Origin of the sequence: Mesorhizobium neociceri (assembly GCF_013520985.1) — a bacterium.
GTDB classification, from domain to species: Bacteria; Pseudomonadota; Alphaproteobacteria; order Rhizobiales; family Rhizobiaceae; genus Mesorhizobium; species Mesorhizobium neociceri.
Genome location: NZ_JACDTY010000008.1, coordinates 54,458 through 163,559 on the forward strand (window position 1 = coordinate 54,458; position 109,102 = coordinate 163,559).

Below are 109,102 nucleotides of genomic sequence, written 5' to 3' on the forward strand. Positions count from 1 at the left end.
GGCGGAGGAGGCGGGCGTGGCGCTCGAAACCTCCATGGACGGGGATTTCTCCGTCAATGGCAACCGCGAGCTGATCGGCCAGGCGCTGTCGAACATCGTCGACAACGCCATCAAATATTCAACCGACGCGACGGAAAAGCCGGCTGTGCGCGTTGCCCTGCAGCGCGTCGGTTATGACATCCGGCTTTCTGTCGCCGACAATGGCCATGGCATCCCCGATGATGCCGACCGCGCCAGGGCCACCGAGCGCTTCGTGCGGCTGGAAAAGAGCCGCTCGCAGCCGGGATCGGGCCTGGGCTTGAGCCTCGCCAAGGCGATCATGACTTTCCACAATGGCCGGCTTGAACTTCTGCCTGCCAAACCCGGATTGTCCGTTATCATGAGTTTCCCCGTGCGGGAGGACCATTGATGGCGGTGAGGATGGCTCAGAAGCGGATCGAGACAGAATGGCACCTGCAACTGGCGGCGCAACTCGCGCCGCTGGACGGGAGCCGCGCCCGGCGTAGACTGTCGGAGATTGCCGGCGCCGCCGAGGACGAGAACCTGCCGCGGCTGGCGAAATTTTTGGGCGGCAAGGGCGCCGCCCAGGATTTTCTCGCTGCCGTCTTCAACCTCTCGCCCTTCCTGCGCGATGTCGCGCGCCGCCGTCCGCAGATCCTCGATGCGCTGTTCGATGATGGTGTCGAGGCCAGGCTGCTCAGCATTGCCGAAGCGATTGGCAAAGTCGCCTTTGCTGAGGCCGTTTCGGAATCGAGCCTGATGATGGAACTCAGGCAGTGGAAGGGAGAAGCTCACTTCCTGATTGCGCTCGCCGATCTCGCCGGCGAGGCGGAGACCGCGCTCACGGTCAGGCGTCTCAGCGATCTCGCCGACGCCTGCACCCGCGCCGCCGTCGATTTCCTGCTGCGCGAGGCACACAGCCAGGGCAAGCTCAAATTGCCGGATCCCGAAAAGCCGTCTCTGCAGTCCGGCTGGATTCTGCTCGGCATGGGCAAGCTTGGCGCCCATGAACTGAATTTTTCCTCCGACATCGACCTTGTCGTCTTCTTCGATCCGGATGCACCGGCGATCATCGATCCGCTCGACGCGACCGAACTGTTTGCGCGCCTGACCCGCAGGCTGGTCCGCATCCTGCAGGACCGCACCGAGCACGGCTATGTCTTCCGCACCGACCTCAGGCTGCGCCCCGATCCCGGCTCGACGCCGCTGGCGATCCCGGTCGAAGCCGCACTTCGCTACTATGAGGCGCGCGGCCAGAACTGGGAGCGCGCCGCCATGATCAAGGCGCGTCCGGTGGCCGGCGATCTCGCCGCCGGCGAGGCATTCCTGCGGGAGCTGCAGCCCTATGTCTGGCGCAAATACATGGACTATGCGGCAATCGCCGACGTCCATTCGATCAAGCGCCAGATCCATGCCCACAAGGGCCATGGCGAGATCGCGGTGAAGGGCCACAACGTCAAGCTCGGCCGCGGCGGCATTCGCGAAATCGAGTTCTTCGTCCAGACACAGCAGCTGATTGCCGGCGGCCGTTTTCCCGAACTGCGCGGCCGCGAGACCGTGCCGATGCTGGGCGCGCTGGCGGCGCGCAACTGGATCACCGCCGATGCGCGCGACGCGCTCACTCAGCAATACTGGTTCCTGCGCCGCGTCGAGCACGCTATCCAGATGGTCGCCGACGAGCAGACGCATATCCTGCCGGACGACGACGAGGGGCTGGAACGCATCGCCCACATGCTGGGCTTTGCCGATGCCGCCAAATTTTCCGAAACTTTTCGCGCGGCTTTGCATGAGGTCGAGCGCCATTATGCGGCGCTGTTCGAAACCGCGCCGGAACTGTCGGCCGGCGTCGGCAATCTGGTCTTTACCGGCGATGTCGACGATCCCGACACGTTGCAGACCTTGCACGGCCTCGGCTTCAAGCGGCCGAGCGACATCTGCCGCGTCATTCGCGGCTGGCATTTCGGCCGCTACCGCGTCACCCAGTCGGCCGAGGCGCGCGAGCGGCTGACCGAACTGACACCGGCGCTGCTCAAAGCCTTCGGGCAGACGCGCCGGGCCGACGAGGCTTTGGTGCGCTTCGACGACTTCCTCGCCGGTCTTCCGGCCGGCATCCAGCTGTTTTCGCTGCTGCGGTCGAACCCCGCTCTGCTGAAACTGATGGCGACCATCATGGGCGCCGCGCCCCGGCTGGCGGCGATCATCACCAAGCGTCCGCATGTCTTCGACGGCCTGCTCGATCCGGCGCTGCTGAACGAACTGCCCAATCGCGCCTATCTGTCCGCGCGGCTGGCGGCTTTCATCGAAGGTGACAGGGCCTATGAGGACGTGCTCGACCGTCTGCGCATCTTTGCCTCCGAGCAGAAGTTCCTGATCGGTGTGCGCCTGCTCGCCGGCTCGATCAGCATGAGCCGTGCCGGCCGTGCCTTTTCCGACCTCGCCGACCTCACCATCGACGCCGCGCTGCAAGCGGTGACGGCCGAATTCGCACTGCGCCATGGCCGCATCGCCGGCGGCACGGTTTCGCTGCTCGGCATGGGCAAGCTCGGCAGCCGTGAGCTTACCGCCGGCTCGGATGTCGACCTCATCCTGCTTTACGATCACGACGCGGATGCCGAGGAATCCGACGGCGATAAGCCGCTGGCGCCGTCGCACTACTACACCAGGATGACGCAGCGGTTGATCGCGGCTGTCTCGGCGCCGACCGCCGAGGGCGTTCTCTACGAGCTCGACCTGCGCTTGCGGCCATCCGGCAACAAGGGGCCGGTCGCCACCCATGTCGACGCCTTCAAGAAGTATCAGCGCCAGGAAGCCTGGACCTGGGAGCACATGGCGCTGGCCCGGGCGCGTGCCATCGGCGGCGACGCGGCCCTTTGCGTCGAGGTCGAGGCCGAGGTGACGGCACTTCTGGCCCTGCCGCGCGACGCTGCCAAAGTGCGGGCCGAGGCATCCGAGATGCGCGCGCTGATCGAGAAGGAAAAATCGCCGCGCGATCTGTGGGATATCAAGCTGATCCCAGGCGGCCTCATCGACCTCGAATTCATTGCGCAGGTGGCCGTCATCACCGGGCAGGTCGAAGCCGGCGACAGGGTGACCGCGACTGGCGAAATCCTGTCGCATCTGGCCCCGGATTTCGCCGAAGCTGACGTCAGGCAAGAGCTTTGCGAAGCCTACCAGCTTTATCTGGCGCTGACGCAGATGACGCGACTTTGCCTCACCGGCGCCTTCGAACGCGACGACGTTCCGCCGGGATTGTCGGATCTGCTGCTGGCGGTGACTAACCTGCCGGATTTCGGTGTGCTGGAAGCACATCTCAAGGAGACGTCGCAAAAGGTCAGAAAGGACTTCGACCTTTTGCTTCGTGCGAAACAATCGTGCGCGCGTGAAGCGCTGACGGCTGTTTCGGATCGCATCGGGGGTGACGATGCAACAGGAGAATACTAATGAGAAAGACAACCGGACTTGCCCTTGCCTTCGTCGCGCTTGCCGGCGCCGTTGGCACCACCGCCTATGCCGAGAACAATGCCAGCGCCAGAATGCGCGAGGGCACGATGATGCGCCTCGACAAGGCGATGAAGGATTCCAACGGCACCATCAGCTTCGACCAGTTTTCCGACGCTATGAACGCACGGCTGAAGAAGCTGGTCGCCGACAATGGCGGCAAGCTCACCGTCGCCCAGCTCGCCGACGCGCTGGAGAAGGCACGTTTCGAGGAAATGGCCAAGCGCATCGTCGCCCGCTACGACACCAAGGGCGACGGCACGCTGACCACCGACGACATCACCGGGCGTGAGAAGAAGGTGTTTGCCATGCTCGACCGCAACAATGACGGCAAGATCGAGCGCAACGAACTGCCGAAGAACGGTCGCATGGGCCGCCATCGCCAATGGGACGGCGGCGACGACAGCATGCAGTGAGTGGCGATTACGGCTCCGGCGGCGAAAGCCGCCGGAGACCCTTGCACTACCGCTCTCTACTCGGTCCTTTGAACACGGCGCAGAGCGCGGCTCGCGTGAGCTTGCAAAATCCGCTCACGCAGATGCGCGTAGAAGCGAGGCGGCAACATACCGTAGTGAAAGCGGATGGGCCTGCTTCCTGCAACGGGCCTGAGATCGGGCCCGGGCCAGAGGAAATCATTGGTTTCGCTGACAAGTACCCATGACGGCATGTCGTCGAGCCCAAGATGGGCCTTGAGCGATGCAGGTATCTCTATCGCATCGGCGGGATCGCTCGGGGCCGAGTGGTAATCGGAACCACCGTGACGACCTCGCGGCCCTCCACGATCCGGCGCGCGGCAACGATTGCGCAGGGCCGATTCTTGCGACCTTCTTCCGCGCCTTTGCTGCGTTCGTCCGCCCATAGATAGGAATAGGAAATCACCAGACCGGGGACAGGCTTGGCCAGGCTCACGGCGTCCAGTCTTTGAGCATCGCGTCCAGTCCATCATATTCTGATGGGACAGCGCTTTTGGCGATCGCGTTCAACGTGTCGTCGTCCAGGTCCTCGATCGGACGGGCAACCCGTCCCTTGACCAGGACTTCAAACATTGCCGCCGAAAGAAGCACCGTATGGGTCCGGCCATTCTTCGTTATCGCAACCGGCGCCCGCTGTGCGGCATCCTGGAAGCGTCCGACGTTCTGTTGGAATTCGGTCGATGTCACGCGCATGAACCGGCACCTCTTTATCTATAATAGATAAAATAGATAACCGTTTCAAGGGCGACTGTGGCCATGCTCGGGGCGATGTGGTGGCGGACCGTCAGGCCGCCGCCTTCACTGCGGGCGTCACCTTCTTCACCGGAATGCGCACCGACACGATGGTGCCGACGCCTTCGGTCGAGCGGATTTTCAGCGCGCCGCCCTGCAACTCGGCCAGCGAGCGCGAGATGGCGAGGCCAAGGCCAGAGCCAGCGTGGTTCTTGGAGAACTGGTTCTGCACCTGTTCGAACGGCCGGCCGAGCTTGCTCAGCGCCTCCTTCGGAATGCCGCAGCCATTGTCCTCGATCGTCAGGACCAGCGCGCCTGAAGTATTGCGGGCGCGCACCGAAATGTGGCCGCCCTGGCCGGTGAACTTCACGGCATTCGACAGAAGGTTGATGGCGATCTGCTTGATCGCCCGGCGGTCGGCGAACAGCGTCATGGTATCGGCGATACGGGTTTCGACCGTGATCGACTTTTCCGCCGCCTGCAGCGAGATCACGCGCACCGTCTCGCGGATCAGCGGGCAGAGATCGATTTCCTCGCGGTCCATCGAAAACTGGCCGGCCTCGATCTTCGACATGTCGAGTATATCGTTGATAACGCCGAGCAGATATTTGCCGCTGCCGTTGATGTCGTTGGCATATTCCTCGTAGCGCGGCGAACCGAGCGGCCCGAACAGGCCCTGTTCCATCAGCTCGGAAAAGCCGATGATGGCGTTGAGCGGCGTGCGCAGCTCATGCGACATGTTGGCCAGGAACTCGGACTTAGCCCGGTTGGCGGCCTCGGCGCGCTCGGTTTCCTTCATGTATTTGCGGTTGAGCTCGACCAGTTCCTTGGCGCGTTCCTCCTCGGCCCTGCGGGCGAGGCTGAGGTCGTGGATGGTCGCCATCAGCCGGCGCTCGCTGTCGACCAGCTTTTCCTGGTGCAGTTTGATCTGGGTGATGTCGGAGCCGACCGAGACCGTACCGCCATCCCTGGTCCTCAATTCGTTGACCTGCAGCCAGCGGCCGTCGGAGAGCTGCCGCTCGAAGGTTGCGCCGCCTTGCGGCCCGTTGGTGTTGGCCAGCCGGCGTTCGGAGGCGAAGGCCAGCATGCGCTCCTCCAGCACGGCGCGTGCCGCACCCGGCATGACGTCGCGGTCCGACAGGCCGTTGTCCTTCTGGTATTTGGAATTGCACATGATCAGCCGCTGGGCGGCATCCCACAGCACGAAGGATTCGTTGATGTTCTCGATGGCCGTGCGCAGCCGCAGGTCGGCTGCCTCCGACCGCAGCGCCAGATGCCGCTGTTCGGTGACATCGACGGCGATGCCGATCAGCTGAATCTCAGGCGCTTCCGGGTCGATCACCTGAGCCCTGGCGCGCATCCACACCCACTGGCCGTCGGCGTGGCGCATCCGGAACACCTGGTCGATATGGTCGATCTCGCGCTCGACGATCCGGTTGGCGAGCTCGAACAGATCGCCGTCTTCGGGGTGGATGATGTCGTCGACCTCGCCGAACGACAGCATCGAGTTGCACGGCTCGTAGCCCAGCATATCGTACATCGAGCGTGACCAGTACATCTTGCCGCGCACCATGTCCCAGTCCCACAGGCCACAGCGGCCGCGCACCAGCGCCATGTCGATGCGCTGGTGGGCTTCGAGATAGATGCGGTCGGCTGTCTGGGCGCGCGATGCCTGGCCGAAATAGGCGTAGAGGATGATGATCAGCACACCCGCCGTCAGCACGAACAGCGTGACGTTGAGCGACACGGCCTTGCGCCAGCTGTCGAACACCGCCTCCTGCGGCACCAGCACGGCTGCGGCGTTCTTCCTGTCCCGGGTCAGGCTGACAGCCGCATACCAGTCCTGCCCACCGATGCTGACATCCATCACCCCGGCGCGGTCGCCGAACATGAACAGCGGCTGGCCGTCCAGCACCAGGCTGTCCAGTGATCGCCCTTGCCAGCCGGTCGACAGCGGCGACACGGCAATGATTTTGAAGGCGCTGTCGGTGATGACAAGCACGTGGCTTCTGCCCATGGCGCCCTGCCGGCTGGTGCTTTCCAGCAGGTCGATGGCGCCGCTGGCTGCCGCGTTCGGATCTGCAGAGATTGCGTTCGCCATCTGGCCGGCGGCAAGACCCAGCACCGCCTTGACGTCGCGCTCGACCTCGTCGCGCTCATTCATCAGCGAGAGCACGCGCAGAGCGGCAATGACGATCAGGAAGATGATGATGAGCGCCGGTATCGAACGGCGCAGAAGGGGCTCGGCAGCCAGGAGCCGCCGGTAGGCTGGTTCAGCGATGAGCCGCGTATTGCCGGCGAGACCGTCGCCTCGCGCCTTGCGCCGCTCAAAAGCCGTCCCCTCGGGCGCGCCCCACGCGTCCGCCTTGGCCATAAATGGCACTCCCCGAATTTCCGTACGCTTGACGATCCGGCAACACCGCACGTCCGAATCGTCTGTAAAGAATCAAAGGTGATTCGCCTTGTCCAGAGGCGCGGGCGAAAAACATTAAAAATTGATTGAAATAACGCTGAAGCTGCTGATCTCCCCCCTCGTGGGGGAGATGGCCGGCAGGCCAGAGGGGGGCGCTGTCCCTCGGCGTATCAAATGGCTGGAGCGCCCGACCAAAAAACAGTTACAACGGGTGCCGGATGCAGCCCTGAACTGAGGCGAGATCGAAGGCTGCGGTTCTTCGCGCCTCTGCCCTGCCGGGCATCTCCCCCACGAGGGGGGAGATTATGCGTCTCAAGCCAGTGTCCGCTCCACAATATCCCGCAAATCCGCTGACAGGTTCTCGCCATTGGCGATGGCCAGCAGAGCCTCTCTGGCCTTGGCCTGTCTGCCCGGTTCCAGCGAGCGCCAGGAGCGCAGCGCCGTCGCCAACCTGGCCGCCACTTGCGGGTTGCGCTTTTCGACCTCGAGCACGGTCTGCGCAAAAAACCGGTAGCCTTCGCCGTCGGCGCGGTGGAAGCTGGTCTGGTTCGCGCTGGAGAATGTGCCGATGAGCGAGCGCACCCTGTTCGGATTGGCCATCGAGAAGGCCGCGTGACCGGTCAGTGCCCGCACCGTTTCGACGGTCTTCGGTCCCGGCACGCTGGCCTGGATCTGGAACCATTTGCCCATGACCAGCGGATCAGCACCGTATCGCGCCTCGAAGCCGGCCAGCGCCTTGATCGCCTCGGGCGAGCCGTCATGGCGATGCGCGAGCACGGTGAGCGCCGCGGCGCGGTCGGTCATATTGGTCGCGGTCTCGAAATGCCGGGCGGCGAGCTCAACTCCTCCCGGCAGCAGCGAGAGATAGTCGAGCAGGATGTTGCGCAGCGCCCGTCGTCCGGCACTCGCCGCATCCGGGCTGAACGGACCATCCTCGGCGAGGCGGCCGTAAAGTTTGGTGAAGGCGTCCTGATTGGCGCGGGCGATCGCCAGCACCAGCGCTTCGCGGGCGGTAAAGATGGCGTCGGGATCGATGTTCCTGCCGATGTCGCGGGCAATATCGGCCTCGCCGGGAAGCGCCAGCGCGAGTGCGCGGTAGGCGGGCTCAAGCGTCTCGTCGCCGGCGATCTTGCCGGCAAGCCCGGTCAGCCTTGCGCTGAAGACCGGCTTTGCGCCGCCCAGAATCTGGCGGAAGGCCGCTATCAGCGCATCGGTGAGCAGCGTGTTGAACGCCTGCCAGCGCGCGAAGGCGTCGCTGTCATGGCCGGCAAGGAAGAACTGGTCGTCGGCCTTCTGCTCGACAGAAAGCGTGATCGGCGCCGAAAAGCCGCGGTTGAGCGACACTGCCGGCCGCTCGTCAACACCGGAGAAGCGCACCAGGTGGCGGCGCTTGCGGATGTGGATGACGCCGTCCTCGACGGTAGCGCCCTCGACACCGCCATAGGCGACCGGCTCGCCGCCGGCGCCGACCAGGCCGAAGGCGAGCGGGATGTGCATCAGCCGCTTGCGGCTTTCCGACGGCGTCGGCGGCACGGACTGCTCGATCTCGAGCGTGAACTCGCGCGTCACCGGATTGTGCGTCGAACTGACGGTCAGGTTCGGCGTGCCGGCCTGGTGATACCAGAGCGCGAACTGCGACAGGTCGCGCCCGGAGACATCCTCGAACACTTTGAGGAAATCCTCGATCGTCGCGGCCTCACCGTCATGGCGCTCGAAATAGAGGTCCATGCCGGCGCGGAAAGTCTGGCTCCCAAGAATCGTGCGGATCATGCGCACCACTTCCGAGCCTTTTTCGTAGACGGTCGCGGTGTAGAAATTGTTGATCTCGCGGTAGCGCCGCGGCCGCACCGGATGCGCCAACGGCCCTTGGTCCTCGGGGAACTGGTGGGCGCGCAGCGTGCGCACCTCGGCGATGCGCTTGACCGCGCGCGAGCGCTGGTCGGCGGAGAATTCGTGATCGCGAAAGACGGTCAATCCTTCCTTCAGGCAGAGCTGGAACCAGTCGCGGCAGGTGATCCTGTTGCCGGTCCAGTTGTGGAAATATTCATGCGCGATGATCGCCTCGATGTTGGCGAAATCGGCGTCGGTCGCGGTTTCCCGGTCGGCCAGCACATATTTGTCGTTGAAGATGTTGAGGCCCTTGTTCTCCATAGCCCCCATGTTGAAGTCGGAGACGGCGACGATGTTGAAGACGTCGAGGTCGTATTCGCGGCCGAATGCCTGCTCGTCCCATTGCATCGAGCGCTTCAGCGCATCCATGGCGTGGCCGGCAAGCCCCTCCTTGCCCGGCTCGACATAGATGCCGAGCTCGACCTCGCGGCCGGACATCGTAACAAAACTGTCGGCGACCTGGCCGAGATTGCCGGCCACCAGCGCAAACAAATAGGACGGCTTGGGGAAGGGGTCGTGCCAGACAGCATAGTGCCAGCCCTCGGCAAGCGCGCCGCTTTCCACCGGATTGCCGTTGGAGAGCAGCAGCGGTGCCTCGTCCAGCTGTGCCTCGATACGCACGGTGTAGACCGATAGGATGTCGGGGCGGTCGAGGAAATAGGTGATGCGGCGAAAGCCCTCTGCCTCGCATTGCGTGCAATAGACATTGCTGGAGCGGTAGAGGCCCATCAGCGCCTCATTGCTCGCTGGCGCGATCTCGGTCTCGAGCAGCAGTTCGAAGCGGGCCGGCGGCTTCAAAATGGTCAGCTGGTCCGGCGTTGCCAGATACTCGGCGGGGGCAAGCTCGCGGCCGTCAACGGCGATCCGCTTCAGCACCAGCCCATCGCCGTCCAGCACCAGCGGCGCCGAGGCGGCAGCGCCATCGCGGCGTTCGATCGTCAGCACGGCGGTAACGCGCGTTGCGTCTGGCGAAAGGCGGAAGGTAAGGCCGGTTTGCGGAATGGAAAAGTCGTTGGGGCGATAGTCTTCGAGCTTGAAGACCTGGCCGGTATCGGTTCGCATTCCCTGGGGTTTCCCTGTCGCTATCGGAGCCTGCGGAGGTATCCGCTGGCCCAAGAAATCTAAAGTGCGCGCTCTTTACACGAAACGGTCACTCGACAAAACTGCGCCAATGCCTATTTCACGGCGTTCCCCCTCCATCATCATCGCGAGGCTTTGATGACCGTCGTCACACCGAAGTTCGGCATGGACGCCTCCGCGCCGTGTCGTGGGAAGCGCATCTCGGCAACGATCCGGGAAGCGGCGGGAGCGTGACTTCAGGGCCGAGAGACGAGGCGGCGGGGAAACTGTCCGATCACCCTGGCGCGCATCGGCCCAAAAATCGATGTCGATTTTTGGAAAGCACGATGCGCAGATTTAAAGTGTTAGAGCGTCCTTTGCGCGTCGAAGACGACGCGCGGCGCTCTAATGTGTTGACCGGGATCATGCTCAAGGTCATGTCGGTGGCGGTCTTCGTCGGCATGCAAACCTGCATCAAGGCAGCCGGCACCTTGCCAGCCGGCCAGATCGTCTTCTTCCGCTCCTTCTTCGCCATCTTCCCGATCATCGTCTTCCTGGCCTTCAGGAGAAAGCTGGGTACGGCGTTTGCCACCAAACGCCCACTGAACCACATTGCGCGCGGTGTCGTCGGCGTTTGCGCCATGGGGCTCGGCTTCTTCGCGCTGACGCGGCTGCCGCTGCCGGAAGCGATCACGCTCAACTATGCCCAGCCGTTGCTGGTGGTGGTGTTCTCCTCGCTTTTCCTCGGCGAGGCCATCCGCATCTATCGCTGGAGCGCGGTTGCGGTCGGCCTTGTCGGCGTGCTGATCATCTCGTGGCCGGAACTGACACTGCTCACTTCGGGCGCGGCGCTCGGTGACCAGGAGGTGCTGGGCGTCATCGCTGCTCTTGTCTCAGCGGCAATCTCCGCCAATGCCATTCTGCTTGTGCGCAATCTTGTCCAGACCGAACGAACAGCGACCATCGTGTTGTGGTTCTCGGCGACGGCGAGCGTCATGGCGCTGTTTACGCTGCCCTTCGGCTGGCAAGCGCTGACGCCGCTGCAGGCCGGCTTGCTGGTCGCAGCGGGCTTCTGTGGCGGGCTGGCGCAGATCCTGATGACGGCCGCCTACCGCCACGCCGAGGCTTCGGTGGTGGCGCCGTTCGAATACACTTCGATGATCCTTGGCGTCGTCGTCGGCTATTTCGCCTTTGGCGATGTCGCCACCATCAACACGCTGGTCGGCGGCGTGATCGTCGTCGCCGCCGGCATCTTCATCATCTGGCGCGAACGCCAGCTCGGCCTTGAGCGCACCCGCACAAGAAAGGCAGCGCCGCCACAAGGGTGATCAGGACGACTGCGCGCGTTCTTTAGCAAGCCGCACCAGCACCCCCCGCGTCGGCTCGTCGGCCGGAAAGAACGATTCGATCGCCAGTTCCGACAGTGTCACGTCGAGCGGTGTGCCGAAGACGGTGATGGTGCTGATGAAGGACAACACCTGATCACCATGCGCCAGCCGCAGCGGATGGACGATGCCATTGGGCTCGACTGGCACAGGCCGCGCGCCCCTGAGGCCGGACGGATAGGTTCGCAATTCGCGCTCCAGCTCGACCAGCACAGGATCGCCGGCGGCATCGTTCTGGTGCTTCAGCCGTTCCAGCAGATGTGCCCGCCATTCCGCGAGATTGACGATGCGCGGCGCGATGCCGTTCGGGTGCAGGCTGAGACGCAGCACATTGACCGGCGGCTGAAGCAGCGACGGCTCGGCAACATCGGCGAGGAACGGGCCGATAGCAGCATTGGCAGACACCAGGTTCCAGTGCCGGTCGACGGCGAGCGCTGGAAATGGTTCATGCCCCTTGAGCACGGTCTCGACCGCGGCAAGCGCCGGCGCCAGCGTCGCGTCGGTGAGCGGCCGTTCGCTGAAGCTTGGCGCAAAGCCGGCAGCCAGCAGCAGCTGGTTGCGCTGCCTGAGCGGGATCGACAGCTGCTCCGCCAGATGCAGCACCATGTCGCGCGAGGGGGCGGCGCGGCCGCTTTCGACGAAGGAGAGATGCCGTTGCGAAATCTCGGCCTCCATGGCGAGGTCGAGCTGGCTCATGCGGCGCCGCGTGCGCCATTCGCGGATCAGGCTTCCGGCTGAGGTTTGGAGTGTTGTCATGACGGAGGATTAGGCCGGGGAGGGGCGTATTTCAATTACCTCGGAGGTTATTGGCGCGGTTCTACCTTCTCCCTTGTGGGAGAAGGTGGCCGAGCGAAGCTCGGTCGGATGAGGGGTGTTCCAGCTTGGCAAAGACGACGATCCTCCACGCACCCCTCAACCGTCTCGGCGCTGCGCGCCGATCCACCTTCTCCCACAAGGGGAGAAGGGAAGGGCGTCTAGCCCACCTCCCGCAACTTCGCCTTCACCTCGAGGAAATCCCGCCAGGCCAGCTTCTTGTGCGCGGGCGTGCGCAGCAGATAGGCGGGATGCAGCGTCGGCATCGCCGGGATGGCAACACCGGACGCCGTGGTATGCACCCGCCAGTTGCCGCGCAGCCGCAAGATGCCTTCGCTCGTGTTGAGCAGGGTCTTGGCCGATGGGCCGCCCAGATTGATCAGCACCTTGGGATTGACCAGCTCGATCTGCCGCTCGATGAACGGACGACAGATCTCGGTCTCGTGCGGCGTCGGCGTGCGGTTGCCGGGCGGCCGCCAGGGAATGACGTTGGCGATGTAGACACATGTCCGGTCGAGCCCGATCGCCGCCAGCATGCGGTCAAGCAGCCGGCCGGAGCGGCCGACGAAGGGCAGGCCTTCAATGTCCTCGTCGCGGCCGGGTGCCTCGCCGACCAGCATCACCGAAGCCTGCGGATTGCCATCGGCAAAGACCAGGTTCTTGGCGGTGAATTTGAGGTTGCAGCCGTCGAAGGACGCCATGTGTTGACGCAGCGCGTCGAGCGTCGAGGCGCCTGCCGCCATTTGCCGGGCCAGTGCCGCCTGTGCCTCGTCGGGCACCGTCGCCGTGGCCGGCACGGAGCGCGCCGGCGCGTCCGGCACTCGGCTCGCGTCTAGCCCTGTGCTTGCCTCGGCTTGGTCCGGTGCCTTGTTTTCACGAGGAGGTGCGGCTGGCGCGGGCGCTCGCTCAGCTGGCCTCGGCGTGGCCTCGGCAAACCGGTTCACAGGCGCGTCTTCCAGCGCCTCGTCGACGCCTGCGCTGGCGTAGAATGCCAGGAGGTCGGCAAGCTCGGATCGGTTTTTGGGGGAGGCGGCAGTCATGGCCGGCACCATCGTCTGCTCGACGGCATTTTGCAAGATTGAGCGGCCTTCTGCCGCTCTATCCCGTCGGAATCCGAGGATCTTGCACCAGATAAAACGTCCAGCGCGGCGTATAGTCGGTGATCAGAAATTCGAAGCTTCCCCTCTTCAGCGGGTCGATCTTGCCGTTTTTGAACAGCAGCCGGTCATAGGGTTCGAAATCGCGGTCGAAATCGGCATAGGCGCTCGACACGATATTGTCGGGCGTCTTGTTGCGCTGGTCGAAGGACAGGCCGTCGCCGAATACGCTCGGCTGGTTGAGGATCTCCTGCAGCTCGAACTGGAATTCGACCCAGGCCTGGCCGCTGTTGTTGAGCACCTCGATGCGCATGTACAGGACGCCGTTGGCAAATTCGCCATTGGTGCTGAACGGCTGGATCGGCTTGGTGGTGCGGATGGTGAGCGTCACCGGCGTCGACGAATTCAGCTCCTCGGAGATGATCAGCGGGTCATCCCTGGTGCCGGTGCCCGAGGCGCCGGTGATGTGGAAGCCGCCAAGCTCGTCGGAAAAGGAATAGGCCCCGGTCGCCCACACCTTCACCGGCTCGGCATAAGCCTTAACCGGCATGAGCACCGAAAGGGCGAGAAGAAGCGCTCGGCAGTTCCGGCCGGGCGGAAGGGAAAAGCGCGTCAATGAAAAGCCGGACGGCGTGCGCATGGGCAGAAGTATGGCCGATAAGCGAGCCGTCGAACAATTAAAATATGGGAACCGTAAGTCCAGCCGGAGCAAAACGCTTGCTGCACCGTTGTTATCCGCGACTTTTTGGCGAAAACGGCATTGTCACGCCAGCGCCGGTTTCCTGTCGCGGATTGATGCGCTATGCAGCGCAGGAGCCAGCAAAATGCCCGGAAACGGTTAGCCAGTGCGGAGGGGTTGATGAGCGAGATCGAACGCGAGAGCATGGAATTCGACGTGGTCATCGTCGGGGCCGGCCCGGCGGGCCTTGCCGCAGCGATCCGGCTCAAGCAGGTCAATCCCGAGCTTTCCGTTGTCGTGCTGGAAAAGGGCGGCGAGGTTGGAGCCCACATTTTGTCCGGCGCCGTCGTCGATCCCATAGGCATCGACCGCCTGTTGCCCGGCTGGCGCGAGGAAGAGGGCCACCCCTTCAAGACACCGGTGACCGCGGACCATTTCCTGGTCCTCGGCCCCGTCGGCTCGTTCCGTCTGCCCAACATCCTGATGCCGCCGCTGATGAACAATCACGGCAACTACATCGTCTCGCTCGGCAATGTCTGCCGCTGGCTGGCGACCAAGGCTGAAGCGCTGGGCGTCGAAATCTATCCGGGCTTTGCTGCTGCCAGCCTGGTCTACAACGATGCCGGCGCCGTCACCGGGGTCATCACCGGCGACATGGGCGTCGAAAAAGACGGCACGCACGGCCCGGGTTTCGCGCCGGGCATGGCGCTGATGGGCAAATATGTGCTGATCGGCGAGGGCGCGCGCGGTTCGCTGTCCAAGCAGCTGATCGCCAAATACAAGCTGTCCGACGGCCGCGAACCCGGCAAATACGGCATCGGCCTCAAGGAACTGTGGCAGGTCAAGCCGGAGAACCACAAGCCGGGCCTGGTCCAGCATTCCTTCGGCTGGCCGCTCGACCTGAAGACCGGCGGCGGCTCCTTCCTCTACCATCTCGAGGACAATCAGGTGGCGGTCGGCTTCGTTCTCCACCTCAACTACAAGAACCCCTGGCTGTCGCCGTTCGAGGAGTTCCAGCGCTTCAAGACCCATCCGGCGATATCGGGCACCTTCGCGGGCGCCAAGCGCATCGGCTATGGCGCGCGCGCCATTACCGAAGGCGGCTGGCAGTCGGTGCCGAAACTGTCCTTCCCCGGCGGCGTGCTGATGGGTTGTGCTGCCGGCTTCGTCAACGTGCCGCGCATCAAGGGTTCGCACAATGCGGTGCTGTCCGGCATGCTGGCGGCCGAACATGTCGCGCAAGCGATCGGCGCCGGCCGCGCCAATGACGAGCTCACCTCCTACGAGAACGCCTGGCGGGCAACCGATATCGGCAAGGATTTGAAGAAGGTCCGCAACGTCAAGCCGCTCTGGTCGCGTTTCGGCACTGTGCTCGGCATCGGCCTCGGCGGTCTCGACATGTGGCTGAACACGCTGTTCGGCTTCTCGCCCTTCGGCACGCTGAAGCACGGCAAGGCCGATTATGCGACGCTGGAGCCGGCCGCCCAGCACGAGAAGATCGTGTATCCCAAGCCGGACGGCGTGCTGACTTTTGACCGGCTGTCCTCGGTGTTCCTGTCCAACACCAACCATGAGGAAAACGAGCCGGTGCATCTCCTGGTCGCCGATATGGCCCTGCAGCAGCGCTCCGAGCACGACGTCTTTGCCGGGCCGTCGACCCGCTATTGCCCGGCCGGCGTCTACGAATGGGTCGACAAGGATGGCAATGCTGCCGCCGATCCGGCCGCCAAGGATGTGCGCTTCGTCATCAACGCGCAGAACTGCGTGCACTGCAAGACCTGCGACATCAAGGATCCCAACCAGAACATCAACTGGGTGCCGCCGCAAGGCGGCGAGGGCCCGGTCTACCAGGGCATGTGAGCTACGGGCCGTCTCGACCGCTGCCGGCAAAAATACCGGCGCGGGGCTGGTTACCAGGGCATGTAAGGCGATCGGCGCCATGATTGTTGAAACCGTCATCTGCTTGTGGTCTCATTGCCGGGTCCATGTGGGAGAATGGCATGCGGGTGTTGGTCTTGTTTTGCGTCGCCGTCATAGGCGCGGCCTGCGGCATCGTCGGGACGGCGTCGGCGGGGGTGAAAACCGTCGTCAAGACGCGAACCTATGACATCACCGGCACCACAGGTGCCGGTCTGGTTATCGCCATGAATCGCAGGGGCCCCAAGCACGGTTTCATGACCCACGCCATCGCGCAGACGAGCTACACCGCGGACTGGAACCTGGACCTCGGCCAGGCCAACGGCGTCTGCCGCCTGCGCCAGGCCAATGGAACGCTCAACGTCACCTACACCTATCCGCGCGTGGCCTCGGCCGTCACGCCGGCGCTGCACAAACGCTGGAACCGGTTTTTCACCGGCGTTCTCGCTCATGAAGGAACCCATGGTCGTATCGCCGGGCAGATGATGCAGGCCGCGGAGCGGTCGGTTCGCGGCCTGAAATTTGCCAACGATCCGCAATGCAACAAGACGCGCGCCGAAGCCAGGCGGCGCTTGGAAGCCACCTCCAAGCTCTACGAGGCGAAACAGATCGCCTTCGACGCGCGCGAGCACAGTGAAGGCGGCCATGTCGAGCGCATCATCGAGGCCCTGGTGGGCTTGTGAAACCTCAAGCCCGTAACGTGTTGATCTAGCCGCGTGCGCCGGGCTGGATAAGCGACACGGTCGCGGTGGCGTCCTCGTCGGCCGGCTTGGTCTCGTCACGCTTCAGCGAAAACTCCACCATCACCGGCAGGTGGTCCGAGCCGGTGTCTTCCAGCCGGGTTGACGACAGGATCGTCACCTTGCCCTTCGAGAACACCTGGTCGATCGGCAGGCCCGCATAGCGGCGCAGGAAGTCGGGCAGCGTCCGGTGAATCCAGCTCGGCCCGGCCGATGGCATCACAGTCAGTCCACCGAGCGAGGCGACACGCCGCACCGCAGCGCTCCACGGCACGGCGTTGCAGTCGCCGGCCATGATCGCCGTCTCGCCCAGCGAGGTGAGCGTCTTGGTCAACTCGCCGATCTGCCAGTACTGCTCCTTCGGCCACGGCCAGCTCAGATGGATCGCGGCGACATCGACGCCGATGCCGCCAAAGTCGACGGTGGCGGTGGCCATCGCGCCGCGCGGTTCGCAGTATGGTTCGGTACCGACGGCAAACGGCCGCCTGGACAGGAGCGCCACGCCGAACACGCCGTTGGGGTAGGCGCACAGGATGCGGTAGGGATAGGCGCTGCTGATATAGCCGAGCTCGGTTGCCCACATCGCCGATACTTCGTCGAGCGTGATCACGTCGGGGTTGGTGCGGCCGATCAGCGAGAGAACCTTCTTGGGCGTCGGATTGTTGAAGCGCAGGTTCATCTGCAGCAGCCGGTAGACCATCTCGTTGCCGGGCTCGGCGTCACCGGCGGCCTGCACCGGCCACAGGCGCGGCAAGGTGCTCAACGTGCTGGCGAAGGCGGCCACGGCGAGGAGCAGGCCCACACCCGCCTGCAGGCGAAACGAGGTGGCAAGCAGCGGCAGCCCAATCAGCGCCATCAGCACGGCCAGATGGATGCGGAAATGGGCGAAGGAATCGAAGGCCGGATGCAGTGTGCCAAAGAACCCGGCCACAAGCGCGACCGAGAGGCCGAGCATTGCCAGGAACGCCATCGAAGCCATCATGTTTCGCACGCGTGCCATCAGACCGGGTTTTGCATTGCCGAGGTGTCAGGCCTGTTATCGGCGCAAATGCGGCCCAATCAAGATGACGAAACGCCTCGCGGCCAACATTTACCGGAAGCCAGCCTACTGGAAGGCCGTCTCCGAAAAGCTTCTCAGCTTGCGGGAATGCAACCGTTCCATCGGCATTTCCGCCAGCTTCTCCATCGCCTTGATGCCGATGGTCAGATGCTGCGCCACTTGCCGCTTGTAGAACTCGGTCGCCATGCCAGGCAGCTTCAATTCGCCATGCAGCGGCTTGTCGGAGACGCATAAAAGCGTGCCGTAGGGAACACGGAAGCGGAAGCCATTGGCGGCGATGGTCGCCGATTCCATATCGAGCGCGATGGCACGCGACTGCGACAGCCGCTGCACTGGCCCGCGCTGGTCGCGCAGTTCCCAGTTGCGGTTATCGATGGTGGCGACGGTGCCGGTGCGCATGATGCGCTTGAGATCGTAGCCGGAAAGCCCGGTGACTTCGGCGACCGCCTCCTGCAGCGCCACCTGAATCTCGGCCAGCGGCGGGATCGGCACCCACACCGGCAGGTCGTCATCCAGCACATGGTCTTCCCTGACATACGCATGCGCCAGCACATAGTCGCCCAGCGCCTGTGTGTTGCGCAGGCCGGCGCAATGGCCGAGCATCAGCCAGGCATGTGGCCGCAGCACCGCGATATGGTCGGTGATGGTCTTGGCGTTGGACGGGCCGACGCCGATATTGACCATGGTGATGCCGCCATGGTTCGGCTTCTTCAAATGATAGGCCGGCATCTGCGGCAGGCGCGGCGCCGCCACGCCTTCGCTGGGCACGCTTTGCCCCGCCTTGGTGACGACATTGCCCGGCTCGACGAATTCGGTATAGCCGTGGCCGCCTTCCGCCATCTGCGCCCGCGCGCGGGCGACGAACTCATCGATGTAGAACTGGTAGTTGGTGAACAGCACGAAGTTCTGGAAATGCTGCGGGCTGGTCGCGGTGTAATGCGTCATGCGGTGCAGCGAATAATCGATGCGCTGTGCCGTGAACGGTGCCAGCGGCCTCGGTTCGCCGAACGCCACCTCGAATGTGCCGTTAGCGATCTGGTCGTCGGTGCCGTCGAGGTCCGGAACGTCGAAAAGGTCGCGGATCGGCCGCTTGATGCGCTCGGCGGCTGCGCCATCGACATGGGTGCCTTCGAGGAAGGCGAAATGCAGCGGGATCGGCGTGGTTGATTCCGAAACCGTCACCGGCACGCCGTGGTTGCGCATGATCAGCCGAAGCTGCTCGACGAGATAGGTTTCGAACAGCGCCGGCTGGGTGATGGTGGTCGAGAAATGCCCCGGCGTCGGCATGTGACCGTACGCCTGGCGCGAGTCGATCTGGGTGAATGAATTGGTGGTGACGCCGATCTCCGGGTAGAAGGCGCGGTAGCGCTTGCTCTCGTCGCCGCCGGCGGCAAGTGCCGCAAAGGAGTCACGCAGGAATTTGGTGTTGCGGTCGTAGAGCCCCTGCAAGGCGGCCACGGCCTTTTTGGCATCGTCGAAGCTCTTCTTGCCGAAAGGCTCCGGCATGACGACCGATTCGATAGCTTGTGGGTAGATTCGCTTTTCCATGGCTCAATATAGAGACTCAGGACAGCACTTGGGAGGGGGAGGTGGCCACCGAGGCAGCCAAGGCGAAGATTTATTCCCAGCGCACCTTACCCGCGCTGCAGGCTGACGAGCAGCACAAAGCCAACGCCATGCTTCTTTGTCGCCGGCGCGTCGATCGTCGTGTCGTCACCGGCGCGCATCATCGGCATGGCCAGGACCGGCGCTGAGAGCACGATCAGGACGAGCGCCGCCCGCGGCAGAAGCCGGAGGGTCTTGAGGGCGTTGATGGCTGCGCGGTTCATGGCTTTGGCTTTTCTGTTTGGATCTACGTCTTTGTCGTCTCAGCGGCGGAAATGGTTCATGCAATCGAATTGGCAGCTGTTGGAACTGGCTGCATCCCAGGAGCGGGCCGGACGGCCGGCTTCGGCCACGAGAATGGCGAAGAACATGCCGAACAGGCTCATCAGCAGGCAGACGATGGTGAAGCGGCGAGCGAGCATTTGCGTGGTGTCTCCTTGAACACGCCATCAAAATGCCCTGATGCGACTGAACCGGCTCTGATGCCGGCGTTCATCTGCGGTTCAAAGTGATTGACGATGTTTTAGGGAGAGCATCTGCCCCGGTTACGAGGCCGCGAGGTGCCGATGCGGGTGTGTCGTGGACCGTCCTGGAAAAGAAAACGGGGCCTGTGAAGGCCCCGTTGTCGTCATGTCAAAACAGCAAGCTCAGAGCTTGTGCCAGGTCTGGCTCTTGCAGATCAGGCCACCGAGCACGCAGCCGCTCATCTTCAGCGAGGTGCCCGACAGTGTGGCCTTGCCGGAGTAGGTCTTGTCGTTTGCCGGATCGGTGATGTTGCCGGCGTATTTGTTGCTCCCGGTCGCCTTGAGCGAACCGATGGTCTTGCCGGCATATTTGCCGGTCTTCAGCGTGATGGAGAATGAATCGCTACCGCCAATGAGCGCGGTGTCGCCGGCTTGCGTCTTCCAGTTGCCTTCGATCGGATCGGCCCAGGCCGCGCCCGCCATCATCATCGTGGCCGCCAGGGCCAAGCTCACTTTGCCAAACATATCTGTCCTCCCTGTGGTTTTAGCTGGGGCGCCCGCCTCTCTGCCCCTTACGCAAACGTAAGCTAATCCAGCTCCCGGCAAAACAAAAGCGGGTGCCGTGAGGGAAGGGTTTGCAATTTTCATGAGGGTCGAGAAAGCGCTCAGCGACCTGGAAATGAAACGATCGAGGCGTTGGCTTTGGTTTCCGTGGTTAGCAGAGTGTTGACCGGCGCCCCGCAAATTTTCGTCAAATCCGGCGCGAAACGGCGCGGTTGCAGGCTTTGTATCCTTAACGAATTTCCGCGTTTACCTCTTGTTTTAGCTTTGTTTTCTCCAAATTAAGCACGCCATTTAACGACGGATTCAAGGCTCGGCTTCATTCTCGAAAGCATCGAAAGAGCGGCTCCCCAGGGGATACCGGGGGACAGAAAAGGCCCGCTCTCGGGAGCCAGACAGGGGACTAAAATGGCACGTTTTGAAATGCTTGAAGCCGGCTTCGGCGCCATGGGGGCAACTGCCCAGGCCGACATTCTTTTCGAACTGGGCATGATGTATGCGACCGGCCGCGATTGCGAGACCGATGTCGTTGCCGCCCACAAATGGTTCAACATCGCCGCCATCAAGGGCTCGATCCGTGCCGCCGAACTGCGCTCGGAACTGTCGGCCGCAATGTCCAAGGTCGAGATCGCCAGGGCACTGCGCGAAGCCCGCGAATGGATGACCATGCACTGAGATCGCAGCAGACTATCGAAAACAGGGAAGCCCCGGGATCAAGACCGCAAAAGACGGCCGGAACCGGTGAAATACAAGGCCGCGACAAGACGGTCGACAATGAAGAACAAGAACGCGGCAGGCCAACACGGTCCAGCCGTGCACAATGGGGACGGCGAGCAGGTTTTCGTGGCGCGGGGGCGCATGGGGACTGCTCCACGAGCAAAAAGCCACGACCGGCCGGAACAAGGCTGGCGTGGCTTTTTGCGTTGATGAGGCCCAATCGAGTGATGCCGATGCGCCTAGACAGGCCCAATGAAGGATGAAATTGTCCCGCCTTCTGAAAGAAGCGCGGCCAGAGCGGCTGCGCGCGTGTGGGAGGAGTTCTATCACCATGAAAAAAATGGGTATTTTGAGCGCGGCCGTATTTGGCCTGATGATGAGCGCGCCGGTTGCCTTTGCCGATGACATCACCATTTCGGTGGTCGGCCCGATGACCGGACAGCTCGCCACGATCGGCGATCAGTTCAAGCAGGGCGCAACGGCAGCCGCCGACGCCATCAACGCCGCCGGCGGTGTCAACGGCTCGATGATCAAGATCGACATCGAGGACGACCAGTGCGATCCCAAGCAGGCGGTTTCGGTGGCCAACCGCATCGTTGCCAACAGCGTCAAGTTTATCGACGGCCATGCCTGTTCAGGTTCGAGCATCCCGGCTTCCGCCGTCTACGCCGAGGCCGGCGCGCTGATGATGAGCCCGGCCTCTTCAAATCCCGAGCTGACTGACGCCGCCGCCAAGGCTGGCTGGCCGACGATCATGCGTCTCTACACGCGTGACGACGCGCAGGGCGCCTTCATCGGCCCGTGGATTGCCAAGAAATATGCCGGCAAGAACATCGTCATCCTGCATGACAAGAGCGCCTACGGTCAGGGCGTGGCCGATGCAGTGAAGGCGACGATGAATGCCGGCGGCCTCAAGGAAGTCGACTATGAAGGCATCAATGCCGGCGAGAAGGACTATTCGGCTCTCGTCACCAAGCTGAAGGACCTCAAGGCCGACGTCGTCTATTTCGGCGGCTATCACCCTGAGGCCGGGCTGATCCTGCGTCAGTCGGCCGAGCAGAGCGTCAAGTTCCAGCTGATCATGCCGGATTCGATCGCCTCGCCGGAATTCTGGCAGGTCGCCGGTCCGGCCGGTGAGGGCACCATGTTCGTCTTCCCCTCGGACCCGCAGGCCAAGCCGGAAGCCAAGGAGGCCATCGCCAAGATCAAGGCGGGCGGCTTCGTGCCGGAAGGCTTCACGCTGTTCTCCTACGCCGTCGTTCAGGCGTTTGCAGAGGGCGTCAAGCGCGCCGGAACCGACGATCCGGTCAAGGTTGCCGAGGCGCTGAAGAACGGTACGCCGTTCAGCACCGTGGTCGGCGACGTGACCTTCGACGAGAAGGGCGACCTGAAGAACGCCAGCTACGACATCAACCAGTGGCATGACGGCAAATACGCGCCGATCGCGCAGTAATCGTCCGCGTACTCATGGAAATGGCCGGGCTTGTCCCGGCCATTTTTGATTAAGCCGGCTATGCAGCCTCTTCAACGAAGCGCACCAGCACGGTTCCGTCGGTGACCTGCGCGCCCTCGGTAGCGATCTCGGCGATCACGCCGTCATGGCTGGCCGAGATCGTGTGCTCCATCTTCATCGCTTCCAGGATCAGCAGCGGCTGGCCCTTGACCACCGCTTCGCCCCTTGCGGCGCGCACCAGTTTGACCAGCCCGGGCATCGGCGCGCGCAGGCTGCCGGAAGCAGCGGCGGCCTCGTCGGTTCGCGCCAGCGGATCCGGGACGAGGAAACTGTAGCCGACCGCGCCTTCAAACACGGTGACGTGGCCCGGCCAGCGGGCAAGGCGAGGGGCGGCGCGAAGATCGTGCGAATTGACGCTGTCATAGGGCGCATCCAGCGCCACCTCGAAGCGCCCGTCCGGCCGCACTGAAACACGTGCCAGAATATCGTCCTCGCCATGGCGCAGGCGCGTGCGCCGCGCAACAGTGTGGAAATGCGCATAGCCGGCAAGCGAGGACCATGGGTCGTCCGATGGCGGCAGCGCACCGGCGCCGGCCGCGGCAAGGGCTGCCGCGGCAACGATCTCGCCGCTCGGCGGGGCGACCGCGGTCAGCGCTTCCTGATGCCGGCCGATCAGGCCGGTATCGACATCGCCGGCCGAAAAATCGGCGTCGGCGGCAAGTGCCGCGAGAAAGGCGGTGTTGACAGTCGAGCCGGCAATTTCGGTTTGCGATAACGCTGTGCCGAGCGCGTCGAGCGCCGCCTGCCTGTCCTTGGCGTGGACGACCAGTTTGGCGATCATCGGATCGTAAAAGGGCGAGATCGCATTGCCGGCCCGCACGCCGGTCTCAATGCGCATCGTGGCGCCCTCGGGAGCTTTGTCGGGAAATGTGAGGTGATGCAGCGTGCCGGTCGCCGGCAAAAACCCTTTCGCCGCGTCCTCGGCATAGATACGCGCCTCGAAGGCGTGGCCGGAGAGCTGGATTTCGCTCTGCATCTTAGGCAGCTTTTCGCCGGATGCCACGCGCAACTGCCACTCGACAAGATCGGTGCCGGTGACCATTTCGGTGACGGGATGCTCGACCTGCAGGCGGGTGTTCATTTCCATGAACCAGAAGCGGTCGGCCTTCAGCCCTTGCGAGGCGTCGACGATGAATTCGATGGTGCCGGCGCCCGAATAGCTGATCGCCTTGGCGGCCTTAACCGCGGCCTCCGTCATCGCCTTGCGCAGCGCCGGCGTCATGCCGGGCGCAGGCGCTTCCTCGATCACTTTCTGATGGCGGCGCTGCGCCGAGCAGTCGCGCTCGAAGAGATGCACGGCGTTGCCAAAATTGTCGCCGAACACCTGGACCTCGATGTGGCGCGGCTTGTCGACATATTTTTCGACCAGCACGCGGTCGTCGCCAAACGCGGCCTTGGCCTCGCGCCGTGCGCCCGACAGCGCCTCGGAGAAATCGTCGGGATGGTCGACGCGGCGCATGCCTTTGCCGCCGCCGCCAGCGCGCGCCTTGATCAGCACGGGATAGCCGATCTCGCGCGCCTTGGACGCCAGCAGCACGATCTCCTGCGCCTCGCCATGATAGCCCGGCACCACCGGCACACCGGCCTTCTCCATCAGCCGCTTGGCCGCGTCCTTCAGCCCCATGGCGCGGATCGAGGCCGCCGACGGGCCGATGAAGGTCAAGCCCGCCGCCACCACCTGGTCGACGAAGTCGGGGTTTTCCGAGAGGAAGCCGTAGCCGGGATGGATCGCTTCGGCACCTGTCGCCAGCGCGGCCGCAACAATCTTGTCGCCGCGCAGATAGCTTTCACCGACGGGCGAAGCGCCGATATGCACCGCCTCGTCGGCCATTTCGACATGCAGAGCCTTGCCGTCGGCGTCGGAATAGACGGCAACGGTGCGCACACCGAGCCTGCGTGCCGTACGGATGACCCGGCAGGCGATCTCGCCGCGATTGGCGATCAGGATCTTGGCGAACATGGAGCCTCCAGAGTTTGCCGCCCGCGGTGTCGGCGCTCCCTCGCGCTGTGCAGCCAGCCTATCCTTGCCAGCCTTCTCACACCCTGCTTTGGAGTCTGGCCATTGTCAAAGAACCGGCGATCGAAGCCTTGCTTATTTGGACGCAGCGATTTCGCAACGTCCTGCTGTCGTGAACTTATGGCCGTTGAGACCGGCCTGACAGGATTTCAGCGCCCCTTCTTCAGCCGCCTTCTGGGAAGGCGCATTCAAACGTGAGCCGCAGACGATGTACAGCGAACGCACGCGTGCGTAGGGCGTGGACGCATAGGCCGAATGGCCGCTGGCCGCGACATAGGCTTTGTAGGCCTTGGTGCACGGCTCCATCAGACTTCCCGACACATACGGATAGAAACGGACATCGCCCTTGTTCCCTGCCAGCGATGCCGCTGATCCGGCGCTGGATATGGCGACCAGAAACAGGCCTGCAAGCATCAATGCGGTCTTTCTCAATTTCATCTTATCCCACCCCGTTGGAGAAAGTTAAATCTTAAAGGCTCGGCCTACTTGGAAGCAGCGATCTCGCAAGCGCCTCCGGTCGTGACTTTCCATTTGCTGCGGCCGGCCTGGCAGGATCTCAAGGCCGTGTCTTCGGCCGCCTTTTGCGACGGTGCGTTGATGCGCGAGCCGCAGATCATGTACAAATACGTTACCCGCATATACGGCGTGGTGGCGTAAGCCGAATGGCCGCCGGCCGCCACATAGGCATTGTAAGCCTTGGTGCATGGGTCTTTCGGGTTTGTACGCAATTTCGGCCAGAAGCGGACGTCGCCCTTGCTTCCCGCCAGCGATTCCGCTGATCCGACGCTGGGTGCCGTGACGAGAAACAGGCCTGCAAGTAGCGACGCGGCTACTCGTGTGATGTATGTCGGTTTCATTTTGCCCTACCCATTTTGAAGATGCCGGTGATGACAGCGTTTCGCCTATTTGGAAGCCGCGACGCTGCACTGTCCGGAGGCGCCGACTTTGTATTTTTTGATGGCGGACTGGCAGGACTTCAACGCCTGTGTCTCCGCGGCCGTCTGCGAAGCCGCATCGAGGTAGGCGCCGCAGATGATGCCCTCGGTGGTCTCGCCGACCAGGGTCGATGCATAGGCGGAATGACCGGGCGCAGCCACGTAGGCCTTGTATGCCTTGTAGCAGTCTCCTCTCGCATAGGGCGGGAAGTAGACGGGATAACGGCTGTCGCCCTTGCTGCCCGCCAACGATCCCGCCGCGCCAGGGCCCGGCGCCAAGAATATTAGAAAAACTGAAAGTATCGAGATGGTCGACCTACGACAATATTCCAGCTTCATTCCCACCCACCCCAGATTGCCAAATCCAGCATGAGCAATAACGAATATCCTGTCCCTCCGCCAGTTCGGCGGTGGAGATTTCGTATTTGCCAGTAGCGGGGATGCTTCTGGCCATGAAGCTCAGCGCTCTTCAAAGCCAGCAACGGCGCATCGGTATAGTTCAGCGGTTTCGTCATCGAAGCAGCAGAAAATAACGGTCTCGGGCAGGGCGTTCTGCCGCAGGAAGTCGCTTGCGATGCCGACGGCAATGTCTGCCGCCTCGTTCTTCGGATAGCCGTAGATGCCGGTCGAGATCGCCGGAAAGGCCACCGTCCGGCAATCATGGGCGCATGCGATTTCGAACGACCGGCGGTAGCAGGAGGCGAGCAGTCCGGCCTCGCCTTTGCCGCCGCCTTGCCAGACAGGTCCGACCGTGTGGATGATGTATCGCGCCGGTAGCCTGTAGCCCTTGGTGAGCTTGGCGTCGCCGACCTTGCAGCCATGCAGCATCCGGCATTCGAATTCGAGCTCCGGGCCGGCGGCGCGGTGAATGGCGCCGTCGACGCCGCCGCCGCCCAGCAGCGAGGAATTCGCGGCATTGACGATGGCATCGACCGCAAGCTTGGTGATATCGCCAGTGTGAACGCGTATCCGGTCGCCGATCGCGCTCATCTCACATCCTGAACACGCCGAAGCGTGTTTCTTCGATTTCAGCATTGAGCGCGGCTGAAAGGCTCAGCCCCAGCACCTCGCGCGTCCTCGCCGGATCGATGATGCCGTCGTCCCACAGCCGCGCCGAGGAGTAGAGCGGGTGACCCTCATGCTCGTACTTCATCAGTATCGGCTTCTTGAATTTTGCTTCCTCGTCCGCACTCCACTCACCGCCCTTGCGCTCGATGCCCTCGCGCTTGACCACCGCCAGCACCGTCGCCGCCTGCTCGCCGCCCATCACCGAAATGCGCGCGTTCGGCCACATCCACAGGAAGCGTGGCGAATAGGCGCGCCCGCACATGCCGTAATTGCCGGCGCCGAACGAGCCGCCGATGATCATGGTCACCTTCGGCACCTTGGCGGTGGCCACCGCCATCACCAGCTTGGCGCCGTCCTTGGCGATGCCGCCGGCCTCGTATTTTCGCCCGACCATGAAGCCGGTGATGTTCTGCAGGAAGATCAGCGGGATCTTGCGCTGGCAGCACAGTTCGATGAAATGCGCGCCCTTCAGCGCACTTTCAGAAAACAGCACGCCATTGTTGGCGATGATGCCAACCGGCATGCCCTGGAGATGGGCAAAGCCGGTGACCAGCGTGGTGCCGTAATTCTGCTTGAACTCGTCGAACTCGGAGCCGTCGACGACGCGCGCGATCACCTCGCGCACATCATAGGGCTGGCGCAGATCGGTCGGCACGATGCCGTAGAGTTCCCGCGCGTCGTGAAGCGGCGGCGTGGGTTTCTGTAAGCTCAGGCTTACGGTCTTGCGCCGGTTTAGGTTTTTCACGATGCGCCGGCAGATGGCCAGCGCATGTTCGTCGTCCAGCGCGTAGTGGTCGGCGACACCGGATAACCTGGTATGCACGTCGGCGCCGCCAAGTTCCTCGGCGCTGACGTCTTCGCCGGTGGCCGCCTTCACCAGCGGCGGGCCGCCGAGAAAAATGGTCGCCTGGTTGCGCACCATGATGGTCTCGTCCGACATTGCCGGTACATAGGCGCCGCCCGCCGTGCATGAGCCCATGACGCAGGCTATCTGCGGGATGCCGGCCGCCGACATGTTGGCCTGGTTGTAGAAGATGCGGCCGAAATGCTCGCGGTCGGGAAACACTTCGTCCTGGTTGGGCAGATTGGCGCCGCCGCTGTCGACCAGGTAGACGCAAGGCAGATTGTTCTGCAGTGCGATCTCCTGTGCCCGCAAATGCTTCTTCACCGTCAGCGGATAGTAAGTGCCGCCCTTCACCGTGGCGTCGTTGACGACGACCATCACCTCGGTGCCTTCGACGCGGCCGACGCCGGCGATCATGCCGGCCGAGGAAATCTCCTCGCCATACATCGACCATGCCGCGAACTGGCCGATCTCCAGGAAAGGCGAGCCGGTGTCGAGCAATTGCGCCAGCCGCTCGCGCGGCAACAGTTTGCCGCGCGAAACATGGCGCTCGCGTGCCTCATCCGAGCCGCCGCGCTCTACGCTTGCCGCCTTGTCCGCAATGTCGGCAACCAGCGCCCGCATGCGCTCGGCATTGGCGCGGAAGGTGTCGGTGGAGGGCGAGATATGGGAGACTAAAGTGCTCATTGACGAACCTTTTATGATATCATATTTTAGTATCACTATGGGCTCTCGCCCTAACCCAAGAGGAGCCGACTACCGAGGTATTCAATTCGGGGAGGGCGGAGAGTCGTGAAAGCCGCGCACCGGCAGACACTGGACAAGATATTTGCGAATCCGGTTAGCGCTTCGATCAAATGGCGCGATGTCGAGGCATTGCTGGTGGCAATCGGCGCGCAGGTTTCGGAGGGTCGTGGATCGCGAGTGCGTTTCACATTGAATGGGATAACGCTCCGTGTGCATAGGCCCCATCCATCGCCAGATACAAAAGCATATGTGATCCGAGAGATCAGAACGTTTCTCATCGATTCAGGTGTTGAGCTATGAAACCTTACAAGGGATATCTGGGAACTATCGAGTTCGATGAAACCGATCTCGTGTTCCATGGCCGGATAATGGGCATTCGTGACATCTTTACCTATGAAGCTGTTTCGGCAGAGGGATTGCTGGAGGCTTTCCACGAGTGTGTGGACGACTATCTTGAATTCTGTATCGAGCAGAACAGGGAGCCGGAAAAGCCATTTTCGGGCAAGCTCGCTCTGCGCACTACCCCTGAAGTCCACCATCTTGTCAGTCGAGCCGCCGCCAGCGATGGCAAATCGATCAATCAATGGGTATCGGACACGCTTGCCGAAGTCGCGCGCAAGCGGGTCGACGAAGGTTCGACAAAAGTCCGAACCCGCGCGCACTAAACGCCCTCTGCCATGATCTCGCGTCCGATCAGCCAGCGGCGGATCTCGCTGGTGCCGGCGCCGATCTCATAGAGCTTGGCATCGCGCAACAGCCGCCCGGTCGGATACTCGTTGGTGTAGCCGTTTCCGCCAAGCAGCTGGATGGAGTCGAGCGCCATCAGCGTCGCCTTTTCGGCGGCAAACAGTACGCAGCCGGCGGCATCCTTGCGCGTCGTCTGGCCGCGATCGCAGGCGGCAGCGACGGCATAGACGTAGGCGCGCGCGGCGTTCATCGTCGAATACATGTCGGCCAGCTTGCCCTGCACCAGCTGGAACTCGCCGATCGGCTGGCCGAACTGCTTGCGCTCATGCACATAGGGGATCGCCACGTCGAGACAGGCTGCCATCAGCCCGATCGGGCCGCCGGCGAGCACGGTGCGTTCGTAGTCGAGACCCGACATCAGTACCTCGACGCCGCGACCTTCCTCATGCAGCACATTGTCATAGGGAACCTCGACATTCTCGAACACCAGTTCGCCGGTGTTGGAGCCGCGCATGCCGAGCTTGTCGAGCTTTTGCGCCGTCGAAAAGCCGGCCATCTTCTTTTCGACTATGAAGGCGGTGATGCCGCGGGACTTCCGTTCCGGATCGGTCTTGGCATAGACGACCAGCGTTTCGGCGTCGGGACCGTTGGTGATCCACATTTTCGAGCCGTTGAGCACATAGCGGTCGTTACGCTTTTCGGCGCGTAATTTGAGCGAGACGACGTCGGAGCCGGCGCCCGATTCCGACATGGCCAGCGCGCCGACCCTTTCGCCCGAGCACAATGCCGGTAGATATTTTTCCTTCTGCGCCGGTGTCGCCCAGCGGTTGATCTGGTTGACGCAGAGGTTCGAATGGGCGCCGTAGGAGAGGCCGACCGAGGCCGAAGCTCGGGAGATCTCTTCCACCGCGATCACATGGGCGAGATAACCCATGCCGCTGCCGCCGAACTCGGGATCGGCGGTGATGCCGAGCAGGCCGAGCGCGCCGAGTTCTTTCCACAGATGCATGGGGAATTGATTACTGCGGTCGATCTCGGCAGCGATCGGCGCGATCCTGTCCTGGGCAAAGCGCCGCACCAGATCGCGCAGCGCCTCGATGTCTTCGTCATGCCCGAAGCTAAGCGTGTTCGTGTACATGCCGTTCCCTCCTGCCGCATGACCCCGAAAATCGACTTTGATTTTCGGAAAGGATCATGCGCGAAATCAAAATGCTACAGCGTCCTTTGCGCGTCCGAAGGGACGCGCGGCGCTGTAGGTCTTGTCGTCGATCTTCGCGCCAACCAGACGCATTGTCATGGAAAGATATGTCGCCGTGACTTCAGCCATCGACAGCCGCTCGCCCGGTCGGAACCAGACGATGACGCCGGTCATCATCTGGATCAGCGCCATGGCGGTGAGCCCGGTGTCGTCAACGCTGAAGGCGCCTGTTTCTGTTCCGTCGCGCAGGATGGCGCGCAGCTCCTTTTCGTAGGCGGTGCGCATCCTCAAAATCTGCGTCAGCCGGTCATGCGACAGGCTGCGCAATTCCATGTTCGAGACATGGGTGGAATGGCGGCGCTCGATGTGGAAGGCGATGTGGTTTTCGACATAGGCGCCAAGCCGCGTCGTTGGATCGGCGTCGGGGCGTGCGGCGTCCCACGCTTTGATCAGCCCTTCCATATGCTCGCGCATCAGCGTGAACAAAAGGTCTTCCTTGGTCGGAAAATAGCGATAGAGCGCGGCAGCCTGGACGCCGACCTCGGCGGCGAGTTGGCGCATCGACATCGCTTCATAGCCGAAGCGTGCGATCAGGCTGACCGCCGCCTCGCGGACGGCGGCTTCCGTCTTTTCACCATCGGATCCGGTGGTGCGCGCCATGAATGCCTCCCTACGTCGCGCAAGAATAAAACGAACGTTCAATTAATTCAAGTAGGCAATCGGGATCGTGTCGTCTATACGATGATCCGAAAGTCGATGGGCGCGTCGCCGAGTTCGAATTCCTCGGTCTCGACCTTCGAAACGGAAGCTCCTCTCGGCCCTTGCCGCAGCCGTTCGATCATTGTCGAAACCGCAGCCTCGGCCCCGGCAATCCAGGCCGTCACTGTGCCATCCCGTTCGTTGCGTACCCAGCCCACGAGGCCAAGCCCTATCGCTTCGCGCCGCGCCCACACCCGGTAGCCGACGCCTTGCACCTTGCCATGCACGCGTACCTGCACCGCCCTTTGCTGGTCATTCATCGTCGTCTCCCATGCACAGAGTCTGGCGCAGGATCGGACGAAAGCAACAGGCTTGACTGGTTGGATTGCAGCTGGATCGGACAAGAGCCAGGATCACGCCTTCGAGGTGAATGACGTCGTCCAGTAAATAGTTGACCAGATCAACTAATTCGGCGAAGATCGGCACTGCGGAAATCTTCGGGGAAAGGTGCCTGCCATGCCAGCCGATCGAAATGCGTTGGTTGCCGAGATGCGCGGCTTCAACAGGTTCTACACTTGCCTGGTCGGGCTGCTCGACGAGACGCTGACGCAGAGCGCCTACACTTTGGTCGAAGCCAGGGTGCTGTTCGAACTCGGCCACCGGCCAGCTGACGTTTCTGCTGGCCCCGGCGGCGAAGCGGGATTCCTGGCACGGGCGTTCGATCTCGATCTTGCGCCTGTTGCATCGGCCCTTGCCGGCGAACTCCAACTTCCGCCGGCCCATCTCATGAGGATCCTGAGGAAATTCATGGCCGCCGGCCTGACCGAACTGCGCGCCGATCCGGATGATCGGCGCCGGCGGATCCTGTCGCTGACGGCTCGAGGCAATGCCGCGCTGGCAACACTTCAGGCGGCGGCCAATCGCGATCTCGCCTGTCTGACAGCCGGCCTCGCCGATAATGAAGCAGCCGAGCTTTCGGATGCGCTGAAACGGATCATGCTGCTGCTCGGTGGGGGCGCGAAGGATTCGCGGGCTCTGCTGACGGTCGGCTGATGCCGATCCGCTGGCTGATCGAGGCCGCTGCTAAGTAGGCCCGCCGCAGGCAGTCCGGCCTAGTTCCCGCGCGCCGCAGCGAGCGCGCCGGGCAGTTCCTCGGCAAAGATGTCGAGCTCATGGTCAAGGCCGACGCTGACCCGGATGCAGCGGTCGAGCTCCGGCGCCATCGGCTTGCGGATGAAGACGTCGCGCGACAAAAGGTTTTGCAGCACTTTCAGCGCGAAGGAGCCGTCCTTGCCGCAGTCGATGGTGACGAAATTGGTCGCTGATGGCAGCGGCTTCAGCCCGTTTGTCTCGGCAATCCCGGCGATTCGCGTGCGGCCGGCAGCGACCCGCGCCACCACGCTGTGCAACCAGTCCTGGTCGGCCAGCGCCTCGACGCCTGCGATCTGCGCCATGCGGCTGACGCCGTAATGGTTGCGGATCTTCTCGAAGTCGCGGATCACCTCTGCCTCCGCCACCGCGTAACCGCAGCGTATGCCGGCCAGCCCGTAGGCCTTGGAGAAGGTACGCATGCGGATAACGTTGGGCCGCGCGACATCGATCGGCGGCAGCGCCGAGGCCGGCCCCAATTCGCCATAGGCCTCGTCGAGCACCAGCATGGTGGTTTCCGGCAAGGCTTCGATGAAGCGGGTGATTTCGGCTGCTTCCCACCAACTGCCCATCGGATTGTCGGGATTGGAGAGATAGACCAGCGGTGCCCTTTCCCGGACGACTGCCTTGAGCAGGCCGTCCAGACTTTCCTTGTCGTTCTCGTAGGGCACCGTGACCAGCTGGCCGCCAACGCCGGCGATGTGGAAATTGAACGTCGGATAGGCGCCGAGTGAGGTGACCACCGCGTCGCCGGGCGCCGCATACATACGCGCCACCAGGCTGAGCAGCCCGTCTATGCCTTCGCCGACCACGACGTTTTCCGTGCCGACGCCGAGATGGCGGGCCGCGGCCTGCTTCAGGTCGTAATTGTCGGGATCGCAATACATCCACTGGTCACGCGCGACGCTCTCCATGCGGGCAATGACGCGCGGCGAAGGCCCGAAACTGCTCTCATTGGCGCCGATGCGAGCACGAAACGGGCGGCCGCGGTCCCGCTCCTGCGCCTCCGGGCCGACAAACGGCACCGTCGAGGGAAGCGCGCCGACAAGCGGCGTGAGGGCAGGGCGCTGGCGCATGGCAAAGGCTCACTCGAAAAGGGCCTTCTTGCTAGCGTGGAGGCATGTTGGGCGCAAGATGACAATGCCGCACTGGATTTCGCCGATCTGTTTTGCTAGCGAAATAAAATGAGCAACCGATTGCCGCCCGCTTGGGCTAAGCACCTTAAAACCCAACCAGCGCCGAAGGGCGCAGCGCCGAAGGTCGGGCAACCGAAACCTCAGCCCGCAAAGGCGGCTTCGTCTCGCGCTCAGGCCAACGATATGATGTTGAGGCAGGCGCTCGAGTTCCAGCAACAGAATCGATTGCCTGAGGCGGAAGAACTCTGTCACCGCGTTCTGGCGAGAACGCCCGAACATCCGCTGGCCCTCTATATACTGGGGACGCTGGGGATCGGGTACGACGAGGAAAAAGTCCTGCGGTATTTTGCTCGGGCGATCGCGCAGGAGCCTCTAAATCCCTACTACCACCTAAGCCTCGGTCAAGCCTATTTGAGGCTCAGCGAGTTTACACCGGCGATCGAACACATTCAGCACGCACTGGCATTGAAGCCGGATCTGGTGGAGGCGCTTTGCGCCTTAGGCGATGCATACAATTCGTTTGACAAGGGGGAAATGGCGCTGCCGCTCTTTGAGAAGGCGCTCAGTGTCGACCGTGATCATCCCACGGCCCGGTTGGGGCTGCCTCGTGCGCTGGCAAGCCTCGGCCGTATGGACGAAGCCGCGGTTCATCTCAAAGAGGCAATAGGTCGGCGCATCGCGGTACCTGCTGCCTACAATGCGCTTGTAAGCACGCACAAATTCACTGGAGAGCCACCAGAACTCGCGGCGATCCTGACGGAACTTCAAGACCCCGACCACGGATCCGAGGGAGTGATGGCGCTCCACCACGCGGCCGGAAAGCTGCTCAACGACCTCGGTCGCTACAAGGAGGCGATGGCGCACTTCAAAAAAGGAAATCAAGCCGGCGGCAAGAGCTTCGATGTGCAATCCTACCGTCGTTGGGTCGACGCTCTGATCGAAACCTTTACACCGGATTTGGTGGCTTCAAGGACTGCTTCTGGCAATGTCTCGGAGGTGCCCGTGTTCGTAGTCGGGATGCCTCGCTCGGGCACGACACTGACTGAGCAGATCTGCGCCAGCCATCCCAATGTTCATGGCGCTGGCGAGTTAGCAAAGCTTAGACGCACATCGAATGGGCTCGATCTTAGGTGTGGTTCCGACATAAGCCCGGGTGAGGCGATCGCATCGATGACTCCACAGCTGTCCAGGGCGCTGGCTGCGGAGCATCTTGCCTATCTGCGCGAGCGGGCCCCTGATGCGCTTCGAATTGTCGACAAGATGCCTCACAATTTCGAGCTGGTCGGCCTGATTGGCATCCTTTTCCCCAACGCGCGCATCATTCATTGTCGCCGCGATGCCATTGACAACTGCATCTCTTGCTTTGTCCTGCAATTCAATGAAGCGCATAGCTATAGCGCCGATCTGGAGACACTTGGGCTTTACTACAGGGAGTATGATCGTCTGATGCGGCATTGGGACAAGATTTTCCCGGGCCGTATCTTCGAAAACCGGTACGAGACGTTGATTGAAAATCAAGAGAAGCAGTCGCGCTGTCTCATAGATTATCTCGGACTACCCTGGGACGATGCCTGCTTGCGCTTTTTTGACAGGGGCGGCTCCGTAAATACCTATAGCAATTGGCAGGTCCGGCAGCCGATCTATACCTCGTCCGTCAAGCGGTGGACGAATTACGAAAGCGAGATCCAGCCGCTGATTGAGTCTTTGGGCGACCTGGCCGATATCTGATCCGAATTTGGAAAATCTGCAGCGATCTGGACCGAGCCGTTGCTGGTTCTGGCGGTGTGGGTCAGCCGGATGTCGATTTGAGCGCGCCGAAGCATCGCACGATCTGATAGGGGTACCGAGAAGTGAAAAACCCGGCGGTTGCCCGCCGGGTTCGGTTTTCAACCAGTCTGTGCGTTCTTAGAACGAACGCTGGAAGCGGAGCAAGCCGCCGACGCTGCTCTTCTTGTCGGCATTGGTGAAGTTGGAGAAGTCGGCGTCGTCGAACTTGCCTGCGTTGAGGTAGTCGACTTCGGCCGTGACCGTGAAGCCGGGAACCACATCGTAGGCGATGTTCGCGGCGACGCCGAGGTTCTTCCAGTCGTCATATGACACCTGGAGGTTGAACGAGGTCTTCTCGTTGATGGTGTAGGTGCCACCACCCCAGAATGCCCAGTTGCCGCCCCACTGCTTGTAGAAGCCGCGGCCGTTGGCCGGGATCGCGTAGGTGTCATCCGTCAAATTGTCGTCGGTGCCGTAGCCGCCCATGATGAAGAGCGACAGGTTCTGCATCGGAGTGATGTCCAAACGGACCTTGCCGGCGACTTCCTCGTAGTTGCTGTCATAAGCGACGACGCCGGTGATGGCGCCCCAGCCCTGCGTGTACTTCACGCCGCCGACGACATGCGGAACGTAGCTGTCGATCGTGCCGACGGTGCCCGAACCTTCTTCGAGCGAGACCACAGCCGAGAAGCCGTTGCCGGCGTCGAAGTAGTACTGGACGACGTTGGTGTCGAAATCGCCATAGGGAACCAGCGTATCCTGGATGACGTTGCCGGCGTAGCCGATGAACGTATCGAAGGCCGATTCGTCCTTACCGACGCGAAGGCCACCGAGCTGGATCCAAGCGAAGTTCAGCGAGACGTTCTTGTTGCCGGCCGGGTTGCCGATCGGGTCGCCGTCGGTGGAAAAGCCGCCATAGTTGTTGCGGTTGCCGAAGTTGAAGCGGGTCTCGGTGTAGGTCTTCAAGGTGCCGAGTTCGGTTTCCTGGCCGGTCCAGGTCTTCAGCGTGAAGCGGGCGTTCTTGTAGAAGGTATCCTGCTCGTCGCCGTCCTTATGGTCGAAGGACCTGGCGCCATCGAACGAGCCGACGTCGCCGACGCCGATGTCGTAGCGGATGTAACCGCCGATGCGCAGGCAGGTTTCGGTGCCGGGAATGTAGAAGTAGCCCGAGCCGTAAACGTCGCAAATCTTGACGTATTCAGCCGGTTCCGGCTCGGCGACGACGACGGCGTCGGCGGCGCGCGCACCGGAAACTGCGATCAGGGCCGCAGCGGAGCCGAGAAGAAGGCTCTTGATGTTCATTTTCTGACCTCCAGTCAGAATCGAACGGAATTGCCGAGCATTCGACAGGCGTTTCGGTCATAATACCTTGTTATTGCTATATTTTATCGGAGAAAAGCAGGATTTTGCGACTGGCTTGCGGCCGTCACCACAGGCGCCTGTTGGCGAAAGCGTGCCCCGAACCGGATTTGAGATAACGCTCGAATGAAGCTGCCCTGGCCTGATTCGAGAAGGCCATATAGGTCACAATCCGCCATGGCAGGAACTTGGACGTATGGCTGGATTTCCCCGTATTGTGTTCGGCGAGCCGTCGTTTCAAGTCAGACGTTATGCCGACATAACGTTCGCCTTTCGAACCCTCGCTCTCAAGCAGGTACACATACCACACGAGCCGGCCCTCCTTCGCCAAGGCTTCGGAGGGCATCCTCTCCGCCATCCTGCTTCGCACGAATTGTTGGGCCTGTCCTGCGAAGCTCGAAGAGCGAAGCAGGATGGCGGAGAGGATGGGATTCGAACCCACGAGAAGCTTTTGACCTCTACTCCCTTAGCAGGGGAGCGCCTTCGACCACTCGGCCACCTCTCCGTTGCGCCGCTGGATAGAGAAAAGCGCCGGCACAATCAACAAGCCGGCGCGATAATCGTTGAAAAATCCGCATTCGGCTGAAGCGGCGCCTTTGCCATGCGGCGATTCTGCGGCAGCTCCTTGGCCAGCGAGTCGGTAACGGAGCCGCAATTTCGGCCGGCCATCGCCGGATTCGGCCGCATTTCGAAGCCCCGGCCAAGGCTTCCGGGCTCTTCGATAGTTAACGAGAGCTTTCTGACTGAGGCCAAATCGTGTCATTTGTGCAACAACGCCAGGGGATAGCGCCCGCACAGCCCTTTTGCCGGTACGATCGTGGTTGAACGCCGCCGTCTCATGGGTAATGTCGAATTCGAAGGAGCGGCGCGGTGCGCATCTTTTTCGGTAGTGGGGATGGGGCAGGGAACGCTGTCCTTCAGCAAAGAATACCCAGACCCGTTTTTTAACTTTTGACTGGAGGTCAGAAAATGAACATCAAGAGCCTTCTTCTCGGCTCCGCTGCGGCCCTGATCGCAGTTTCCGGTGCGCGCGCCGCCGACGCCGTTGTCGTCGCCGAGCCGGAACCGGCTGAATACGTCAAGATTTGCGACGTTTACGGCTCGGGCTACTTCTACATCCCCGGCACCGAGACCTGCCTGCGCATCGGCGGCTACATCCGCTACGACATCGGCGGCGGCGACGTCGGTTCGTTCGACGGTGCGACGTCCACCGACACTGAGGACGGTGGCAGCAACGACACCTGGTTCAAGCACGCCCGTTTCGCGCTGAAGACCTGGACTGGCCAGGAAACCGAGCTCGGCACCTTGAAGACCTACACCGAGACCCGCTTCAACTTCCAGAACAACAACCGTGATTCGGGCGCGCTCGGTGACGTCAACGCTGCCGGCAACGGCGACACCGTCTCGCTGAACTTCGCCTGGATCCAGCTCGGTGGTCTGCGCGTCGGTAAGGACGAATCGGCCTACAACACGTTCATCGGCTACGCCGGCAACGTCATCCAGGATACGCTGGTTCCCTACGGCGATTTCGACACCAACGTCATCCAGTACTACTTCGACGCCGGCAACGGCTTCTCGGCCGTGATCTCGCTCGAAGAAGGCGCGGGCGGCGGCACGCCCGGTTCCTACGGCGTGGGCACGATCGACAGCTACGTTCCGCATGTCGTCGGCGGCGTGAAGTACACGCAGGGCTGGGGCGCCATCACCGGCGTCATCGCTTACGACAGCAACTATGAAGAAGTCGCCGGCAAGGTTCGTTTGGACATCACCCCGATGCAGAACCTGTCGCTCTTCATCATGGGCGGCTACGGCACCGACGACAACCTGACGGACCCGACCTATAACTTCCCGGCCGGCGGTCGCGGCTTCTACAAGCCGTGGGATGGCAACTGGGCAGTCTGGGGTGGTGGCACCTACACCATCAACGAGAAGACCTCGTTCAACGCCCAGGTCTCGTATGACGAAGGTGAGAACCTCGGCATCGCAGCCAACATTGCTTACGACATCGTCCCCGGCCTGACGATCACGGCCGAAGTCGACTACGTCAATGCAGGCAAGATCGGCGATCCCGATACCCTTGGCTCGAACCACAACTGGACCGGTATTACTGATGGCGACGACGCCATCGGCGGCATGCTCCGCTTCCAGCGCTCGTTCTAAGGGCTGGCTTTAGACAGGTGAATACCAGCCCGGGCGCTTCAACGCCCGGGCTGTTTTGTTTCGTGACTGGGTCAAGACAAGCAGAAGGAACAGGGGGAATCGGCAGCTGAATAGTCCCGTAGGGTGAGTTCGTGGGATCCGCTGATGGCGGATGAATTCACAACTGCGTGATTTAAATCTCTTGAAAGGACGCTTCCAAGCGGATAGGTCTGACTCTATCCACTCGGGGGTGTGGCAATTGATGACCATCGATGCGATACAAGAGGGTGATCCCTCCGAACATTTCTCAATGTTCTCTTCTCAAAATGCGAAGATAAAATACAGTTACAATAAGATCAGAGAAGTAAAGTCGCACAGGGTCGGAGAGCTTTTTTCAGCATACCGGGACATACTCTGGGATGATGGGCGGCACAAGTACAATGTCAGCTCCTTCATCGGCGAAATAGACGAGATTCTCCTTGGAGAACGGTTCAGCGCCTTCGACCAGAGCACCCTGGACAACCTTATCGGCACCTTGCGCCAGCGCGGCAACAGCAACGCAACCATCAATCGAAAGATGGCTGCCCTCAGCAAACTGCTGCGCAAGGCTTACAAGATGGGAGATATCCACAGCCTGCCCGAGTTCCGCCGCCAGAAGGAGCGGGCGGGACGGATTCGTTTCCTGGAAAGGGACGAAGAGGCAAGACTGTTCGCCGCCATCAAGAGCCGCAGCGAGGATGCCTATCGTCTCTCGGTCTTTCTCGTCGACACCGGCTGCCGCCTCGGCGAGGCGCTCGGACTGATCTGGAACGACATCCAGGAACACCGCGTCTCGTTCTGGATCACCAAATCCGGCCGCAGCCGCACCATTCCGATGACCGAGCGGGTCAAAGAGGTGATCAGACTGCCTCCGACCGAAGGCCGCCGGCCCAAAGGTCCATTCACAAAACTCAGCCAGGCGCAGTTTCGCGCCATCTGGAACGATGCGAAGGCCGAGGTCGGCCTCGGGGCTGACGACCAGGTGGTGCCGCACATCTTGCGCCACACCTGCGCTTCGCGTCTCGTCCAGGGTGGCATCGACATCCGCCGCGTGCAGATGTGGCTCGGCCACCAGACGCTTTCGATGACCATGCGTTATGCGCATCTGGCCACCAACGATCTCGACGGTTGCGTCGTCGTGCTGGAGACGCCCCGCGGCGAGGGGCTGTCCAGCGAAAGCTCGGCCTTCGCATCTCCGCTGACCACTGTTTCGGCGGCAGCGCCGACGCAAAAGAGCGAGGCGGCCGCGACGAAAACGGCCAAGGCGCCCAGGAAAAGCTCGAAGGCCAAATAGTTCCGCCGATCGTTGATATACTGAAAAGGCAACCCCAGGATCATATTTGATCACGGGGTTTACTTTGTTTGAGCTGTGTTTTCCGCCTTGTCCAGGAAGGCCGCGATGGCGCCGGGCAGATTGCCTGTCTCCAGGAAGGGTGCATGCCCCTGGCCGTCGACGGTGATCGCTTCCATGCCGGGATGGCGATTTCTCATCTCCTCGAGTGTGTCGACCGACAAGAGTTTCGAGTTGGCGCCGCGTATGGCAAGCAAAGGTATGGCCGCCAGCGCGTCGAACTGCGGCCACAAATCCGGCAGTTTCTGGCTGGGGTCTAAGCTGGCGAAAGTCTCGACCAGCTTCGCATCGAAATCCGGCAGCAGCCCTTGATCCGTTTCGCGATAGAGAGCCGACACCATCCTTTCCCAATCCGCCGCGGTCAACGCGGGAAAGTCACCGCCATGAGCGCTGCGTAGGGCATTGATAGCCTCAGTCCGGCTCTTCGGTTTTGGTGACGGATCGAGATAGGTGCGGATATGGGCGAGCCCCTCGGCCTCGATCACCGGGCCGATGTCGTTGAGCAAAATGGCTTTGAGCACGGCTGGCCGCAGCGCGCCGAGCACATGGACGATCAGCCCGCCGCGCGACGTGCCGATGAAGGCCGCTTCCGCGATGTCGAGCGCCGCGAGCCCGGCGAGAATATCGCCGGCTTCGATGCCGACATTGTAATGGCTGATATCAGGGTCGTAAGCCGATTGGCTGCGGCCGCGATAGTCGAAGGCAATCACCTTGCGCGGATTGTCGGCCCGCCGCGACAGGTAAAGCGCCAACTCATGAAAGTCGCGCGCGTTGCGGGTCAGGCCGGGCAGACAGACCACCGGCCAGTGGACAGAATTTGTCTCGCCGTAGACGCGGGCGTGAAGTCTTAGCCCATCCGGCGCTGTGTAGAAAAAGTCGGAAAAGCCGTCGCTGCTCGACATATTAAAGGGAATCCTAGCCTGATCGTCTCCGACTGCTACAGGCGAGGGCGGGGGTGGTCAAATCGAGGGTTGTCGGCAAGCTGACACTCTTGGATATGTCGGAGGAACAGCGCCCCCCTCTGTCCTGCCGGACATCTCCCCCACGAGGGGGGAGATTGGCGGTTCCGGCGCTCCGCCTTCCTTCGACGGTGGAGATTGGCGAAATCGGCAATGAAAGCTGATCTCCCCACTCGTGGGGGAGATGGCCGGCAGGCCAGAGGGGGGCGCGAAGGATCGCCAACATCTGCTTTGACGACAGCCCTGTCGCCTCAGCTCCGCCCGTTCACCAGATCCCCCACAATGTCGTACTTCCCCGAAATGCGCATCTTGTAGACTTCGTAATTCTCCATCACGCGCTGCACGTAACTTCTTGTTTCCGTGTAGGGAATCCGCTCGATCCAGTCGACGACGGCGTCGATGCCCTTGCCGCGCGGGTCGCCATATTTGGCCACCCACTGAGTGGCGCGGTTGGGGCCGGCATTGTAGCCGGCGAAGGTCAGCACATAGGAACCGCCGAAGCGGTCGAGCTGCTCGCCGAGGAAGGCCGCGCCCAGCGTCGCATTGTAGCCGGCATCGCTGGTCAGCCTATCCTGCGAAAAGCTCAGTCCCGCCTTCTTCGCCAATTGCTTTGCGGTGCCCGGCATCAGCTGCAGCAGACCGCGCGCGCCGGCGCTGGAGACGGCGCCGACATTGAACTCGCTCTCCTGGCGCGCGATGGCATAGGCCAGCGCCTTGCCCGAGCCGGAAATGTCGGCGGTGTCGGGAATGACGCCCAGCGGATGCGACAGCGCGCCGACATCGATACCGCGCGCCCCGGCGATCTTGCCGACCTTCAGCGCCATGAAATGATTGCCCTGCTTTTCCGCCAGCACGGCCAGCAGCGCCAGTTCGCCGGGGCTGGTCAACTGCCCGGCGAGATCGCGGTAGAGCGTCTCGGCATAGCGGTCATAGCCCGCCTCCTGCAGCCGCTTGATGGCGCTGACGGCTTCCCGGCCGTCAAAGCTTTGGCGGTCTGCGGTGCTTGGCTCGGGATAGACGATGTTCAGCGTGCGCAAACCAACCCGTTCCGCTGCCAACTGCCCGTAGAAAGTGGTGCCATAGGCGGACGCCTTGGTGAAATAGGTCTTCGCATCGCCGGGGCCGCCGACTTCCGCCGCGCGGCCAAGCCAATAATAGGCGCGCGACAGCGACATCGGCCCCTGCGCGAGATCGGCGATGCGGGCAAAATGCTTGGCGGCGGTGCCGGGGTCGTTGAGGCCGCGCAGCGCGTACCAGCCGGCGTGGAACTCGGCCTCGGCGGCACTGGCGGGGCTTTCGGCGGCATGCGCGGCAACGATCTTGTAGGCGGTCTTCCAGTCGCCCTGGTCGACCAGTGCGCGCGACAGCACGCGGCGTTCGATCCACCAGGCATCGGGGTCGACCAGTGCGTCGCGATCGCTCGGCGCTTTCATCACCACCGCTGCGGCGTCGGAAAATTTCTGTTGCTTGCGCAGGTATTCGGCTTGCGCGAAGAAATAGCCGGCCGATTGCTGCGCCGCAGGCACTGCTTTCAACAGCTTGGCCGCGTTCTTGTCACCACGCGAGGCGGCAGCCCAGGCATCGGCCAGCGGTTGCGCGCCAGCAAGTGCTGCGACGCGCAACGCGGAATTGGGCCGGTCGGCATAAAACATCCGCTCCATGCGGAAACGGTGGTCGGCGGCTGGAATGATGGCGCCGAACTCCTTGATGACGGCGGCCTCGTCCTTGGCTTCCAGAGTCTCTGTGCGCCAGAACGGCAACAGCACCGAAAGCGCAGCCTTGGCATTGCCCAGTGCCACATAGGAGCGCGCAAGGATCACCACACCTTGAAACGTTAGCGGCTGGCTGCCGTCGAAGGCTTTTATCACGGTCTGCGGCGATGGGTTTTCGCGATAGAGCGCGCGCTCGCTGTTCTTGCGCAAGGCGATGGTGCCTGGCCAGTTCGGCAGCATCTTTGCGGCATCCGCAATCTCGCCGCTCGGCACCCGGTCGCCGCCATAGAGCGCGATCGCCCAGGCAAGGATGTGGCGGTCGAGTGAATTGGCCGGCAATGTCTCGCGCACCGCGCGCGCGGCGGCAGTATCGCCAGTCGCCAAGGCATCGAGACCGCTTTTCAAAACAGAAACACTGGCGGAGGGCGCATCAATCGGCGCGTCGTCTTGCAGACCAGGCATCGGGATCGACGAGGTTGTCAGCTCGTCGACGTTCTCGTTTGCCGCCGTCACCGCTATTAGCAGGGCAACCGCGCCAAGCAATACGAAGCGGAGTGGCCGACTGGCCGGCATGATCCTGATCTTTCCCTGTTGTGGCATTTTAGCTGGCAGCCCGAGGTGCCTCGAAGCCTAGACTTAGGTCGTGAAGAGCCCGTAAACAAAGGGTTATCGAGGCCGTTCGAATTGCGCTTGCTGGCACCATCGGCATGCTTGCCGCGCAACAGTGTCGAGACTATGGTGCGCGGCTTCGCTTTCGGCTAGAAGGCGCCCGATGCATGTCGCCCAAAAGTGGGTGCCGGTTTTGGGACAACGACATGCATAAACAAACAAGTCCCAAGGAGTTGGACGACATGCTGAGAGGCTCGCTTACTGCGCTCGTGACACCGTTCGAAAAGAGCGGGCGTTTCGACGAGAAAGCCTTTCGCGCTTTCGTCGAGTGGCAACTTGCCGAGGGCACCACGGGCCTCGTCCCGGTCGGTACCACCGGCGAGTCGCCGACGCTGTCGCATGACGAGCATCGCCACGTCGTCAAGGTCTGCATCGAGGTGGCCAACGGCCGCGCTCCGGTCGTTGCCGGCGCCGGCTCCAACAACACCGCGGAAGCGGTTGGTCTGGTGCAATATGCCGAGCAGGCTGGCGCCGACGCGGCTCTGGTCGTCACGCCCTACTACAACAAGCCGACGCAGCGCGGCCTCTACGAGCATTTCGCCGCTGTCGCCCGGGCTACCAGCCTGCCGATCATCATCTACAACATCCCGCCGCGCTCGGTCATCGACATGATGCCCGACACGATGGGCCGGCTGGCGCACGACTTCAAGAACATCGTCGGCGTCAAGGATGCCACTGGCAAGGTCGAGCGCGTGTCCGAACAGCGCGCCACCTGCGGCAAGGATTTCATCCAGCTTTCGGGCGAGGATGCTTCCGCGCTCGGCTTCAACGCCCATGGCGGCGTCGGCTGCATCTCGGTGACGTCGAATGTCGCGCCCCGGCTGTGCGCCGAATTCCAGGAAGCCACACTGTCCGGCGACAGCGCCAAGGCGCTGGAGTTGCAGGACCGTCTGCTGCCGCTGCACAAGGCGATCTTCCTCGAGCCCGGCCTGTGTGGCGTCAAATACGCGCTGTCGAAGATTGGCAAGGTCGAGAACGTGGTGCGCTCGCCGCTGGTGACGATCGAGGCGTCGACCGCCGAGAAGATCGATGCGGCGATGAAGCACGCCGGCTTGATAAATTGAGGATGAGGCGCCACCTCTCCACATCATGAACCAAGTCAGAAAAGCCGATCCCAACAACAAGACTGTTGCGGAAAACCGCAAGGCGCGGTTTTCCTATGAGGTACTCGACACGGTCGAGGCCGGCTTGGTGCTGACCGGCACCGAGGTCAAGTCGCTGCGCCAGGGCCAGGCCAACATCCAGGACAGCTACGCCTCGGTCGAGGGCGGCGAGATCTGGCTGATCAATTCCTATCTGCCGGAATATCTGCAGGCCAACCGCTTCAACCACGAGCCTAGGCGGCGGCGCAAGCTGCTGCTCAACAAGCGCGAGATGGCAAAACTGTCGCAGAGCATCGACCGTGAAGGCATGACGCTGGTGCCGCTGAAAATCTACTTCAACGATCAGGGCCGCGCCAAGCTCCTGCTCGCCGTCGGCCGCGGCAAGAAATTGCACGACAAGCGCGAGACCGAAAAACAGCGCGACTGGTCGCGCGAAAAGGGCCGGCTCATGAAGGAACGTGGGTGAGGAGTGGTCCGCGTAGCGGACGAAAAGCCAACGATTTGGCTTTTCGAGCGACGAACGCCCGGAGCCATAGCGTAGGGCCGGCCACTGGGAGATAGCCCTAGAAAAGCCAACTGTTTGGCTTTCAAAATTGTCGACCGATCAGCCATTACAATAAACCAGGGGGAAGGCTTGAAAAACCGGATCATCCTCTGGGGTGCGGCCAGTCTGGTCTTCGCCGGCATCGTCGCGGCAGGCGGCGTCTTCTATTTTCAGACATTCTCGCCGGATCGCGGCGCCTATCCGGTCAGGGGCATCGACGTTTCCCATCATCAGGGCGAGATCGACTGGCGGCGCGTTGCCGCCGACGATGTGGCCTTCGCCGTCATCAAGGCGACCGAGGGCGGCGACCATGTCGACGATGCCTTCGCCAAAAACCTGCGCGAGGCGCGCGCGGCCGGCCTTGCTGTCGGCGCCTACCACTTCTTCACCTTCTGCCGGCCAGGTGCTGACCAGGCAAAGAATTTCATCGCGGTCGTGCCGCACGATCAGCCGCTGCTGCCGCCGGTGGTCGACATCGAATTCGGTGGCAACTGCCCGCAACGGCCGTCACCGGAACAGCTGAGCGCCGAACTCCAGGCTTTCCTCGGACCGGTCGAAGCCACCTTCGGCAAGCCGGTGATCATCTATCTGACCGACGAGGCCGAGGAGGCCTATCTCGGACAGATAGCTGTGCGTCAGCGCTGGCTGCGCTCGCTGGCGCTCAAGCCGAGCGAAGACGGCTGGATCTATTGGCAGTACCACAATATGGGCCGCATCGACGGTATCGAGGGCGATGTCGACCTCAATGTCCTGCAGGGCGGACAGCAAACGCTGGCCGAGCTGTTTGCGCCATCTGCACAACCGTCGCCATCGCCCTGAATCAGGCAGCCTTGGCCGCAGGTCTCGCTATAGCCGAAAAAGCCATCCCCGCAGCCATGATCAGGATGGCGGCGAATTGGGTGCCGGTCGGCGTTTCACCGAGCACCATCATGGCGATCAGGACCGTTGCGATCGGCACGCATGGCATGAACAGAGACGCTGTCTGCGACCCCAACTGCCGGACCACATAGGTATAGAGGAACATGGCGGCCGCACCTGCCAGAAACCCTTGAATGACGATCTGGCTGGCGATCTCGGCCACTGATGCGGCGCGGAGGCCGCTCGGGGCAAAGAAATAGAGCAACGGCAGAGGCACGCATGACAGGAGCACGACCGTTGCGGTCGCCGTAACCGGATCGACGCGCCAGCGCCGCACGAGAACGGCATAAGCGGCAAACATCATGCCTGATCCGATGAACAGGAGATCGCCGAAGAGGACATCCTTCATGCCGGTATCGGTTCGCACCGGCGCAATGAACAGAATCAGCCCGGCAATGATGGCGGCGACGCCGATGGTTCGTTGGCGTGAGGCCTTGTCCGTCGTGGCGATGTGCGACAGCACGAACGAGAAGAACACGATCGACGCCGGGCAGAGTGCCGCCCCATGTGCGGCGGGTGCGTAGGTCAGGCCCCAATTGATGATGATCGGGTAGGGCAGTCCGGCCAGCACTGCCAGCGTCAAGGCACGCCTCCAGCCCAATGCCTTGCCAGTCGCCAGGCCGCTGCGCCAGACGACCGACAGCATGACCATGCCGGCGCCGACAAAGCGCAAGGTCGCGAGGTCTGTCGCCGTCAGATGCTCCCGCAGGCTGAAGCGGGCAGCGACGAACTGCACGGCGTAAATGCCGATCATGGCCAGGCCGGCAAGAATTGCCGGCTTCGTGTTTCGGTCCTCTGCCACGCGCATTTCTCATCCCGCTCGGTCCTGCCGTCGGAGGCTTTTCCTCCGGCGGCTTTCGTTGGAAACGCAGCCTATTGCTGAAAGTGGTGCGACAAAATATGCTGTTTTCGCGATCCGGAAGTGAAAGTTGCACAATACAGGCGCCACAAACGTGAATCATGAATCCGATCAACTTGATCTCATCGACCGGAGCTTGCTTCGGCTGTTGCAGGAGGACGGGCGTCGCACGACGCTCGATCTCGCAGCCCGCGTCGGCCTGTCGCCGACCGGCACCAGCCAGCGCGTGAAGCGCCTGTTTCGTGACGGGTTCATCACCGCGGTCCGGGCCGTGCTCAATCCGCAAAAGATCGGCCGTGGCACGCTCGTCTTCATCGAAGTCAGGCTCGACCAGGCGGCGCCGCATGTCTTCGACCGTTTCGCCGAGGCAGTGGCTAAAGCCCCGGAAGTGCTGGAGTGCCATATGGTCGTCGGCGGCTTCGACTATCTGGTCAAGGCGCGCATTTCGGAAATGGCCGCCTACCAGGATTTCCTCAAGCGCGTGATCCTGCCGCTGCCGGGTGTCAGGGAGACCCACACCTATGCGTCGATATCGGACGTGAAGCCGGACGCGCTACTGCCGGTGTGAGGGCCGGTCGAAGCCACTTCGGCAAGGCCGCGATCGTCCACCTGACCGATGAGGCGGAGGAAGCCCATGTCGGGAAGGTCGCCATACGGCAGCGCTGGCTGCGCTCATTGCTGCTGGGGCCGCAACGACTGGGTCTACTGGCAGTGCCACAATATGGGCCGCGTCGACGGTATCATCGGCGATGTCGATCTGAACGTGCTGAAGGGTGGGCGGGAAAAGCTGACTGGATTGTTCGCCGCGCCTTGATCTGGCGTGCTCGGCCGGCGCAAAATTGAATCCAAACGCCGCCGCGCGGATCGGTCCTACGCAGCGTTCCGGCCAATCTGCGTGCTCACGAAGGTCAGTTTCAGACCGAGCGCTTCTGAGACTTTCATGATTGTCGCGAATTCCGGGTTCCCGTCGCCGCTCAAGGCTTTGTAGAGCGCCTGTCTCGTCATGCCTGCCTTCTCGGCAAGCTTCGTCATGTTCTGCGCCCGCGCAATGACCCCAAGCGCGTGGGCAATCTCCGCAGCGGTGCCGTCTTCGCACGTCGCTGCCAAATACGCTTCGACCGCCTCCGGGCTGTCGAGATATGCGGCGCCGTCAAAGGCTGTGACTTTCATTGCCATGTTGCCTTGTCCTTCCATTCCTTGGCGAGCCTCTTTGCGGCTGCGATATCCCTGCTTTGCGTTCCTTTGTCTCCACCGCAAAGGAGCAGCACGCGAACCATGCCTGCTTGGAGAAAATAGATGCGGTAGCCAGGACCATGATCGATCCTCATTTCGCTTATGCCCTCGCCAACGGGCTTGACGTCTCCAGGATTGCCGAAGGCCAGTCGGTCAATACGCCGAACAATGCGGGCCTTTGCTTGCACATCGCGGAGGTCTTCGAGCCAGCGCTTGAATGTATCGGTTTCGAAGACCAGCATCGCGGAATTGTAAACCATGGTTTACTATTGTCAAGCGAAGATGCTGATTGCTTCTCGGGCCAGCCTGCTCATGAACGCCGCTATCTACTTGAACACACTGATGAATATCGCCTCCATCAGCATGGCGGTGTTGGTGTTATAGCGCTCAAAATGCTACCTTCACGCCGCCTGGGAAACCTCCGGCGCCAGCGTCACATTGGCATCGCCCCAGACCTTCAGGGCGGTGATCACCGGCTCCAGGCTTCTGCCGCGCGGTGTAAGGCTGTATTCGACCTTCGGCGGCACCTGCGCATAGACCTTGCGAGCGATAAGCCCATCCATCTCCAGCTCGCGAAGCTGGTTGGTCAGCATGCGCTGCGTGCAGTTCGGAATACGCCGGCGTATCTCGTTGAAGCGCATTGTGCCTTCCAACAGATGGTAGAGCACGACGCCTTTCCACTTGCCGTCGATATAGCGGAGCGTTCCCTCCACGGTGCAGCCGGGACTGCAATCGAATCGCTCATGGCGGATGCGCGGCATGACGGTATCCTTTTCGACACTATGTGCTCTATATGTGCATTCTTGCGCTTTGCGAACATAAGCCGCATCTCTGCCCCGAACAACACCCAACAGAATCGTGGAGATCAGAATGCGCGCCGTCGGCTATCAAATCCCAGCCCCCATCACCGATGAGGCCTCCCTCGTCGACATCGACCTGCCAAAGCCGGAGCCGAAAGCCCGCCAGTTGCTGGTTGAGGTAAAGGCGATCTCGGTCAATCCGGTCGACACTAAGATCCGCAAAGGCGTCAAGCCCGAAGCCGGAAGCTGGCGCGTGCTCGGTTGGGACGCTGCCGGCCGGGTCGTTGCCACGGGTCCGGATGCCAGCCTGTTCAAGCCCGGCGACGACGTCTTCTATTCCGGCGCACTGCCGCTGCAAGGCACCAATGCCGAGTTCCACCTAGTCGACGAGCGCCTTGTCGGCCGCAAACCGAACTCGCTCGACTACGCGCCAGCGGCGGCGCTGCCGCTGACGGCGATCACCGCCTTCGAGGCACTGTTCGACCGCCTCGACGTGAAGAAGCCTGTTCCGGGCGCCACGAATGCCATCCTGATCATCGGCGGCGCCGGCGGCGTCGGTTCGATCGCGGTCCAGCTGGCGCGCCAGCTGACCGATCTGACGGTGATCGCCACCGCATCGCGGCTCGAAACAAGCGACTGGGTGCTTGGACTTGGCGCCCATCATGTCATCGACCATTCCAAGCCGCTCGCCGCCGAAGTCGCGGCCCTTGGCATCGGCGCACCGGCCTTCGTGTTCTCGACCACCAACACCGACAAGCATTTGGCCGAGATCGTCGAACTGATCGCACCGCAGGGCCGTTTCGGCTTGATCGACGACCCCCAGACGCTCGATATCAATCCGTTCAAGCGCAAGAGCGTTTCGGTTCACTGGGAACTGATGTTCACCCGCTCGCTGTATGAAACGCCTGATATGGCCGCGCAGGGCGCGCATCTCAACGAACTGGCGCGGCTCGTCGACGCCGGTACCATCCGCACCACGCTTGGCGAGACGTTCGGTCCCATCAATGCCGCCAATCTGAAACGCGCCCATGCGCTGATCGAGACCGGCAAGGCCAAAGGCAAGATCGTGCTGGAGGGGTTTTGAGGGCCGGCGTTAGTTCCGCAGGAATTCCGCGATCTCGCTGAAAACCTTGACGAACATGGCTTCGGTCAGGACACCGGTGTTGGTGTTGTAGCGCGAGCAGTGATAGCTGGAAAACAGTGTCACGGCGCCGGCCTCGAGCCGGCCGCTATGCCTGAACGGATAGGCGGCGACACGCTGGCCGAGTGCCCTGACCGTCGACTGGTGCGCGATCGAGCCTAGTGCCAACACCGCGCGCAATTTTGGAAAGCGCGCGATCGTCGGCACGAGGAAGCTGCGGCAAGTAGTGATTTCGGCGCCGACCGGTTTGTTTTCCGGCGGCACGCAGCGCACCGCATTGGTGATGGCGGTGCCGACCAGTTGCAGGCCGTCATCCGGCCGCGCCTTGAATTCGCCCCGCGCAAAGCCGTGCGCAATCAGTGTGGAGTAGAGCAGGTCGCCGGCATAGTCGCCGGTGAACGGCCGCCCGGTGCGGTTGGCGCCGCGCAGGCCGGGCGCCAGCCCGACGATCAGCAGCTCGACAGCGTCGTCGCCCTCTGGCGGGAGGAAGGTCGGCACCGGCGCGTTAAACCAGGAAGGCTCGCGCTGCCGCCAGTCCGCGATGAAATCATGCAGACGCGGGCAGAGCGGGCAGTCGCGGTCGGGTTCGGGAGCGGCGACCAAGGCCGCCGCCGTCAATAATCTTCCTCTTCGACTTCCGCCGGCTCGGGCCGGCGCACCGGCCGCTCAGAGGGATCGCGGCCGACCTCGTTCTTCAGCGAGGTCAAGTCGATGAAATGATCGGCCTGGCGGCGCAGATCGTCCGAGATCATCGGCGGCTGCGAGGCCATGGTCGAGACAATCGAGACCTTGCGGCCGCGCCGCTGCAGCGCCTCGACCAGCGTGCGGAAATCGCCATCGCCGGAGAAGATGACATAGTGGTCGACGACATCGGCAAGCTCGAGCGCATCGACGGTCAGTTCGATATCCATATTGCCCTTGATCTTGCGGCGGCCGGTCGAGTCGGTGAATTCCTTGGCCGGCTTGGTCACCACCTTGAAGCCATTATAGTCGAGCCAGTCGATCAAGGGGCGTATCGAAGAGTATTCCTGATCCTCGACCAATGCGGTGTAGTAGTAAGCGCGCAGCAGATAGCCGCGCTTCTGGAAGCTGGACAGCAGTTTGCGGTAGTCTATGTCGAAGCCTAGTGCGCGCGAAGTGGCGTAAAGATTGGCGCCGTCGATGAATAGAGCGATTTTTTCACGGGGGTCGAACATGGCAATATTCCTTTTTCGAAATAGGTGGCGGACTAATCGAAATGGGTCGTTTATATCGGTCGGCTCGTAAATAAACCGGCTGACCTTTCGTCAACCGAGATAGCGCCAGTTTTACGGCAATCCAAGGGTGCCAGGGCGCTCTGCAAGCAATTGTGATCGGCGCTGTATCGTCGGCGGTAGGCGGCTTCGCCGGCAAGGCATCAACCGGCGTCCGGAACCGGCATTGGCACGGCCGGGAGGCGAGGTTGCCATAATGCTTGTATTTTGGCGGCGTTCGGGTTATGGACCGCGCCTGTTTTCCATCAAATCCAGGTATGAAAGGGGCAATCAATGGCCCGCGTAACCGTTGAAGACTGCATCGACAAGGTCGACAACCGCTTCGAGCTCGTGCTGCTTGCCGGCCATCGCGCCCGCCAGATCAGCCAGGGCGCGCCGATCACAGTGCCGCGCGACAACGACAAGAACCCGGTCGTAGCGCTGCGCGAGATCGCCGACGAGACGCTGTCGCCCGACGACCTCAAGGAAGATCTGATCCACTCGCTGCAGAAGCATGTCGAGGTCGACGAGCCGGAAGCCGACGGTGAGGCGATCGCCGACCAGACCGGCAACGCTGTTGCGGCAACCGACGCCGACGACGCCGAAGAAAACGTCACCTTCGATCGCATGACCGAGGAAGACCTGCTGGCCGGCATCGAGGGCCTGGTACCGCCGGAAAAGAGCGACGACTACTAAGCGGACGCTCTGGACCTGTCCGGAATAATTTTCCGGCACTTCCGTCCCGTCAGTTTCGTGGCTATCTATGAGATGCGCCGTACATCAGTGCGGCGCATCAATCATTTCAGCACCGCGAGAACCCGCCCATGATGCGTCAGTATGAGCTTGTCGAGCGCGTCGCGCGCTACAAGCCTGACGTCAACGAGGCGTTGCTCAACAAGGCCTATGTCTACGCCATGCAGAAGCATGGCCACCAGAAGCGCGCGTCCGGCGATCCCTATTTCTCGCATCCGCTCGAAGTCGCCGCCATCCTCACCGAAATGCACATGGACGAGGCGACGATCGCTGTCGCCTTGCTGCACGACACGATCGAGGACACGACCGCGACGCGGGCCGAGATCGACGATCTGTTCGGCCCGGAAATGGGCAAGCTGGTCGAGGGCCTGACCAAGCTGAAGAAGCTCGATCTCGTCTCCAAGAAGGCCGAGCAGGCGGAGAATCTGCGCAAACTCCTGCTGGCTATCTCGGAAGATGTGCGCGTGCTGCTGGTCAAGCTCGCCGACCGTTTGCACAACATGCGCACCCTCGACCACATGCCCGAGGCCAAGCGCCTGCGCATCGCCGAGGAGACGATGGACATCTATGCGCCGCTCGCCGGGCGCATGGGCATGCAAGGCATGCGTGAGGAGCTGGAGGAGATCGCCTTCCGCTTCATTAACCCGGAAGCCTACCGCGCCGTCACCGCGCGGCTTGCCGAGATCTTCGAGCGCAACAAGGGCGTGCTGACCGATATTGAAAAGGCGCTGTCGGCGCTGTTTGAAAAGCATGCCATCAACGCCGGCGTGAAGAGCCGGCAGAAGAAGCCGTGGTCGGTGTTTCGCAAGATGGAGGCCAAGGCGCTGTCCTTCGAGCAGCTCTCCGATATCTTCGGCTTCCGCGTCGTCGTCGACAGCGTCGAAGATTGTTATCGCGCGCTCGGCGCCATCCACACGACATGGTCGATGGTCCCTGGCCGCTTCAAGGATTATATCTCGACGCCGAAGCAGAACGACTATCGCTCGATCCACACCACCATTGTCGGCCCGTCGCGCCAGCGCGTCGAACTGCAGATCCGCACCCGCGAGATGAACAAGATTGCCGAATATGGCGTCGCCGCGCATTCGATCTACAAGGACACCGGCGGCAAGACGAATGGTGCCGCCCATGCGATCTCGAAAGAGACCAACGCCTATGCCTGGCTGCGGCGCACAATCGAGCAGCTGGCCGAAGGTGACAATCCGGAAGACTTCCTCGAAAATACCAAGCTGGAGCTGTTCCAGGACCAGGTGTTCTGCTTCACGCCGAAAGGCATGCTGATCGCCCTGCCGCGTGGCGCCACCCCCATCGACTTTGCCTATGCCGTGCATACCGATGTCGGCGACACCTGCGTCGGCGCCAAGGTCAACGGCCGCATCATGCCGCTGATGACGGAGCTCAAGAACGGCGACGAGGTCGAGATCATCCGCTCCAAGGCGCAGGTGCCGCCGGCGGCGTGGGAATCGGTGGTCGTCACCGGCAAGGCGCGCTCGGCCATCCGCCGCGCCACCAAGAACGCCATCCGCAAGCAATATTCGGGTCTCGGCGCCCGCATCCTCGAGCGCGCCTTCGAGCGCGCCGGCAAGACCTTCACCAAGGAAAGCCTGAAGCCGGTGCTGCACCGGCTTGCGCGCAAGGACATCGAGGATGTGCTGGCCTCGGTCGGGCGTGGCGAGCTTGCGTCGACCGACGTCATGAAGGCGGTCTTCCCCGACTACAAGGACGAGCGCGTCACCGTCAGTGCCCCCAAGCAGCGCGAGGAGGGCTGGTCGAAGATCCGCAATGCCGCCGGCATGCTGTTCCAGATGCCCGGCACGCGAGCCGCGCGCAAGGACAAGGACCAGCCGCGCGATGGTGCGGTGCCGATCCGCGGCGTGCGCGGCGACCTGCCTGTGCGCTTCGCGCCGGAAGGGGCCGTGCCCGGCGACCGCATCGTCGGCATCGTCCAGCCGGGCACCGGCATCACCATCTATCCCATCCAGTCGCCAGCGCTGCAGGCCTTCGACGACCAGCCGGAGCGCTGGATCGATGTGCGCTGGGACATTGACGAGCAGACCAAGGAGCGCTTTCCGGCGCGCGTCTCGGTCACCGCCATCAACGCGCCGGGGTCGTTGGCCGACATTGCCCAGGTGGTTGCCTCGAACGACGCCAACATCCATACGCTGTCGATGGTGCGCACCGCGCCCGACTTCACCGAAATGCTGATCGATCTCGAAGTCTGGGATCTGAAGCATCTCAACCGGCTGCTGTCGCAGCTCAAGGACAATTCGAGCGTCAGCGATGCGCGGCGTGTGAATGGCTAGACCATGATCCCGAAAAGTGGGAACCGGTTTTCGGAAAAGATCATGGTCAATCAGAGAGAGGCAGGATGAACACCGACGAAGTGCTGGGCATTTTCCGCGAGGCGGGCGCTGTTCTCGAGGGACATTTCATCCTCACATCAGGACTGCGCAGTCCGGTCTTCCTGCAGAAGGCGCGCGTCTTCATGCATGCCGACAAGACCGAGCGCCTGTGCAGGGCGCTGGCCGAAAAGATCCGCAAGGCGGTGCCCGGCAAGATCGACTATGTCGTCGGCCCGGCGATCGGCGGGCTGATCCCGGCCTATGAGACCTCGCGCCATCTCCGCGTGCCTGCAATCTGGGTCGAGCGCGAAGGCGGCGAGTTCAGGCTGCGCCGCTTTGAGATCGCGCCGGGATCGCGCGTCGTCATCGTCGAGGACATCGTCACCACCGGCCTGTCGATCCGCGAAACCATCGACTGCCTGCGCGAGCTTGGCGCACAGGTCGTGGCGGCGGCCTGCATCATCGACCGCTCGGCCGGCAAGACCGACGTCGGCGTGCCGCTGATCGCGCTCGCCGAATATGAGGTGCCGGCCTATCCCGCCGACCGCCTGCCGCCGGAACTCGCCGCCATCCCGGCGATCAAGCCCGGCAGCCGCAACATCTGATCAGGCCTGAAGCCAGGCCTTGTCGAAATAGGTCTCGCCTGTCGGATGCATCCTTCGGCCCTGCACGGCTGTCGCCGAATGACAAAACAGCTTGCGCCAGAACGGCTGGATGATGACGCCTGAGTCCTGCAGGATTTTTTCCGCCTTGCCGATCAGATCGCGCCGCGCGGCCGGATCGGCGACGGACAATGCCTTGGTGACGATGTCGTCGAATTCCTTGTCGGAGAACGAGCTTTCGTTCCACGCTTCGCCCGTCCGGTAGGCGATAGCCAGCGTCTGCACGCCAAGCGGGCGCATCGACCAGACCGTCAGCGAAAAGGGATATTTCGTCCAGTCGTTCCAAAACGTCGACCCCGGCAGCACCGTGCGCTTGACCTTGAACCCAGCTTCCCGCAGCTGCGCCGCGATCGCGTCGCCGGTGTTCTTGTGCCACTCCTCGTCGAGCGAGATCAGCTCGTGCTCGAAATCCGCCTGGCCGGCCTCTGCCATCAGCGCTTTGGCCCGCGCCAGGTCGTGGGCGACCGGCGGCAATTTGGCGTAGTCGGGCTGGATGGGGCAGACGTGATGGTTCTCGGCGGGCGAGCCCAGTCCGGCATAGCCAAGAAGCAGCACGGCCGAATTGTCGACCGCCAACTGCAGCGCCCGCCGCACCCGCGCGTCATCATAGGGCTTCGCCACCATCGAGGTCCGCGCCACGATCGTACCCGCGGTCAGGATCTCGGATTTCTGCAGCCCAAGGCCGTCCATGATCGCGACCATGTCGCCCGTCGTCTCGTAGTTGCTGTGAACTTCCTCCGCCTCGAAAGCGCTGACCAGCGCAGAGGGGTTCGAGCCGTAGTCAATGAACTCGACGCCATCGAGATAGGCTTCGCCGCCCCACCAGGATCCGCTCTCGCGACGTTTGAAGACCGCCCTCTGGCCGACCTCGTAAGAAACGAGTTCAAAAGGTCCGGTGCCGACGGGATGGGCCAGCAAATCGCCGCCTGATTTGTCATAGTCGCGATGGACGATGAGGGCAGGGTAGTCCGAAAGGCTCGGGATGATCGAAATGTCGGACGATTTCAGCTGCAAACGCACCGTATGGTCGTCAACCCTGGAGACGACACCGTCGCGCAGCTTGCCGCTCTTCTCATCGATCAGGGCTGACATGCGCCCGGCCATCGAATTGCCGGGGGCATTCTTTTCGCACCAGCGCGCAATGTTGAACATCACGTCGTCGGCGTTGAAATCGTCACCATTGTTCCATTTCACGCCTTTGCGCAGATGGAGCACATACTCGGTCGCATCCGCGTTGACCTCCCAACGCTCCAGCAGCATCGGCTCAAAAGTGAAGTCGGGCGTGTATTTCACCAGCGTTTCCAGAAACTGTCGACCCGCATTGCCTAGTTCGGCCTCGTCGAATGTGCGCGGGTCCTTCATCCCCTTGACGGCTGTCGCGACCTTCAGGATACCACCTTTCACCGGCTCTCCGGCATGTGCCGCTGTCGGCGCCGACAGGCCTATCATCGCGTATGACGCGGCAGTGGAGAGGCCGAAGGCGCTCGCTAATGCCAGGAATTCTCGACGTTCAAGTTGCCCCGCGCGCGCTTCCTGCGCGAAAACCGCCACCTTCGTCTCCGGAGGGCATCTGATCTTTTCGGTTGTCGACATCTGGTATTCTCCTCCCTTGCAGCGCTGCCCACAGGCAGCCTGCTCTCCTCCCACTCCAACCCCAGTCGCAGACGTGTCCCGTTCGCTCGAAAACAGCTGCTTCGAAATCGCCAGGCACATCAGGCCGAAAGCCGGTCGCAATAACCGTAGACCGAGAGCCTCTCGACCCCTGTCTCGGTGATCAGCACCTGTTCCTCGAGCTTGACGCCTTCGCCGCCGTCCTCATGGCCAATGAAACTCTCGACGCAGACGGTCATGCCGGGAACAAACACCTCGTTGTCGTCATTGCCGACATCGTCCCAGTCCGAGGCATGCGTGATGATCGGGTACTCGCCGGTCATGCCGCAGCCATGCAGCACCGAGAGATAGCGGTGCTTCTGGTAGGCGCCGGGGATCAGCCAGGCGTTTTCCGCGAACTCCCTAAAGCCTAGCCCGGGTCGCAGCAGGTCGACGTTCTTCTCGATCTGCTCCTGGGCAAGGCCGTATAGCGTCCGCTGCGCCGCCGAGGCCCGGCCGTCGCCGGTCAGGAAGGTGCGAGAGAAGTCGCTGTAGTAGCCGTAGCAGCCGACCGCGTCGGTATCGAAGGCGACGAGGTCACCATCCCTAATGATCTTGTCCGAGGTCTCCTGGAACCAGGGATTGGTGTGCGCACCGGAGGTCAGAAGCCGCGTTTCGATATAGTCGCCGCCGCCGGCGATCAGCCTTTGGTGCAGCACCGACCAAAGCTCGTTCTCGGTGACGCCGGGAACCAGCGCCGCCTCCATCTCGCGAACTGCGGCCTCGGTGAGGCGCAAGGAGGCGCGGATCATGTCGACTTCACCTGATACCTTGAGGCCGCGCGCCTTCTCCACCGGGATCTGGGCATCGATGATGTCGAAACCTGCGGCGGCGAGGGCCAGCATGGCTCCGGTTGTCGTCGCTTCGACGCCGATGCGGCGACCGTTGACGCCGTGCCTGGCGACCAGTTCCTCGATGTCGGCGACGAATTCCCTGAGGTGGTCGACATGCTTATGGCCGGAATGCAGCGGCATGATCGGCCGCGCCGGCCGGATCTCGTCGACGGTCGGGCGATTCTCGGCCAGATGCTCGCAGGCGCGATATTCGAACAGCACCACCGGCCCGACCACCGGAATGAACACGTAGCGCGCCGGATTGCGCGCCGAATAGACCTGCATGTTGCGCACGCCGGTGGCGTAGCGAATGTTCACCGGGTCGAAGAGCAGCACCGCCGAGAGATTGTGGGCGGCGGTTTGCTGGCGAACGCGGTCGAGGCGAAGCATCTCGACGCTGCGCACCGTGTCGAGCGAAAGCGTGGCGTACTTCTCGGCAGCGTCGTGAACCAGGCTCGGCATGGCAAATACGTCCCTCCGGCGGATGCAAAAGGCGCCCGCCGCCAATTCTGATCGGATGACTGATACGGTGCCCGGGACCCGCCGGGACAATTCAGGCTCGAACGCGACGCGTTACGGCCGGTGAAAATTGCGCGCCGCGCGACGCGAATTCCAATTGATTATTCCTCGGCAAATCATTCTAAATTCTCATATGACCTATCTCGACCGCAGGCACTATCAGCTGCTGATCGCTGTGCGCCGCCACGGCCAGCTCAGCGCCGCCGCGACGTCGCTTGGGCTGACGCAGCCGGCCGCCAGCCATCAGGTCCGGGAAGCCGAGCGCCGGCTCGGCATTCGCCTGTTCGACCGGGTGGGTCGGGGCATCAGGCTGACCGAAGCAGCCGAGCGGCTGCTGGAGGCCGCGCTGTACGCCGAGGACACGCTGAAGACAGCGGAAGCCGACGCCATTCAACTGCATCGGGGAACGTCACCGGTGTTGCGCATAGCCGTTGGCCACTATGATCATGTCCATTGGCTTCCGCCTGTCGCCGCCGCGCTGAGCGCCAGGCACGGTGGGCTCAAGCTCGAATTCATCAGGCTAGCCAATCACGACCTGCAATCCGCGATCAACGCCGGAAGCGCCGACCTGTTCTTGTCACCGGCCAGCTCGGAGTTCGAAAACCTGCCATCGTTGCCACTGTTTGGCGACAGGCTGGTGGGTGTCGTGCCGCTCACCAGCCGGGCCAGTGCACCCCTGACGGCCGATTTCTTCGGGAAACAGAAGTATATCGCCTTCTCATACCATCCGGCGCATGGCTTCGAGTATGAGCGCTATTTCAGCCCCGCAGGCGTCTGGCCGAAGGAGATCGTCCGGATCGAGTCGACGAGCGCAATCATAGAGCTGATTGCCGCTGGTTTCGGGGCCAGTATCCTTCCGGCCTGGTGCGTGACGCAGGATGCGGCCTCCCGTCGGGTGGCGCTCGGCGAGCTTGCCCCCGAACCGATACGCATTATGTGGCATGTCTTCGGCAGGTCGAAACTCATGGAGGGTAATGTGAGCGTCATGGATACATTCGCCTCAGCCATCAGGTCCTGTGCGCAAGGCTCAGAGATTGGCGCGTGAAGATAAAGACGGTTTTGCCATGATCGCCGGCATCGATCATTTCGTCCTGACGGTCCGCTCGGTGGAGGATAGCTGCGCCTTCTACCAGCGGGTGCTTGGCCTCAAGCGCCTTGACGAGCCGGAGCGGCCGACGGCGCTGCTGTTCGGGTCGCAGAAGATCAACCTGCATGAAGTCAGCCGCACTTTTGAGCCGAAAGCCAAGACGCCGACGCCTGGGTCCGGCGATTTCTGCCTGGTCGCCGCGAGGCCGCTTGCCGAAATTTGCGCCAGCCTCGAGGCCAATGGCGTGGCGATAGAAGTCGGTCCGGTCGACCGCACCGGTGCTCGCGGCACAATGATGTCGGTCTATTTCCGCGATCCGGACGGCAATCTGGTCGAAGTCAGCGACTATCGGGAATAGCGAGATCGAGCCGCATGGCGCAGCGGCGATCCGCTTGCATGCCGTGCTGGGCCTCGGCGCGCAGCAGCGCGGCAAGCCGTTCACCGATCTCGACACCCTCCAGGATGCGAAACCCCAGCTTGCGATAGAATGGCGCGTTCCAGGCGACGTCGCGAAACGTGGTCAGCGTGATTGCTGCAAGGCCGCGTTGCCTGGCGTCTACCGCCGCCCGTTCGAGCAGAGCGCGGCCGATGCCGCGGCCCTGCAGTTCAAGGCGCACGTCGAGTTCCCAGATATGCAGCACATCGCCTTCGATGGTGGCGCTGAGCAGCCCGACCAGTCGGTCCTGATCGTCGATGGCGACCAGACATGAGCCTTGCCGGATCAGGGCGCGATGGCGCTCGGCGCTGACATTGTCTCCATCGGCAAGCCAGGCAAGTTCAGGGATCGTCCGGAATGCCTCTCCTGCAGACTGTTCGACATCCGGCAGCAACTCGGCGTCGTCTTCGCGGGCGGGTCTTATCGTCGTCATGGGAGTTTCACCTGATGTTGTCCTCAGTTTCGCCCCAATGGCGCTCTTGTTACTCGCCTGCGGCAGACCATCGCGGCGGCGTTTCATTGTTCCGCCGCGACGCAGTCGCTATATCAAAGTCGTTGTTGCCTTTCTGCGCACTCGAAGCGCAAGATAGAGCTATCGCGCCCGGCAGGGATGGTTGCAATTTGGGCGCTGATGAACCGGGAACTGGAACAGAGTGCTTTTTCGACGCCGCAAGCCTGATGGCATTCTGGAGCGGGTGCGTACCTATCTGTGGCCGCGCCGCTCGTTTTCTCGCTCGTTGCAGTATTTCTCCAAGCGCATCCTGCGGCTGAAGGCGACGCCGCATGCGGTGGCGGCCGGCGTCGCGGCCGGCGTATTCGCCTCCTTCTTCCCGCTCGGCTTCCATTTCGCCGTCGCCGCCGTGCTCTGCTGGGTGATCGCCGGCAATCTGGTGGCTGCCGCCCTCGGCGCGGTATTCTTCGGCAATCCGCTGACTTTCCCGCTGCTGTGGGGGGCGTCCTGGGAAGTCGGCAAGCTGATCCTGCATGAGCGCCTGCCCAAGAACGGACCGCCCGCGCATCTCGGCGAAATGATGCACACGTTGTCGTTTGCCAAGCTTTGGCACCCGATCCTGGAGCCGATGCTGATCGGTGCCGTGCCGCTCGGCCTGGTCTTCGGCCTCATCTTCTACGGCATCACCCGCTGGGGCATGACCGCCTTTCGCGAGCAGCGCAGGAAGCGCATGGCGGAGCGGGCGCACAAGGCCGGACGACACGGCGGGCGGGAAGTTCCGGCGGAATGATCATCGGCATCGGCAGCGACCTGATCGACATCAGACGCATCGAAAAGTCGCTGGAACGGCATGGCCAGCGTTTCATCCAGCGCATCTACACCGAAGTCGAACAAGCCCGCTCCGAAGGCCGTGCCGGGCGTGCCGCCTCCTATGCCAAGCGCTTCGCCGCCAAGGAAGCCTGCGCCAAGGCACTCGGCACCGGCCTGGCGCAAGGCGTGTTCTGGCGCGACATGGGCGTCGTCAACCTGGCCAGCGGCAAGCCGACTATGGCGCTGACCGGGGGCGCGGCCCTCAGGCTGGCCAAAATCCTGCCGCAGGGACACCAAGCGGCGATCCACCTCACAATCACCGATGATTTCCCGCTTGCTCAAGCCTTTGTGATCATCGAGGCGTTGCCCGCCGAACAAGCGCCACATTGATTGCATCTGACGACCGGCGATTATATCTAACGCCGTCATGACGTTGCCCAGCGCACGCCGAGACTCTATACCATCGAACGCACAATCGAGGACGACATGAGCGTGGCTGAAAAATCCGAGAAGAAATCCGGCGGGCTTGGCGAAATCGTCAGCGTCATCATCCAGGCTTTGCTGCTGGCCATGGTCATCCGCACGCTCTTGTTCCAGCCCTTCTCGATCCCGTCGGGATCGATGCGGCCGACCTTGCTCGAAGGCGACTATCTCTTCGTCACCAAATGGTCCTATGGCTTCTCGCGCTATTCGTTGCCGTTCGGCCCCGACATCTTTTCCGGCCGCATCTGGGGCTCCGACCCGAAGCGCGGCGACGTGGTGGTGTTCAAGTTCCCGCCGGATCCGTCGCTCGATTACATCAAGCGCGTCGTCGGCCTGCCCGGCGACAGGATCCAGATGAAGAACGGCCAGCTGTTCATCAACGACATCCCCGTACCGCGCGTAAAGACCGGCCAGATCGAAAATCCAGATATCACGGAAGTGCCTGAGCCGGTCGACGTCTATCGCGAGACGCTGCCCAATGGCGTCAGCTACGACACGCTCGACCTGACACCGAATTCGGTTACCGACAACACCCGCGAGTTCGTCGTGCCGCCCGGCAATTATTTCATGATGGGCGATAACAGAGACAATTCCTCCGACAGCCGCCTCAGCGTCGGCTACGTGCCGGCGGAAAACCTGGTCGGCCGCGCCAACATCGTCTTCTTCTCGATCGCAGGGAAGGCGAGCCCGCTCGAGATCTGGAAATGGCCGTCGCTGGTGCGCCTGTCGCGCATGTTCCATTTCGTAAATTGATGGCTTTGAAGCGCCCGACTGGTGAAACTCTGGCCGATCTGGTGAAAGCCAAGACCGGCCATTCCTTCCGGGATGTCCGTTTGCTCGAGACCGCGCTGACCCATTCCAGTGCGGTCAAGGCAAGCAGCAACAACCAGCGCCTCGAATTCCTCGGCGACCGCGTGCTCGGCCTGATCGTTGCCGACCTGCTTTTCGAGAAATTTCCCGAAGCGCCGGAAGGTGAGATCGCGCCTCGTTTCAATGCCCTGGTCGATGCGCGGACATGTTCCGAGATCGGCATTGAAATGCAGCTGGAAGATCTGGTCCGGGCCGACGCCGCCTTGAAGGCGCGCTCGCGCGGTTCGGGCGGAAACTATCTGGCGGATGCGGTCGAAGCGCTGATCGCGGCGGTCTACATCGATGGCGGTCTCGACGCGGCAAGGCAATTCGTCCTGCGTTACTGGGAGCCGCGTTCGCAAAAGGTGGTGGCAAAGCCGCCCAATCCGAAATCCGACCTGCAGGAATGGATCGCCAAGACCAGCGATATCAGGCCCGAATACGCGATCGAAAGACGCGAAGGACCTGAACACCAACCGGTTTTCACGGTTTCCGTGAGGGTCAGCGGCTTTGCGCCGGCAAGCGGCATGGGCGGCTCTCGCCGCGCAGCCGAAGAAGCGGCGGCATCGGCATTTCTGTTACGCGAAGGCATCTGGGCCAACCAAGGGAGTGCGGCATGACCGCCAGCGAAGATCTCCCTCCGGCAGCGGAAACCCCTGCCACACACTCCGGCTTCGTCGCCCTGATCGGCGCGCCCAATGCCGGCAAATCGACGCTGGTCAACCAGCTGGTCGGCGCCAAGGTGTCGATCGTCACCCACAAGGTGCAGACCACCCGCGCCATCGTGCGCGGCATCGCCACGCATGAGAATGCGCAGATCGTCTTCGTCGACACGCCTGGCATCTTCAAGCCGAAGCGCCGGCTCGACACGGCGATGGTGACCACCGCCTGGGGCGGCGCCAAGGACGCCGATATCGTGCTGCTGCTGATCGATGCCGAGCGCGGCATCAGGGGTGACGCCGACGCTATCCTTGAGCGGTTGAAGGACGTGCGCCAGCCGATGGTGCTGATTCTCAACAAGGTCGACCGGGTCAAGCACGAGGCGCTGCTGGCCCTGGCCGCGGCAGCGAACGAGAAAGTGCCGTTCAAGCGCACCTTCATGGTCTCGGCGCTGACCGGCTCCGGTTGCAAGGATTTGCTCGACTACCTGGCGCAAGCGCTGCCGGCCGGCCCCTGGTACTATCCGGAAGACCAGATCTCCGATCTGCCGATGCGTCAGCTGGCGGCCGAGATCACCCGCGAAAAACTGTATCTGCGCCTCCACCAGGAACTGCCTTATTCCTCCCATATCGAGACCGAGAAATGGGAAGAGAAGCCGGACGGCTCGGTGCGCATCGACCAGACCATCTATGTCGAGCGCGACAGCCAGAAGAAGATCGTGCTCGGCCACAAGGGCGAAACGATCCGCGCCATTGGCCAGTCGGCGCGGATGGAGATAGCGGGCATCCTCGAACAGAAGGTGCACCTGTTCCTGTTCGTCAAGGTGCGCGAGAACTGGGGCGACGACCCCGAGCGCTATCGCGAGATGGGGCTGGAGTTTCCCCATTGAGCTTCGCCGTCTAGAAATGCCGCCCGGCAGTTTGAGACGACGACATGCATGACCCAAAACTGACGATCGATACCGAACTCGTGCGACGGCTGATCAACGTGCAGTTCCCGCAATGGCGGCATCTGCCGGTGAGTCCGGTGGTATCGGGCGGCTGGGACAACCGTACCTTCCATCTCGGCGAGGAGATGACAGTGCGCCTGCCGAGTGCGGCGCCGTATGCGCTGCAGGTCGAAAAGGAACGTCGCTGGCTGCCCAGGCTGGCGCCGCTTCTGCCGCTGCCCATCCCGGTTCCGCTCGCCATGGGCGAGCCGGGGGAGGGCTACCCCTGGCATTGGTCAGTCTATCGCTGGATCGAAGGCGAGACAGCCAAGACCACTGAAATCGCCGACCTTCGTCAGTTCGCGGTCGCGTTGGCCGATTTCCTGGTTGCGCTCCGGCGGATCGATCCGGTGGGCGGGCCGGCTCCGGGGCAGCACAATTTCTTTCGTGGCGGGCCGCTGACCGTCTATGACGGCGAGGCAAGGCAGGCCATCGCCGCGTTGAGCGGCCGGATCGACACCGAGGCGGCCACCACGGTCTGGGACGCGGCCGTCGCCGCCGCCTGGCATGGCTCACCCGTCTGGTTCCACGGCGACGTCGCCTGGGGCAACCTTCTGGTCGAAGACGGCCGGCTGAGCGCCGTCATCGACTTCGGCACCTCCGGCATCGGCGATCCATCCTGCGATCTGGCGATTGCCTGGACGTTCTTCGAAGGCGAAACCAGGGAGGCATTCCGTGCCGCCATCGACGTCGATGAAGCGACCTGGGCGCGCGGCCGCGGCTGGACGCTGTGGAAGGCGCTGATCACCGTTGCCGGGCACGACGCCAACCAGGCCGAGGCTGAAAGATCTCGCCGCGTCATCGACGACGTGCTGGCCGACCACAGGAAATTCACGTGATCATAGCGTTTCGACGACGTGTCGGGGGTCCAATGTCAGCACAGATCGCACGCGGCGCGCCAAAATCTTGATTTCGCCACGCAACCGGTGACAAGCTCTCGCCATGGAATGGCGCGACGAGGGAATCATTCTCGGCACCCGCAAGCATGGCGAAACCAGCGCCATCCTCGAGGTGATGACGCGCGCGCATGGCCGCCATCTCGGCCTGGTGCGCGGCGGCCGCTCGCGCAAGCAGCAGCCGGTGCTGCAGCCCGGCAACCGCGTCGACCTGTTGTGGCGGGCCCGCCTCGACGAGCATCTCGGCACCTTCCAGGCCGAGGCGATCGAGATGAACGCCGCCCGGCTGATGGACAGCGCGGTCGCTGTCTACGGCCTGCAGACCATGGCCGCGCATCTGAGGCTCCTGCCGGAGCGCGACGCCCATGGCGGTCTCTACGAGACGCTGGCCGTGATGATTGCCCATCTCGACGATGCCGATGCCGCCGGTGAACTGGTGGCGCGCTTCGAACTGCTCATCCTCGACGAGCTCGGCTTCGGCCTCGATCTCAGCCAGTGCGCGGCCACCGGCGTCCGGCAGGATTTGGCCTATGTCTCACCGAAATCCGGCCGCGCGGTGTCGCGCCAGGCCGGCGCGCCGTGGCGCGACAAGATGCTGGCGCTGCCGGCCTTCCTGCAGCGGGGCTCCGGCCTGCGCGCCGATCAGGCGGCACTCGAGGATGCCTTCCGGCTGACCGGTTTCTTCTTCACCCGCCATGTCTACGAGCCGCGCGGCATCGAACAGCCCGACGCCCGTGCCGGCTTCCTCGCCGCCTTGCGCAAGCATCATTCGGGCAGCAAGGCCGCCGCAACAGCAGGCGCCTTCCCAGAAATCACGACGTGAGAATCTCATGAGAGAAGTCGAACTTTATCCCGGCCGGGTGTCGCCGCTTGGCCTCGGCACCATTCCGCTTGGCGACCTCCTCGAATACAGCGGCCTCGAACTTTTGCAGCGCATCATCGACGGCAAATATCCGGCGCCGCCTATCTCCTTCCAGCTGAATTTTACGCTGACCGAAGTCTCGGAAGGCCGCGCGGTGTTTCGCGGCGTGCCGAGCGAGCGGCATCTTAACCCGCTAGGCGGCGTGCATGGAGGCTGGGCGGCAACGCTGCTGGATTCGGCATTGGCCTGCGCGGTGCAGACGCTGCTCGATAAGGGCGAGGCCTATACGACGGCCGAGTTCAAGGTGAACTTTACGCGGCCGATCACGCCGAAGACCGGTGAAGTGGTCTGCGAGGGCAAGATCGTCCACAAGGGCCGCACGCTGGCGGTGTCCGAAGCGACGCTGAAGGATGCGCAGGGCAAATTGCTGGCCTTCGGCACTGAGACATGCTCGATCTTCCCAGCAGCCAATCTGGCTGCGCGCTAGGTTCACCGCCCGACAGGAGGGCGACGTAGCGCCTAATCGACTTTGTGACTGCCCATGAAATCATCGAGGATGGCGCGCTGACCGCTGAGGATCTTGAGGCTGGCTTCAGCCAATGAAAACCAGCCGGCTCTGTCGACTTCGGGAAATTCCTTCATCGCGCCCGACCGTGGCGGCCACTCCATGGTGAACATGTTGCTTTTGACGGCATTGGCGTCGACATCGGCTTCGACACTCCAGGCGATGACGATCTTGCCGCCGGCTTGCCGGTAGCTGCCGACAGGCTCGAAACTGCCTTCGATCACGATGCCGAGTTCCTCTCCGGCCTCGCGCCGGGCTGCCGCCAGCTCATCCTCGTTCTCTTCGATGAGGCCCTTGGGGATAGACCAGGCGCCTTCGTCCTTCCTTGCCCAGAAGGGACCGCCGGGATGAACCAGCAGAAATTCGAGAATGCCGGCCTTTGTCCGGTGGATCAGCAGTCCCGCGCTTCTTTTAGGCATTTGATTTTCCCTGGAGTTCACCTGAGAATAACATGGTCCCTGGCAAGTGGCGGTGGCGCGCATTCCTTACCATCTCAGATGATGGGTGAGGATAACGACTGTGGGCCGCTGGAATTTGCCGACGAAACATGCTCGATGATTTCTCTCCGGTCACCAATTGCGGTGGCGTGACTTGAATAGCCGTCTGGGGTGGCCGTGTGGCCGCCGCAATTGTCAGTGAAAACTGGCCTGGTTTGGGGGAACCGCCTTGTTTGAGAGCCTGATTGGCGCTGTCGTCGTTGTCGTGCTGTTCGTCCTCGTCTTGCGCCAGCAGGGCCGCATCGGCCTGATCGAACGCGAACTCGGCGCGCTGCGCAGCCTGGTTCTGTCCGGTGTGAATGTAGCCGCGCCCGCTGCCAAACCGGTCGAGCAGGCTGCGAACGACAGCGTGCCGGCGGACGCGGCTCAGGCCACCGCAGCGATTGCCGACATAGCTTCGCCAACAGCAGCCGAAGCGGCGCAGGCACCGGCCGCGGCGCCCGAAGCGGTAACCAGCGAGGCCGTGCCGGAACTGTCGGCAGCTGCCAAGGCGGCGTTGACCGGATCCGCGCCGGCTGCCGCAGCGAAAGCAGCCCGCCAGTCCGAGGTCGAAACGGCGCTCGGCACACGATGGGCGGTCTGGGTCGGCGGCATCGCGCTGGCCTTGGGCGGCCTGTTCCTGATCCGCTACACCATCGAGGCCGGTATTTTCGGGCCTGAAGTACGGCTGGCCCTCGCAGCATTGCTCGGTCTGGTGCTGATCGGCGGCGGCGAGTTCATTCGCCGCACCGGCTTCAAGGTTCCGGTGGAAGGGGTGGCTGGCGCCTACATCCCGGCGATCCTGACGGCCGCCGGCGCCTTCATCCTGTTCGGCACGGTCTATGCGGCCCATGCCGTTTACGGCTTCGTCGGCCCGGCCTTCGCCTTCACCGTGCTCGGCGCCATCGGCGTGGCGACGATTGTCGCCGCTCTCGTCCACGGCCAGGCGCTGGCCGGCATCGGCCTTGTCGGCTCCATGGCCACGCCGGCACTTGTGTCCTCGCAGGCGCCCAACCCATGGGCGCTGTTCATCTATCTCGCCATCGTGCTTGCCGCCAGCGCGGTGATCGCCCGCATGCGCGACTGGAAATTCCTGGTCGCGGCGGCCTTCTTCGGCACCGGCGCCTGGACCATCGCGTACATGATGAACGCGCCCGGCGCCGCCGACCTTGCCGTCATCCTGTTCATTGATGCGGTGACGCTGGCGGTGCTTGCCTTTGTCTGGCTGGTCAGTCGTGGCGGCGAAGCGGAAACTGCAAAAAACGGCTTCGACTGGCCCTCGGTCGTGCCGGGCGTTTTCGTTGCGTTTTCGGCGCTGGGCCTGTCCGTCGACACGACACTGGTCGCCGCCGGCGGCGCCTTGCCGGGCGCGTTCGTCCTCGTCGCCCTTGTCGCCACCGCACTCTACCGGCCGCGCGCGCTGCCGCTGCTGCACGCCGCCGGTGTGGTGAGCGTGATGATCTATCTCGGCATCATTCCGCCCGCCACCATCGGCTCGGACATATCCCAGGGAAATATAGGCTTTGACGGCATGCCGGTGGCGGCCGGAAATCCCTTGACGCTGCGCCTCGGCATTGGCCTCGGCCTGGTCTTCATCGGCGCCGGTTTCTGGGCCGCGCGCCGCTTCGCCGCCACCGCGCAGGTCCGCGCGGCATGCTGGGCGGCATGGGGTGTCGCCGCGCCGCTGGTCATCCTGCTGACGCTGTGGCTTGCCTACGGCAATCTCGACCGCGACCTTGCCTATGCCGCGGTCGCTGCCCTTCTGGTCGTCGTCTTCGCCGCTGGCGGCGAATGGATCGCGCGGGCCGAACAGCCGCCGCTGAAGGGCGACATCGCCGTCTCCTTCGCGCTTGGCGGCTCGGCTCTGGCCGGCCTCCTGATGCTGCATATGGCCTTCGGTTCCGGCTGGACGACCATTCTTGCCGGCGTTGCCGCCATCGTGCCGGCGCTGGCGACACGCTGGCGCTCCTATCCGGTGCTCGGCTGGATCTCGGTCGGCGCGGTTGTCGCCGTGCTTGGCCGCGTCGCCTTCGATCCGACCATCGTCGGCGCCGAATTTCTGACGACGACGCCGGTATTCAACTGGCTGCTGCCGGGATACGGCGTGCCGGCGCTGGCCTTCGGATTCGCCGCCTGGCAGCTCGCCCGCACCACCCGCGCACTACCAATAACTGGCAATGGTCGGCCGCGCCTTGCCATGGAAGCTGGTGCAGCCCTGTTCGCGCTGCTCACCGTCGCCATGCTGGTGCGCCACGCCATGCATGGCGGCGTCATCGACACCGGCACCGTCACGCTTGCCGAACAGGCCATCTATACGCTGATCGCCATCGGTGCCGGCGCCATATTGGTCGCCATCGACATGCGCTCGCCAAGCTCGGTGCTGCGCTACGGCTCGATGGCCGCCGGCGTGGTTTCGGTCGCCTTCATCGCCTTCCAGCATTTCCTGGCGCTGAACCCGTTGTTCACCGACGAATCGACCGGCCAGATCCCGGTGTTCAACCTGTTGTTCCTGGCCTACCTGCTGCCGGCCATCGCCGCCGGCGGGCTGGCGCTCTATGCCAGGGACAAGCGGCCGCCATGGTATGCGCAGATGCTGGCGGTGGTCGCGGCATTGCTTGTCTTCGCCTACGCCACACTGTCGGTCAGGCGTGTGTTCAAGGGCGAGTTCATCGGCCTGTGGAGCGGCCTCGGCCAGCTCGAGACCTACACGTATTCGGCGCTCTGGCTGGTCATCGGCGTCGTGCTGCTCACCGCTGGTGTCTGGCTGAAATCGCAAGTGCTGCGCATTGCCTCGGCGGCGCTGATCGCGATTGCCGTGGTGAAGGTCTTCCTGTTCGATATGTCGGAGCTGGAAGGCGTGCTCAGGGCATTGTCCTTCATCGGCCTGGGTGCGGTGCTGATCGGCATCGGCCTGTTCTACCAGCGGCTGCTGACACGGGCGGCGAGGGAAGGCAGCACACCATCTTGAAGGAATATGCAAAATAGGATATTGGAATATCCACCGGAGGATATTCCATGCCGCTCTATATACGTGACGACGAAGTGGATGCGCTGGCCAGCAGATTGCAGCGCGAGACGAACGCTCCGAGCAAAACGGAGGCGGTGCGCATCGCACTCGTGCACGAACTCGAACGCAATCGCACGAAGGTGCCGCTGCGCGACCGGATTGCCAGGTTGCAGGCCGAGGCCAGGAAGATTGGCCTGCCCAATCCCGATTTCGATATGAAGAAATTCACCGACGAGATGTGGGAAGACTGATGTTTGTCGACGCGTCGGTGATCGTCGCCATTCTCAACCAGGAGCCGGGTTGGGAGGAATTGATCAAGCGGATTTCCGGCTTTTCCGGCTTGCTCTGCGTTTCTCCGTTGGTGCGCTTCGAAGCAACACAGGCACTGGCGCGTGCCGGCGCGGGGTCGCGCAAACCCACTGCCGAGGCCCTTCTCCATGCTCGCGATCTGGTTGATCGATTCATTGTGGAGATTGACGGAGAGAATGTGACCATCGACGACGACATCGGCTCTCGGGCCATCGATGCCAGCGCCCGTTACGGCAAAGCCGTTGGGCACCAAGCGGATCTGAATCTTGGCGACTGTTTCGCTTATGCCTGTGCGAAACGCCGCGATCTCCCGCTGCTCTACAAGGGCAATGATTTCGCGCTGACCGATTTGGGATAATTCGGCTTTCTTGTTGATTGCCGGGAATAATTTGGCCGATCACCTCGTTATCTCACTGCTTGGGTGACCGGGGCGGCAGACCGCTTCGCGCTGGCTGCTTGCGCCGCGCCGGGAAGGCGCGTTCAATCGAGTTAAACAAGGGCGACCTCAGAACCAGCGGTCATGGACGAAAAGAAGGCAGCAATCCTTGGTGAAATACCGCGCCTGCGTCGCTACGCACGCTCGCTTCTGCGCGACCGCGATTCCGCCGACGATCTCGTCCAGGATTGCCTCGAACGGGCGCTCTTGCGGCTCGAGAGCTGGCAGACAGGAGAAAGCCCCCGGAGGTGGCTGTTTACGATCATGCATCATTTGTTCATCGACCAGATGCGCAAGGTGAACCGGCGCGGCGAGGCGGCGATCCTGCCGCTTGACGCAAACGAGGCGCAGGCAGTCCCCGCCGAGCAGGCGGAGAACGCCGCCTCGCGCGAGATCATCGACGCGCTGCAAGCGATCAGCCCCGATCGCCGCGCCGCTCTCGTCATGGTCGCCATCGAAGGATTTTCCTATGCCGAGGCCGCCAACATTCTCGGCGTGCCCGCCGGCACGCTGATGTCGCGCATAGCGCGCGGGCGCGAGGAGCTGCGCAGCCTGCTCGACGACACGGCGCGCCGCCGCTCGATAAGGATCGTCGAGAAATGACCCGCCGCGATTTTTCCGAACGCGACATCCACATGGCCCTCGACGGCGAACTGCCGAGCGATGAGCGCGCCGCCTATGACGCCTGGATCGACGCCAATCCCGAAATGAAAGCGAAAAGCGCCCGCTATACCGCCGACCGCGCTGCGCTGCGCGCTGCCTTTGCCGGTGTGCTCGACGAGCCGGTGCCGATGCTGTTCAAGCAGATCGTGCGCGGCGAAGGCGCGACCAAAGTAGCGGCTCGGCACTCGCGCTGGTGGCTTGCGGCCGCGGCGGCCACGGTTCTCGTCGCCGGCGGTCTTGGCGGCTATTTTGCCGGCATCGACGGTATCGGCAGGGATGACGGGGCAGACGACCAGCTGGCCGAGGAGGCTATCGCCGCCCATGTCATCTATGCCGCCGAACAACGCCATGCTGTGGAAGTGCCTGCCAGCGACAAGGATCATCTGCAGACCTGGCTGTCCAACCGCGTCGGCCTGAAACTGGTGGCGCCGGATCTGGTGGCGGAAGGCTTCCAACTGGTTGGCGGCCGGTTGCTGCCTGCCGGCCAGGGCAAGGCCGCGATGCTGCTTTACGAGGACGCCAAGGGCCAGCGCATCTCCCTGTTCGTCACCGCTGATTCCTCAGCCAAGTCCAAGGGCACCTATATGGCCGACGCCGACGGTCCCGAGGCGGTCTACTGGCTGGACAAGGGCTATGCCTGCGCCGTCGTCGGCTCGCTGCCGCGCGAGCAGCTGGCCGCAGTCGCCAAGCGCGCCTACGGTCAGCTTCTGGCGGGTCTCGCCAGTTGAGCGCATTCCGTTTTCGCGTCATGCACCGGGGCGGCGGCGCACTTCGCGGTGCCGCCCCCATCGCCCGCCACTCGCGGCGGAACTGTCACAATTCGGCCCTATTCAAGGTGCGATAGCGCTTGGCTGACATCGGCGTTTCGGCTGATGTTTGCGACGTGTTCGACCGGGGCTTTCCACCCACTCAATCGAGGTTTTCTGAACCCGCATGCCTGCCGAGATTCGCAAGGCCCGCGCGTCCGACGTCGATGACCTCGCCGCCATCGAGAAGGCGGTTTTTTCCAGTGACCGCATTTCCCGGCGCTCCTTTCGCCTGTTGATCGAACGCGACACCGCCGAGATGCTGGTCGCCGAAAGCGATGGCCGCGTTGCCGGCTACGCCGTGGTGCTGTTTCGCAAGGGTAGCGGCGTCGCCCGGCTCTACTCGCTTGCCACCGGCCCGTTTTTCGGCGGCCTCGGCATTGGCCGCATGCTGCTTGCAGCTGCCGAAGAGGCCGCCTTCGAGCACGACCGCATGATGCTGCGTCTCGAAGTGCGCGAGGACAATCTGCGCGCCATCCGCATCTATGAGCAGAGCGGCTACCGCAAGATCGGCCGCGAACCGCACTACTACGAGGACGGCGAGACGGCGCTGCGCTACGAAAAGACCTTGCGCGGCGATATCCCGGTTGCCACCAAAGTGCCGTTCTACCAGCAGACCTGCGAATTCACCTGCGGCCCCTGCTGCCTGATGATGGCGATGGCCAATTTCGATTCCGGCTTCGCACCCGATCCGGTCATGGAAATCCGCCTGTGGCGTGAGGCGACAACCGTGTTCATGATGTCCGGCCCCGGCGGCTGCGAGCCGTTCGGCCTTGCGGTGGCCGGCCACGAAAACGGGCTTGCGGCGGAAATCTTCGTGTCCTTCTACGGCGCGCTGTTCCTGCAGTCGGTGCGCAGCGAGGACAAGCGCCGGGTGATGGAACTCGCCCAGGTCGACTTTCGCCGCCGCGCGGAACAATACGGCATCCCGGTGAATTACCGTCCATTCGCCATCGACGACATCCGTGGCGCGCTGGCTCAGGGAAAACTTGTGCTGGTGCTGATCAGCGGCTTCCTGATGTTCGGCAAGAAGGTGCCGCATTGGGTGCTGGCCATCGGCGACGACGGCGACCACATCCTGATCCACGATCCCTGGGTCGAGGACGAAAGACAGGAGACCATCCTCGATGCCGCCAACATTCCCGTCCCCCACGGCATCTTCATGAACATGGCGCAATTCGGCCGCGACGGACTGCGTGCTGCCATCACTCTTGGGAAACGCTGACAACAATGACCTGGGTCATCCTCACCGGCCGTCAGAACGATCTCGACCAGGCCGCGACGCCGCACAAGATCATCACCAACCGTGATTATCTTGCGCATCCGGCGCTGTTTCGCGGCCAGCAGCCGAAGGTCATCAACCTGTCGAACAATTACGCCTACCAGAGCCGTGGCTACTATGCCTCGCTGCTCGCCGGTTCGCGCGGCCACAAGGTCATCCCGACGGTCGAGACGATGATCGACCTGTCGGAGCGCAAGCTCTACGAGCACGCGCTGCCGGAACTGGAGCTGGCGCTCAACAAATGCCGCAAGGATTTCGGCGGCGTCTTTCCGCAAAAAGTCTGCATCTTCTTCGGCATCGGCCCGTCGAAGATCTGGGACCGCTTCGCCAAGCTGTTGTTCGACTGGTTCCGCGCCCCGGCGCTCGAGGTCCACATCAAGGACAGCGCCGAATGGGCTTCGATCCGCAAGATCGGCTTCCTGCCACTGGCCAGGATGACCGAGGAGGAAGAAGCCCTCTTCGTGCAGGCCCTGGAGACCTACACCAACCGCGAGTGGCGTGACACCAAGGGCCGCACACCGGCGCGCTACACCTTCGCCACGCTGGTCGATCCGCATGAGGAATTGCCGCCGTCGGAGATTTCGTCGCTGCGCTACTGGGCCAAGATCGCCGAAAAAATGGGCGTCGAAATCGAGCCGATCACCAGGAAGGACCTGGCCAAGCTCGCCAATTACGACGCGTTGTTCATCCGCGAGACCACCTCGATCTCCAACCATACCTACCGCTTCGCGCGCCGCGCCCAGCAGGAAGGCATGCCGGTGATCGACGACCCGCTGTCGATGATCCGCTGCACCAACAAGGTCTATCTCAACGAACTGATGGCCTACAACAAGGTGCCGGTGCCGCCGACGGTGATGATTGCCGGCACCACGGACCTCGAACTGGCGGCGCAGACGCTGGGCTTTCCGCTGGTGCTGAAGATCCCGGATTCATCGTTCTCGCGCGGCGTCAAGAAATGCGGCAACTTCGAGGAACTGAAGACACTCGCAACCGAATGGCTGGAGGATTCCGATCTCCTGATCGCGCAGAAATTCATCCCGACCGAATATGACTGGCGCGTCGGCGTACTCGGCGGCCAGCCGCTGTTCGCCGTGCATTATCTGATGGCCAAAAAGCACTGGCAGATCGTCAACCACAAGGCCAGCGGCAAGCCCGATCAGGGCGGCATCAAGACCTTCACGCTGAAAGAGACGCCTCCTCATGTCGTCGAGACGGCGGTGAAGGCGGCGCGCTGCATCGGCGACGGACTTTACGGCGTCGACCTCAAGGAAACCAAGGATGGCGTCTTCGTCATCGAGGTCAACGACAACCCCAATCTCGACCATGGCTGGGAGGATTCCGGCGAGAAGGACGAGGTCTGGGTGCGGCTGACGCAATGGTTCCTGGAGCGGCTCGACCGTCCCGGACGGTAACTGGGGGAAAAATGCAGTTCATCGTCATCGAGGATTTCACCGGCTGCGATCGCAAGGAGATTTATCGCCGCTTCGGCGAGCGCGGCCGCCTGAAGCCGGACGAGCTTGTCGTCCACCACTCCTGGATCGCGGCGGATATGAGCCGCTGCTTCCTTCTGGTCGAGGCCGATGACGTGACGCTGCTGCAGCGCTGGGTCATCGAATGGTCTGACCTTGTGGAGTTCGAGATCGTTCCCGTGGCGACGAACAAGGACATGGTGGCCGCATTGGCCAGCCATCTCTGAATGGGGCATTCGCCGCCCATCTCTGAGCGCCGCAGGCCATCATCGCAGAGCCGGCGAAGCCACCGACCGCCGGCATTCCTCGATCAGCCAATCGCGAAATGCCGCCACCACGTCGCGCCTTGCGCTGCGCTCCGGGATCGTCAGGCAATAGGGTTGGCGCAGCGCGATCGATAAAGCGTTCGGCCGGACCAGCCGGCCGTCTTCCAGTGCCTTAGCGCAATAGATGCCTTGCGCCAGCGCCACGCCCAACCCTGAAATGGCTAGGTCGAGCGCTGCCCGCGACGAGTTTGCCGACAGGCCGCGCTGAACGGCCCGGCCGGGCTCGATGGCGGCGGCCTCGAACCAGTTGCGCCACGACGGAAACGACGCGCCGGTCGGTCCCCAGTCGGTGTGGATCAGCGGCATGCGGACCAAGCTTTCGGGTTTGATCGTTGCCGCAAGCCCAGGCGCGCAGACGGGATAGACGGCGTCCCGGACAATGTCCTCGGTCGGGTGTTCGCGATAGTGCGGTCCGAAGGAAAGCCTGAGGTCGATCAGTTCACGGTCGAACGGCACCGGGTCGTCATCGCCGCGTAAGGAGATGTCTACGGCGCCGTGGCTGGCGACAAAGCCGGCGAGACGCTTCGAAAGCCAGCCCATCGCCATCGACGGCGGAACCGATATGACAAGGCGCGGGCGGAAGGCATCGCCGCCGCGCGCGATGCTGCCGATCTCCTGGAAGGCCAAGGTCAGCCTCGGCAGCATCTCGACGCCGGCTTCGGTCAGCACGACGCGGCGGTTGACGCGATGGAACAGCTTGCGGCCCATCTGCTCCTCGACCGTGCGGATGAGCTGGCTGACGGCGGCCGCCGAAATCGATAGCTCCTCCGCCGCCGCGGCAAAGCTCCCGGAGCGGGCAGCTGCCTCGAAGGCTTGAAGTCCTCTTAGGGATGGAAGTGCAGCCATTGGTGCTCTGATAAATAAGTTCAGCTTATCTATTTTATAGAAATCCTCGTTTTTCGAAAGGTTTCTTGTTGGAGTAGCGTGGCGCCATGACCGTATCAGCCCAGACCGAACCCAGAGACCATCGCGACGTGATCGCGTCGCTGACCAATGAGCAGCGCAGCCGCCTGACCGGCAAATCGGACGGGCCGGGACTGATCCAACTCGCCTTCCATCTCGGCGGGATCATCGTTATCGGCGCGCTGATTGCGGCCAAGGTGCCATACTGGCCAGTGCTGATGCTGCCGCAAGGCATTCTTATCGTCTTCCTGTTCACGCTGCTGCATGAGACGGTGCACAGGACGGCCTTCGAGACGCAGTGGCTCAACGATGCCGTGGCAAGGGTCTGCAGTCTGGCGATCGCGCTGCCGGCCGACTGGTTCCGCTACTTCCATTTCGCCCATCACCGCTTCACCCAGGATCCCGACAATGACCCGGAGCTTGCCTTCCCGAAGCCGGAGACGGTGCGGCAATACATCGTCCACGTCTCTGGTCTGCCGGTGTGGTGGGGGCATTTGCGGACGCTCTACACCAATGCGACCGGCGGCTGCCGCGACGGCTACGTGCCGCCAAAGGGTCTGCCCAAGGTGCGGACCGAAGCCCGCGCCATGATCGCCTTCTACGTCGTAGTCGCCGCACTAGCGCTCTGGTTCAAGGCGACGGTGCTGCTCTATGTCTGGGTCGTGCCGGCGCTGCTCGGCCAGCCCTTCCTCAGGCTCTATCTGCTGGCCGAACATGGCCGCTGCCCGCTCGTCGCCAACATGCTGGAAAACACCCGCACCACGCTGACCAACTGGCTGGTGCGCAAGGTCGCCTGGAACATGCCGTACCACGCCGAGCACCACGCCTATCCCGGCGTGCCATTTCACCAGCTGCCGGCGTTCCACCAGCTGATCGAGCGCCATCTCAAAGTGGTCGAGCCCGGCTATGTCAGCTTCCACGAAAAGTACATCGAGACCCTGCGCTGACGGCAGTACTCAAACGTCAGTCTTGGCTGGCTCGCCAGCCAGCGTCTGTTCGACGAGCGTGACGAAGTAGCGGAGCACGGTGGGAACGATGGCGTCGTTGAAGACGTAGCGGTCGCCGTGCAGGCCTTCGCCCGGCCCGACCGCGCCGGCGCCGATCCACGCGTAGCAGCCGCCGGCTTCGCGGACCATATAGGCAAAATCCTCGCAGCCGAGGCTCGGGTTGAATGCGGTCTCGACCTGTTCGCGGCCGAAGACAGCGGTGGCAGCATCGACGGCCTGTTCTGTCGCGACTGACGTGTTGACCAGCGGCGGATAGCCTTTCCGATAGGCGAGCTTGCAGGTCAGGCTGTGCGCCGCAGCGATACCCTCCGCGATCTCCCCGATCAGTCTTTCGCAATGGTCCGACAGAGCGGGCTCGAAGAAGCGGCAGGTTCCCTGCAGCCAGACCTTGCCCGGGACGATGTTGCCGACATTGCCGCCATGGATCTGCGTGATCGAGACGACCAGCGCCGTCTGCGGATCGACCGAGCGGCTGACGACGCGCTGCACGGTCTGGACGAAGGCGCTGGCCGCGAGCACCGGGTCGTCGCCCAGCTGCGGCATGGCGGCATGTGCGCCGGTTCCCTCGAAACTCAACTCGAAAGTGTCGACGGCCGCCATCATCGCGCCGGCACGGACCGCGATCTTTCCGAGCGGCAGCCCCGGCCAGTTGTGGACGGCGTAGACGGCTTCGACCGGAAAGCGCTCGAACAGCCGGTCCTCGATCATCCGCATGCTGCCGCCTTCGTTTTCTTCCGCCGGCTGGAAGATGAAGTAGACCGTGCCGTCGAAGGCTCTGCTATCGGCGAGCAGCTTGGCGGCGCCGAGCAGCATCGCGGTGTGGCCGTCATGGCCGCAGGCATGCATCACGCCGTCTTCTTTCGACGCATATGGCAATCTCGTCTTTTCCAGCACAGGCAAGGCATCGAGTTCGGCCCGAAGCCCGATCGCCCGCGCGCCCGGCCGTCCCCTGAGGACGCCGACCACGCCAGTGCCGCCTATACCTTCATGGATTTCATCGAGCCCGAAGGCGCGCAGCTTGTCGACGACGAAGCGCGCGGTCTCATACTCGCTGAAACCAAGCTCGGGATTGGCGTGGATGTGGCGCCGCCAGTCCACCACCTGCGGGGTGAGGGCGGCGACGGGGTCGTTGTGCGGCATTGCGCTCTCCTTGCCGGCCGTCGTAAATTCGGCCTTGTCGATGCCAGCACCTAAGGGGTTTGCGCCGGCAGCGTCTTGAACAGGATTGACCGTGTCGGGAATTCAACAGCCGCAGGAGACAACGCAGTTCTGGCGTCATCCGCGCTTTCGCGACCTTGGCATGCTCAAGGCGCGCTTCACGCGGCATCGCTACCAGTTGCACACGCACCCGACCTATGTCGTTGCCCTGATCACGCAAGGCTGCGAGCGCGTCCGCATCGGCAACGAGACCGTCGTCGCCCCGACGGGCACGGTCCTCCTCGTCAATCCGGAGATATGGCATGATGGCGAGGCGGGTGCCGAGCAGGGTTGGGGCTACCGCACCTTCTATCCCTCCGCCTCACTCATGGGCGCGATCGCTGCAGAACTCGGGCAGGATCGTGCGCCACTGTTTTCACAAGCGATCGTCGATGATGCCGACCTCGTCCAGGCGGTGGCCGCGGCACACCAAAGCTCGACATCAGGCGATGTCACAAGCGCCGAGACATCCATGCTCATCGCCCTGCGCAAGCTCATCCTGCGTCACGGCGACTGGGGCGGCCGGCGGCGCGAAGCGGTCGAAAGCTTCGGATCGAAAAACAGGCTCCGGGTCTATGAACAGCTCATCGAGGACAGGCTGACTTCGGACCTCGACCTGCAGCGGCTCGCCGAAGCCGCAGGCGTGACACGCTTTCAGGTCATCCGGGATTTCAAGAAAGTGCTGGGTCTCACTCCCGCTGCCTTCATCCGCGACCGCAGGCTGCGCCGCGCCGATCTCCTGATCCGCCAAGGCTCAAACCTCGCCGACGCCGCCTTTGCGGCCGGCTTCTCCGACCAGAGCCATCTCTCACGCACCTTCCGCGCCGCGCATGGAATGACACCGGGCATGTTCAGGCGGGCCGGGACGCTGCCCTCGTCTTCAGCAGCCGATTGATGTCAGCCGCCTTTGATGGCACGCCGATCAGAAAGCCCTGCGCCTCGACGCAGCCTGCCTTGCGCAATATGCCTAGCTGCGCTTCGGTCTCGACGCCTTCGGCGGTGACGGTGATGCCAAGTTCGGCACCAAGCCCGATGATCGAGCGCACGATCGCCGCCGTATCCTTGTTGTCGATATCATGGATGAACGAGCGGTCGATCTTGATCTTGTCGACGGGAAAACGCCTGAGATAGCCGAGCGACGAATAGCCGGTGCCGAAATCGTCCAGTGCGATGCGGATGCCGAGTTCGCGCAGCTGCCTCAGCGTCTTCAGCACTGTCTCGCTCTCATCCATCAGCACGGTTTCGGTGATCTCCAGCTCAAGCCGCCAGGCCGGCACGCCGGAAACGGCCAGCGCCGAAATCACGCTGCGGGCAAAGTCGGCGCTTTTGATCTGCACGGCCGAGACGTTGACGGCGATGCGCATTCCAGGTGGCCAGCCGGCGGCCACGCTGCAGGCCTGTTTCAGCGCCCATTCGCCCAGCGGAACGATCAGCCCGCTGTCTTCGGCTGCCGCGATGAAATCGTCGGGCGCCACCAGGCCGCGCGTCGGCGAATTCCACCGCATCAAGGCTTCGGCGCCAACGATTTCGCCCGACGCGATGTTGGTGATCGGCTGGAAATCCAGGACGAATTCCTGCCGCTTCAGTGCCGTCTCGAGATCGGTTTCGAGCGCCCGGCGCGCCCGCACCATGGCATCCATGCCGGGATCGAAAAAACGGTAGACGTTGCGGCCTTCGCTCTTGCCCCTATAGAGCGCCATGTCGGCGTTCTTCAAAAGCGTGTCGGCGTCCTTGCCGTCATCGGGGTAGAGGGCGATACCGAGGCTGATGCCGACATGCATGTCGCGACCCTTGTCGCGAAACGGCTGGCTGACGACGGAGACGATGCGCTTTGCCAGTTTTTCCGCGTCCGCAGCACCTTTGGGATTGAACTGCAGGATGGCGAACTCGTCGCCGCCGAGGCGGGCGACCACATCGGTGTCGCTGCGCAAACTGTGCCGCAGCCGCTGAGCCACGCATTTCAAAAGCCAATCGCCGGCCGGGTGCCCCCAGGTGTCGTTGACGGCCTTGAAGCGATCGAGGTCGAGCGAGAAGATCGCCAACGGAGTAGCAGCGGTTTCGCCAAGCGCCTGGTCGAGCCGCTCGCGGAACATCGAGCGGTTGGGCAGGTCGGTCAGCGTGTCGTAATGGGCAAGGTGGCTCATGCGCTCTTCGGCGCGCCGGCGCTCGGTGATGTCTTCGAAGGTCGCCACCCAGCCGCCGCCGGCAAGCGGCCGGCGCGCAATCAGCAACGTTCGGCCATCGGCAAGGCTACGGTTTGTAGAACGCGTTTCGCCGGCCTGCAGGCTGGCCCTGGTCTTGGAGATCTCGCCGTCAATATCTATCGACGGATAGATGCGCAGGCGAACCAGCTGCTCGAGCAGGTGGCGATGGCTCATGCCGAGCGGGAAGTCGCTGGGCGTGACGTTGTAGAGGTCGAAGAAGCGCTGGTTGCGCACGATCAGCGTGCCGTCCGCGTCATACATCAGCAGGCCTTGCGACATGTTGGCGAGCGCCGCATCGAAGCGGCGGTGCTGCTCCTTCAGTTCCTGCTGGGCCCGCCTTTGCTCCGTAATGTCCTCATAGATCGACACCCAGCCGCCCGAGGCCAGCGGTCGGTGGGTGATGGAAACGATACGGCCGTCTGACAGTATTTCCTCGTAGGTCGAGGCTTGCGCGCGCTCGATATAGGGCTTGCGGATGGCGTAGAGGTCTTGGGCGCTCTGCGAGGCGACACCGATGTCGACGCTGTGTTGGAGGATATCCAGGAACGGGATGCCGGGCCGCACGATCTTCGCATCGAGGGAGAAGATGCTGAGATAGTTGCCGTTGCAGATGATCATCCGCTCGTCGGCATCGAACATGCACAGGCCATGCGACATGTTCTCGACGGCCGCCGAAAAGCGCTCGTTCTGGTGGCGCAATTCGTCTGCGATCTGCCGTGACGGGGCGACGCCTCCGGCTCCCCGTCTGCGGACGGGCGAACCACCCTTGACGTGCGCAACGGACATGAGGCGTACCTGCTGACCGTGATCGAAACCCGGTACTGTGGGTGCCGCTGGTTAATTTAGCGTATGTTCACCCGGCTGAAGGCACGGCAACCGCTGCCTGGCGCTGCTTTTCGATCGTCGCATAGCGCTTGAGAAAGGCTGCCTGCGCCGAGGTCACCGAGCGCGGGGTGAAATCGAAGCGGTCGGCATTGAAGCCGCGCGGTCGGCCGAAGAACTCGGTTGCCTCCGCGGTCGAAAAGCCGGCGAGCAGCGTCGCCTCGTAGTAAGCAGCGATCTGGTCGGCGCGCTTGATCTCCTTGCGAAGGCCGACGCCGAGTTCGGCCGGCAGCGAAAAGCGTTGGTGGATGGCGTGCTGCAGCCTCAACTCACAGTCCTTGTAGGAGCCGCCCATCACCGATTTGAACGGCGAGATCATGTCGCCGATGACATATTCCGGCGCGTCGTGCAGCAGCGCCGCCAGCCGCGCGTTGGCCGAGGCGTCCGGCTGCAATTCGCCAAAAAGCGCCTCGACCAGCAGCGAATGCTGGGCAACCGAAAAGGCGTGATCGCCGCGCGTCTGGCCGTTCCAGCGGGCGACGCGGGCAAGCCCATGAGCGATGTCGGAGATTTCGATATCGAGCGGCGAGGGGTCGAGCAGGTCGAGCCGTCGTCCCGACAGCATGCGCTGCCACGCGCGCGGCGGCGCACCGACACGGTCGGCGGCCATCAGGCGTCCTCCGCGCCGACCGCTTCCCTGGGAAAGCTGAACTTTGCCCAGGAGGGAATAGTGAGCGAAACAGCGACGTCACCCGCCAGGATCGCCTGGCCGGCGTCGAGCGCCGCCTTGACCCGGTCGATGCGGGCAATGGCTAGGCCGCTCGTGCCTTCAGTCGAGCCGAGCGTGCCGACCGGCCGTCCGGCGACGGTCAGCTCCGTGCCCGGTGCGGGCAAGGCATGGTCGGCTGAAACGATCAGCACGCGCCGTCTGGCGGTGCCGCGATGCTGCATGCGCGAGACCACTTCCTGGCCGACATAGCAGCCCTTCTTGAACCCGACCCCGCCGGTCTCGTCGAGCAGCACGTCATGCGGAAAGGCGTCGCCGAGCTGATAGTCGAAACCACTCTCGGCAATGCCGTGGGCTATGCGGAGCGCTTGCCACGCTGCGGGGTCGCCGCCCGCTGGCGTACCGCCATAACTGCGCCTGACGGACAACTGGCTGAAGCGTGCATCGGAAACGTCAGTTGAATCAGTTTGTGAGGCGGTTGAATCGGGTCCCCACGCAACCGTCACAAGCATTTGATCCTGCTTGGCAATCTCGACCTTGGCGCGCAGCTTGTAAAGCGTGAGCCGGCGCAGGAAATCGTCGGCGACATCGACGCGGCATTCCAAGCGGAAGCCATTCTCGCCGCTGCGCGAGATCAGGAAGTCGAACAGGATCTTGCCTTGCGGCGAAAGCATTGCGCCGGGCTTTGCCTCTGCGGCGCCCAGCGTATCGAGGTCGGTGGTGAGGATGTTCTGCAAAAAATGCTCGGCATCCGGGCCTGACACGGCAATGAGGGCGCGGTTGTCGAGCGGGGCAAAGGGCATGGGCGGCAAAGAACCTGATCTTGCAAAACAGTCGGTCATTACGTAAGCCGCTGATACTCCCCCCGCAAGAGACCGAACGCCCATGGCCATCACCTTCGACCTCATCCTGACAGGCGGCACGGTGGTCAACCATGACGGCGAGGGCGCCCGCGACGTCGGCATCAGGGACGGTCGCATCGCGGCCATTGGCGATCTTCGCCAGGCCTCGGCCGGCGAAACGATCGACTGCCGCGGCCTGCACATCCTGCCGGGTGTCGTCGACAGCCAGGTGCATTTCCGCGAGCCGGGGCTGGAGCACAAGGAAGATCTGGAGACGGGTTCGCGCGCGGCTGTGCTGGGCGGCGTCACCGCCGTGTTCGAAATGCCCAACACCAATCCGCTGACCACCAGCGAAGCGGCGCTCGCCGACAAGATACAGCGCGCCACCGACCGCATGCATTGCGACTTCGCCTTCTGGGTCGGTGGCACGCGCGAGAACGCCAATGATGTCGGCGAACTCGAGCGGCTGCCCGGTGCCGCCGGCATAAAAGTGTTCATGGGTTCCTCCACCGGCGACCTGCTGGTTGAGGACGACGAGGGTGTCGCTTCGATCCTGAGAAACACCCGCCGCCGCGCCGCCTTCCACTCGGAGGATGAGTTCCGGTTGCGCGAGCGTCTCGGCCTGCGCGTCGAGGGCGATCCGTCTTCGCACCCCGTCTGGCGCGACGAGATCGCTGCCTTGCGTTGCACAGAACGCTTGGTCCGCATCGCGCGAAATACCCGCGCCCGCATCCATGTCCTGCACATATCCACCGCCGAGGAAATCATCTTCCTCGAACAGCACAAGGATGTCGCCACCTGCGAGGCGACGCCGCATCATCTGACGCTCGCCGCCGACGACTATGCGCGGCTGGGCACGTTGATCCAGATGAACCCGCCGGTGCGGGCGGCCCACCACCGCGACGGCGTCTGGCACGGCATTGCGCAAGGCATCGTCGATGTGCTGGGCTCCGACCACGCCCCGCACACGCTGGCCGAGAAGGCAAAGCCCTATCCGGCCTCGCCGTCGGGGATGACCGGGGTGCAGACGCTGGTGCCGATCATGCTCGACCACGTCAATGGCGGCCGGCTGACCCTGCAGCGCTTCGTCGACCTCTCCAGCCACGGCCCGCAGCGCATTTTCGGCATGGCGAGAAAAGGCCGTATCGCCGCCGGCTACGACGCCGATTTCACCATCGTCGATATGAAGCGTCGTGAAACCATCACCAATGCGCAGGCCGGCTCCAGGGCCGGCTGGACGCCGTATGACGGTAAAGAGGTGACGGGGTGGCCGGTCGGCACGGTCGTGCGCGGACAGCGCATCATGTGGGACGGCGAGATCGTCACGCCCGGGCAGGGCAGGGCAGTGGCGTTTTCCGAGGCGCTGCCGGCTTAGCGGTTTCTTACCGCGTTGGATTTTTTAAGCACTATCCACTACGTTAAGGGCGCTATGAACGCAGATATCACGCCCATGATTGTCCCCGCGGAGTTTCCGGAGCTTCAGGCGATAGCCTGGAACCGCGACGTGGCACGTCCGATTCCAGCCGAAGAGGCATTTGCGCTGTACGAGCGCAATTGGCGGTTTGTCGATCAAAAGCGCCTTACCATGCGTGAAAAACTGCTTATCCAAAGTCTGGCAGACAAATTCGGTCATGGCGTGCTTTTGACCGCTGGCTGAACTCGGTTCTTCTCCTGATCTTTCCCTCGCAGCCAGAATATCAACAGGACATAGCGCGAGCGTTATGAAGGAATTCAAGAGGCCCGAGCACCAGATCATTGCCGAAGCGCTCGGATTGATGGATCGGCGTTTCCTGACCGTAAACCAATGTTGGTTCGGCGGGGGGACGGCTATTGTCATGAAATTCGGGGAATACCGCCGCTCACTGGATGTGGACTTCCTGTGTGCCGACAGCGATGGCTATCGCGAATTGCGGACCTCTGCAGCCGAGCGTGGTGTCAGGGCCTTCTTTCCCGAGCCGATTGAGGCCGTTCGAGACTTCCAGATCGATCAATATGGCTTGAGGACGATTGTGCGATTGAAAGGCCAAACGATCAAGTTCGAAGTCATCCGCGAAGGTCGCATCAAACTGCAAGGCCGGTTCGACGACGATCTGAATGTATCCGCCCTGGTTCCGACGGATATGTTTGCCGAGAAGTTGTTGGCCAATGCCGATCGGTGCCAGGATCGCGCGATCGCATATCGCGATGCCATCGATCTTGGAGTGCTGGTTAGTGTCTATAAGGAAATCCCGAGCGATGCTCTTCGCAAGGCACAGGCGGCCTATGGCCTGGATATAGAGCGCAAGGTGGCTTGGGTGGTAAACCGGCTGCGGGACAAGGACGAACTACGCCATGCGGCCGATATCTTACAAATGGATCCTGACGCGGCAGTCGAAGCGATTTCAGCTCTTCGAAACGAATGCATCCGCATCTGGCCAGACGCGGGTAGTGGGGGGGAGCCTTCCAACACTGGCCAATAGGAAAAACTCAATCCCCGGCGACGAAGAATGTCCACTGTCCGGCGGGCGTGATGCCGACACGGTAGAAGATGTAGGCGCCGAACTGCTTCATGTCGTCATAGTCGCCGGCGGTGACGATCTTGAACAGTTCGACCCGCTGTTTGGCATTGAGCTTGTCCAACGGCAGGGCAAAGAAATACGGCCAGACATAGAGCTCCTGCGGCGTGCCGACGTCGACATGGACATAGCCGGCATTGAGCACCTCTTCCATGATGGCGAGGATTTCCTGGCCTTCCTTGTCACCCGAAAGCCCCTTCAGGAAAGCGATCGGATCGCCCTCGATCTCGCCCAGCGACAATTGGGTCATGGTGTCGCCCTTGCCGATCAATGGCCGCAGCTTCTCGATATCGCCGCTGACGCAGGCTTCGACCATCAGGTCGTGCATGCGCCTGACCGGCTCCGGCAGCTTGGAAAGGTCGTAGACGACTTCAGGCACCGGCGCATCGGGATCGGCCCGCGGGTTGGCCACGCCACCATCGTCGGTCGGTCCTTCCGGCTCGCTTTGTTCGGGTTCTGCGGGCGATTTCGGCTGGCTGGCCGCCGGCGGCGTCGTGCCGGGCAGATCGGGCATCGGCACGGAATTTTCGGACGGAGCTGTCTCACCGTTGGCTGGCGGCGCAGCCGGCGCCGGTAGCTCCTCGCGCTTGATCTCGCTGAGTGCATGGGCGGGGCTGCTGGTCAGGACAATCGCCAGCGGAACTGCGGCGCAGGAAGCGGCAAGCCAGATGCTGAGGACCAGTCCACGAGGCTGGCCTGACATCGAAAAATTCACCGCTTGCCTCTCCTTGGGCCTGGGCTCCTTCAGGTGCCAGGCATGATGCCCAAACGGCGCGCCGTCGTCAAAGAACCGATCACGGCGCCGGAGCGCCGGTTTGCGCCCAGAGGGACGCAGGCAGATCTAATGGCGCAGCCGCTCCGGCTCGAAAGCGCCGGCGATCACCTTTTCACGCATGCGGTCGAGCAGGGCAAGGGCCGAGGTTTCGCCATTGGCGCGCAGCATCTCGCCGAACGCCGTTTCAAGTGCGGCCTCGGCAATGATTTCCGGCTCAATGCCGGCCGACAGACCTTCCGCCCAGGCCTCGCTATGGCTTTCCACCGCGGTCAGGCGCTTTTCTTCCCTGACCAGCGCGTCGATGTCGTTGACGCCATGTTCCATTGCGATGTCCACCCTTTTCAAGCGGCGATCCGACGTGTCGGATCCGGCTTGGGCTGTCCCTATCTCCACGCAGGCTAAGTAAGTATTTGTAAATACGACATTTTTTTGATCGTGTTTTACAAACTTCATCGCCAGCGTTCGGTCCGGTTCAAACTTAGCCGATTAGACCGGCGAGCGGGATGAAAACCTTCAGTTTGAGTTAATTCCACATCCGCGCGCTAACGTTTCGTTAATACTGTTGCCAAAGTGCAACACCAAGATTGCATCAAGGCGCCGCGGATACAAGGCTGGATGCTCGAAAAGGTGTTGGCTATGACGCTGTCCGGCGCCCGTCAGTTGCCGTAACGCGAGGCGATATCGCGCGACAGCGTCTCGCCTTCTTTCATGTAGCGGCTGATCGCTTCGGTCGCCGATGCCGTGCATTGCGTATAGGTGCCGCCGAAGGAGCGGTAGCCGCGGTTGAAGCTTGCGATGAAGCGGGCGCGCCGCTCCGGATCTGGATTTTCCGATTCGATCAGCTTTTCCATCTCGGTGCGCCACTGGTCGCCCTTTTCGCCGCACAGATTGCGCAGAAAATGCAACGACCCAAGAACCTCGGCCAGCCGCATCAGCCCGGGCTCGAACGGCGACTCGGCGGCCAGCGCCGGCTGCACGGCGATAGTCGTGCTGGCGGCGAGGCATGCGGCGAGGAAGAGCGCGGCGCGGTTCATAAGTCTATCTGGCGAAACAATTTGTCGCCTGCAAGGCGATTCTCTGGGTTCAGATACTGTCGTCGTGTGAGCCCAGAAGATCCTCAGTGACCTCAAACACGTCGCCCGCCAGCGGCATGTCGGTCATTTCGTCGAGCGTATAGAAGGCGGCGGTCTCGGCGTCGTCACTGGCTGTTGCCTCGCCGCCGGCATAGACAGCGCCGAAGACCGTCAAGAGATAGTCGACCGGGTGATTCTCGCCGCTGCCGTCGATGTGGATAACCCGAAGCGGGCGGTAGCACTGGGCAAGCAGCCCGGTCTCCTCCAGCAATTCGCGTGCCGCCGCTTGCTCAAGCGTTTCGCCGGGCTCGACCTTCCCACCGGGAAAGGCGTAGACCCCTTGCGAGGGCGGCCGCGCTCGCTTGACCAGCAGCACCGTCGTGCCGCGCACGACGGCGACGGAGACGGCGGGAAGTGTCTTGCGCTGCTCGTTCATCGATCTCGATTCGCCTCGCCGAGGCCAGACCCTTGTGGACCGGCCGGCGGCATTGAGCTTTAGCGGTTGCGCAACGCCGGTTCCATCGCCACTTTCGCGATCGGATCATTTCATCGAGCTTGCCTTATGTGCGGACGCTTTGCCCTGACGGCCACGCCGGACCAGACCGCTGCCTTGCTCGGCCTGGCGGAACTCGAGGATTTTCCGGCCCGCTACAACATCGCGCCGACGCAGCCGGTGCTGATGGCGCTGTCCGGACCGCCGCGCATGCCGGGCTCGAATCTTCCGGATCGCCAGGCGATGCTGGTGCGCTGGGGTCTGATCCCGGCCTGGGTCAAGGACACCAGGGAATTTCCGCTGCTGTTCAACGCGCGCTCGGAAGGGGCGGCGGAGAAGGCCTCGTTCAAGGCCGCCATGCGCCATCGCCGCGCACTGGTGCCGGCCTCCGGCTTCTATGAGTGGCAGCAATCGGGCAACGGCAAGAAGGGCCAACCCTACTGGATACGGCCGAGGCATGGCGGGCTCGTCGCGTTTGCCGGGCTGATCGAGACCTATGCCGAGCCGGGCGGCTCGGAGATGGATACCGGTGCCATCCTCACGGTCAACGCCAATGCCGGCATCGCCCATATCCATGACCGCATGCCGGTGGTGATCGCGCCTGAGGATTTTGCCCGCTGGCTGGACTGCCGGACACTCGAGCCGCGCGACGTGGCCGACCTGCTTCGACCAGCACAGCCCGATTTCTTCGAGGCTGTGCCGGTCTCCGACCTCGTCAACAAGGTCGCCAACACCGGGCCGGAGATACAGCACATGGGCATCGTCGGGCCTGAGCCCGAGAAGGTCAGGCGCCAGAAGCCCGGCGCGGACGACAGTCAGATGACGCTGTTCTAGAGCACGATCCCAAGAAGCCAGTCTTCGGGAAGAACCTGCTCAATCAGGAAGAGCTGTTGTTTTCAGGCGCTCTCAAGCGCCTCAGCCTTCCCATGCCGGCACGCGCCTTGTCGGCGGCCGGCGAGCCCTAAGCAATTCCAGGAAAAGTGTGAGCGGTTTTCCGTCCGGAATTGCGTAAAAACAAAGAGCTTAGGCAGCGCGGGGCGAGGTGATTTTCGGCGCCGGCTTCTTCTTCTTCGCGGTGTGCAGAAGGGCGGCGACGATCGCGGCCGGGCCGATCGCGCGGTAGTGGTTGGCGAGCGCCGGTTGCTTGGCGCGGCTCGATTCCTGCTTGGTTCGTGACATCAATCTCTTCCCTGGTAACATTTCCGTGTCTGCGTTTGCCGGCCGAATCTGACCGAATCGTGACCTATGGTGAACTAGCCGGCGAATGTTTCATGACTGTGCCGACATGTTTAATAAAATGTTTCAGTGGCTCATGACCTGTGATCCAGCGACGCTTTTGCCGGAAGTTGCGACTTGACGGCAACACCGGCCAAGGCGATAAAGCCGCCGATGAAAACGTTTTTCGCCATTTGTGGCATTTGCATTATTGGCTAGCCTCGCGCTGGTCCGGACGTTTTCGCCTCATCTTTCCCCAGATTGGACAAACGCCCCGGCCAGCAGGCTGGAGCCCGATTTGTGCCTTGGCACAAGGTGGTTCAGCCAAAGATTAACGGACCGGGAAGGCACGCATGTCTGACGCATCGAAGGGTCTCAGCCTCTACAACACGCTAACGCGCACGAAGGACGCCTTCGTCCCGATCGATCCGCGGAATGTGCGCATGTATGTCTGCGGCCCGACCGTCTACGACTTTGCCCATATCGGCAATGCGCGGCCGGCGATCGTCTTCGACGTGCTGTTCCGTTTGCTGCGTCACCTCTACGGCGAGGCGCACGTTATGTATGTGCGCAACATCACAGATGTCGACGACAAGATTAACGCCCGCGCGCTGCGCGATTTCGGCGCCGAGATTGCGTCGGGAAAACTGACGCTCAACGAGGCAATCCGCAGGGTCACTGAAAAGACCGCCGACCAATACCATAAGGATGTGGCCGCGCTCGGCTGCTTGCCGCCGACGGTCGAGCCGCGCGCCACCGAGTTCGTCGCGCGACGCGCCGACGGCAAGGCCGACATGATCACCCTGATCGAGCGCCTGATCGAACGCGGCCACGCTTATGTCGCGGCCGGCGAGGTATTGTTCGACACCGCCTCGATGCCGGACTATGGCGAATTGTCGAAGCGCAATCTCGACGAACAGCAGGCCGGCGCTCGCGTCGCCGTCGATGCGCACAAGAAGAACCCCGGCGACTTCGTGCTGTGGAAATTGTCGTCGCCGGAAGAGCCCGGCTGGGACAGCCCGTGGGGCAGGGGCAGACCCGGCTGGCACATCGAGTGCTCGGCCATGTCGGCCGCCTATCTCGGCGACGTCTTCGACATCCATGGCGGCGGCCTCGATTTGATCTTCCCGCACCACGAGAACGAGATCGCCCAGTCGCGCTGCGCCCATGGCACTGACGTCATGGCCAATGTCTGGATGCACAATGGCTTCCTGCAGGTCGAAGGCCAGAAAATGTCGAAGAGCCTCGGCAATTTCTACGCCATCGCCGAGCTACTGGAGACCGAGACCTTCGGCGGCCGCAAATGGCCGGGCGAGGTGCTGCGGCTGGCAATGCTGATGACGCATTACCGCGAGCCGATCGATTTCTCGGTGCGCAAGCTGGAGGAGGCCGAAAACACACTGCGCAAATGGAAGCGCGCAGCCGATCTCGCCCCGGCCGCAGGGCAGGTGCCGGCAGAGGTGGTGGCAGCGCTTTCGGACGATCTCGCCACCTACGCCGCCTTCCAGCAGCTGACGCAGCTTGCCGGCGAGGCGGCGGAAGGCAACGCCGCCGCCGCTGCGCTGAAAGCATCGCTGCTGTTCCTCGGCTTCGACGTTGCGTCCGCAGATGTGGATGAAGACGGCGTCGCCAAGGCGATCGCCAAGCGCCTCGCTCTCATCGCGGCGAAAAACTGGCCCGAAGCCGACCGCGTACGTGATGAACTTCTGGCGCAAGGCGTGCAGTTGAAGGACGGCAAGGATCCTGTCACGGGCGAGCGCGTGACGACCTGGGAGGTGAAGCGGTGAGGGTGATGCCAAGCACCCCCCTCTGTCCTGCCGGACATCTCCCCCTCGAGGGGGGAGATTGGACGTCACTTGGGCTTTCGCCAATCGCCTACGTCGAAAGTTGTGCACCGTCTGCGAAGCTGCTGATCTCCCCCCTTGAGGGGGAGGTGTCCGGCAGGACAGAGGGGGGCGCCTCGCGATGACACATTACCGCGTATCTCCCATCAATCGCGGCAACGCGCGCAAGATGCGCAAAGCCATGACAGACGCAGAACTGAAGCTCTGGAATGAGATACGCCCGCACCGGCTTATGGGACTGGCCTTCCGGCGCCAGATGCCGATCGCCGGTTACATCGTCGATTTCGCCTGCCCTACCAAAAAGCTGATCGTCGAGTTGGACGGCTCTCAGCACGCTCAGGCCGAAGCTTCGGCAGCGGACGCCGCAAGGGCGGCGAAGCTTGAAGCGCTGGACTGGACCATCCTGCGCTTCTGGAATGACGACGTCATCCGCGATATCGACAATGTCTGCCAACACATCGTGATCGAGGCTGGCTTGGCAGGCGCCGAAATGCCGGCACGCGAACCAGCAAGGGAGGCAGTTTCATGATCGACCATCTTGGCATCAACGTTGCCGATTTCGACGCTTCGAAGGCCTTTTACGACCAGGCGATGGCGCCGCTTGGCGCCTCGCTGATCTACATGGTGCCGCTGGAATATACCGGTGGCGCCAAGGTCGGCGGTTATGGCCGCGACCGGCCGGTGTTCTGGCTGCAGGCCGGCACGGACGAGCCCAGGACCCATCAGCACGTCGCCTTCACCGCGCGCAGCCGCGCCGAGGTCGAAGCCTTTCATGCCGCGGCGCTTGCCGCCGGCGGCAAGGACAATGGCGGGCCGGGCCTGCGGCCGCACTATCACCCGAACTATTACGGCGCCTTCGTCTTTGATCCCGACGGCAACAATGTCGAGGCCGTCTGCCATGCGCCGGAGTGAGACGTGATGAGCCTCGACAACCGACCGATCTACACCGGCGGCTGCCAGTGCGGCGCGGTGCGCTTTCGCGTCGAGGGCGCGCTGGGCGACGCCTCGATCTGCCATTGCCGCATGTGCCAGAAAGCGTTCGGGTCTTTCTACGCGCCGCTGGTTTCGGTGCGCGACGCCAGGCTCGACTGGACGCGAGGCGAACCGAAATATTTCGCCTCGTCCAGCCATGTTGATCGTGGTTTTTGCGCCAATTGCGGGACGCCGCTGACCTTTACCGCGCCTGACGGCGTTGGTCTCGCCATTGGTGCCTTCGACAATCCGGCTGAAATCGTGCCGCTGATCCAGTGGGGCACAGAGGCAAAACTGCCCTATGTCGATGCCATCCCGCAATTGCCGGGCGAGGACACGATGGCCGACGTGTCATCGGCTCCCTATCTCGTCGAACTCGTCTCCTACCAGCATCCCGACCACGACACCGAACAATGGCCACCGAAGGAAAGATCATGACCGATGAAGTTCGAACCGGCGGCTGCCAGTGCGGCGCCGTGCGCTTCCGCATCAAGGGCAAGCTCGGCCGCCCGTCCATCTGCCATTGCCGTATGTGCCAGAAACAGTTCGGCTCGTTCTTCGGTGCGCTGGTGACGGTGCCCAAGGACGGCGTCGAATGGGTGCGCGAGGAGCCAACCTATTTCCAGTCGTCGGTCAACATCGATCGCGGCTTTTGCGCGCGTTGCGGCACGCCGCTGACCTATCGCCAGCCGGGCGCGCTGGAGATCGCCATCGGCGCCTTCGACGACCGCTCGGATCTGGCGCCGCAGATTCAGGTCAACTATGCGGTCCGGCTGCCCTGGGTGGAAACGATCTTCGATCAGCCCGTGCATCAGGATCCGGATTTCTATACCCGGCAGGAACAGATCATCTCCTTCCAGCACCCCGACCACGAAACCACGGACTGGCCGGCGCACGGCCTGCAGATATGAGCATTGAAATGAGCAGTGAACTTCGCACTCTCTACCCCGAGATCGAGGCCTTCGAGTCCGGCACGCTCGATGTCGGCGACGGCCACCACATCTATTGGGAACGCTCCGGCACCAAAGGCGCCAAGCCGGCCGTGTTCCTGCATGGCGGTCCCGGCGGCGGCATCTCGCCAAAACATCGGCAGCTGTTCGACCCAAAACTTTACGACGTCATCCTGTTCGACCAGCGCGGTTGCGGAAAGTCGACGCCCAACGCTTCGCTCGACGCCAACACCACCTGGCACCTCGTCGCCGACATCGAGCGCCTGCGTGAGATGTGCGGCATCGACAAATGGCTGGTGTTCGGCGGTTCCTGGGGCTCGACGCTGGCGCTCGCCTATGCCGAGACACATCCCGAGCGCGTCAGCGAACTCGTCGTGCGCGGCATCTACACGCTGACCCGCGCCGAGCTCGAATGGTACTATCAGTTCGGCGTGTCCGAGATGTTCCCCGACAAATGGGAACGTTTCCAGGCGCCGATCCCGCAGGCCGAGCGCGGCGACATGATGGCCGCCTACCGCAAGCGGCTGGTCGGCTCAGACCGCAAGGCGCAGATGGAAGCCGCCCTTGCCTGGAGCCTGTGGGAAGGCGAGACGATCACCTTGCTGCCGGAGCCGGAGACCAGCGACAAGTTCGGCGAGGACGACTTCGCCATCGCTTTTGCCCGCATCGAGAATCACTATTTCGTCCATGCCGGGTGGCTGGAAGAAGGCCAGTTGCTGCGCGATGCGCATAAGCTGAGCGACATTCCCGGCACCATCGTCCATGGCCGCTACGACATGCCGTGTCCGGCACGTTACGCCTGGGCGCTCCACAAGGCTTGGCCGAACGCGGATTTCCACCTCATCGAAGGCGCCGGCCATGCCTATTCGGAACCGGGGATTCTCGATCGGCTGATCCGGGCAACGGACAAGTTCGCAGGAAAGAAATGACATCGGCCTTCGGGCCAGAGGAGGGTGCGCAGGCACCCGCGCAGCCATGACAAAGCAACGCCTCCATCTCTTCGACACCACATTGCGCGACGGCCAGCAGACGCCGGGCATCGACTTTTCCGTCGAGGACAAGATCGCGATTGCAAAACTGCTCGACGAGTTCGGCATGGACTATGTCGAGGGCGGTTATCCCGGCGCCAATCCGACCGACACCGCCTTCTTCCAGCAGAAGCGGACGGCGAAGGCAAAATTCGTCGCCTTCGGCATGACCAAGCGGGCAGGCGTGTCGGCGTCCAACGACCCGGGTCTGGCGGCGCTCGTGCAATCGAAGTCCGACGCCATCTGCTTCGTCGCCAAGAGCTGGGACTATCACGTTCGCGTCGCGCTTGGCTGCACCAATGAGGAGAACCTCGATTCCATCAAGGCTTCGGTCGAAGCAGCAATCGCTGCCGGCAAGGAGGCGATGGTTGACTGCGAGCATTTCTTCGACGGCTTCAAGGCCAATCCCGACTACGCGCTGGCTTGTGCGAAAACGGCCTATGATGCCGGCGCGCGCTGGGTGGTGCTGTGCGACACCAATGGCGGCACGCAGCCGTCGGAAGTCCGTGCCATCGTCGACAAGGCCATTGTTTCAGGCATCCCCGGCGACCATCTCGGCATCCATGCCCATGACGACACCGGCCAGGCGGTGGCGAATTCCCTTGCCGCCGTCGAGGCCGGCGTGCGCCAGATCCAGGGCACGCTGAACGGAATCGGCGAACGCTGCGGCAACGCCAATCTGGTCTCGATCGTGCCGACGCTGGCGCTGAAGCCGGCCTTCGCCGATCGGTTCGAAACGGGGATTTCGGCCGAGGCGCTGACCGGCATCTCGCGGCTTTCCCGCGCCTTCGATGAATTGCTCAACCGCGCCCCGGAAGCGCAGGCGCCCTATGTCGGCGCCTCGGCATTCGCCACCAAGGCCGGCATCCATGCCTCGGCGCTGGCTAAGGAGCCGGCGACCTATGAACATGTCGAGCCGCAAGCCGTCGGCAACCGCCGCCGCGTCATGGTATCCGACCAGGGCGGCAAGGCCAATTTCCTCGCCGAATTGAAGCGGCGCGGCATCGATGTGCCGAAGGACGATCATCGGCTCGACGCGCTGATATCGGTGGTCAAGGAACGCGAGGCGGAAGGTTATGCCTATGAAGGCGCCGACGCCTCTTTCGAGCTGCTGGCGCGCAAGATGCTGCACGGCCTGCCGGAGTTCTTCAACGTCACCTCGTTCCGTTGCATGGTCGAGCGCCGCTTCGATGCCAGCGGTCAGCTGAAGACGGTCTCCGAAGCGATCGTGAAAGTGCTGGTCGAGGGCGAGGAGAAGATGTCGGTGGCCGAAGGCCATGGCCCCGTCAACGCGCTCGACATCGCGCTGCGCAAGGACCTCGGCAAGTTCCAGGGCGAGATCGCCGACATGGAGCTGGCCGACTTCAAGGTGCGTATCCTCAATGGCGGCACAGAGGCGATCACGCGCGTCCTGATCGAATCGCATGACGGCACCGGCGCCCGCTGGTGGACGGTCGGCGTGTCGGAAAACATCATCGACGCCTCCTTCCAGGCGCTGATGGATTCGATCGTCTACAAGCTGATGAAAAACCGCGACATGGCGGGGCTGGAGGCAGCGGAGTAGGTAAATGGGCTTTTCTATCAGTTGGTTAGGCCTTCGCGGTCTCGGCATACAGGAGGTTGCGGCGCTGCTTCAGGTCGAGGTTGGCGATCAAATCGATGCCTTCGACGCTCCGATGAACGCTTATGCCAATGAGAACTGGGCGATCGTCATTTTGACGAGTGCCGCTTTCCGGGTCCTCCCGATCAGTTTCTCGCAGCGATTTCGAAAGGACGAGAATTAGTCGTCGTGCACATAGAAGAGCACGTCATGTTCTCGCACGCCGAACTATGGCGTGATCAAAAGAGTGTCTGGAAGGTCGGGCATAGCGGTGACCAGAATGTCGGAGACCTCTACGCCACAGGCGATCTTCCGGCCTCTTTTGAAACCCTGAGACAACAAGCCCTTTCAAAGCAGGACGAGAAAGATGACGTCGACTATGTTTTTGACATTCCTCTCGATCTGGCGGCGGAATTGACAAGCTTCAGGCATGATGAATGGGCGCCGGACCAGCCGTTCTTCGAGCTTGTCGAGAAAAGCGCCTAACGCTGCGCAGACGTCGTTCTTGAGGCGCAGCCTGCGACCCGCCCCTTGAACCATCAGCGAAAGTCCATTGATCCATCACAACTTTGCGATGGTCTTGGCCGAGTCCCTGGGCCATAGCGTTGCGCCATGGCCACCGACACAATTGCCGACGCCGACTCCAAAGCCCGCAGCGGCTTCCTGCTGGCGCTGGGCGCCTATCTGCTATGGGGGCTGTTGCCCTTCTACATGAAGGCGGTCGCGCATCTGCCGCTGATCGAGGTGATCGCCCACCGCATCGTCTGGTCGGTGCCGATTGCCGCTGCGGTGCTGGTCTGGGCCGGCCGCACGGCCGATTTCAAGGCAGCGATCCGCTCGCCGCGCAGCATCGCTATGGCGGCGCTGACGGCGACGCTGATTTCGGTCAACTGGGCCATCTATGTCTGGGCGATCTCGGTCGACCGCACCGTCGAGACCGCACTGGGCTACTACATCAACCCGCTTGTCGTCATCGTTGTCGGCGCACTGGTGCTCGGCGAGAAACTCGACCGGCTGCAGATCGCGGCCGTGGCGCTCGCAGGGGTCGCGGTCGCTGTGCTGACCATCGATGCCGGCAAACTGCCCTGGGTGTCGCTGGCGCTGGCGTTTTCCTTCGCCGCCTACGGTTTTTTCCGCAAGACGCTGCCGATCGGTCCAAGCCAGGGCTTTCTGCTCGAAGTGCTTTTGCTGTCGGTGCCGGCGCTTGGCTACATCGTCTTCCTGATCGCCACCGGCCAGGACCATTTCATCTCCAGCAACGGCACCGACACGGCATTGCTGATCGGCTGCGGACCGATCACGTCGGTGCCGCTGCTTTTGTTCGCCTTCGGCGCCAGGCTTCTGCGCCTCTCCACCATCGGCATCATGCAATACATCGCGCCGACCATGGTGTTCCTGATCGCCGTGCTGGTCTTCGACGAGCCGTTCGGCACCACGCAGGCGATTGCCTTCGCGCTGATCTGGGCGGCGTTGGCGATGTATTCCTGGTCGATGTTTCGTGGCCGTGAAACCCGCCCGGTGCCATTGACCGCAAAATAGGGTCTCCTTCCATGTACGTGCTGCATATCGCCAACAAGAACTATTCGTCATGGTCGCTGCGGCCATGGGTGCTGATGCGAACCCTCGACATTCCGTTCGAGGAGCGGCTGACGCCGTTCCCGACCGGGTCTAGCTTTGATCTCTACCGGTCGTTTTCACCCAGTGGCCGCGTGCCTTGCCTGGTCGATGACGGCTGGCCGGTCTGGGATTCGCTGGCTATTGCTGAGTATCTCGCCGAGCGCCATCACGGTGTGTGGCCGGTCGAGGCCAAGGCACGGTCCTGGGCGCGTTCGGCCGCCGCCGAAATGCATTCGGGCTTCACCGCCTTGCGCGGCGCCTGTCCGATGAATTGCGGCTTGCGTGTAAAGCCGTTTCCTATGTCTGATGCACTGAAGCAGGATCTCTTCCGGTTGGGCGATCTCTGGAATGATGGTCTTGCCCGGTTCGGCGGGCCGTTCCTTGCCGGCGGACATTTCACTGCCGTCGATGCCTTCTTTGCCCCGGTGGCATTTCGCGTCCAGTCCTATGGGCTCGCTTTCGAAGGGGCAGCTGCCGCCTATTCCGCGCAATTGCTCGGGTTGCCGGCGATGCAGGAATGGTATGCGGCGGGTCTCGCAGAGACCTGGCGTGAACCGGACCATGAAGCGGAGGTCGCTGCCGCCGGCACCGTCATAGAGGATCTTCGCGCCACGGAGTGAAGTCAGCCTGACGGATACTACATCCGCCCGAGCCGCCTGACGAACAGATATGTCGCCGCCGCGATAACGGTTGCAATGGCTGTCACCACCCAGAAACCCATCGGCGTGTTGACCATGGGCAGGCCGCCGACATTCATGCCGAACAGGCCCGAAATGATGGTCATCGGTAACAGCACCGCGGTCATCACCGACAGCACATAGAGCAGCTGGTTCGACTGCATCGTCAGCTTGGCCATCAATTCGTCCTGCAGCAGCCTTGTGCGCGCCTGCAACTGCTCGCCGTCGTGATAGAGCGTGTGTGCCCGGTGCGACAGTCTTGTCGCCATGTCGTTGATGGGGTCAGGCAGCTCGTTGCGATGCGAATGGTCGAGGTGCCGGAACAGGTTGGTCAGCGTCGCCATCTGCCGATGGATGACCACCAGCTGACGGCGCGCCTCGACCAGCGACTGCCGCTCGCTGTGCCAGGCATCGCGCACGATGCGGTCCTCGATGCCGTCCAGCGTATCGCCAAGGCCGTGGAGCTCGGCCGCCATGCCGTCGAGAGACTGGCCCATGACCGCCTCGATCAGGTCGGCCGGAGAGCGGAATTTGCGCGATCCGCTCTCCACCGCCTTGCGGATGAGATCGACCGATTCCAGTGGCTGCTTGCGGGCGCCGATCAGCATTTTTTCATTGAGGGCGAAGCGGAAATGGCCGAGCCCGCGCGCCTCCGCCGAATAATCGTGGCGCAGGTCTGGCAGATCGCCATAGAGCCAGTCATCCTCGAGATCGATGTGGCAGCCCTGGCTGGCGCCGAGGAAGGCTTCGCGCACTGGCGCCGGCAGCGCCGCCTCGGCGGCGATCTCGCGGCGGGCGCGCAGGTCGGACAGCTGGTAGCTGCGCCATGTCCACGCAGCCTCGGCCGCGTCCTTGGTGCGCAGGCCGTCGGCGGTGAAATGATAGATGAAGAACAGCCCGTGCTCGTCGGGCAGGTAAGGCGACAGGGGAGTGCCTTCCGCGTTGAGAGCGATGTTCACGGCTCGCCTCGCCAGATACAGTTTCGACCACGCCGCGCGCGGATGCCGGCACGCCATTCCTAGCATGGGCGAACCGGGTTCCGTGTGACAGTTTCTTGACAGGCGATCACAGTCTGTCGATCAGCGATACCCGGCGCTACAGATCCTTGCGGAACAGATGCAGGCGATGCAGTAGCCTGGCATTGGACTTCTGCTTCTGGGCGAGGCTGGCCTTGTTGCTGTCGCCTATCCAGGTGTTGCCCAGCGTCTCATAGCCGGCGGCCTTGAGCGCTAGCACGATGCGGCGCAGCACCACCGGGTTCACGCCCTGGCCCTGCAGATCTGGCCTGACGCCGGAAAAGATCAGCACGGCGCGTTTGCAGGTGAATTTGTGCATCAGGAAATGCCACGGCGTCGTCAGCCCTATCCTCGACTTCGTCTTGCGCAGGAACGGGTTCAAGTCGGGGATGCAGATGATGCAGGCGGCCGGCTCGCCGCGATAGTTGAGGACGGCTGAGATGCGCGGATCCATCACCCATTTCATGTCGCGCGCCTGGAAATGGAACTCTTCGTGGCTGACCGGCACGAACATCGGGTTTTGGGCGAAGGAGGCGTTGAGGATCAGCCGTGCATCATCCATGCGCTGCGGCACCAGGGCGCGCGTCAGCGGCGCAAAGGCAAAGTCGGGATTGTCGAGGATGGCCTGCTGCTTCGGGCCGATCTCGGGCGCTGCCGCCGTTTTGAGGTCGAGCTCGAATGTCGTCATCGGAAATTCCGGCCGGTAGCCGTTTTCCTCCAGCAGCCGCGCAATGTGCGGCGGGCTGTAGATCAGGTCGGTGTAGGGCGCCTTGTCGAAGGCGCTGGTCTGGACGCCGATCTGCTGCATGGCCGTCAGGTTGAAATTACCCATGATCTCGGTGTGGCCACGCCGCCGGCCCCAATCCTCGGCTGCCTTGAGCAGAAGCCCGGCGGCCTCTGCGTCGTCGGCGCAGTCGAAATAGCCGAAATAGCCGCGGTTCCAGCCATACTGGGTGTTGGAGGCGCCGTGCACATGCGCGGTGATCCGCCCGATCGGGCGTCCGTCGCGAAGGGCAGTGAAGTAGGTGACTTCGTCGTCCGAACTGAACAGCGGATTTTCGGTCGCTGACACGAAACGCTTCAGGTCGCCCTTCATCGGCGAGACATAGAGCGAGTTCTCGCCATAGGCCTCGAACGGTGCTGCGAAGAAGGATTCGAAGTCGCGTTCCCGCAATGTCACCGGCATGGCATTTGTCTCCCTGGCCGGCGATCCATCATGACGCGCCTCACAGCAGCTTCAAATATTCGAGCAGCGCCGCCTTGTCGTCCTCGCCGAGTGGCGCGAACTCCGTCTCATGGCCGCCATTGCCGAGGCCGAACGCCGTCGTGTCGATTTCGGCCGGAATGGACCAGGGCGTGTAGCCGGTCGGCGGGTACCAGCCGCCCTTGCCGTCATCGACGCCGGCGATGCCGACCTTGTCGAGATCGAGCCTGTGGCCGCCGACGCTGAAGCGCTTCGGCCGCTGGTCCGGGTGCATCAGGTGCCAGAGCGTCGGCACGCTGCCATTGTGGAAATAGGGCGCGCTGGACCACAGGCCGGTCAGCGGTGGCGCGGTGTAGGTGGAAACGGTGCGCGCATCGATGTAGCGGCCGTAGAGCGACCCGTTCACCGCATCGGCGACTTCCTTGCCCAAGAGCCTGTGTCGTTGCGGATCGGTGCCGATCTCGCCTTCCCAATTGGGAAAGCTGATCAAATGCGGCCGCTCGATGTCCTGGCCATAGGTGCCGTGGCAGGAGGCGCAGTGCTGCGCATAAACAGCCTGGCCGCGCGGCAGCAGCGATCTGTCGATGCGGCCGGGAAATGGCTGCGGCGTGTAGCTGTTCATCCAGCCGGTGATGTCGAAGGCATGGTCGATCGAGGTCTCCGCCACCTCAGGTGTGACGCCCATGCTGGGCACGGTGAAATAGGAAATGATCGCCGCCAGTTCCCGCCTGTGTTCGGGCGTGATGTCTTCGGCTTGGATTGCCTGCGTGTGGTCGACGCCCGGGATGGCGTAATTGCCGCAATTGAGGAATTTGCTGCGCCACAGCCGCCCGCCGAGATCGGGCACCGAATTGAAGACGCTCTCGGGCACGAGTTTGCCTTCGGGAATCAGGCCAAGCCGGCTCCTGAGCGAATCCAGCCCGTTGGTGGCGCCGGCCAGCGATGCACGGAACGGTAACAGCCGACCGATCGAAGCCTGGCGTTCGGCAAGCGTTTTGGTGAGTTGCGGGATGATGAAGTAGTGCAGCGTCACCCGCTCGCGCCATTGCGTGTCGGGATAGAGAAGCTGCACGGCATCCATCAACAGATCCGGCTTCTGTCCGAAGGCGTTGAACGCCGCGTAGAGCGCTACCGTATAAGCCTCCAGATTGATCGAGCTGTTGGGCGCGCCGAGCCAGACGCGGCCGGTGTCGGGATTGCCTGATGCGTCGTACATGACGCTGGAGTGGCAGGCCGGACAGCCGACATTGCCGATCGTTGCGCCGATCGGCGGCACGGTCCGGCCGCCGAAGCCGACATTCTGCCCAAGCGGTGTCTCGAAGCTCGGCGGCGGCAGATGCGGCGGCCAGTTGCCGATGGTTTTGGGGGTGTGGAAACCGAACTGACGATAGAGCGCGGCGAGGTCCACCTCGGCGAGGCGATTCAGTTTGCCGTCGACGGAGTTGAGCGCCAGCGCCGCCGTCGCAAGCTTCCAGGGCGACGCCGACACTTTCAGCGTGTCCGACGTCAGCGTCGAAAAATCGCCGAAGGCAAAATAGGCGACGCCGCGGTCCGTCTCATTCTTCAGCGACGGCGCAAGTGCTTCATAGCGGTCGGATGTCGCCGCAAACGATGTGAGCGCAGGCAATGCCGCCACGACGGCCGCGGCCGTAACGGCAAGCAACGCGGCAGAAATCAGCAGGAAACGAGTGCGTCGCAAAGACCAACCGCCCAGATTCGAATTGCATGCCGGACGCGTGCAATATTCCGGAAGCATTATTGCCCGTTATTCCTTAACAGGCGTTGCAGCATCTCGGTTAATAGCCGGCGGCACCGATCGCCGCCGGCTGCGTGTTTCGCGGTGAGGCTCAGCGCTTCGGCCCAAACCCGGGGTAGGGCGCAAGCGGCACCACTGCGGCGATGTCCATCATGCCGGCCTTGACCAGCGGCAAGGTGGCGAGGTGGCTGCGCACGTCCGCGTCGCTGACGGCCTCGAACATCATGCCGCTGCCCGGAATATCACCGCGGTTCCACACCTGGCGCACAGCACCCTCGGCATAGAGCGTGCGGCGCTGTTCGGCCTCGCCGGGCAGCAGCTGTGCGAAATCGGCGTCGCTGAACTTTTCAGTGTTGCGGGTGAGAAGGGCAAAGAACTGCATGACGGTCTCCTGTGGTTGCGATGGCCAAACCATCGCTGCTGCTGGTCAGACTGTCCAAGACTGATTAGGCTAAAGTTGAGACCTGGTAGGGCTTTCCGAAGTGGAGAAAAAATGTTCGACCTGCGCCAGCTCCGCTATTTCGTTGCCGTGGCCGAAGCCGGCAATGTCGGCCGTGCCGCCGAACTCCTGCACATCTCGCAGTCGCCGCTGAGCCGCCAGATCATGCAGCTTGAGGCGCAACTTGGCGTCGCCCTGTTCGAGCGAGCGAAGCAGCGGGTCCACCTCAATGCCGAGGGCACGGCGTTCCTGGCCGAGGCGCGGGCGCTGCTTGCCAATGCACGGCGTCTGGAGGAGCTCGGACGCAACCTTGCCAGCGGCGCTGTCGGGCGGCTCGCCATCGGGTATGTCGAGGGCGCGGTGCATGCCGGCCTCGTCAGCCGGATGTTGCGGCAGTTTCGCCACGACCGGCCGGATTTTCATTTGCAGCTGAAGAACCAGCGCTCGGCGGTGCAACTCGAAGGATTGCGTCAGCGCTCGCTCGACCTCGGCTTCGTCTATGGCCCGCCCGCTGCCGACGATCCCGATCTTGCCGGCATGCTGGTCAGGCGCGAACCGCTGGTGCTGGCGATGCCGGAAAGTGATGCGCTCGCCGCTGTCGCCGACATCTGGCCCGAGCATCTCGACGGCCGCGTCTGGATCACGGTGGTGCGCCAACCTGACGACACCAACCGCGCTCAGTTCCTGGCGGCCTGCGCCAAGGCCGGCTTCCTGCCCGACATCGCCTATGAGACGGCCGATCCCCTGACCTCGCTCGGCCTGGTCAGCGCCGGGCTCGGCCTGGCGACGGTTCAGGCCAGCCTCCGGAGCGCTGCACCCACAGGGATCGTGTTCCGCGATCTGCCGTGGTTCGAGCGCACCGTCTCGATCCATCTCGCCTGGCGGCGGCAGGACAAGCGGACGGTGATTGCGGAGTTGCGGAAGGCAGTAGGGCAGTAAGGCAGTAGGCAGTATGGTTCTCGGTAGTTCACACGCTGCCCTACTGCCTATTCCCTACTGCCTAAGCCCTACATCTTATCAATCACCGACTGCACGCCTTCCGTCGGCGCATCGACCGACGAGCCCGCCACCATGATGGCGGCGACGATGGCTTCGGGGTCTTCGACCACCAACGGTTTGACCCGCTGCGCGGTGTGAATGAAGCCTTCGCTCGACATGTGGTCGAGCAGCGCCAGCATCGGATTCCAGAACCCTTTGACGTTGGCGAAGACGATCGGCTTGCGGTGATGGCCGAGCTGGCCCCAGGTCATGACCTCGACGATCTCCTCGACTGTGCCGATGCCGCCCGGCAGCGCCACAAAGGCGTCGGATTTTTCGAACATCTTGTGTTTGCGCTCGTGCATGTTGTCGGTGATCAGCAGCTCGTCGAGCCGGTCAAGCGCGGTTTCGGTGGCTTCCTTGTTGATGAGGAAGCGCGGGATGATGCCAGTTACCTTGCCACCGGCCTTGAGCGCGCCTTCGGCGACGGCGCCCATAATGCCTTTGGTGCCGCCGCCATAGACCAGTCGCAGGCCGGATTTGGCGAGCGAGCGGCCAAGCAGGTGTCCGGCCTTGGCGTAGATTTCATCGCGGCCCGGAGACGAGCCGCAGTAGACGCAGACGGATCGAATCGTGTTCATGCGTGATTGGTGATTGGGTCTGAATGCGGGGTCAAGCCCCTGAGGCTGACAAGCCCGGGCTTTTTCTTGTCGGTTCCGGCAAAACACGCTAGACCGGCGTTAGGTGGCTAAGGGACAGGGGAAATATGGCTGTTAATCCATTGAAGGCGTTTCTGTTCGCGGCGGGTGGGACCGTCGCGGTCATCGGAACCGCCTATGTATCGGGTGCACTCAACCCGTATCTCAATCCCACGCCGCCGGCGGAGATTGCGTCGCTGGCACCGCCGGCTGACCCCGGGACCGAGGGAAGGCTGCCGCCGGCGCCTGCTGCCCCGACCGATGCCAAGGCTACGCCGGCACCGGCGCCTGCCGACGCAACAGCTCCTGCGACAGAAGCCGCCGCTCCGGCGGCACCTGCTGCGGCCGGCCCGGTTGTGCCGAGCTTCGATGTCGTGCGCGTCGAAAGCAACGGCTCGATCGTCGTTGCCGGCAATGCTGCGCCCAATTCAAAGGTCGAGATCCTCAACGGCTCGACAGTGCTCGGCTCGACGGTCGCCGGCCCCGATGGCGCTTTCGTCATCGTCCTCGACGATCCGCTGAAGCCCGGCGACTATACAATCGCGCTGCGTTCGACGGCCGGAGATGTCGTAACGCCTTCGGTGCAGACCGCCGTCGTTTCGGTTCCCAAGGATGCCGCCGGCCAGGTGCTGGCGATGGTCGAGGAGCCGGGCAAGCCCGCCGAGCTGCTGACCGTTCCGGCGCCTGAGACCAAGCCTGCGGCACCGGCTGCCGGCGATCAGGCCGCTGCTCCCGCTGCTGAGGCGCCTGCCGCGAGCGCGCCGGCCGCCCCGGCCGAAACTGCGCCCGCCGCTTCGGCTGCGGTCGATGCCGCAACAGCTCCGGCAGCAACGCCGCCGGCTGCGGCGGTCGCTGAACCCAAGATCGTCGTCGAGGCTGTCGAGATCGACGGCAACAAGATTTTCGTCGCCGGTCTCGCCGATGCCGGCCGCAAGGTGCGCGCCTATGCCAATGATATTCTGCTCGGCGATGCAGTGACGTCGCCCGACGGCCATTTCCTGGTCGAGGCGACGCGTGACATCCCGGTTGGCAGCTACACCATCCATGTCGACGGTCTCGATGCCGACGGCGTGAAGGTCGTGGCCCGCGCCGCCGTGCCGTTCGAGCGTGAGCCCGGCGATGCGGTCGCCGCCGTGGCGCCTGCAGAGACCAAGCCCGCCGACGCCAAGCCGGTCGCGCCGGTTGCTGCCGCATCGGCTCCGGCCACCACCGCACCGGCAGTTGCCGAGGCACCGGCCACGACAGCTCCAGCCGCACCCGTTGCCGAGGCTCCGGCCGTGGTCGCTGCAGCGACACCCGAAGCGCCCGAGACGGTTGCACCGAAGCTCGAACATGCCGACGGCGCCGTCATCATCCGCCGCAACGACACGCTGTGGCGGATTTCGCGGCGCGTTTACGGTCACGGCGTGCGTTTCTCCACCATCTATCTCGCCAACCAGGACCAGATCAGCAATCCCGACCGCATCTGGCCAGGGCAGGTGTTCAAGGTCCCGGAAAAGTCCAAGGAAGGCGAAGCCGCCGATCTCAAGGCGATGGGCGAGCAAGCAACGACGGCGCCGACGAAGGCGCAGTAGCGTTGGCGATTGGCTGATCTCCCCCCGTGTGGGGGAGATGCCCGGCAGGGCAGAGGGGGGCGCTGTCCCGTCGACCTGTTAGTTCCATCACCTGCGCCCACTCTTAGTTGAATTCCGCGTCGCCGATCACGGAGGCCGCGTTTCTTCACGCCCCCCTCTGTCCTGCCGGACATCTCCCCCACGAGGGGGGAGATTACCATTCTACCCATAGGGTTAGCTTGCCCCACGTCCGTTCATCGTCTATCGCCGATGAACGATGGCAGACTCGCTCGCTGAACAAGACCACGCAAACTGCGCGCCGCCCGAAAGCCGCGCGGTTGCCGCTCGCTTTGCGGCCCTCTCACATCCGGCGCGCATCGAGATACTCAAGCATCTCTCGGCCAGCCGTTCGTGCTGCTGCCGCGAGGTCGTCGATCACCTCGACCTTGCGCAGTCGACAGTGTCACAGCATCTGAAGATACTGGTCGAGGCCGGCCTTGTCCGCTTCCAGCCCGACCGCCAGCGCTCACGCTATGAAGTCGACCGCGCAGCGCTCGCGGACGTTTCCGCATCGCTGACCGCGCTCGTCAATTCCTGCTGCTCCGGCCGCTGAACTCCCACCCAAAAGGCAAGACAAGTGGCAGAAAAAACCGTTTCCGATAGCTCGACCTTCGGCACCTTGCGCAATCTGTGGCCGTACATGTGGCCGGCCGACCGCGCGGATCTGAGGGCACGCGTCACCTGGGCGACGCTGCTTCTGGTCGTTGCCAAGCTGACACTGGTTGCCGGACCCTATTTCTTCAAATGGGCGACCGACGCGCTGGCGGGCGACGCCAAGTCGCCGCCGCCGCTGCCGTCCTTCCTGCTGGCACCGGTGGCGCTGGTCATCGCCTACAATGTCGTGCGGCTGGTGCAGCTCGGCTTCAACCAGTTGCGCGATGCACTGTTTGCCCGCGTCGGCCAATATGCGGTGCGCCAGCTCGCTTTCCGCACCTTCGTTCACATGCACCAGCTGTCGCTGCGCTTTCACCTCGAGCGCCGCACCGGCGGCCTGTCGCGCATCATAGAGCGCGGCACCAAGGGCATCGAGACGATCGTGCGCTTCATCATGCTCAACACGGCGCCGACCATCCTCGAATTCGCGCTGACCACCGGCATCTTCGCCTACACCTATGGCTGGAAATATGTGGCCGTGGTGGCGCTCACCGTCTGGATCTATGTCTGGTTCACGGTCCGCGCCAGCGACTGGCGCATCTCGATCCGCCGCGACATGAACGACAGCGACACCGACGCCAACACCAAGGCGATCGACTCGCTGCTCAATTTCGAGACGGTCAAATATTTCAACAACGAGGCCATGGAGGCCGGGCGCTTCGACCGTTCGATGGCGCGCTATGAAATGGCAGCGACCAGGATCTGGACCTCGCTCGGCTGGCTGAACTTCGGCCAGGGCATCATCTTCGGCCTCGGCACCGTCATCGTCATGTGCATGTCGGCGCTGGAGGTGCAGGCCGGCACGCAGACGGTCGGCGACTTCGTCTTCATCAACGCCATGCTGGTGCAACTTTCGGTGCCGCTCAATTTCATCGGCTTCATCTACCGCGAAATCCGCCAGGGCCTGACCGACATCGAGCAGATGTTCGACCTGCTCGACGTGCCGCAGGAAATCACCGACAAGCCCGATGCCAAGCCGCTTGCCGTCTCGGCCGGCAAGGTCGAGTTCCGCGACGTGCATTTTTCCTATGACCCCAACCGCAAGATCCTGAAGGGCGTCTCCTTCGAGGTGCCGGCCGGCAAGACGGTGGCCATTGTCGGCCCGTCCGGCGCCGGCAAGTCGACCATTTCCCGGCTGTTGTTCCGCTTTTACGACGTCCAGGGCGGCCAGGTGCTGATCGATGGCCAGGATGTCCGTGATGTGACGCAGGAGAGCCTGCGAGGCGCGATCGGCATGGTGCCGCAGGACACTGTGCTGTTCAACGACACCATCGCCTACAACATCCGCTATGGCCGCGTCGGCGCCAGCGAGGCGGATGTCGAGAAGGCCGCTGAGCTTGCCCAGATCGGCCCGTTCATCGCACGCCTGCCGGAAGGCTATCGCTCGATGGTCGGCGAGCGCGGCTTGAAACTGTCTGGCGGCGAAAAGCAGCGCGTGGCGATCGCCCGAACCATTTTGAAAGCGCCGCCGATCCTCATGCTCGACGAGGCGACCTCGGCGCTGGACAGCCACACCGAACAGGAAATCCAAGCCGCCCTCGACCTGGTCAGCAAGGGCCGCACCACCATTGTGATTGCCCACCGCCTGTCGACGGTGATCACCGCCGACGAGATCATCGTGCTCAAGGACGGCCAGATCGCCGAACGCGGCACCCACGCCGAACTGATGCGCCAGCACGGCCTCTATGCCTCGATGTGGGACCGCCAGCGCGAGGCGACGGAAGCCGAGGAGCGCCTGCGCATTGCGCGCGAGAGCGATGAGCTCGGTGTGATTGTGAGAAGGCGGACTTCGGAGGTGAGTTAGCGCCTCTTCCTTCTCCCCTTGTGGGAGAAGGTGTCGCCGCAGGCGACGGATGAGGGGTGTTCCAGGGAACGCCAACGTCTCACTCCGCTGGAACACCCCTCATCCGTCTCGGCGCTGCGCGCCGATCCACCTTCTCCCACAAGGGGAGAAGGAAGAACGCTCGTGATTTTCCGTCTTGACCTCAACCTAAGTTGAGATCGCAAACCCGTTCCTGAGCCACCGAACCCACGTCGTTCAAGAACGGAGTCAGATTGAAATGGATCAACTAAATCAGCAGCATGACAAGGGGAGCGTATTCCGGGTCGACAAGTTCGTCGTTCCGGTCGAGGCCCGGCAGGAAATCCTCACCAAGGTCAGGATGACACATGAGTTGCTGCGTCAGCAGCAGGGCTTTGTGCAGGATTTCCTGCTTGAGCAGTTTTCCGGTCCGGGCGAGTTCAACCTGGTCACCATAGTCGAATGGGAAAGCCAGGCGGCCGTCGACAGAGTGGTGCCGATCGTCAAGGCCGCGCATGAGCGCGTCGCATTCAATCCGCAGGAGACCATCGCTCGGCTGGGTGTGAAGGCCGATATCGCCAACTATCAGCGTCTGCCTGAGATGTAAGACGGCCAGCCGACGCCAGGTGCTGGCGCTTCGGCGCTCAGCACCTGGCCGGTGCGGGCGTCACTGACCATGTGTTCGAAGCCGCGCCATTCGGCGGCGGTGATGAACAGCGTTTTGCCATCCGGGCCGCCGAGCATGCAGGCAAAGCAGCCGCGATCGGCATTGACGGTCTGCAAGACCTCGCCGCCTTCGCGCACCCGCACGCAGCGCTTGTTTGGCACGTCGGCATACCAGGCGGCACCTTCGGCATCGAGGCAGATGCCGTCGGGAAACCCATCGAGATCGGCCCAGACGCGGCGATTGGAAAGGCTGCCATCGGCGGCGATGTCGAAAGCGGTCAGCCGGTTGGCGTGCGACTCCGCGATGATCAGCGTCTTGTTGTCCGGCGTCACTGCCATGCCATTGGCAAAGGCGATGTTTTCGGCCACTTGCCGGATTGTGCCGTCGGGCGTGATCAGCACAATGGTGCCCGGCCCGAAATGCTCGCCCGGCGCCGGCGCCGGCCCGCCGCCATTGACATAGATATTGCCGCGCCCGTCGACGACAATCTCGTTCCACGGGCTATTCGACAGCGACCGGAGATCGGCATCGGTGACGAGGCTTCCATCCGCCTCCTGCCGCAGCAGCAACCCGTCGCGCCCCGAAATGACCAGCAGCCGGCCGTCCGGCAGCCAGTCGATGGAATAGGGCAGGATCGCCGGCACGGTGAGCACGACCTCGCTCTTGCCATCGCCATCGACGGCGACGATCTCGCCGGTGCCCCAGTTGCAGACCCACAGGCGTCCGTCATGCCAGCGCGGCGACTCCCCGAAAGCGAGGCCGGCGGTAACGAGACGCGTTTGGTTCTGCATTTGGGGAACTCCTTGTTGTGAGCGCCGTCATGGCAATGACCATAATCGGCGCCGTCTCACCAAGGACGGGCGAGGGCGCGGTTCGCCGACAACAAGCCTACTGTTTTTCTGCGTCAGGAAGAACGTGCCATCGGCATGGCCGTTGGGCGCCGCATGATGGCGGCTCCGATCTGTCGTCCTTACCGGTGCCGTCCTGCTCGATGGTGAGCGCATCACCATCGCGGCGAAAGGTGAAGACGAACCCGGTCGGTTTGTCGTTGTCGTCGGTGTCGACCAGCCGCAGGGTCTTGCGCTTCTCGATCGTGCCACCAATGTCGCACGCACCGCTTCCCGAGACAGGATTGGTGACGATCTCCGCCGAAATCTCGAGCTTGCCAGTGTGCCTGCTGCCTTGATCTCGACCGAGCCACGCACGCTGCTCCATGTGCCGATGAAGCCGGCGT

General features: G+C 62.9%; 115 protein-coding genes and 1 tRNA gene (2 of these 116 cut by a window edge). 63 read left to right on the forward strand and 53 right to left on the reverse strand.

What is annotated here, in order from left to right; translation table 11 throughout:
• The 3 genes in view from H0241_RS17495 to H0241_RS17505 are tightly spaced (each overlapping or abutting the next) and all read left to right on the forward strand, a layout consistent with a single transcriptional unit that may run on beyond the window.
• Window positions 1-409, forward strand: partial view of a sensor histidine kinase gene (locus tag H0241_RS17495; RefSeq protein WP_181058912.1) — the final stretch only. 1,067 nt of this gene lie to the left of the window's left edge; the window shows 409 of its 1,476 coding nt (coding positions 1,068-1,476); its start codon lies off the left edge, out of view; its stop codon occupies window positions 407-409.
• A complete protein-coding gene (locus H0241_RS17500) occupies window positions 409-3,441 on the forward strand; it encodes a bifunctional [glutamine synthetase] adenylyltransferase/[glutamine synthetase]-adenylyl-L-tyrosine phosphorylase (protein ID WP_181058913.1) in 3,033 nt (1,010 codons plus the stop codon). The genes H0241_RS17495 and H0241_RS17500 overlap by 1 nt, the downstream gene beginning before the upstream one ends.
• The gene (locus H0241_RS17505; protein WP_181058914.1) at window positions 3,441-3,914 is read left to right on the forward strand and encodes an EF-hand domain-containing protein; all 474 of its coding nucleotides are present in this window, start codon (window positions 3,441-3,443) and stop codon (window positions 3,912-3,914) included. Before H0241_RS17500 ends, H0241_RS17505 begins: the two co-directional genes overlap by 1 nt.
• 489 nt (window positions 3,915-4,403) lie before the next feature.
• Here H0241_RS17505 and H0241_RS17515 read toward each other — a convergent pair whose 3' ends face one another.
• The 3 genes from H0241_RS17515 to pepN all read right to left on the reverse strand — a co-directional run bounded on the left by H0241_RS17515 (window position 4,404) and on the right by pepN (window position 10,068).
• Window positions 4,404-4,664, reverse strand: coding sequence for a type II toxin-antitoxin system prevent-host-death family antitoxin (locus H0241_RS17515; RefSeq protein WP_181058915.1), 261 nt, complete (start codon window positions 4,662-4,664; stop codon window positions 4,404-4,406).
• Between the two features lie 91 nt (window positions 4,665-4,755).
• A complete protein-coding gene (locus tag H0241_RS17520; RefSeq protein ID WP_181058916.1) occupies window positions 4,756-7,077 on the reverse strand; it encodes a PAS domain-containing sensor histidine kinase in 2,322 nt (773 codons plus the stop codon).
• Between the two features lie 351 nt (window positions 7,078-7,428).
• Window positions 7,429-10,068 carry an aminopeptidase N gene (gene pepN, locus H0241_RS17525; protein ID WP_181058917.1) on the reverse strand — a complete coding sequence of 880 codons (2,640 nt, stop codon included), beginning with the start codon at window positions 10,066-10,068 and terminating at the stop codon, window positions 7,429-7,431.
• A 422-nt stretch (window positions 10,069-10,490) separates the two neighbouring features.
• On the opposite strand from pepN, the gene H0241_RS17530 reads away from it, so the two are divergent.
• Window positions 10,491-11,393, forward strand: a complete 903-nt coding sequence (locus H0241_RS17530) for a DMT family transporter (RefSeq protein WP_235984341.1) — start codon at window positions 10,491-10,493, stop codon at window positions 11,391-11,393.
• Here the strand turns inward: H0241_RS17530 and H0241_RS17535 are convergent, their stop codons facing one another.
• The 3 genes from H0241_RS17535 to H0241_RS17545 all read right to left on the reverse strand — a co-directional run bounded on the left by H0241_RS17535 (window position 11,394) and on the right by H0241_RS17545 (window position 14,000).
• Entirely contained in the window at window positions 11,394-12,206 is an 813-nt protein-coding gene (locus tag H0241_RS17535; RefSeq protein ID WP_181058919.1) for a helix-turn-helix domain-containing protein, read from the reverse strand. It abuts the gene before it with no gap.
• 218 nt (window positions 12,207-12,424) lie between these two features.
• Window positions 12,425-13,303: a uracil-DNA glycosylase gene (locus tag H0241_RS17540; protein WP_181059135.1), complete on the reverse strand. Its 879-nt coding sequence runs from the start codon at window positions 13,301-13,303 to the stop codon at window positions 12,425-12,427.
• A gap of 58 nt (window positions 13,304-13,361) precedes the next feature.
• Window positions 13,362-14,000 carry a hypothetical protein gene (locus H0241_RS17545; RefSeq protein WP_181058920.1) on the reverse strand — a complete coding sequence of 213 codons (639 nt, stop codon included), beginning with the start codon at window positions 13,998-14,000 and terminating at the stop codon, window positions 13,362-13,364.
• A gap of 219 nt (window positions 14,001-14,219) precedes the next feature.
• Between H0241_RS17545 and H0241_RS17550 the strand changes: the two genes are divergently transcribed.
• Window positions 14,220-15,899, forward strand: coding sequence for an electron transfer flavoprotein-ubiquinone oxidoreductase (locus H0241_RS17550; protein ID WP_181058921.1), 1,680 nt, complete (start codon window positions 14,220-14,222; stop codon window positions 15,897-15,899).
• A gap of 215 nt (window positions 15,900-16,114) precedes the next feature.
• Window positions 16,115-16,639, forward strand: a complete 525-nt coding sequence (locus H0241_RS17555) for a DUF922 domain-containing protein (protein ID WP_328824727.1) — start codon at window positions 16,115-16,117, stop codon at window positions 16,637-16,639.
• Between the two features lie 25 nt (window positions 16,640-16,664).
• On the opposite strand, the gene H0241_RS17560 is transcribed toward H0241_RS17555, so the two are convergent.
• From H0241_RS17560 to H0241_RS17580, 5 genes are all read right to left on the reverse strand, one after another.
• Window positions 16,665-17,696, reverse strand: a complete 1,032-nt coding sequence (locus tag H0241_RS17560) for an endonuclease/exonuclease/phosphatase family protein (protein ID WP_235984332.1) — start codon at window positions 17,694-17,696, stop codon at window positions 16,665-16,667.
• 105 nt (window positions 17,697-17,801) lie between these two features.
• Window positions 17,802-19,262 carry an AMP nucleosidase gene (locus tag H0241_RS17565; RefSeq protein ID WP_235984333.1) on the reverse strand — a complete coding sequence of 487 codons (1,461 nt, stop codon included), beginning with the start codon at window positions 19,260-19,262 and terminating at the stop codon, window positions 17,802-17,804.
• A gap of 128 nt (window positions 19,263-19,390) precedes the next feature.
• Window positions 19,391-19,585 (reverse strand): hypothetical protein, encoded by a 195-nt coding sequence (locus H0241_RS17570; RefSeq protein ID WP_181058924.1) that lies wholly within the window; start codon window positions 19,583-19,585, stop codon window positions 19,391-19,393.
• Window positions 19,586-19,624: 39 nt separating this feature from the next.
• Entirely contained in the window at window positions 19,625-19,783 is a 159-nt protein-coding gene (locus H0241_RS17575; protein ID WP_181058925.1) for a hypothetical protein, read from the reverse strand.
• A gap of 225 nt (window positions 19,784-20,008) precedes the next feature.
• Window positions 20,009-20,350, reverse strand: a complete 342-nt coding sequence (locus H0241_RS17580; RefSeq protein ID WP_181058926.1) for a DUF2147 domain-containing protein — start codon at window positions 20,348-20,350, stop codon at window positions 20,009-20,011.
• Between the two features lie 444 nt (window positions 20,351-20,794).
• Here H0241_RS17580 and H0241_RS17585 point away from each other — a divergent pair, with 444 nt between their 5' ends.
• Both H0241_RS17585 and H0241_RS17590 read left to right on the forward strand, forming a co-directional pair.
• Window positions 20,795-21,061, forward strand: a complete 267-nt coding sequence (locus H0241_RS17585) for an SEL1-like repeat protein (RefSeq protein ID WP_025583692.1) — start codon at window positions 20,795-20,797, stop codon at window positions 21,059-21,061.
• Between the two features lie 373 nt (window positions 21,062-21,434).
• Entirely contained in the window at window positions 21,435-22,556 is a 1,122-nt protein-coding gene (locus H0241_RS17590) for an ABC transporter substrate-binding protein (protein WP_181058927.1), read from the forward strand.
• A gap of 58 nt (window positions 22,557-22,614) precedes the next feature.
• Here the strand turns inward: H0241_RS17590 and H0241_RS17595 are convergent, their stop codons facing one another.
• The 6 genes from H0241_RS17595 to H0241_RS17620 form a co-directional block, all read right to left on the reverse strand.
• Window positions 22,615-24,576 (reverse strand): acetyl/propionyl/methylcrotonyl-CoA carboxylase subunit alpha, encoded by a 1,962-nt coding sequence (locus tag H0241_RS17595; protein WP_181058928.1) that lies wholly within the window; start codon window positions 24,574-24,576, stop codon window positions 22,615-22,617.
• 132 nt (window positions 24,577-24,708) lie between these two features.
• Entirely contained in the window at window positions 24,709-25,071 is a 363-nt protein-coding gene (locus H0241_RS17600) for a hypothetical protein (RefSeq protein ID WP_181058929.1), read from the reverse strand.
• Between the two features lie 44 nt (window positions 25,072-25,115).
• Window positions 25,116-25,490 (reverse strand): hypothetical protein, encoded by a 375-nt coding sequence (locus H0241_RS17605; RefSeq protein WP_181058930.1) that lies wholly within the window; start codon window positions 25,488-25,490, stop codon window positions 25,116-25,118.
• Between the two features lie 45 nt (window positions 25,491-25,535).
• Window positions 25,536-25,907, reverse strand: coding sequence for a hypothetical protein (locus H0241_RS17610; protein ID WP_181058931.1), 372 nt, complete (start codon window positions 25,905-25,907; stop codon window positions 25,536-25,538).
• Between the two features lie 120 nt (window positions 25,908-26,027).
• Window positions 26,028-26,558: an O-acetyl-ADP-ribose deacetylase gene (locus tag H0241_RS17615; RefSeq protein ID WP_181058932.1), complete on the reverse strand. Its 531-nt coding sequence runs from the start codon at window positions 26,556-26,558 to the stop codon at window positions 26,028-26,030.
• 1 nt (window position 26,559) lies between these two features.
• Window positions 26,560-28,167 (reverse strand): carboxyl transferase domain-containing protein, encoded by a 1,608-nt coding sequence (locus H0241_RS17620; protein WP_181058933.1) that lies wholly within the window; start codon window positions 28,165-28,167, stop codon window positions 26,560-26,562.
• Window positions 28,168-28,272: 105 nt separating this feature from the next.
• On the opposite strand from H0241_RS17620, the gene H0241_RS17625 reads away from it, so the two are divergent.
• Both H0241_RS17625 and H0241_RS17630 read left to right on the forward strand, forming a co-directional pair.
• Entirely contained in the window at window positions 28,273-28,527 is a 255-nt protein-coding gene (locus H0241_RS17625) for a type II toxin-antitoxin system HicA family toxin (protein ID WP_181058934.1), read from the forward strand.
• Window positions 28,524-28,892: a type II toxin-antitoxin system HicB family antitoxin gene (locus H0241_RS17630; RefSeq protein ID WP_181058935.1), complete on the forward strand. Its 369-nt coding sequence runs from the start codon at window positions 28,524-28,526 to the stop codon at window positions 28,890-28,892. Before H0241_RS17625 ends, H0241_RS17630 begins: the two co-directional genes overlap by 4 nt.
• On the opposite strand, the gene H0241_RS17635 is transcribed toward H0241_RS17630, so the two are convergent.
• The 3 genes from H0241_RS17635 to H0241_RS17645 form a co-directional block, all read right to left on the reverse strand.
• Window positions 28,889-30,052, reverse strand: a complete 1,164-nt coding sequence (locus H0241_RS17635; protein ID WP_181058936.1) for an isovaleryl-CoA dehydrogenase — start codon at window positions 30,050-30,052, stop codon at window positions 28,889-28,891. The genes H0241_RS17630 and H0241_RS17635 overlap by 4 nt on opposite strands.
• Before the next feature lie 66 nt (window positions 30,053-30,118).
• On the reverse strand, window positions 30,119-30,772 hold the full coding sequence (locus H0241_RS17640; protein ID WP_181058937.1) for a TetR/AcrR family transcriptional regulator: 654 nt from the start codon (window positions 30,770-30,772) through the stop codon (window positions 30,119-30,121).
• Window positions 30,773-30,846: 74 nt separating this feature from the next.
• Window positions 30,847-31,131 carry an acylphosphatase gene (locus H0241_RS17645; protein WP_181058938.1) on the reverse strand — a complete coding sequence of 95 codons (285 nt, stop codon included), beginning with the start codon at window positions 31,129-31,131 and terminating at the stop codon, window positions 30,847-30,849.
• Window positions 31,132-31,327: 196 nt separating this feature from the next.
• Between H0241_RS17645 and H0241_RS17650 the strand changes: the two genes are divergently transcribed.
• Window positions 31,328-31,864, forward strand: coding sequence for a winged helix DNA-binding protein (locus H0241_RS17650; protein ID WP_181058939.1), 537 nt, complete (start codon window positions 31,328-31,330; stop codon window positions 31,862-31,864).
• A 59-nt stretch (window positions 31,865-31,923) separates the two neighbouring features.
• Here H0241_RS17650 and H0241_RS17655 read toward each other — a convergent pair whose 3' ends face one another.
• Window positions 31,924-33,036, reverse strand: coding sequence for a pyridoxal phosphate-dependent aminotransferase (locus tag H0241_RS17655; RefSeq protein WP_181058940.1), 1,113 nt, complete (start codon window positions 33,034-33,036; stop codon window positions 31,924-31,926).
• Window positions 33,037-33,144: 108 nt separating this feature from the next.
• Between H0241_RS17655 and H0241_RS17660 the strand changes: the two genes are divergently transcribed.
• Entirely contained in the window at window positions 33,145-34,824 is a 1,680-nt protein-coding gene (locus tag H0241_RS17660; RefSeq protein WP_181058941.1) for a tetratricopeptide repeat-containing sulfotransferase family protein, read from the forward strand.
• Window positions 34,825-35,001: 177 nt separating this feature from the next.
• On the opposite strand, the gene H0241_RS17665 is transcribed toward H0241_RS17660, so the two are convergent.
• The 3 genes from H0241_RS17665 to H0241_RS17675 form a co-directional block, all read right to left on the reverse strand.
• Window positions 35,002-36,165 (reverse strand): porin, encoded by a 1,164-nt coding sequence (locus tag H0241_RS17665; RefSeq protein WP_181058942.1) that lies wholly within the window; start codon window positions 36,163-36,165, stop codon window positions 35,002-35,004.
• 124 nt (window positions 36,166-36,289) lie between these two features.
• On the reverse strand, window positions 36,290-36,568 hold the full coding sequence (locus tag H0241_RS17670) for a GIY-YIG nuclease family protein (protein ID WP_210284971.1): 279 nt from the start codon (window positions 36,566-36,568) through the stop codon (window positions 36,290-36,292).
• Between the two features lie 68 nt (window positions 36,569-36,636).
• Window positions 36,637-36,727 (reverse strand) — tRNA-Ser (locus H0241_RS17675).
• A gap of 464 nt (window positions 36,728-37,191) precedes the next feature.
• On the opposite strand from H0241_RS17675, the gene H0241_RS17680 reads away from it, so the two are divergent.
• The gene (locus H0241_RS17680) at window positions 37,192-38,382 is read left to right on the forward strand and encodes a porin (protein ID WP_181058943.1); all 1,191 of its coding nucleotides are present in this window, start codon (window positions 37,192-37,194) and stop codon (window positions 38,380-38,382) included.
• 289 nt (window positions 38,383-38,671) lie between these two features.
• Entirely contained in the window at window positions 38,672-39,694 is a 1,023-nt protein-coding gene (locus H0241_RS17685) for a tyrosine-type recombinase/integrase (protein ID WP_235984343.1), read from the forward strand.
• Window positions 39,695-39,753: 59 nt separating this feature from the next.
• On the opposite strand, the gene H0241_RS17690 is transcribed toward H0241_RS17685, so the two are convergent.
• Both H0241_RS17690 and H0241_RS17695 read right to left on the reverse strand, forming a co-directional pair.
• A complete protein-coding gene (locus H0241_RS17690) occupies window positions 39,754-40,653 on the reverse strand; it encodes an alpha/beta fold hydrolase (RefSeq protein ID WP_181058944.1) in 900 nt (299 codons plus the stop codon).
• A gap of 308 nt (window positions 40,654-40,961) precedes the next feature.
• The gene (locus H0241_RS17695; protein WP_181058945.1) at window positions 40,962-42,995 is read right to left on the reverse strand and encodes a lytic transglycosylase domain-containing protein; all 2,034 of its coding nucleotides are present in this window, start codon (window positions 42,993-42,995) and stop codon (window positions 40,962-40,964) included.
• A 278-nt stretch (window positions 42,996-43,273) separates the two neighbouring features.
• Between H0241_RS17695 and dapA the strand changes: the two genes are divergently transcribed.
• The 3 genes from dapA to H0241_RS17710 all read left to right on the forward strand — a co-directional run bounded on the left by dapA (window position 43,274) and on the right by H0241_RS17710 (window position 45,557).
• Entirely contained in the window at window positions 43,274-44,155 is an 882-nt protein-coding gene (gene dapA / locus H0241_RS17700) for a 4-hydroxy-tetrahydrodipicolinate synthase (protein ID WP_181059139.1), read from the forward strand.
• A 25-nt stretch (window positions 44,156-44,180) separates the two neighbouring features.
• The gene (smpB, locus tag H0241_RS17705; protein ID WP_181058946.1) at window positions 44,181-44,660 is read left to right on the forward strand and encodes an SsrA-binding protein SmpB; all 480 of its coding nucleotides are present in this window, start codon (window positions 44,181-44,183) and stop codon (window positions 44,658-44,660) included.
• A 168-nt stretch (window positions 44,661-44,828) separates the two neighbouring features.
• The gene (locus H0241_RS17710; RefSeq protein WP_181058947.1) at window positions 44,829-45,557 is read left to right on the forward strand and encodes a glycoside hydrolase family 25 protein; all 729 of its coding nucleotides are present in this window, start codon (window positions 44,829-44,831) and stop codon (window positions 45,555-45,557) included.
• 1 nt (window position 45,558) lies between these two features.
• Here the strand turns inward: H0241_RS17710 and H0241_RS17715 are convergent, their stop codons facing one another.
• Window positions 45,559-46,458 carry a DMT family transporter gene (locus H0241_RS17715; RefSeq protein ID WP_181058948.1) on the reverse strand — a complete coding sequence of 300 codons (900 nt, stop codon included), beginning with the start codon at window positions 46,456-46,458 and terminating at the stop codon, window positions 45,559-45,561.
• Between the two features lie 151 nt (window positions 46,459-46,609).
• Between H0241_RS17715 and H0241_RS17720 the strand changes: the two genes are divergently transcribed.
• Window positions 46,610-47,083, forward strand: a complete 474-nt coding sequence (locus H0241_RS17720; protein ID WP_181058949.1) for an Lrp/AsnC family transcriptional regulator — start codon at window positions 46,610-46,612, stop codon at window positions 47,081-47,083.
• Between the two features lie 66 nt (window positions 47,084-47,149).
• The gene (locus H0241_RS17725) at window positions 47,150-47,329 is read left to right on the forward strand and encodes a hypothetical protein (RefSeq protein ID WP_181058950.1); all 180 of its coding nucleotides are present in this window, start codon (window positions 47,150-47,152) and stop codon (window positions 47,327-47,329) included.
• 56 nt (window positions 47,330-47,385) lie between these two features.
• Here H0241_RS17725 and H0241_RS17730 read toward each other — a convergent pair whose 3' ends face one another.
• From H0241_RS17730 to H0241_RS17740, 3 genes are all read right to left on the reverse strand, one after another.
• A complete protein-coding gene (locus H0241_RS17730) occupies window positions 47,386-47,691 on the reverse strand; it encodes an addiction module antidote protein (RefSeq protein ID WP_181058951.1) in 306 nt (101 codons plus the stop codon).
• Window positions 47,682-48,008 carry a type II toxin-antitoxin system RelE/ParE family toxin gene (locus H0241_RS17735; protein WP_407941750.1) on the reverse strand — a complete coding sequence of 109 codons (327 nt, stop codon included), beginning with the start codon at window positions 48,006-48,008 and terminating at the stop codon, window positions 47,682-47,684. The genes H0241_RS17730 and H0241_RS17735 overlap by 10 nt, the downstream gene beginning before the upstream one ends.
• A gap of 141 nt (window positions 48,009-48,149) precedes the next feature.
• Complete coding sequence (locus H0241_RS17740; protein WP_181058952.1) at window positions 48,150-48,509, reverse strand: winged helix-turn-helix transcriptional regulator; 360 nt, start codon at window positions 48,507-48,509, stop codon at window positions 48,150-48,152.
• A 109-nt stretch (window positions 48,510-48,618) separates the two neighbouring features.
• Between H0241_RS17740 and H0241_RS17745 the strand changes: the two genes are divergently transcribed.
• Window positions 48,619-49,632: a zinc-binding alcohol dehydrogenase family protein gene (locus tag H0241_RS17745; protein ID WP_181058953.1), complete on the forward strand. Its 1,014-nt coding sequence runs from the start codon at window positions 48,619-48,621 to the stop codon at window positions 49,630-49,632.
• Window positions 49,633-49,641: 9 nt separating this feature from the next.
• Here the strand turns inward: H0241_RS17745 and H0241_RS17750 are convergent, their stop codons facing one another.
• Together H0241_RS17750 and H0241_RS17755 are read right to left on the reverse strand one after the other, a co-directional pair.
• The gene (locus H0241_RS17750) at window positions 49,642-50,307 is read right to left on the reverse strand and encodes a uracil-DNA glycosylase (RefSeq protein WP_181058954.1); all 666 of its coding nucleotides are present in this window, start codon (window positions 50,305-50,307) and stop codon (window positions 49,642-49,644) included.
• Entirely contained in the window at window positions 50,304-50,885 is a 582-nt protein-coding gene (locus H0241_RS17755) for a LabA-like NYN domain-containing protein (RefSeq protein WP_023670234.1), read from the reverse strand. Before H0241_RS17755 ends, H0241_RS17750 begins: the two co-directional genes overlap by 4 nt.
• 330 nt (window positions 50,886-51,215) lie before the next feature.
• Between H0241_RS17755 and rpoZ the strand changes: the two genes are divergently transcribed.
• The 3 genes from rpoZ to pyrE all read left to right on the forward strand — a co-directional run bounded on the left by rpoZ (window position 51,216) and on the right by pyrE (window position 54,621).
• Window positions 51,216-51,617, forward strand: coding sequence for a DNA-directed RNA polymerase subunit omega (gene rpoZ / locus H0241_RS17760; protein ID WP_023670235.1), 402 nt, complete (start codon window positions 51,216-51,218; stop codon window positions 51,615-51,617).
• A 128-nt stretch (window positions 51,618-51,745) separates the two neighbouring features.
• Window positions 51,746-53,977 carry a RelA/SpoT family protein gene (locus H0241_RS17765; protein ID WP_023670236.1) on the forward strand — a complete coding sequence of 744 codons (2,232 nt, stop codon included), beginning with the start codon at window positions 51,746-51,748 and terminating at the stop codon, window positions 53,975-53,977.
• A gap of 65 nt (window positions 53,978-54,042) precedes the next feature.
• The gene (gene pyrE, locus H0241_RS17770; protein ID WP_181058955.1) at window positions 54,043-54,621 is read left to right on the forward strand and encodes an orotate phosphoribosyltransferase; all 579 of its coding nucleotides are present in this window, start codon (window positions 54,043-54,045) and stop codon (window positions 54,619-54,621) included.
• Here pyrE and H0241_RS17775 read toward each other — a convergent pair whose 3' ends face one another.
• Together H0241_RS17775 and H0241_RS17780 are read right to left on the reverse strand one after the other, a co-directional pair.
• Window positions 54,622-56,271, reverse strand: coding sequence for an ABC transporter substrate-binding protein (locus H0241_RS17775; RefSeq protein ID WP_181058956.1), 1,650 nt, complete (start codon window positions 56,269-56,271; stop codon window positions 54,622-54,624).
• Window positions 56,272-56,390: 119 nt separating this feature from the next.
• Window positions 56,391-57,623 (reverse strand): M24 family metallopeptidase, encoded by a 1,233-nt coding sequence (locus tag H0241_RS17780; protein ID WP_181058957.1) that lies wholly within the window; start codon window positions 57,621-57,623, stop codon window positions 56,391-56,393.
• A 127-nt stretch (window positions 57,624-57,750) separates the two neighbouring features.
• Here H0241_RS17780 and H0241_RS17785 point away from each other — a divergent pair, with 127 nt between their 5' ends.
• Together H0241_RS17785 and H0241_RS17790 are read left to right on the forward strand one after the other, a co-directional pair.
• On the forward strand, window positions 57,751-58,725 hold the full coding sequence (locus tag H0241_RS17785) for a LysR family transcriptional regulator (protein ID WP_181058958.1): 975 nt from the start codon (window positions 57,751-57,753) through the stop codon (window positions 58,723-58,725).
• A gap of 19 nt (window positions 58,726-58,744) precedes the next feature.
• Window positions 58,745-59,125, forward strand: a complete 381-nt coding sequence (locus H0241_RS17790) for a VOC family protein (RefSeq protein WP_181059141.1) — start codon at window positions 58,745-58,747, stop codon at window positions 59,123-59,125.
• Here H0241_RS17790 and H0241_RS17795 read toward each other — a convergent pair.
• Complete coding sequence (locus tag H0241_RS17795; protein ID WP_181058959.1) at window positions 59,106-59,636, reverse strand: GNAT family N-acetyltransferase; 531 nt, start codon at window positions 59,634-59,636, stop codon at window positions 59,106-59,108. The genes H0241_RS17790 and H0241_RS17795 overlap by 20 nt on opposite strands.
• Before the next feature lie 220 nt (window positions 59,637-59,856).
• Between H0241_RS17795 and H0241_RS17800 the strand changes: the two genes are divergently transcribed.
• The 8 genes from H0241_RS17800 (at window position 59,857) to H0241_RS17835 (ending at window position 65,689) form a co-directional block, all read left to right on the forward strand.
• Window positions 59,857-60,444: a DUF2062 domain-containing protein gene (locus H0241_RS17800; RefSeq protein WP_181058960.1), complete on the forward strand. Its 588-nt coding sequence runs from the start codon at window positions 59,857-59,859 to the stop codon at window positions 60,442-60,444.
• The gene (acpS, locus tag H0241_RS17805; RefSeq protein WP_181058961.1) at window positions 60,441-60,854 is read left to right on the forward strand and encodes a holo-ACP synthase; all 414 of its coding nucleotides are present in this window, start codon (window positions 60,441-60,443) and stop codon (window positions 60,852-60,854) included. The genes H0241_RS17800 and acpS overlap by 4 nt, the downstream gene beginning before the upstream one ends.
• 96 nt (window positions 60,855-60,950) lie before the next feature.
• Entirely contained in the window at window positions 60,951-61,700 is a 750-nt protein-coding gene (gene lepB / locus H0241_RS17810; protein ID WP_181058962.1) for a signal peptidase I, read from the forward strand.
• Window positions 61,700-62,416, forward strand: coding sequence for a ribonuclease III (gene rnc, locus H0241_RS17815; RefSeq protein WP_181058963.1), 717 nt, complete (start codon window positions 61,700-61,702; stop codon window positions 62,414-62,416). Before lepB ends, rnc begins: the two co-directional genes overlap by 1 nt.
• Window positions 62,413-63,345: a GTPase Era gene (gene era / locus H0241_RS17820; protein WP_181058964.1), complete on the forward strand. Its 933-nt coding sequence runs from the start codon at window positions 62,413-62,415 to the stop codon at window positions 63,343-63,345. The genes rnc and era overlap by 4 nt, the downstream gene beginning before the upstream one ends.
• Window positions 63,346-63,389: 44 nt before the next feature.
• Complete coding sequence (locus tag H0241_RS17825) at window positions 63,390-64,283, forward strand: aminoglycoside phosphotransferase family protein (protein WP_181058965.1); 894 nt, start codon at window positions 63,390-63,392, stop codon at window positions 64,281-64,283.
• A gap of 103 nt (window positions 64,284-64,386) precedes the next feature.
• A complete protein-coding gene (gene recO, locus H0241_RS17830) occupies window positions 64,387-65,163 on the forward strand; it encodes a DNA repair protein RecO (RefSeq protein WP_181058966.1) in 777 nt (258 codons plus the stop codon).
• A gap of 7 nt (window positions 65,164-65,170) precedes the next feature.
• A complete protein-coding gene (locus H0241_RS17835; RefSeq protein ID WP_181058967.1) occupies window positions 65,171-65,689 on the forward strand; it encodes a PaaI family thioesterase in 519 nt (172 codons plus the stop codon).
• Window positions 65,690-65,721: 32 nt separating this feature from the next.
• On the opposite strand, the gene H0241_RS17840 is transcribed toward H0241_RS17835, so the two are convergent.
• On the reverse strand, window positions 65,722-66,186 hold the full coding sequence (locus H0241_RS17840) for an NUDIX domain-containing protein (RefSeq protein WP_181058968.1): 465 nt from the start codon (window positions 66,184-66,186) through the stop codon (window positions 65,722-65,724).
• A 247-nt stretch (window positions 66,187-66,433) separates the two neighbouring features.
• On the opposite strand from H0241_RS17840, the gene H0241_RS17845 reads away from it, so the two are divergent.
• From H0241_RS17845 to H0241_RS17880, 8 genes are all read left to right on the forward strand, one after another.
• Window positions 66,434-69,211: a DUF2339 domain-containing protein gene (locus H0241_RS17845; RefSeq protein ID WP_181058969.1), complete on the forward strand. Its 2,778-nt coding sequence runs from the start codon at window positions 66,434-66,436 to the stop codon at window positions 69,209-69,211.
• 47 nt (window positions 69,212-69,258) lie between these two features.
• On the forward strand, window positions 69,259-69,501 hold the full coding sequence (locus tag H0241_RS17850; protein ID WP_181058970.1) for a type II toxin-antitoxin system VapB family antitoxin: 243 nt from the start codon (window positions 69,259-69,261) through the stop codon (window positions 69,499-69,501).
• Window positions 69,498-69,917, forward strand: coding sequence for a type II toxin-antitoxin system VapC family toxin (locus H0241_RS17855; protein ID WP_210284984.1), 420 nt, complete (start codon window positions 69,498-69,500; stop codon window positions 69,915-69,917). The genes H0241_RS17850 and H0241_RS17855 overlap by 4 nt, the downstream gene beginning before the upstream one ends.
• A 162-nt stretch (window positions 69,918-70,079) precedes the next feature.
• Window positions 70,080-70,598 carry an RNA polymerase sigma factor gene (locus tag H0241_RS17860; protein ID WP_112560736.1) on the forward strand — a complete coding sequence of 173 codons (519 nt, stop codon included), beginning with the start codon at window positions 70,080-70,082 and terminating at the stop codon, window positions 70,596-70,598.
• On the forward strand, window positions 70,595-71,386 hold the full coding sequence (locus H0241_RS17865) for an anti-sigma factor family protein (RefSeq protein WP_181058972.1): 792 nt from the start codon (window positions 70,595-70,597) through the stop codon (window positions 71,384-71,386). The genes H0241_RS17860 and H0241_RS17865 overlap by 4 nt, the downstream gene beginning before the upstream one ends.
• A 205-nt stretch (window positions 71,387-71,591) precedes the next feature.
• A complete protein-coding gene (locus H0241_RS17870) occupies window positions 71,592-72,689 on the forward strand; it encodes a peptidase C39 family protein (protein ID WP_181058973.1) in 1,098 nt (365 codons plus the stop codon).
• Between the two features lie 5 nt (window positions 72,690-72,694).
• Window positions 72,695-74,158 carry a RimK family protein gene (locus H0241_RS17875; protein WP_181058974.1) on the forward strand — a complete coding sequence of 488 codons (1,464 nt, stop codon included), beginning with the start codon at window positions 72,695-72,697 and terminating at the stop codon, window positions 74,156-74,158.
• Window positions 74,159-74,169: 11 nt separating this feature from the next.
• A complete protein-coding gene (locus H0241_RS17880; protein ID WP_181058975.1) occupies window positions 74,170-74,442 on the forward strand; it encodes a DUF3303 domain-containing protein in 273 nt (90 codons plus the stop codon).
• Between the two features lie 39 nt (window positions 74,443-74,481).
• Here H0241_RS17880 and H0241_RS17885 read toward each other — a convergent pair whose 3' ends face one another.
• Window positions 74,482-75,387 (reverse strand): LysR substrate-binding domain-containing protein, encoded by a 906-nt coding sequence (locus tag H0241_RS17885; RefSeq protein WP_181058976.1) that lies wholly within the window; start codon window positions 75,385-75,387, stop codon window positions 74,482-74,484.
• An 86-nt stretch (window positions 75,388-75,473) separates the two neighbouring features.
• Between H0241_RS17885 and H0241_RS17890 the strand changes: the two genes are divergently transcribed.
• On the forward strand, window positions 75,474-76,391 hold the full coding sequence (locus H0241_RS17890) for a fatty acid desaturase family protein (protein WP_181058977.1): 918 nt from the start codon (window positions 75,474-75,476) through the stop codon (window positions 76,389-76,391).
• Between the two features lie 9 nt (window positions 76,392-76,400).
• Here H0241_RS17890 and H0241_RS17895 read toward each other — a convergent pair whose 3' ends face one another.
• Complete coding sequence (locus tag H0241_RS17895; protein WP_181058978.1) at window positions 76,401-77,591, reverse strand: amidohydrolase; 1,191 nt, start codon at window positions 77,589-77,591, stop codon at window positions 76,401-76,403.
• A gap of 91 nt (window positions 77,592-77,682) precedes the next feature.
• Between H0241_RS17895 and H0241_RS17900 the strand changes: the two genes are divergently transcribed.
• Entirely contained in the window at window positions 77,683-78,543 is an 861-nt protein-coding gene (locus tag H0241_RS17900) for an AraC family transcriptional regulator (RefSeq protein WP_328824729.1), read from the forward strand.
• Here the strand turns inward: H0241_RS17900 and H0241_RS17905 are convergent.
• The 3 genes from H0241_RS17905 to ygfZ form a co-directional block, all read right to left on the reverse strand.
• Window positions 78,500-80,638, reverse strand: coding sequence for a putative bifunctional diguanylate cyclase/phosphodiesterase (locus tag H0241_RS17905; RefSeq protein WP_181058979.1), 2,139 nt, complete (start codon window positions 80,636-80,638; stop codon window positions 78,500-78,502). The genes H0241_RS17900 and H0241_RS17905 overlap by 44 nt on opposite strands.
• A gap of 67 nt (window positions 80,639-80,705) precedes the next feature.
• Window positions 80,706-81,344 carry an HD domain-containing protein gene (locus H0241_RS17910; protein ID WP_181058980.1) on the reverse strand — a complete coding sequence of 213 codons (639 nt, stop codon included), beginning with the start codon at window positions 81,342-81,344 and terminating at the stop codon, window positions 80,706-80,708.
• A complete protein-coding gene (gene ygfZ / locus H0241_RS17915; RefSeq protein ID WP_181058981.1) occupies window positions 81,344-82,204 on the reverse strand; it encodes a CAF17-like 4Fe-4S cluster assembly/insertion protein YgfZ in 861 nt (286 codons plus the stop codon). The genes H0241_RS17910 and ygfZ overlap by 1 nt, the downstream gene beginning before the upstream one ends.
• An 82-nt stretch (window positions 82,205-82,286) precedes the next feature.
• Between ygfZ and H0241_RS17920 the strand changes: the two genes are divergently transcribed.
• The 3 genes from H0241_RS17920 to H0241_RS17930 all read left to right on the forward strand — a co-directional run bounded on the left by H0241_RS17920 (window position 82,287) and on the right by H0241_RS17930 (window position 84,702).
• A complete protein-coding gene (locus H0241_RS17920; RefSeq protein WP_181058982.1) occupies window positions 82,287-83,618 on the forward strand; it encodes a dihydroorotase in 1,332 nt (443 codons plus the stop codon).
• Between the two features lie 54 nt (window positions 83,619-83,672).
• Window positions 83,673-83,900 (forward strand): hypothetical protein, encoded by a 228-nt coding sequence (locus H0241_RS17925; RefSeq protein WP_181058983.1) that lies wholly within the window; start codon window positions 83,673-83,675, stop codon window positions 83,898-83,900.
• Window positions 83,901-83,964: 64 nt separating this feature from the next.
• Window positions 83,965-84,702 (forward strand): nucleotidyl transferase AbiEii/AbiGii toxin family protein, encoded by a 738-nt coding sequence (locus H0241_RS17930; protein ID WP_181058984.1) that lies wholly within the window; start codon window positions 83,965-83,967, stop codon window positions 84,700-84,702.
• A 7-nt stretch (window positions 84,703-84,709) separates the two neighbouring features.
• Here the strand turns inward: H0241_RS17930 and H0241_RS17935 are convergent, their stop codons facing one another.
• The 4 genes from H0241_RS17935 to H0241_RS17950 all read right to left on the reverse strand — a co-directional run bounded on the left by H0241_RS17935 (window position 84,710) and on the right by H0241_RS17950 (window position 87,082).
• Entirely contained in the window at window positions 84,710-85,513 is an 804-nt protein-coding gene (locus H0241_RS17935) for a hypothetical protein (protein WP_181058985.1), read from the reverse strand.
• 126 nt (window positions 85,514-85,639) lie between these two features.
• Window positions 85,640-85,897, reverse strand: a complete 258-nt coding sequence (locus H0241_RS17940; RefSeq protein ID WP_008874920.1) for a hypothetical protein — start codon at window positions 85,895-85,897, stop codon at window positions 85,640-85,642.
• Between the two features lie 332 nt (window positions 85,898-86,229).
• Complete coding sequence (locus H0241_RS17945) at window positions 86,230-86,607, reverse strand: TIGR02301 family protein (RefSeq protein ID WP_181058986.1); 378 nt, start codon at window positions 86,605-86,607, stop codon at window positions 86,230-86,232.
• A gap of 49 nt (window positions 86,608-86,656) precedes the next feature.
• Entirely contained in the window at window positions 86,657-87,082 is a 426-nt protein-coding gene (locus H0241_RS17950) for an NUDIX hydrolase (RefSeq protein WP_181058987.1), read from the reverse strand.
• Between the two features lie 126 nt (window positions 87,083-87,208).
• On the opposite strand from H0241_RS17950, the gene H0241_RS17955 reads away from it, so the two are divergent.
• A complete protein-coding gene (locus H0241_RS17955) occupies window positions 87,209-87,973 on the forward strand; it encodes an SOS response-associated peptidase (protein ID WP_181058988.1) in 765 nt (254 codons plus the stop codon).
• Between the two features lie 189 nt (window positions 87,974-88,162).
• On the opposite strand, the gene H0241_RS17960 is transcribed toward H0241_RS17955, so the two are convergent.
• Window positions 88,163-88,318: a hypothetical protein gene (locus tag H0241_RS17960; protein WP_112560752.1), complete on the reverse strand. Its 156-nt coding sequence runs from the start codon at window positions 88,316-88,318 to the stop codon at window positions 88,163-88,165.
• Window positions 88,319-88,707: 389 nt separating this feature from the next.
• Here H0241_RS17960 and cysS point away from each other — a divergent pair, with 389 nt between their 5' ends.
• From cysS to H0241_RS18015, 11 genes are all read left to right on the forward strand, one after another.
• Window positions 88,708-90,141: a cysteine--tRNA ligase gene (gene cysS / locus H0241_RS17965; RefSeq protein WP_181058989.1), complete on the forward strand. Its 1,434-nt coding sequence runs from the start codon at window positions 88,708-88,710 to the stop codon at window positions 90,139-90,141.
• Window positions 90,142-90,367: 226 nt separating this feature from the next.
• Entirely contained in the window at window positions 90,368-90,727 is a 360-nt protein-coding gene (locus H0241_RS17970) for an endonuclease domain-containing protein (RefSeq protein WP_235984334.1), read from the forward strand.
• On the forward strand, window positions 90,724-91,110 hold the full coding sequence (locus H0241_RS17975; protein ID WP_181058991.1) for a VOC family protein: 387 nt from the start codon (window positions 90,724-90,726) through the stop codon (window positions 91,108-91,110). The genes H0241_RS17970 and H0241_RS17975 overlap by 4 nt, the downstream gene beginning before the upstream one ends.
• A 6-nt stretch (window positions 91,111-91,116) precedes the next feature.
• On the forward strand, window positions 91,117-91,608 hold the full coding sequence (locus H0241_RS17980) for a GFA family protein (RefSeq protein ID WP_181058992.1): 492 nt from the start codon (window positions 91,117-91,119) through the stop codon (window positions 91,606-91,608).
• Window positions 91,605-92,081, forward strand: a complete 477-nt coding sequence (locus H0241_RS17985; protein ID WP_181058993.1) for a GFA family protein — start codon at window positions 91,605-91,607, stop codon at window positions 92,079-92,081. Before H0241_RS17980 ends, H0241_RS17985 begins: the two co-directional genes overlap by 4 nt.
• A gap of 8 nt (window positions 92,082-92,089) precedes the next feature.
• Window positions 92,090-93,049 carry a prolyl aminopeptidase gene (gene pip / locus H0241_RS17990; RefSeq protein WP_181058994.1) on the forward strand — a complete coding sequence of 320 codons (960 nt, stop codon included), beginning with the start codon at window positions 92,090-92,092 and terminating at the stop codon, window positions 93,047-93,049.
• A 46-nt stretch (window positions 93,050-93,095) separates the two neighbouring features.
• The gene (gene cimA, locus H0241_RS17995; protein WP_181058995.1) at window positions 93,096-94,712 is read left to right on the forward strand and encodes a citramalate synthase; all 1,617 of its coding nucleotides are present in this window, start codon (window positions 93,096-93,098) and stop codon (window positions 94,710-94,712) included.
• 4 nt (window positions 94,713-94,716) lie between these two features.
• Window positions 94,717-94,932 carry a hypothetical protein gene (locus H0241_RS18000; protein ID WP_181058996.1) on the forward strand — a complete coding sequence of 72 codons (216 nt, stop codon included), beginning with the start codon at window positions 94,717-94,719 and terminating at the stop codon, window positions 94,930-94,932.
• Window positions 94,933-94,958: 26 nt separating this feature from the next.
• Window positions 94,959-95,234 (forward strand): hypothetical protein, encoded by a 276-nt coding sequence (locus tag H0241_RS18005; protein WP_181058997.1) that lies wholly within the window; start codon window positions 94,959-94,961, stop codon window positions 95,232-95,234.
• A gap of 126 nt (window positions 95,235-95,360) precedes the next feature.
• The gene (gene rarD, locus H0241_RS18010; protein ID WP_181058998.1) at window positions 95,361-96,287 is read left to right on the forward strand and encodes an EamA family transporter RarD; all 927 of its coding nucleotides are present in this window, start codon (window positions 95,361-95,363) and stop codon (window positions 96,285-96,287) included.
• An 11-nt stretch (window positions 96,288-96,298) separates the two neighbouring features.
• Window positions 96,299-96,985 (forward strand): glutathione S-transferase family protein, encoded by a 687-nt coding sequence (locus H0241_RS18015; RefSeq protein WP_181058999.1) that lies wholly within the window; start codon window positions 96,299-96,301, stop codon window positions 96,983-96,985.
• 17 nt (window positions 96,986-97,002) lie between these two features.
• Here H0241_RS18015 and H0241_RS18020 read toward each other — a convergent pair whose 3' ends face one another.
• The 4 genes from H0241_RS18020 to H0241_RS18035 all read right to left on the reverse strand — a co-directional run bounded on the left by H0241_RS18020 (window position 97,003) and on the right by H0241_RS18035 (window position 101,400).
• On the reverse strand, window positions 97,003-98,001 hold the full coding sequence (locus H0241_RS18020; RefSeq protein ID WP_181059000.1) for a CorA family divalent cation transporter: 999 nt from the start codon (window positions 97,999-98,001) through the stop codon (window positions 97,003-97,005).
• Window positions 98,002-98,137: 136 nt separating this feature from the next.
• The gene (locus H0241_RS18025) at window positions 98,138-99,244 is read right to left on the reverse strand and encodes a GNAT family N-acetyltransferase (RefSeq protein ID WP_181059001.1); all 1,107 of its coding nucleotides are present in this window, start codon (window positions 99,242-99,244) and stop codon (window positions 98,138-98,140) included.
• A gap of 40 nt (window positions 99,245-99,284) precedes the next feature.
• On the reverse strand, window positions 99,285-100,961 hold the full coding sequence (locus H0241_RS18030; protein ID WP_181059002.1) for a c-type cytochrome: 1,677 nt from the start codon (window positions 100,959-100,961) through the stop codon (window positions 99,285-99,287).
• Between the two features lie 148 nt (window positions 100,962-101,109).
• The gene (locus H0241_RS18035; protein ID WP_181059003.1) at window positions 101,110-101,400 is read right to left on the reverse strand and encodes a muconolactone Delta-isomerase family protein; all 291 of its coding nucleotides are present in this window, start codon (window positions 101,398-101,400) and stop codon (window positions 101,110-101,112) included.
• 111 nt (window positions 101,401-101,511) lie between these two features.
• Here H0241_RS18035 and H0241_RS18040 point away from each other — a divergent pair, with 111 nt between their 5' ends.
• Window positions 101,512-102,396, forward strand: coding sequence for a LysR substrate-binding domain-containing protein (locus H0241_RS18040; RefSeq protein WP_181059004.1), 885 nt, complete (start codon window positions 101,512-101,514; stop codon window positions 102,394-102,396).
• A gap of 68 nt (window positions 102,397-102,464) precedes the next feature.
• Here H0241_RS18040 and H0241_RS18045 read toward each other — a convergent pair whose 3' ends face one another.
• The gene (locus H0241_RS18045) at window positions 102,465-103,076 is read right to left on the reverse strand and encodes an LOG family protein (RefSeq protein WP_181059005.1); all 612 of its coding nucleotides are present in this window, start codon (window positions 103,074-103,076) and stop codon (window positions 102,465-102,467) included.
• Window positions 103,077-103,201: 125 nt separating this feature from the next.
• On the opposite strand from H0241_RS18045, the gene H0241_RS18050 reads away from it, so the two are divergent.
• The 4 genes from H0241_RS18050 to H0241_RS18065 all read left to right on the forward strand — a co-directional run bounded on the left by H0241_RS18050 (window position 103,202) and on the right by H0241_RS18065 (window position 107,808).
• Entirely contained in the window at window positions 103,202-104,707 is a 1,506-nt protein-coding gene (locus H0241_RS18050; protein ID WP_181059006.1) for a LysM peptidoglycan-binding domain-containing protein, read from the forward strand.
• A gap of 256 nt (window positions 104,708-104,963) precedes the next feature.
• Complete coding sequence (locus H0241_RS18055) at window positions 104,964-105,299, forward strand: ArsR/SmtB family transcription factor (protein ID WP_181059007.1); 336 nt, start codon at window positions 104,964-104,966, stop codon at window positions 105,297-105,299.
• A gap of 24 nt (window positions 105,300-105,323) precedes the next feature.
• Complete coding sequence (locus H0241_RS18060; protein WP_181059008.1) at window positions 105,324-107,204, forward strand: ABCB family ABC transporter ATP-binding protein/permease; 1,881 nt, start codon at window positions 105,324-105,326, stop codon at window positions 107,202-107,204.
• A gap of 256 nt (window positions 107,205-107,460) precedes the next feature.
• A complete protein-coding gene (locus H0241_RS18065) occupies window positions 107,461-107,808 on the forward strand; it encodes an antibiotic biosynthesis monooxygenase (protein WP_181059009.1) in 348 nt (115 codons plus the stop codon).
• On the opposite strand, the gene H0241_RS18070 is transcribed toward H0241_RS18065, so the two are convergent.
• Window positions 107,787-108,659, reverse strand: a complete 873-nt coding sequence (locus H0241_RS18070) for an SMP-30/gluconolactonase/LRE family protein (protein WP_181059010.1) — start codon at window positions 108,657-108,659, stop codon at window positions 107,787-107,789. The two genes, H0241_RS18065 and H0241_RS18070, sit on opposite strands and share 22 nt — an antisense overlap.
• 27 nt (window positions 108,660-108,686) lie before the next feature.
• Window positions 108,687-109,102, reverse strand: partial view of a lysozyme inhibitor LprI family protein gene (locus tag H0241_RS18075; protein WP_181059011.1) — the 3' portion only. Its footprint extends 349 nt past the window's final position; the window shows 416 of its 765 coding nt (coding positions 350-765); its start codon lies beyond the right edge, outside the window; it ends in the stop codon at window positions 108,687-108,689.

What these genes read in the sequence shown, in the direction of transcription:
- H0241_RS17500 (WP_181058913.1), top strand. Translation starts at nt 409, where the DNA reads ATGGCGGTGAGGATGGCTCAGAAGCGGATCGAGACAGAATGGCACCTG.
- H0241_RS17505 (WP_181058914.1), top strand. Translation starts at nt 3,441, where the DNA reads ATGAGAAAGACAACCGGACTTGCCCTTGCCTTCGTCGCGCTTGCCGGC.
- H0241_RS17515 (WP_181058915.1), bottom strand. Translation starts at nt 4,664, where the DNA reads ATGCGCGTGACATCGACCGAATTCCAACAGAACGTCGGACGCTTCCAG.
- H0241_RS17520 (WP_181058916.1), bottom strand. Translation starts at nt 7,077, where the DNA reads ATGGCCAAGGCGGACGCGTGGGGCGCGCCCGAGGGGACGGCTTTTGAG.
- pepN (WP_181058917.1), bottom strand. Translation starts at nt 10,068, where the DNA reads ATGCGAACCGATACCGGCCAGGTCTTCAAGCTCGAAGACTATCGCCCC.
- H0241_RS17530 (WP_235984341.1), top strand. Translation starts at nt 10,491, where the DNA reads ATGCTCAAGGTCATGTCGGTGGCGGTCTTCGTCGGCATGCAAACCTGC.
- H0241_RS17535 (WP_181058919.1), bottom strand. Translation starts at nt 12,206, where the DNA reads ATGACAACACTCCAAACCTCAGCCGGAAGCCTGATCCGCGAATGGCGC.
- H0241_RS17540 (WP_181059135.1), bottom strand. Translation starts at nt 13,303, where the DNA reads ATGACTGCCGCCTCCCCCAAAAACCGATCCGAGCTTGCCGACCTCCTG.
- H0241_RS17545 (WP_181058920.1), bottom strand. Translation starts at nt 14,000, where the DNA reads ATGCGCACGCCGTCCGGCTTTTCATTGACGCGCTTTTCCCTTCCGCCC.
- H0241_RS17550 (WP_181058921.1), top strand. Translation starts at nt 14,220, where the DNA reads ATGAGCGAGATCGAACGCGAGAGCATGGAATTCGACGTGGTCATCGTC.
- H0241_RS17560 (WP_235984332.1), bottom strand. Translation starts at nt 17,696, where the DNA reads ATGGCACGCGTGCGAAACATGATGGCTTCGATGGCGTTCCTGGCAATG.
- H0241_RS17565 (WP_235984333.1), bottom strand. Translation starts at nt 19,262, where the DNA reads ATGCCGGAGCCTTTCGGCAAGAAGAGCTTCGACGATGCCAAAAAGGCC.
- H0241_RS17570 (WP_181058924.1), bottom strand. Translation starts at nt 19,585, where the DNA reads ATGAACCGCGCAGCCATCAACGCCCTCAAGACCCTCCGGCTTCTGCCG.
- H0241_RS17575 (WP_181058925.1), bottom strand. Translation starts at nt 19,783, where the DNA reads ATGCTCGCTCGCCGCTTCACCATCGTCTGCCTGCTGATGAGCCTGTTC.
- H0241_RS17580 (WP_181058926.1), bottom strand. Translation starts at nt 20,350, where the DNA reads ATGTTTGGCAAAGTGAGCTTGGCCCTGGCGGCCACGATGATGATGGCG.
- H0241_RS17585 (WP_025583692.1), top strand. Translation starts at nt 20,795, where the DNA reads ATGGCACGTTTTGAAATGCTTGAAGCCGGCTTCGGCGCCATGGGGGCA.
- H0241_RS17590 (WP_181058927.1), top strand. Translation starts at nt 21,435, where the DNA reads ATGAAAAAAATGGGTATTTTGAGCGCGGCCGTATTTGGCCTGATGATG.
- H0241_RS17595 (WP_181058928.1), bottom strand. Translation starts at nt 24,576, where the DNA reads ATGTTCGCCAAGATCCTGATCGCCAATCGCGGCGAGATCGCCTGCCGG.
- H0241_RS17600 (WP_181058929.1), bottom strand. Translation starts at nt 25,071, where the DNA reads ATGAAATTGAGAAAGACCGCATTGATGCTTGCAGGCCTGTTTCTGGTC.
- H0241_RS17605 (WP_181058930.1), bottom strand. Translation starts at nt 25,490, where the DNA reads ATGAAACCGACATACATCACACGAGTAGCCGCGTCGCTACTTGCAGGC.
- H0241_RS17610 (WP_181058931.1), bottom strand. Translation starts at nt 25,907, where the DNA reads ATGAAGCTGGAATATTGTCGTAGGTCGACCATCTCGATACTTTCAGTT.
- H0241_RS17615 (WP_181058932.1), bottom strand. Translation starts at nt 26,558, where the DNA reads ATGAGCGCGATCGGCGACCGGATACGCGTTCACACTGGCGATATCACC.
- H0241_RS17620 (WP_181058933.1), bottom strand. Translation starts at nt 28,167, where the DNA reads ATGAGCACTTTAGTCTCCCATATCTCGCCCTCCACCGACACCTTCCGC.
- H0241_RS17630 (WP_181058935.1), top strand. Translation starts at nt 28,524, where the DNA reads ATGAAACCTTACAAGGGATATCTGGGAACTATCGAGTTCGATGAAACC.
- H0241_RS17635 (WP_181058936.1), bottom strand. Translation starts at nt 30,052, where the DNA reads ATGTACACGAACACGCTTAGCTTCGGGCATGACGAAGACATCGAGGCG.
- H0241_RS17640 (WP_181058937.1), bottom strand. Translation starts at nt 30,772, where the DNA reads ATGGCGCGCACCACCGGATCCGATGGTGAAAAGACGGAAGCCGCCGTC.
- H0241_RS17645 (WP_181058938.1), bottom strand. Translation starts at nt 31,131, where the DNA reads ATGAATGACCAGCAAAGGGCGGTGCAGGTACGCGTGCATGGCAAGGTG.
- H0241_RS17650 (WP_181058939.1), top strand. Translation starts at nt 31,328, where the DNA reads ATGCCAGCCGATCGAAATGCGTTGGTTGCCGAGATGCGCGGCTTCAAC.
- H0241_RS17655 (WP_181058940.1), bottom strand. Translation starts at nt 33,036, where the DNA reads ATGCGCCAGCGCCCTGCCCTCACGCCGCTTGTCGGCGCGCTTCCCTCG.
- H0241_RS17660 (WP_181058941.1), top strand. Translation starts at nt 33,145, where the DNA reads ATGAGCAACCGATTGCCGCCCGCTTGGGCTAAGCACCTTAAAACCCAA.
- H0241_RS17665 (WP_181058942.1), bottom strand. Translation starts at nt 36,165, where the DNA reads ATGAACATCAAGAGCCTTCTTCTCGGCTCCGCTGCGGCCCTGATCGCA.
- H0241_RS17670 (WP_210284971.1), bottom strand. Translation starts at nt 36,568, where the DNA reads ATGCCCTCCGAAGCCTTGGCGAAGGAGGGCCGGCTCGTGTGGTATGTG.
- H0241_RS17680 (WP_181058943.1), top strand. Translation starts at nt 37,192, where the DNA reads ATGAACATCAAGAGCCTTCTTCTCGGCTCCGCTGCGGCCCTGATCGCA.
- H0241_RS17685 (WP_235984343.1), top strand. Translation starts at nt 38,672, where the DNA reads ATGTTCTCTTCTCAAAATGCGAAGATAAAATACAGTTACAATAAGATC.
- H0241_RS17690 (WP_181058944.1), bottom strand. Translation starts at nt 40,653, where the DNA reads ATGTCGAGCAGCGACGGCTTTTCCGACTTTTTCTACACAGCGCCGGAT.
- H0241_RS17695 (WP_181058945.1), bottom strand. Translation starts at nt 42,995, where the DNA reads ATGCCGGCCAGTCGGCCACTCCGCTTCGTATTGCTTGGCGCGGTTGCC.
- dapA (WP_181059139.1), top strand. Translation starts at nt 43,274, where the DNA reads ATGCTGAGAGGCTCGCTTACTGCGCTCGTGACACCGTTCGAAAAGAGC.
- smpB (WP_181058946.1), top strand. Translation starts at nt 44,181, where the DNA reads ATGAACCAAGTCAGAAAAGCCGATCCCAACAACAAGACTGTTGCGGAA.
- H0241_RS17725 (WP_181058950.1), top strand. Translation starts at nt 47,150, where the DNA reads ATGTCGGGAAGGTCGCCATACGGCAGCGCTGGCTGCGCTCATTGCTGC.
- H0241_RS17730 (WP_181058951.1), bottom strand. Translation starts at nt 47,691, where the DNA reads ATGGCAATGAAAGTCACAGCCTTTGACGGCGCCGCATATCTCGACAGC.
- H0241_RS17735 (WP_407941750.1), bottom strand. Translation starts at nt 48,008, where the DNA reads ATGGTTTACAATTCCGCGATGCTGGTCTTCGAAACCGATACATTCAAG.
- H0241_RS17740 (WP_181058952.1), bottom strand. Translation starts at nt 48,509, where the DNA reads ATGCCGCGCATCCGCCATGAGCGATTCGATTGCAGTCCCGGCTGCACC.
- H0241_RS17745 (WP_181058953.1), top strand. Translation starts at nt 48,619, where the DNA reads ATGCGCGCCGTCGGCTATCAAATCCCAGCCCCCATCACCGATGAGGCC.
- H0241_RS17755 (WP_023670234.1), bottom strand. Translation starts at nt 50,885, where the DNA reads ATGTTCGACCCCCGTGAAAAAATCGCTCTATTCATCGACGGCGCCAAT.
- rpoZ (WP_023670235.1), top strand. Translation starts at nt 51,216, where the DNA reads ATGGCCCGCGTAACCGTTGAAGACTGCATCGACAAGGTCGACAACCGC.
- H0241_RS17765 (WP_023670236.1), top strand. Translation starts at nt 51,746, where the DNA reads ATGATGCGTCAGTATGAGCTTGTCGAGCGCGTCGCGCGCTACAAGCCT.
- pyrE (WP_181058955.1), top strand. Translation starts at nt 54,043, where the DNA reads ATGAACACCGACGAAGTGCTGGGCATTTTCCGCGAGGCGGGCGCTGTT.
- H0241_RS17775 (WP_181058956.1), bottom strand. Translation starts at nt 56,271, where the DNA reads ATGTCGACAACCGAAAAGATCAGATGCCCTCCGGAGACGAAGGTGGCG.
- H0241_RS17780 (WP_181058957.1), bottom strand. Translation starts at nt 57,623, where the DNA reads ATGCCGAGCCTGGTTCACGACGCTGCCGAGAAGTACGCCACGCTTTCG.
- H0241_RS17790 (WP_181059141.1), top strand. Translation starts at nt 58,745, where the DNA reads ATGATCGCCGGCATCGATCATTTCGTCCTGACGGTCCGCTCGGTGGAG.
- H0241_RS17795 (WP_181058959.1), bottom strand. Translation starts at nt 59,636, where the DNA reads ATGACGACGATAAGACCCGCCCGCGAAGACGACGCCGAGTTGCTGCCG.
- acpS (WP_181058961.1), top strand. Translation starts at nt 60,441, where the DNA reads ATGATCATCGGCATCGGCAGCGACCTGATCGACATCAGACGCATCGAA.
- lepB (WP_181058962.1), top strand. Translation starts at nt 60,951, where the DNA reads ATGAGCGTGGCTGAAAAATCCGAGAAGAAATCCGGCGGGCTTGGCGAA.
- rnc (WP_181058963.1), top strand. Translation starts at nt 61,700, where the DNA reads ATGGCTTTGAAGCGCCCGACTGGTGAAACTCTGGCCGATCTGGTGAAA.
- era (WP_181058964.1), top strand. Translation starts at nt 62,413, where the DNA reads ATGACCGCCAGCGAAGATCTCCCTCCGGCAGCGGAAACCCCTGCCACA.
- H0241_RS17825 (WP_181058965.1), top strand. Translation starts at nt 63,390, where the DNA reads ATGCATGACCCAAAACTGACGATCGATACCGAACTCGTGCGACGGCTG.
- recO (WP_181058966.1), top strand. Translation starts at nt 64,387, where the DNA reads ATGGAATGGCGCGACGAGGGAATCATTCTCGGCACCCGCAAGCATGGC.
- H0241_RS17835 (WP_181058967.1), top strand. Translation starts at nt 65,171, where the DNA reads ATGAGAGAAGTCGAACTTTATCCCGGCCGGGTGTCGCCGCTTGGCCTC.
- H0241_RS17840 (WP_181058968.1), bottom strand. Translation starts at nt 66,186, where the DNA reads ATGCCTAAAAGAAGCGCGGGACTGCTGATCCACCGGACAAAGGCCGGC.
- H0241_RS17850 (WP_181058970.1), top strand. Translation starts at nt 69,259, where the DNA reads ATGCCGCTCTATATACGTGACGACGAAGTGGATGCGCTGGCCAGCAGA.
- H0241_RS17860 (WP_112560736.1), top strand. Translation starts at nt 70,080, where the DNA reads ATGGACGAAAAGAAGGCAGCAATCCTTGGTGAAATACCGCGCCTGCGT.
- H0241_RS17865 (WP_181058972.1), top strand. Translation starts at nt 70,595, where the DNA reads ATGACCCGCCGCGATTTTTCCGAACGCGACATCCACATGGCCCTCGAC.
- H0241_RS17870 (WP_181058973.1), top strand. Translation starts at nt 71,592, where the DNA reads ATGCCTGCCGAGATTCGCAAGGCCCGCGCGTCCGACGTCGATGACCTC.
- H0241_RS17875 (WP_181058974.1), top strand. Translation starts at nt 72,695, where the DNA reads ATGACCTGGGTCATCCTCACCGGCCGTCAGAACGATCTCGACCAGGCC.
- H0241_RS17880 (WP_181058975.1), top strand. Translation starts at nt 74,170, where the DNA reads ATGCAGTTCATCGTCATCGAGGATTTCACCGGCTGCGATCGCAAGGAG.
- H0241_RS17885 (WP_181058976.1), bottom strand. Translation starts at nt 75,387, where the DNA reads ATGGCTGCACTTCCATCCCTAAGAGGACTTCAAGCCTTCGAGGCAGCT.
- H0241_RS17890 (WP_181058977.1), top strand. Translation starts at nt 75,474, where the DNA reads ATGACCGTATCAGCCCAGACCGAACCCAGAGACCATCGCGACGTGATC.
- H0241_RS17895 (WP_181058978.1), bottom strand. Translation starts at nt 77,591, where the DNA reads ATGCCGCACAACGACCCCGTCGCCGCCCTCACCCCGCAGGTGGTGGAC.
- H0241_RS17905 (WP_181058979.1), bottom strand. Translation starts at nt 80,638, where the DNA reads ATGTCCGTTGCGCACGTCAAGGGTGGTTCGCCCGTCCGCAGACGGGGA.
- H0241_RS17910 (WP_181058980.1), bottom strand. Translation starts at nt 81,344, where the DNA reads ATGGCCGCCGACCGTGTCGGTGCGCCGCCGCGCGCGTGGCAGCGCATG.
- ygfZ (WP_181058981.1), bottom strand. Translation starts at nt 82,204, where the DNA reads ATGCCCTTTGCCCCGCTCGACAACCGCGCCCTCATTGCCGTGTCAGGC.
- H0241_RS17920 (WP_181058982.1), top strand. Translation starts at nt 82,287, where the DNA reads ATGGCCATCACCTTCGACCTCATCCTGACAGGCGGCACGGTGGTCAAC.
- H0241_RS17925 (WP_181058983.1), top strand. Translation starts at nt 83,673, where the DNA reads ATGAACGCAGATATCACGCCCATGATTGTCCCCGCGGAGTTTCCGGAG.
- H0241_RS17930 (WP_181058984.1), top strand. Translation starts at nt 83,965, where the DNA reads ATGAAGGAATTCAAGAGGCCCGAGCACCAGATCATTGCCGAAGCGCTC.
- H0241_RS17940 (WP_008874920.1), bottom strand. Translation starts at nt 85,897, where the DNA reads ATGGAACATGGCGTCAACGACATCGACGCGCTGGTCAGGGAAGAAAAG.
- H0241_RS17945 (WP_181058986.1), bottom strand. Translation starts at nt 86,607, where the DNA reads ATGAACCGCGCCGCGCTCTTCCTCGCCGCATGCCTCGCCGCCAGCACG.
- H0241_RS17950 (WP_181058987.1), bottom strand. Translation starts at nt 87,082, where the DNA reads ATGAACGAGCAGCGCAAGACACTTCCCGCCGTCTCCGTCGCCGTCGTG.
- H0241_RS17955 (WP_181058988.1), top strand. Translation starts at nt 87,209, where the DNA reads ATGTGCGGACGCTTTGCCCTGACGGCCACGCCGGACCAGACCGCTGCC.
- H0241_RS17960 (WP_112560752.1), bottom strand. Translation starts at nt 88,318, where the DNA reads ATGTCACGAACCAAGCAGGAATCGAGCCGCGCCAAGCAACCGGCGCTC.
- cysS (WP_181058989.1), top strand. Translation starts at nt 88,708, where the DNA reads ATGTCTGACGCATCGAAGGGTCTCAGCCTCTACAACACGCTAACGCGC.
- H0241_RS17970 (WP_235984334.1), top strand. Translation starts at nt 90,368, where the DNA reads ATGCGCAAAGCCATGACAGACGCAGAACTGAAGCTCTGGAATGAGATA.
- H0241_RS17975 (WP_181058991.1), top strand. Translation starts at nt 90,724, where the DNA reads ATGATCGACCATCTTGGCATCAACGTTGCCGATTTCGACGCTTCGAAG.
- H0241_RS17980 (WP_181058992.1), top strand. Translation starts at nt 91,117, where the DNA reads ATGAGCCTCGACAACCGACCGATCTACACCGGCGGCTGCCAGTGCGGC.
- H0241_RS17985 (WP_181058993.1), top strand. Translation starts at nt 91,605, where the DNA reads ATGACCGATGAAGTTCGAACCGGCGGCTGCCAGTGCGGCGCCGTGCGC.
- pip (WP_181058994.1), top strand. Translation starts at nt 92,090, where the DNA reads ATGAGCAGTGAACTTCGCACTCTCTACCCCGAGATCGAGGCCTTCGAG.
- cimA (WP_181058995.1), top strand. Translation starts at nt 93,096, where the DNA reads ATGACAAAGCAACGCCTCCATCTCTTCGACACCACATTGCGCGACGGC.
- H0241_RS18000 (WP_181058996.1), top strand. Translation starts at nt 94,717, where the DNA reads ATGGGCTTTTCTATCAGTTGGTTAGGCCTTCGCGGTCTCGGCATACAG.
- H0241_RS18005 (WP_181058997.1), top strand. Translation starts at nt 94,959, where the DNA reads ATGTTCTCGCACGCCGAACTATGGCGTGATCAAAAGAGTGTCTGGAAG.
- rarD (WP_181058998.1), top strand. Translation starts at nt 95,361, where the DNA reads ATGGCCACCGACACAATTGCCGACGCCGACTCCAAAGCCCGCAGCGGC.
- H0241_RS18015 (WP_181058999.1), top strand. Translation starts at nt 96,299, where the DNA reads ATGTACGTGCTGCATATCGCCAACAAGAACTATTCGTCATGGTCGCTG.
- H0241_RS18025 (WP_181059001.1), bottom strand. Translation starts at nt 99,244, where the DNA reads ATGCCGGTGACATTGCGGGAACGCGACTTCGAATCCTTCTTCGCAGCA.
- H0241_RS18035 (WP_181059003.1), bottom strand. Translation starts at nt 101,400, where the DNA reads ATGCAGTTCTTTGCCCTTCTCACCCGCAACACTGAAAAGTTCAGCGAC.
- H0241_RS18040 (WP_181059004.1), top strand. Translation starts at nt 101,512, where the DNA reads ATGTTCGACCTGCGCCAGCTCCGCTATTTCGTTGCCGTGGCCGAAGCC.
- H0241_RS18045 (WP_181059005.1), bottom strand. Translation starts at nt 103,076, where the DNA reads ATGAACACGATTCGATCCGTCTGCGTCTACTGCGGCTCGTCTCCGGGC.
- H0241_RS18050 (WP_181059006.1), top strand. Translation starts at nt 103,202, where the DNA reads ATGGCTGTTAATCCATTGAAGGCGTTTCTGTTCGCGGCGGGTGGGACC.
- H0241_RS18055 (WP_181059007.1), top strand. Translation starts at nt 104,964, where the DNA reads ATGGCAGACTCGCTCGCTGAACAAGACCACGCAAACTGCGCGCCGCCC.
- H0241_RS18065 (WP_181059009.1), top strand. Translation starts at nt 107,461, where the DNA reads ATGGATCAACTAAATCAGCAGCATGACAAGGGGAGCGTATTCCGGGTC.
- H0241_RS18070 (WP_181059010.1), bottom strand. Translation starts at nt 108,659, where the DNA reads ATGCAGAACCAAACGCGTCTCGTTACCGCCGGCCTCGCTTTCGGGGAG.